108 protein-coding genes, 1 other RNA gene and 1 pseudogene (2 of these 110 cut by a window edge) are annotated in these 115343 nt (G+C 68.1%); 61 read left to right on the top strand and 49 right to left on the bottom strand.

The window, feature by feature from the left end; translation table 11 throughout:
* Positions 1 to 18 carry the final stretch of a serine/threonine-protein kinase gene (locus LKD76_RS24205; protein ID WP_227983714.1) on the top strand. It extends 2433 nt beyond the left edge of the window, so the window shows 18 of its 2451 coding nt (coding positions 2434-2451); its start codon lies beyond the left edge, outside the window; its stop codon occupies positions 16 to 18.
* A 5-nt stretch (positions 19 to 23) separates the two neighbouring features.
* Here the strand turns inward: LKD76_RS24205 and LKD76_RS24200 are convergent, their stop codons facing one another.
* A complete protein-coding gene (locus tag LKD76_RS24200) occupies positions 24 to 401 on the bottom strand; it encodes a DUF1707 SHOCT-like domain-containing protein (RefSeq protein ID WP_227983712.1) in 378 nt (125 codons plus the stop codon).
* Between the two features lie 117 nt (positions 402 to 518).
* On the opposite strand from LKD76_RS24200, the gene LKD76_RS24195 reads away from it, so the two are divergent.
* From LKD76_RS24195 to LKD76_RS32195, 5 genes are all read left to right on the top strand, one after another.
* Complete coding sequence (locus LKD76_RS24195) at positions 519 to 1253, top strand: MerR family transcriptional regulator (protein ID WP_227983711.1); 735 nt, start codon at positions 519 to 521, stop codon at positions 1251 to 1253.
* Positions 1254 to 1396: 143 nt separating this feature from the next.
* Complete coding sequence (locus tag LKD76_RS24190; RefSeq protein WP_227983710.1) at positions 1397 to 1930, top strand: hypothetical protein; 534 nt, start codon at positions 1397 to 1399, stop codon at positions 1928 to 1930.
* A 109-nt stretch (positions 1931 to 2039) separates the two neighbouring features.
* The gene (locus LKD76_RS24185; protein ID WP_227983708.1) at positions 2040 to 2615 is read left to right on the top strand and encodes a dihydrofolate reductase family protein; all 576 of its coding nucleotides are present in this window, start codon (positions 2040 to 2042) and stop codon (positions 2613 to 2615) included.
* Positions 2616 to 2688: 73 nt separating this feature from the next.
* Positions 2689 to 4083, top strand: coding sequence for a LuxR C-terminal-related transcriptional regulator (locus LKD76_RS24180; protein WP_227983706.1), 1395 nt, complete (start codon positions 2689 to 2691; stop codon positions 4081 to 4083).
* Complete coding sequence (locus LKD76_RS32195; protein ID WP_227983705.1) at positions 4080 to 6581, top strand: ATP-binding protein; 2502 nt, start codon at positions 4080 to 4082, stop codon at positions 6579 to 6581. Before LKD76_RS24180 ends, LKD76_RS32195 begins: the two co-directional genes overlap by 4 nt.
* Here the strand turns inward: LKD76_RS32195 and LKD76_RS24170 are convergent, their stop codons facing one another.
* Both LKD76_RS24170 and LKD76_RS24165 read right to left on the bottom strand, forming a co-directional pair.
* Positions 6582 to 7655 (bottom strand): aminotransferase class V-fold PLP-dependent enzyme, encoded by a 1074-nt coding sequence (locus LKD76_RS24170; protein WP_227983704.1) that lies wholly within the window; start codon positions 7653 to 7655, stop codon positions 6582 to 6584.
* 83 nt (positions 7656 to 7738) lie between these two features.
* Positions 7739 to 8707, bottom strand: coding sequence for an MBL fold metallo-hydrolase (locus tag LKD76_RS24165; RefSeq protein WP_227983703.1), 969 nt, complete (start codon positions 8705 to 8707; stop codon positions 7739 to 7741).
* Positions 8708 to 8807: 100 nt separating this feature from the next.
* Here LKD76_RS24165 and LKD76_RS24160 point away from each other — a divergent pair, with 100 nt between their 5' ends.
* Positions 8808 to 9242 (top strand): MerR family transcriptional regulator, encoded by a 435-nt coding sequence (locus LKD76_RS24160; protein WP_227983702.1) that lies wholly within the window; start codon positions 8808 to 8810, stop codon positions 9240 to 9242.
* 6 nt (positions 9243 to 9248) lie between these two features.
* On the opposite strand, the gene LKD76_RS24155 is transcribed toward LKD76_RS24160, so the two are convergent.
* The 3 genes from LKD76_RS24155 to LKD76_RS24145 all read right to left on the bottom strand — a co-directional run bounded on the left by LKD76_RS24155 (position 9249) and on the right by LKD76_RS24145 (position 12288).
* Positions 9249 to 10544 (bottom strand): sensor domain-containing diguanylate cyclase, encoded by a 1296-nt coding sequence (locus LKD76_RS24155; RefSeq protein WP_227983701.1) that lies wholly within the window; start codon positions 10542 to 10544, stop codon positions 9249 to 9251.
* 31 nt (positions 10545 to 10575) lie between these two features.
* Complete coding sequence (locus LKD76_RS24150; protein ID WP_227983700.1) at positions 10576 to 11379, bottom strand: SAM-dependent methyltransferase; 804 nt, start codon at positions 11377 to 11379, stop codon at positions 10576 to 10578.
* A 123-nt stretch (positions 11380 to 11502) separates the two neighbouring features.
* Positions 11503 to 12288 carry a maleylpyruvate isomerase N-terminal domain-containing protein gene (locus LKD76_RS24145; RefSeq protein WP_227983699.1) on the bottom strand — a complete coding sequence of 262 codons (786 nt, stop codon included), beginning with the start codon at positions 12286 to 12288 and terminating at the stop codon, positions 11503 to 11505.
* Positions 12289 to 12492: 204 nt separating this feature from the next.
* On the opposite strand from LKD76_RS24145, the gene LKD76_RS24140 reads away from it, so the two are divergent.
* Positions 12493 to 13710, top strand: coding sequence for an oxygenase MpaB family protein (locus tag LKD76_RS24140; protein WP_227983698.1), 1218 nt, complete (start codon positions 12493 to 12495; stop codon positions 13708 to 13710).
* A 185-nt stretch (positions 13711 to 13895) separates the two neighbouring features.
* A complete protein-coding gene (locus LKD76_RS24135; protein WP_227983697.1) occupies positions 13896 to 14666 on the top strand; it encodes a DUF6319 family protein in 771 nt (256 codons plus the stop codon).
* A gap of 16 nt (positions 14667 to 14682) precedes the next feature.
* Here LKD76_RS24135 and LKD76_RS24130 read toward each other — a convergent pair whose 3' ends face one another.
* From LKD76_RS24130 to LKD76_RS24120, 3 genes are read right to left on the bottom strand one after another with little or no spacing between them, the layout of a single operon-like run.
* Positions 14683 to 16209, bottom strand: a complete 1527-nt coding sequence (locus LKD76_RS24130; protein WP_227983696.1) for a GGDEF domain-containing protein — start codon at positions 16207 to 16209, stop codon at positions 14683 to 14685.
* The gene (locus LKD76_RS24125) at positions 16209 to 16829 is read right to left on the bottom strand and encodes a hypothetical protein (RefSeq protein WP_227983695.1); all 621 of its coding nucleotides are present in this window, start codon (positions 16827 to 16829) and stop codon (positions 16209 to 16211) included. The genes LKD76_RS24130 and LKD76_RS24125 overlap by 1 nt, the downstream gene beginning before the upstream one ends.
* Complete coding sequence (locus LKD76_RS24120; protein ID WP_227983694.1) at positions 16826 to 17377, bottom strand: pyruvoyl-dependent arginine decarboxylase; 552 nt, start codon at positions 17375 to 17377, stop codon at positions 16826 to 16828. The genes LKD76_RS24125 and LKD76_RS24120 overlap by 4 nt, the downstream gene beginning before the upstream one ends.
* 200 nt (positions 17378 to 17577) lie before the next feature.
* Between LKD76_RS24120 and LKD76_RS24115 the strand changes: the two genes are divergently transcribed.
* Together LKD76_RS24115 and LKD76_RS24110 are read left to right on the top strand one after the other, a co-directional pair.
* On the top strand, positions 17578 to 19299 hold the full coding sequence (locus tag LKD76_RS24115) for a sodium:solute symporter family protein (protein ID WP_227983692.1): 1722 nt from the start codon (positions 17578 to 17580) through the stop codon (positions 19297 to 19299).
* A 12-nt stretch (positions 19300 to 19311) separates the two neighbouring features.
* The gene (locus tag LKD76_RS24110; protein ID WP_227983691.1) at positions 19312 to 19560 is read left to right on the top strand and encodes a hypothetical protein; all 249 of its coding nucleotides are present in this window, start codon (positions 19312 to 19314) and stop codon (positions 19558 to 19560) included.
* On the opposite strand, the gene lhgD is transcribed toward LKD76_RS24110, so the two are convergent.
* Positions 19557 to 20759, bottom strand: coding sequence for an L-2-hydroxyglutarate dehydrogenase (gene lhgD / locus LKD76_RS24105; RefSeq protein ID WP_227983690.1), 1203 nt, complete (start codon positions 20757 to 20759; stop codon positions 19557 to 19559). The genes LKD76_RS24110 and lhgD overlap by 4 nt on opposite strands.
* A gap of 138 nt (positions 20760 to 20897) precedes the next feature.
* Between lhgD and LKD76_RS24100 the strand changes: the two genes are divergently transcribed.
* A complete protein-coding gene (locus LKD76_RS24100; RefSeq protein WP_227983688.1) occupies positions 20898 to 22904 on the top strand; it encodes a cytochrome c oxidase assembly protein in 2007 nt (668 codons plus the stop codon).
* Here the strand turns inward: LKD76_RS24100 and LKD76_RS24095 are convergent.
* The 5 genes from LKD76_RS24095 to LKD76_RS24075 form a co-directional block, all read right to left on the bottom strand.
* A complete protein-coding gene (locus LKD76_RS24095) occupies positions 22901 to 25129 on the bottom strand; it encodes a heavy metal translocating P-type ATPase (protein WP_227983687.1) in 2229 nt (742 codons plus the stop codon). The genes LKD76_RS24100 and LKD76_RS24095 overlap by 4 nt on opposite strands.
* 78 nt (positions 25130 to 25207) lie before the next feature.
* On the bottom strand, positions 25208 to 25867 hold the full coding sequence (locus LKD76_RS24090; RefSeq protein ID WP_227983686.1) for a YcnI family copper-binding membrane protein: 660 nt from the start codon (positions 25865 to 25867) through the stop codon (positions 25208 to 25210).
* Positions 25868 to 25942: 75 nt separating this feature from the next.
* On the bottom strand, positions 25943 to 26614 hold the full coding sequence (locus LKD76_RS24085; RefSeq protein WP_227983685.1) for a DUF8020 domain-containing protein: 672 nt from the start codon (positions 26612 to 26614) through the stop codon (positions 25943 to 25945).
* Positions 26615 to 26729: 115 nt separating this feature from the next.
* Positions 26730 to 28367 carry a class I adenylate-forming enzyme family protein gene (locus LKD76_RS24080; protein ID WP_227983684.1) on the bottom strand — a complete coding sequence of 546 codons (1638 nt, stop codon included), beginning with the start codon at positions 28365 to 28367 and terminating at the stop codon, positions 26730 to 26732.
* Positions 28364 to 30049 carry a CoA transferase gene (locus LKD76_RS24075; protein ID WP_227983683.1) on the bottom strand — a complete coding sequence of 562 codons (1686 nt, stop codon included), beginning with the start codon at positions 30047 to 30049 and terminating at the stop codon, positions 28364 to 28366. The genes LKD76_RS24080 and LKD76_RS24075 overlap by 4 nt, the downstream gene beginning before the upstream one ends.
* An 88-nt stretch (positions 30050 to 30137) precedes the next feature.
* On the opposite strand from LKD76_RS24075, the gene LKD76_RS24070 reads away from it, so the two are divergent.
* The 4 genes from LKD76_RS24070 to LKD76_RS24055 all read left to right on the top strand — a co-directional run bounded on the left by LKD76_RS24070 (position 30138) and on the right by LKD76_RS24055 (position 33649).
* Positions 30138 to 31280, top strand: coding sequence for an acyl-CoA dehydrogenase family protein (locus LKD76_RS24070; RefSeq protein WP_227983682.1), 1143 nt, complete (start codon positions 30138 to 30140; stop codon positions 31278 to 31280).
* Between the two features lie 94 nt (positions 31281 to 31374).
* Entirely contained in the window at positions 31375 to 32034 is a 660-nt protein-coding gene (locus LKD76_RS24065; RefSeq protein WP_227983681.1) for an ABC transporter ATP-binding protein, read from the top strand.
* Positions 32031 to 32909: a metal ABC transporter permease gene (locus LKD76_RS24060; RefSeq protein WP_227983680.1), complete on the top strand. Its 879-nt coding sequence runs from the start codon at positions 32031 to 32033 to the stop codon at positions 32907 to 32909. The genes LKD76_RS24065 and LKD76_RS24060 overlap by 4 nt, the downstream gene beginning before the upstream one ends.
* Positions 32852 to 33649, top strand: a complete 798-nt coding sequence (locus LKD76_RS24055; protein ID WP_227983679.1) for a TroA family protein — start codon at positions 32852 to 32854, stop codon at positions 33647 to 33649. Before LKD76_RS24060 ends, LKD76_RS24055 begins: the two co-directional genes overlap by 58 nt.
* A 25-nt stretch (positions 33650 to 33674) precedes the next feature.
* Here LKD76_RS24055 and LKD76_RS24050 read toward each other — a convergent pair whose 3' ends face one another.
* The 3 genes from LKD76_RS24050 to LKD76_RS24040 are packed head-to-tail and all read right to left on the bottom strand — an operon-like array spanning position 33675 to position 36613.
* On the bottom strand, positions 33675 to 34814 hold the full coding sequence (locus LKD76_RS24050; RefSeq protein WP_227983678.1) for a hypothetical protein: 1140 nt from the start codon (positions 34812 to 34814) through the stop codon (positions 33675 to 33677).
* Complete coding sequence (locus tag LKD76_RS24045) at positions 34781 to 35968, bottom strand: MFS transporter (RefSeq protein WP_227983677.1); 1188 nt, start codon at positions 35966 to 35968, stop codon at positions 34781 to 34783. The genes LKD76_RS24050 and LKD76_RS24045 overlap by 34 nt, the downstream gene beginning before the upstream one ends.
* Before the next feature lie 39 nt (positions 35969 to 36007).
* On the bottom strand, positions 36008 to 36613 hold the full coding sequence (locus LKD76_RS24040) for a sigma-70 family RNA polymerase sigma factor (protein WP_372465923.1): 606 nt from the start codon (positions 36611 to 36613) through the stop codon (positions 36008 to 36010).
* Between the two features lie 26 nt (positions 36614 to 36639).
* Here LKD76_RS24040 and LKD76_RS24035 point away from each other — a divergent pair, with 26 nt between their 5' ends.
* Positions 36640 to 37368, top strand: a complete 729-nt coding sequence (locus LKD76_RS24035) for a zf-HC2 domain-containing protein (protein ID WP_227983674.1) — start codon at positions 36640 to 36642, stop codon at positions 37366 to 37368.
* A 90-nt stretch (positions 37369 to 37458) separates the two neighbouring features.
* On the opposite strand, the gene LKD76_RS24030 is transcribed toward LKD76_RS24035, so the two are convergent.
* The 5 genes from LKD76_RS24030 to LKD76_RS24010 form a co-directional block, all read right to left on the bottom strand.
* Complete coding sequence (locus LKD76_RS24030) at positions 37459 to 38166, bottom strand: DUF8020 domain-containing protein (protein ID WP_227983673.1); 708 nt, start codon at positions 38164 to 38166, stop codon at positions 37459 to 37461.
* A 285-nt stretch (positions 38167 to 38451) separates the two neighbouring features.
* Positions 38452 to 39807 carry a PepSY-associated TM helix domain-containing protein gene (locus LKD76_RS24025; protein WP_255662009.1) on the bottom strand — a complete coding sequence of 452 codons (1356 nt, stop codon included), beginning with the start codon at positions 39805 to 39807 and terminating at the stop codon, positions 38452 to 38454.
* A 597-nt stretch (positions 39808 to 40404) separates the two neighbouring features.
* Entirely contained in the window at positions 40405 to 40983 is a 579-nt protein-coding gene (locus LKD76_RS24020) for a hypothetical protein (protein ID WP_227983671.1), read from the bottom strand.
* Between the two features lie 159 nt (positions 40984 to 41142).
* Complete coding sequence (locus tag LKD76_RS24015) at positions 41143 to 42801, bottom strand: acyl-CoA synthetase (protein WP_372465922.1); 1659 nt, start codon at positions 42799 to 42801, stop codon at positions 41143 to 41145.
* 143 nt (positions 42802 to 42944) lie between these two features.
* Positions 42945 to 44606, bottom strand: coding sequence for an acyl-CoA synthetase (locus LKD76_RS24010; protein ID WP_372465921.1), 1662 nt, complete (start codon positions 44604 to 44606; stop codon positions 42945 to 42947).
* Positions 44607 to 44862: 256 nt separating this feature from the next.
* Between LKD76_RS24010 and LKD76_RS24005 the strand changes: the two genes are divergently transcribed.
* A complete protein-coding gene (locus tag LKD76_RS24005) occupies positions 44863 to 45012 on the top strand; it encodes a hypothetical protein (RefSeq protein ID WP_227983669.1) in 150 nt (49 codons plus the stop codon).
* Between the two features lie 68 nt (positions 45013 to 45080).
* The gene (locus LKD76_RS24000; RefSeq protein WP_227983668.1) at positions 45081 to 45347 is read left to right on the top strand and encodes a tail fiber domain-containing protein; all 267 of its coding nucleotides are present in this window, start codon (positions 45081 to 45083) and stop codon (positions 45345 to 45347) included.
* 43 nt (positions 45348 to 45390) lie between these two features.
* Here LKD76_RS24000 and LKD76_RS23995 read toward each other — a convergent pair whose 3' ends face one another.
* Positions 45391 to 46593 carry a Cmx/CmrA family chloramphenicol efflux MFS transporter gene (locus tag LKD76_RS23995; RefSeq protein ID WP_227983667.1) on the bottom strand — a complete coding sequence of 401 codons (1203 nt, stop codon included), beginning with the start codon at positions 46591 to 46593 and terminating at the stop codon, positions 45391 to 45393.
* A gap of 358 nt (positions 46594 to 46951) precedes the next feature.
* Here LKD76_RS23995 and LKD76_RS23990 point away from each other — a divergent pair, with 358 nt between their 5' ends.
* A complete protein-coding gene (locus LKD76_RS23990; protein ID WP_227983666.1) occupies positions 46952 to 47887 on the top strand; it encodes an RNA polymerase sigma-70 factor in 936 nt (311 codons plus the stop codon).
* Between the two features lie 53 nt (positions 47888 to 47940).
* Here the strand turns inward: LKD76_RS23990 and LKD76_RS23985 are convergent, their stop codons facing one another.
* Positions 47941 to 48432 (bottom strand): YbaB/EbfC family nucleoid-associated protein, encoded by a 492-nt coding sequence (locus tag LKD76_RS23985; RefSeq protein ID WP_227983665.1) that lies wholly within the window; start codon positions 48430 to 48432, stop codon positions 47941 to 47943.
* Between the two features lie 92 nt (positions 48433 to 48524).
* Here LKD76_RS23985 and LKD76_RS23980 point away from each other — a divergent pair, with 92 nt between their 5' ends.
* Together LKD76_RS23980 and LKD76_RS23975 are read left to right on the top strand one after the other, a co-directional pair.
* Entirely contained in the window at positions 48525 to 50159 is a 1635-nt protein-coding gene (locus LKD76_RS23980) for a hypothetical protein (protein WP_227983664.1), read from the top strand.
* 75 nt (positions 50160 to 50234) lie between these two features.
* On the top strand, positions 50235 to 57191 hold the full coding sequence (locus LKD76_RS23975; RefSeq protein WP_227983663.1) for a hypothetical protein: 6957 nt from the start codon (positions 50235 to 50237) through the stop codon (positions 57189 to 57191).
* Positions 57192 to 57264: 73 nt separating this feature from the next.
* On the opposite strand, the gene LKD76_RS23970 is transcribed toward LKD76_RS23975, so the two are convergent.
* The 8 genes from LKD76_RS23970 to LKD76_RS23935 form a co-directional block, all read right to left on the bottom strand.
* Positions 57265 to 58152: an aldo/keto reductase gene (locus LKD76_RS23970; RefSeq protein ID WP_227983662.1), complete on the bottom strand. Its 888-nt coding sequence runs from the start codon at positions 58150 to 58152 to the stop codon at positions 57265 to 57267.
* A 195-nt stretch (positions 58153 to 58347) separates the two neighbouring features.
* Positions 58348 to 59586: an acyl-CoA dehydrogenase family protein gene (locus LKD76_RS23965; protein ID WP_227983661.1), complete on the bottom strand. Its 1239-nt coding sequence runs from the start codon at positions 59584 to 59586 to the stop codon at positions 58348 to 58350.
* 73 nt (positions 59587 to 59659) lie between these two features.
* Entirely contained in the window at positions 59660 to 61045 is a 1386-nt protein-coding gene (locus LKD76_RS23960) for an acyl-CoA dehydrogenase family protein (protein ID WP_227983660.1), read from the bottom strand.
* Between the two features lie 120 nt (positions 61046 to 61165).
* Positions 61166 to 61960: an efflux permease Rv1217c-related protein gene (locus LKD76_RS23955; protein WP_227983659.1), complete on the bottom strand. Its 795-nt coding sequence runs from the start codon at positions 61958 to 61960 to the stop codon at positions 61166 to 61168.
* Positions 61960 to 62853 (bottom strand): ABC transporter ATP-binding protein, encoded by an 894-nt coding sequence (locus LKD76_RS23950; RefSeq protein WP_227983658.1) that lies wholly within the window; start codon positions 62851 to 62853, stop codon positions 61960 to 61962. The genes LKD76_RS23955 and LKD76_RS23950 overlap by 1 nt, the downstream gene beginning before the upstream one ends.
* A gap of 97 nt (positions 62854 to 62950) precedes the next feature.
* Positions 62951 to 63736, bottom strand: a complete 786-nt coding sequence (gene hisN / locus LKD76_RS23945) for a histidinol-phosphatase (protein ID WP_227983657.1) — start codon at positions 63734 to 63736, stop codon at positions 62951 to 62953.
* Positions 63737 to 63784: 48 nt separating this feature from the next.
* Complete coding sequence (locus LKD76_RS23940) at positions 63785 to 64591, bottom strand: SDR family oxidoreductase (protein WP_227983656.1); 807 nt, start codon at positions 64589 to 64591, stop codon at positions 63785 to 63787.
* 109 nt (positions 64592 to 64700) lie between these two features.
* On the bottom strand, positions 64701 to 65297 hold the full coding sequence (locus tag LKD76_RS23935; protein ID WP_227983655.1) for an NADPH-dependent FMN reductase: 597 nt from the start codon (positions 65295 to 65297) through the stop codon (positions 64701 to 64703).
* A 142-nt stretch (positions 65298 to 65439) separates the two neighbouring features.
* Between LKD76_RS23935 and LKD76_RS23930 the strand changes: the two genes are divergently transcribed.
* The 6 genes from LKD76_RS23930 (at position 65440) to ftsX (ending at position 70314) form a co-directional block, all read left to right on the top strand.
* On the top strand, positions 65440 to 66297 hold the full coding sequence (locus LKD76_RS23930; protein ID WP_227983654.1) for a helix-turn-helix transcriptional regulator: 858 nt from the start codon (positions 65440 to 65442) through the stop codon (positions 66295 to 66297).
* A 72-nt stretch (positions 66298 to 66369) separates the two neighbouring features.
* Positions 66370 to 67482, top strand: coding sequence for a peptide chain release factor 2 (gene prfB / locus LKD76_RS23925; protein ID WP_227983653.1), 1113 nt, complete (start codon positions 66370 to 66372; stop codon positions 67480 to 67482).
* Positions 67483 to 67642: 160 nt separating this feature from the next.
* A complete protein-coding gene (locus tag LKD76_RS23920) occupies positions 67643 to 68500 on the top strand; it encodes a mechanosensitive ion channel family protein (protein ID WP_227983652.1) in 858 nt (285 codons plus the stop codon).
* On the top strand, positions 68487 to 68645 hold the full coding sequence (locus LKD76_RS23915) for an Rv3103c transmembrane domain-containing protein (protein ID WP_227983651.1): 159 nt from the start codon (positions 68487 to 68489) through the stop codon (positions 68643 to 68645). The genes LKD76_RS23920 and LKD76_RS23915 overlap by 14 nt, the downstream gene beginning before the upstream one ends.
* Before the next feature lie 74 nt (positions 68646 to 68719).
* Positions 68720 to 69409 (top strand): cell division ATP-binding protein FtsE, encoded by a 690-nt coding sequence (ftsE, locus tag LKD76_RS23910; protein ID WP_227983650.1) that lies wholly within the window; start codon positions 68720 to 68722, stop codon positions 69407 to 69409.
* Positions 69409 to 70314, top strand: coding sequence for a permease-like cell division protein FtsX (gene ftsX, locus LKD76_RS23905; RefSeq protein WP_227983649.1), 906 nt, complete (start codon positions 69409 to 69411; stop codon positions 70312 to 70314). Before ftsE ends, ftsX begins: the two co-directional genes overlap by 1 nt.
* 5 nt (positions 70315 to 70319) lie before the next feature.
* Here the strand turns inward: ftsX and LKD76_RS23900 are convergent, their stop codons facing one another.
* Positions 70320 to 70859: a GNAT family N-acetyltransferase gene (locus LKD76_RS23900; protein WP_227983648.1), complete on the bottom strand. Its 540-nt coding sequence runs from the start codon at positions 70857 to 70859 to the stop codon at positions 70320 to 70322.
* Between the two features lie 135 nt (positions 70860 to 70994).
* Here LKD76_RS23900 and recQ point away from each other — a divergent pair, with 135 nt between their 5' ends.
* From recQ to LKD76_RS23885, 3 genes are all read left to right on the top strand, one after another.
* Entirely contained in the window at positions 70995 to 73055 is a 2061-nt protein-coding gene (recQ, locus tag LKD76_RS23895) for a DNA helicase RecQ (protein ID WP_308188573.1), read from the top strand.
* A gap of 99 nt (positions 73056 to 73154) precedes the next feature.
* Entirely contained in the window at positions 73155 to 73397 is a 243-nt protein-coding gene (locus LKD76_RS23890) for an Rv3103c transmembrane domain-containing protein (protein WP_227983646.1), read from the top strand.
* 16 nt (positions 73398 to 73413) lie between these two features.
* Positions 73414 to 73650, top strand: coding sequence for a WLR motif membrane protein (locus LKD76_RS23885; protein ID WP_227983645.1), 237 nt, complete (start codon positions 73414 to 73416; stop codon positions 73648 to 73650).
* Positions 73651 to 73660: 10 nt separating this feature from the next.
* Here the strand turns inward: LKD76_RS23885 and LKD76_RS23880 are convergent, their stop codons facing one another.
* Positions 73661 to 74050 (bottom strand): hypothetical protein, encoded by a 390-nt coding sequence (locus LKD76_RS23880; protein ID WP_227983644.1) that lies wholly within the window; start codon positions 74048 to 74050, stop codon positions 73661 to 73663.
* 335 nt (positions 74051 to 74385) lie between these two features.
* On the opposite strand from LKD76_RS23880, the gene smpB reads away from it, so the two are divergent.
* A complete protein-coding gene (gene smpB, locus LKD76_RS23875; RefSeq protein ID WP_227983643.1) occupies positions 74386 to 74859 on the top strand; it encodes an SsrA-binding protein SmpB in 474 nt (157 codons plus the stop codon).
* A 141-nt stretch (positions 74860 to 75000) separates the two neighbouring features.
* Positions 75001 to 75371, top strand: a transfer-messenger RNA (tmRNA) gene (gene ssrA / locus LKD76_RS23870).
* 318 nt (positions 75372 to 75689) lie between these two features.
* Here ssrA and LKD76_RS23865 read toward each other — a convergent pair.
* Complete coding sequence (locus tag LKD76_RS23865) at positions 75690 to 76163, bottom strand: nuclear transport factor 2 family protein (protein ID WP_227983642.1); 474 nt, start codon at positions 76161 to 76163, stop codon at positions 75690 to 75692.
* Positions 76164 to 76279: 116 nt separating this feature from the next.
* On the opposite strand from LKD76_RS23865, the gene LKD76_RS23860 reads away from it, so the two are divergent.
* Positions 76280 to 77359, top strand: a complete 1080-nt coding sequence (locus LKD76_RS23860; RefSeq protein WP_227985376.1) for a helix-turn-helix domain-containing protein — start codon at positions 76280 to 76282, stop codon at positions 77357 to 77359.
* A 10-nt stretch (positions 77360 to 77369) separates the two neighbouring features.
* Positions 77370 to 78449, top strand: a complete 1080-nt coding sequence (locus tag LKD76_RS23855; RefSeq protein WP_227983641.1) for a hypothetical protein — start codon at positions 77370 to 77372, stop codon at positions 78447 to 78449.
* Between the two features lie 8 nt (positions 78450 to 78457).
* Here the strand turns inward: LKD76_RS23855 and LKD76_RS23850 are convergent, their stop codons facing one another.
* Complete coding sequence (locus tag LKD76_RS23850; protein WP_227983640.1) at positions 78458 to 79147, bottom strand: DUF899 domain-containing protein; 690 nt, start codon at positions 79145 to 79147, stop codon at positions 78458 to 78460.
* An 88-nt stretch (positions 79148 to 79235) separates the two neighbouring features.
* Positions 79236 to 80207, bottom strand: a complete 972-nt coding sequence (locus tag LKD76_RS23845; protein WP_227983639.1) for a GlxA family transcriptional regulator — start codon at positions 80205 to 80207, stop codon at positions 79236 to 79238.
* An 89-nt stretch (positions 80208 to 80296) separates the two neighbouring features.
* Between LKD76_RS23845 and LKD76_RS23840 the strand changes: the two genes are divergently transcribed.
* From LKD76_RS23840 to LKD76_RS23815, 6 genes are all read left to right on the top strand, one after another.
* A complete protein-coding gene (locus tag LKD76_RS23840; protein ID WP_227983638.1) occupies positions 80297 to 81115 on the top strand; it encodes a dienelactone hydrolase family protein in 819 nt (272 codons plus the stop codon).
* A 218-nt stretch (positions 81116 to 81333) separates the two neighbouring features.
* The gene (locus LKD76_RS23835; RefSeq protein WP_227983637.1) at positions 81334 to 82125 is read left to right on the top strand and encodes a thioesterase family protein; all 792 of its coding nucleotides are present in this window, start codon (positions 81334 to 81336) and stop codon (positions 82123 to 82125) included.
* Positions 82126 to 82298: 173 nt separating this feature from the next.
* Positions 82299 to 84656 (top strand): hypothetical protein, encoded by a 2358-nt coding sequence (locus LKD76_RS23830; protein ID WP_227983636.1) that lies wholly within the window; start codon positions 82299 to 82301, stop codon positions 84654 to 84656.
* Between the two features lie 67 nt (positions 84657 to 84723).
* The gene (locus LKD76_RS23825; protein WP_227983635.1) at positions 84724 to 86220 is read left to right on the top strand and encodes an alpha/beta fold hydrolase; all 1497 of its coding nucleotides are present in this window, start codon (positions 84724 to 84726) and stop codon (positions 86218 to 86220) included.
* A gap of 73 nt (positions 86221 to 86293) precedes the next feature.
* The gene (locus LKD76_RS23820; protein WP_227983634.1) at positions 86294 to 86920 is read left to right on the top strand and encodes a TetR/AcrR family transcriptional regulator; all 627 of its coding nucleotides are present in this window, start codon (positions 86294 to 86296) and stop codon (positions 86918 to 86920) included.
* A complete protein-coding gene (locus LKD76_RS23815) occupies positions 86920 to 88542 on the top strand; it encodes an MDR family MFS transporter (RefSeq protein ID WP_227983633.1) in 1623 nt (540 codons plus the stop codon). The genes LKD76_RS23820 and LKD76_RS23815 overlap by 1 nt, the downstream gene beginning before the upstream one ends.
* 68 nt (positions 88543 to 88610) lie before the next feature.
* On the opposite strand, the gene LKD76_RS23810 is transcribed toward LKD76_RS23815, so the two are convergent.
* Together LKD76_RS23810 and LKD76_RS23805 are read right to left on the bottom strand one after the other, a co-directional pair.
* Positions 88611 to 89372 (bottom strand): 3-hydroxyacyl-CoA dehydrogenase, encoded by a 762-nt coding sequence (locus LKD76_RS23810; protein ID WP_227983632.1) that lies wholly within the window; start codon positions 89370 to 89372, stop codon positions 88611 to 88613.
* A gap of 192 nt (positions 89373 to 89564) precedes the next feature.
* The gene (locus LKD76_RS23805; RefSeq protein ID WP_227983631.1) at positions 89565 to 90191 is read right to left on the bottom strand and encodes a serine hydrolase; all 627 of its coding nucleotides are present in this window, start codon (positions 90189 to 90191) and stop codon (positions 89565 to 89567) included.
* Positions 90192 to 90292: 101 nt separating this feature from the next.
* Here LKD76_RS23805 and LKD76_RS23800 point away from each other — a divergent pair, with 101 nt between their 5' ends.
* Positions 90293 to 90868 carry a TetR/AcrR family transcriptional regulator gene (locus tag LKD76_RS23800; RefSeq protein WP_227983630.1) on the top strand — a complete coding sequence of 192 codons (576 nt, stop codon included), beginning with the start codon at positions 90293 to 90295 and terminating at the stop codon, positions 90866 to 90868.
* A 17-nt stretch (positions 90869 to 90885) separates the two neighbouring features.
* On the opposite strand, the gene mscL is transcribed toward LKD76_RS23800, so the two are convergent.
* Positions 90886 to 91389: a large conductance mechanosensitive channel protein MscL gene (gene mscL, locus LKD76_RS23795; protein WP_227985375.1), complete on the bottom strand. Its 504-nt coding sequence runs from the start codon at positions 91387 to 91389 to the stop codon at positions 90886 to 90888.
* Between the two features lie 148 nt (positions 91390 to 91537).
* Between mscL and LKD76_RS23790 the strand changes: the two genes are divergently transcribed.
* Complete coding sequence (locus LKD76_RS23790) at positions 91538 to 92284, top strand: helix-turn-helix transcriptional regulator (protein WP_227983629.1); 747 nt, start codon at positions 91538 to 91540, stop codon at positions 92282 to 92284.
* On the opposite strand, the gene LKD76_RS23785 is transcribed toward LKD76_RS23790, so the two are convergent.
* Positions 92266 to 92646 carry a VOC family protein gene (locus LKD76_RS23785; protein ID WP_227983628.1) on the bottom strand — a complete coding sequence of 127 codons (381 nt, stop codon included), beginning with the start codon at positions 92644 to 92646 and terminating at the stop codon, positions 92266 to 92268. The genes LKD76_RS23790 and LKD76_RS23785 overlap by 19 nt on opposite strands.
* 218 nt (positions 92647 to 92864) lie before the next feature.
* On the opposite strand from LKD76_RS23785, the gene LKD76_RS23780 reads away from it, so the two are divergent.
* A complete protein-coding gene (locus LKD76_RS23780; RefSeq protein WP_227983627.1) occupies positions 92865 to 93872 on the top strand; it encodes an AraC family transcriptional regulator ligand-binding domain-containing protein in 1008 nt (335 codons plus the stop codon).
* A 74-nt stretch (positions 93873 to 93946) separates the two neighbouring features.
* Here the strand turns inward: LKD76_RS23780 and LKD76_RS23775 are convergent, their stop codons facing one another.
* The 3 genes from LKD76_RS23775 to LKD76_RS23765 form a co-directional block, all read right to left on the bottom strand.
* Positions 93947 to 94138: a hypothetical protein gene (locus LKD76_RS23775; RefSeq protein WP_227983626.1), complete on the bottom strand. Its 192-nt coding sequence runs from the start codon at positions 94136 to 94138 to the stop codon at positions 93947 to 93949.
* Positions 94139 to 94450: 312 nt separating this feature from the next.
* Complete coding sequence (locus LKD76_RS23770; RefSeq protein WP_227983625.1) at positions 94451 to 96154, bottom strand: AMP-binding protein; 1704 nt, start codon at positions 96152 to 96154, stop codon at positions 94451 to 94453.
* A complete protein-coding gene (locus LKD76_RS23765) occupies positions 96151 to 97815 on the bottom strand; it encodes an AMP-binding protein (protein WP_227985374.1) in 1665 nt (554 codons plus the stop codon). Before LKD76_RS23765 ends, LKD76_RS23770 begins: the two co-directional genes overlap by 4 nt.
* A gap of 71 nt (positions 97816 to 97886) precedes the next feature.
* On the opposite strand from LKD76_RS23765, the gene LKD76_RS23760 reads away from it, so the two are divergent.
* Positions 97887 to 98750 carry a LuxR C-terminal-related transcriptional regulator gene (locus LKD76_RS23760; RefSeq protein ID WP_227983624.1) on the top strand — a complete coding sequence of 288 codons (864 nt, stop codon included), beginning with the start codon at positions 97887 to 97889 and terminating at the stop codon, positions 98748 to 98750.
* Between the two features lie 75 nt (positions 98751 to 98825).
* Here LKD76_RS23760 and LKD76_RS23755 read toward each other — a convergent pair whose 3' ends face one another.
* Positions 98826 to 99365 carry a YceI family protein gene (locus tag LKD76_RS23755; RefSeq protein ID WP_227983623.1) on the bottom strand — a complete coding sequence of 180 codons (540 nt, stop codon included), beginning with the start codon at positions 99363 to 99365 and terminating at the stop codon, positions 98826 to 98828.
* A 102-nt stretch (positions 99366 to 99467) separates the two neighbouring features.
* On the opposite strand from LKD76_RS23755, the gene LKD76_RS23750 reads away from it, so the two are divergent.
* From LKD76_RS23750 to amaP, 10 genes are all read left to right on the top strand, one after another.
* Positions 99468 to 100289 (top strand): helix-turn-helix domain-containing protein, encoded by an 822-nt coding sequence (locus LKD76_RS23750; protein ID WP_227983622.1) that lies wholly within the window; start codon positions 99468 to 99470, stop codon positions 100287 to 100289.
* A gap of 121 nt (positions 100290 to 100410) precedes the next feature.
* Positions 100411 to 100977: an RNA polymerase sigma factor gene (locus tag LKD76_RS23745; RefSeq protein WP_227983621.1), complete on the top strand. Its 567-nt coding sequence runs from the start codon at positions 100411 to 100413 to the stop codon at positions 100975 to 100977.
* A 5-nt stretch (positions 100978 to 100982) separates the two neighbouring features.
* Positions 100983 to 101552, top strand: coding sequence for an Asp23/Gls24 family envelope stress response protein (locus tag LKD76_RS23740; protein ID WP_227983620.1), 570 nt, complete (start codon positions 100983 to 100985; stop codon positions 101550 to 101552).
* Positions 101549 to 101935, top strand: a complete 387-nt coding sequence (locus LKD76_RS23735) for an Asp23/Gls24 family envelope stress response protein (protein WP_227983619.1) — start codon at positions 101549 to 101551, stop codon at positions 101933 to 101935. The genes LKD76_RS23740 and LKD76_RS23735 overlap by 4 nt, the downstream gene beginning before the upstream one ends.
* A complete protein-coding gene (locus LKD76_RS23730; RefSeq protein WP_227983618.1) occupies positions 101932 to 102297 on the top strand; it encodes a hypothetical protein in 366 nt (121 codons plus the stop codon). Before LKD76_RS23735 ends, LKD76_RS23730 begins: the two co-directional genes overlap by 4 nt.
* 50 nt (positions 102298 to 102347) lie before the next feature.
* Positions 102348 to 102848, top strand: coding sequence for an Asp23/Gls24 family envelope stress response protein (locus LKD76_RS23725; protein ID WP_227983617.1), 501 nt, complete (start codon positions 102348 to 102350; stop codon positions 102846 to 102848).
* 5 nt (positions 102849 to 102853) lie between these two features.
* Positions 102854 to 103042 carry a hypothetical protein gene (locus tag LKD76_RS23720; protein WP_227983616.1) on the top strand — a complete coding sequence of 63 codons (189 nt, stop codon included), beginning with the start codon at positions 102854 to 102856 and terminating at the stop codon, positions 103040 to 103042.
* Positions 103039 to 103395: an Asp23/Gls24 family envelope stress response protein gene (locus LKD76_RS23715; RefSeq protein WP_227983615.1), complete on the top strand. Its 357-nt coding sequence runs from the start codon at positions 103039 to 103041 to the stop codon at positions 103393 to 103395. The genes LKD76_RS23720 and LKD76_RS23715 overlap by 4 nt, the downstream gene beginning before the upstream one ends.
* Positions 103392 to 103958, top strand: a complete 567-nt coding sequence (locus LKD76_RS31950) for a DUF6286 domain-containing protein (RefSeq protein WP_227983614.1) — start codon at positions 103392 to 103394, stop codon at positions 103956 to 103958. The genes LKD76_RS23715 and LKD76_RS31950 overlap by 4 nt, the downstream gene beginning before the upstream one ends.
* Before the next feature lie 209 nt (positions 103959 to 104167).
* A complete protein-coding gene (gene amaP / locus LKD76_RS23705) occupies positions 104168 to 104746 on the top strand; it encodes an alkaline shock response membrane anchor protein AmaP (protein ID WP_227983613.1) in 579 nt (192 codons plus the stop codon).
* 36 nt (positions 104747 to 104782) lie between these two features.
* Here amaP and LKD76_RS23700 read toward each other — a convergent pair whose 3' ends face one another.
* The gene (locus LKD76_RS23700) at positions 104783 to 106081 is read right to left on the bottom strand and encodes a D-arabinono-1,4-lactone oxidase (RefSeq protein ID WP_227983612.1); all 1299 of its coding nucleotides are present in this window, start codon (positions 106079 to 106081) and stop codon (positions 104783 to 104785) included.
* Positions 106082 to 106233: 152 nt separating this feature from the next.
* Positions 106234 to 106908 carry a TetR/AcrR family transcriptional regulator gene (locus tag LKD76_RS23695; RefSeq protein WP_227983611.1) on the bottom strand — a complete coding sequence of 225 codons (675 nt, stop codon included), beginning with the start codon at positions 106906 to 106908 and terminating at the stop codon, positions 106234 to 106236.
* 128 nt (positions 106909 to 107036) lie between these two features.
* On the opposite strand from LKD76_RS23695, the gene LKD76_RS23690 reads away from it, so the two are divergent.
* From LKD76_RS23690 to LKD76_RS23665, 6 genes are all read left to right on the top strand, one after another.
* The gene (locus LKD76_RS23690) at positions 107037 to 108551 is read left to right on the top strand and encodes an MFS transporter (RefSeq protein ID WP_227983610.1); all 1515 of its coding nucleotides are present in this window, start codon (positions 107037 to 107039) and stop codon (positions 108549 to 108551) included.
* Positions 108552 to 109238: 687 nt separating this feature from the next.
* Positions 109239 to 109640 (top strand): DUF190 domain-containing protein, encoded by a 402-nt coding sequence (locus tag LKD76_RS23685; RefSeq protein WP_227983609.1) that lies wholly within the window; start codon positions 109239 to 109241, stop codon positions 109638 to 109640.
* An 88-nt stretch (positions 109641 to 109728) separates the two neighbouring features.
* Positions 109729 to 111387 carry a phosphoglucomutase (alpha-D-glucose-1,6-bisphosphate-dependent) gene (gene pgm, locus LKD76_RS23680; protein ID WP_227983608.1) on the top strand — a complete coding sequence of 553 codons (1659 nt, stop codon included), beginning with the start codon at positions 109729 to 109731 and terminating at the stop codon, positions 111385 to 111387.
* A 14-nt stretch (positions 111388 to 111401) separates the two neighbouring features.
* A complete protein-coding gene (locus LKD76_RS23675; RefSeq protein WP_227983607.1) occupies positions 111402 to 112613 on the top strand; it encodes an MFS transporter in 1212 nt (403 codons plus the stop codon).
* Between the two features lie 116 nt (positions 112614 to 112729).
* On the top strand, positions 112730 to 113911 hold the full coding sequence (locus LKD76_RS23670; RefSeq protein WP_227983606.1) for a lipase family protein: 1182 nt from the start codon (positions 112730 to 112732) through the stop codon (positions 113909 to 113911).
* Between the two features lie 257 nt (positions 113912 to 114168).
* Positions 114169 to 114849: a DUF8020 domain-containing protein gene (locus LKD76_RS23665; protein WP_227983605.1), complete on the top strand. Its 681-nt coding sequence runs from the start codon at positions 114169 to 114171 to the stop codon at positions 114847 to 114849.
* 58 nt (positions 114850 to 114907) lie between these two features.
* On the opposite strand, the pseudogene LKD76_RS23660 reads toward LKD76_RS23665, so the two are convergent.
* Positions 114908 to 115343, bottom strand: a pseudogene (locus LKD76_RS23660) (NAD(P)H-dependent amine dehydrogenase family protein) (it continues 589 nt past the right edge of the window).

Genomic DNA, 115343 nt, shown 5'->3' with positions numbered 1-115343 from the left:
CCGCGTACGCGGTGGTGAGGAGCTCAGGCGACGCCGCGGGCCCGCCAGACCATCACCGCGACGGGCGCGGCGGCGATCAGCAGCAGCCACAGCCAGTTTCCCGCGGCCCAGGCCGACACCACCGCGAAGACGGTGATCGCGCCGGCGAGAACGGTCAGTGAGGGCAGCGGATTGGCGGGCGCGGCGACGGCATCGGGAGTGGCGGGCGGCTCGGGAACGAGGCCGGGCAGATCGGTGAACAGGGCGGCCAGCTCGACTCTGGTATCTGCCTGGGTGGCAAGTGTGCTGCGCTCGTCGAATTCGGTCAGCGTCAATCTGCCGGCGCCCAGCTGTTGTGACAATTCCTGCAGTGCGCGCTCTCGCTCGGCGACGCTGGGGCGCGCGTCCGCCATATCGTCCATGCAGAGCAGGATAGGTCCGTCACCCCCACAGGTGGCAAACGAACCGCCAAGGATGGGAACCGGCATGCCGCTCAGCGCTTTCGAACCGCTCACATTTTCGTGTGGTTTCCTTGATATATGAAGACCGGGACCGAGTACACCATCGACGAGCTCGCGCGTGAGGCAGGTACCACCGTGCGAAGCCTGCGGGTGTACCACGAGCGGGGCGTTCTGCCGCCGCCGCAGGTCAAAGGCCGTACCGGTTTCTACAGCGCCGACCATCTCAATCGGGTGCGCACCATCAGCCGTCTGCTGGACCGCGGGATCAAACTCAACGGCATCAAGGAGCTGCTCAACGCCTGGGATCGCGGTGACGATCTCGGTGACATCCTCGGCGTCGCCGAACCCGACGTATCGGCCGCCGTCGACACGTCGTCGGATGTGACGATCGCGGCGACCGATCTCGAGGAGCGGTTGCGCGAGGTGCCCAACGGGCTGTCCCGGGTGGTCGCGCTCGGGTTGTACGAGCCGGTCGACGCCACCACCTACCGCGCCGCCGATCCGGAGCTGCTGCGCGCGGCCGATCAGCTCACCGCCGCCGGAGTGCCCGAGCCGGAGATCGTCGGTGAACTCGAGCGGCTGGCCGCCGAATGCGATCGGATCGCGCGGCGCTTCGCCGATCTGTTCCAGCGCACGGTGTGGACCGCCTATCAGCAGTCCGAGGGCGGGCCGGCGGCAGTGGCGCAGCTGTCCGCGGGCGCCGATGTGGTGCGGACCGTTCCCGGTCGCGCCGGCGCCGAACTCATCGGGCGGTTCGTGGCCCGTTATCTCGATCAGGACAGCGCGCTGGCCGAGGCGCTCGCCGACTCCTGACGGCCCCGCGGGGCCGCGTATCTCCCCCCATTCCTGGGGATACGTCTACACATAACGTGCCGTTAGGTAACGGTACATTAGTGGTGTGGCCAATACTTCGTCGCCCCGGACGGCGACGAGGCGCATATGAACGGAGACACCCGATGACCGCAGCCACCCGCAGCTACTCCTTCCGCACTCGCACCCTGCGCGCCCTCGCCGCGGCCGCCACCGTCGCGGTCACCGCGGGCGGCGCCGTCGCCGGTCTGGCGGCCGCCCCGGCCTCGGCGAATCCCGCCGGGCCGAATTGTCTGTGGGCCGGTCAGGCCTTCGGTCAGGGCAGCCGGGTGCAGGCCGGCGGTTGGGCGTTCGGTTGCCGCACCGACCTTTTCGGCACCGCTCGCTGGAATATCGAGGGTTTGTCCGGCCGTGGTGACACCGTCGCCAACCCCGGCGCATTCGGTAATCCGGTGGGCCGCTTCAGCCCCGGCGCCCGGCAGCCGGGTACGTCCTACAACGACTACTGCGTGGGTAATCAGCTGATCGAGGGCACCGACGATGTGTACGAGGCCGTGCCGACCTCGGGTGGACTGTTCTGGCGTGCCGCCGGACCGATCTCGCAGTGGAGCTTCGACGGCCCCACGCCTGATCAGACCTGGCGTTCGTCGAGTCTGTGCCGCGACGGCGAACTGCTCTGACCCCCGGGGCGTGACCTACTTAAGTAGGTGCGCCCCAACATTACCGATGCGCGCCCACGTCACCCTTGGGAACAATCGTCTTCCAGCAGGAACGGCAGATGGGTGAACGATGGCAGGCGTGACACTGTGGATGCAGATGTCGCTCGACGGATACGCGGAGGGGCCCGACCAGGAGATCCACTGGCCGGTGGTGGACGAAGAGCTGTGCGAGTCCTTCCTGGACGAACTCCGAGCGGCAGAGGTATTCGTATACGGCCGTAAGACATTCGAGATCATGGCGGCCTTCTGGCCCTATGCCGATGCCGATCCGGCGATATCGCCGTTCTACGTCGAATTCGCGCGCTGCTGGAAGCGCACCCCGAAACTGGTCTTCTCCCACACCCTCCGGAACCCGGGCTGGAACACCCGGGTCATCGGCGCCGATCCGGTCACCGAGATCACCGCGATGCGCGCCCGCTCGACCGGGCCGATCGTGGTCTTCGGCGGCGCCCAGACCGCGTCCTACTTCCTCGAACACGATCTCGTCGACGAGTATCGGCTGTTCGTGCATCCGCTGCTGCTCGGCGGCGGCGTGCCGCTGTTCCCCAAACCGCTCGACACCGCGGGATTGCAGCTGGTCGACATCATGACCTTCGACAGCGCGGTGGTGCAGATGCACTATCAGCAGGCGGCGCCCGTCTGCTGATCAGGTGAGGTCGACCCGTTCGGTGGTGGATCCCGGGCGCGCCGGGAGCCCGGTGGGATAACTTATCCCTACTATGTTCGAGCTATCGCGTCCCGGTGTGCTGCCCGCCACCAGCAGTGAGTTCGTCGGCAGGCGGGCGCAGCGGCAGCGGATCGCGGCCCTGATCGGCCGCGGCGCTCGATTGATCACCCTGCTCGGCCCGGGCGGCATCGGTAAGTCTCGACTGGCGATCGAGACCCTGCGGCGCGATGTCGACCTGCCGGCCCGCTGGCTGGCACTGGCCGATCTCGACGCCGCGACGATGACCGCCGCCTTGCGATCCTGCGCGGTGCGCCCCGGCGAGACCCCACACGTACTGGTTCTCGACACCTGCGACCAGGTGCTGGCCACCCTCGCCCCGGAGCTCGCGGATCTGCTCGAGGCCGATCCCGAACTCACCGTGGTCGCCACCAGCCGGGAGCCGATCGGCTGGATCGACGAACATCTCGTCCCGGTGCCACCGCTGGATCCGCTGGATGCGTTGCGGCTGCTGCGAATCCGGATCGAGCTGTCCGGACGGCCGATCGAGTCGAATGGCGTCGCGGCCGGAACGCTCGCCCGGATCTGCCGCCACCTCGATCACAACCCGCTGTTCCTGCGCATGGCCGCGGCTCGCCTGCAACACCACCCGCCGACCGGTGTGCTGCAGGAGGTGAGCGGGGATGCCTACGATCGCCGGCTGTGGTGGTCCGACGGCGCCCGGGTGGGGGTCGAAACCCGGCATCGCAAGATCGGCGCCTCGATCGCTTGGTCGGCGGACCGCTGTACCGCGGCCGAACGGCTACTGCTGCAACGGTTGTCGGTCTTCCCCGCCGGATCCGACGACGACGGCGCCGGAGTCGACCGGGAGACGATCGTCGCGGTCTGCGCGGACGACCATCTCCCGGCGGCGGGAATCGAATCGACACTGGACCGGCTGGTGGAACGCTCGCTGGTATCGGTGCGTCTGACCAGCGTCTCGGCGCGATGGTTCCTGACCGAATGCGTGCGGATCTTCGCGCGGGCGGAGTTGCACCGCCGCGATCCACACGAGGCGAACCGGCTGGCCGCACGGTATCGGGGCCTGCGCACCCAGGACGTCCGTCGTGGCGACGGTCCCGCGACGCAGCAGCGCGGTTGCCGCACCGTCGCCGCGCCGCCGGTCCGCACCCCGGCGCCACATTCACAGCCCGAATCCGAACTCTGGCACACCCTGTCGCGGGCCGAGCGTGAGGTGGCGGTGCTCGCCGCCGCCGGCTGGCCCAACAGCGCCATCGCCGAACGCCGCCGCAGTTCGGTGCGCACCGTCGATGCCCAGGTGGCGATGGTCCGGCAGAAACTGCACATCAGCTCCCGCACCGATATCGCGAGTCATCTGCCCACCGAAGCGGCCGAGCGGATGCGGCGCGAGGCCGCTGCCGGGGCCCGGCGCGAGACGGCACGGTCGTGATCGAGCCCAGGATTCCGCAATTCGTCGGTCGTGGTGGGGAACTGCGGCGGATCACCGAGCTGCTGGCTCCCGGCGGGCCGCGGCTGATCACCCTGCTGGGCCCGGGCGGCATCGGCAAGACCAGCCTGGCGACCGAGGCGCTGCGCCGGTATCAGCGTCCCGGCCGCGACCGGGTGCTGTGGGTCCGGCTGGCGCGCTTGGAAACCGGATCCGATGTCGAGGCGATTGTCGAGGAGATCGTGCGCACCGTCGCGCCGACCGATCTGACCGGTCGCCGTGCCGAGGAATGCCTGGTCGATGCCTTCATCGCTTTCGAATCGCAGCGCCCGATCCTGGTTCTCGACAACTGTGAACACGTCCTGAACGCGGTCGCGCGCCTCGCCGTGGAGCTGCTCACCCTGCTGCCGGAGGTGACGGTCGTGGCGACCAGCCGGGAGCCGATCGGCTGGACCGACGAACGGCTGGTGCCGGTACAGCCGCTCACCCACGACCATGCGCTGGAACTGTTTCGCCGCCGCGCGGAACTGACCGGCCGCCCGATACCCGACGATCCGGCGACGCTCGACCTCGCCGCCCGCATCTGCCGGCATGTGGACAACAATCCGCTGTTCATCCGGCTCGCGGCGGCCAGATTGCGCTATCGGCCCGCGGCCGAGCTGCTGCGCGATCTCACCGGCGCGGGATCCGAGGCGTGGATGGGCTGGTCGTCGGGTGTGCGCGCGGGGGACGAGGAACGTCATCGCAGCGTCGGTGATGTCATCGCGTGGTCCTACGGATTGTGTAGCGCCCCCGAACGCCTCCTGCTCGATCGGATGTCGGTCTTCGCGGCCGGATTCGACCCCGGCGATGACGAGATCCGGTGCGGCGGTGTCGAACACAGTGCGATCACCGCGGTCTGCGCCGATGCCGAGCTACCGGAATCGATGATCGAGGTCACCCTGCAGCGGCTGGTCGAACGGTCATTGGTCTCGACTCGGATGACGACCACCGCGGTGGGCTACTTCCTGCCCGAGAGCGTGCGGGTCTTCGCCCGCACCCGGCTGCGGGAACGGCCCGACGAACCGGAGGCGCTGTCGGAATCCCGGTTGCTCGCCCGCCATCGCCGGTACTTCCGCGACAAGGTCGTCGCGGGCCGGGCCATGTGGTACGGCCCGGACGAACTGCAGTGGATCAACTGGGCCCGTGCGGCCTGGGACGATGTGCTGCTCGCCGTGGAGAGCAGCCTCTCCGATCCGGGCGAGGCGGTGATCGGACTCGAGATCGTCACGGTGGCCATGGCGTTGCGGGTCCCGTTCCTCACCGGCACCAACCGGGCGGTCGGCGGTCTGGCCGAACGCGCGCTGGCCGTGGTCGGTGACGATCCGGAACTGTCGGCGTTGCGGATCTCGGCCAAGGCGCTGATCGGCTGGATCGCGGTGTGGCAGGGACGTTTCGACTACACCGCTCGCCTGCTGAACGAATGTGCCGCGGAATGCCTGACCGATCCGGTGCTCCAGGGCGAATGGCGAGACTACAGCGCCACCGATATCGGCTTGCCGGCCGAGATGGAGTTCACCTGGGGCCTGGAACTGTTCCTGATCCATCTGGATCTGCGGTCGATCGACGTGTTGTCTCGCGCCCGGGAAAAATTCGCGGCGGCCGGTGACCGCGGCGGCAGGCAGCGCAGCGAGCTGTTCACCGTGCTCGCCGCGGCCAGTCTGGCACCGCCGGAGACAGCCGAACAGGTGGTGCGCGGCCACCTCGAGGACGCCGCGAAGACCGATGCGGTGTGGGCGATGTCCTGGGCCGAGTTCGCGGTGCTGGTCGCGGCCAGCCGCTACGGCGACCCCGAGGATGCGGTGCGCCGCGGGCGCGAAGCGGTGGCGCAACATCTCGAGCGCGGCGATACCTGGACCGCGGGCTGGATCATCCACTACAGCACGGTCGCGCTGGCCACGACGCTGACGCGCCGGACCGAATCCGGCGCTCGCAGCGCGGATCTCGCCGCCGCCGCGCGCGAGATCGCGTATCTGCAGGGTGGCACCGCCGCACTCCATCGTTCGATGGGGATCGCCTCGGACCGGGTGCCGCTGGTGATCGCGGGATCGCAAGCGGCCCGGGTGGCGGCCACGGCGGTCCTGGGTCCGCAGCGCTATGCCGCGGCGCTACGCCGCGGCACCCGGTTGCGGCCCGAGGATGACGAATTGCAGCGGTACTTCCTGGGCCGGCTGTCCATCTCGGACCGAGACGACGCCGATCCGAACGACGTACGGTGGCAGGAACTCTCGCCCGCGGAACGCGATATCGCGATCCTGGTGGCCGCGGGCTGGACCAACAGCGCGGTCGCGATGCGACGCGGCACCTCGGTGCGCACGGTCGACGCCCAGGTCGCCACGATCCGCCGGAAACTGGCCGCCGCGGACCGGTCGGCGATCATCGACCGGATTCCCGCCGAACTGCGCGAACGGGTCGGGGTCGAATCGCGGCAGCCGCCGGGACGGTGGCGCAAGACCTCCTGATCACAGTCCGCTGTCGCCCAGCGCCTTCAGTATTCGATCGACGTCGTCGGAATCGTTGTGGAGGTGGAACGACACCCGCAGCCCACCGCCGCGTGCCGTGGTGACGATCCCGGCCGCGGCCAGTGTTTCGGCGGCCGGGGCGGCGCCGGGAATCGTGACGATGGGCGAGCGGCCGGGTACCGGTGTGAGCCCGAGGGCACCGAGCCCGGCACGGAATCGGTCGGCCAGTGCCAGGTCGTGGGCCTCGACCACCGGAATCGTCAGTTCCTCGAGCAGTTCGGCCCCGGCCAGCGCGCCCACCACACCGAGCCAGTCGGGGGTGGCGTCGAATCGGCGCGCGGTATCGGCGAGCCGTTGTGGCGCATACATTTCCGTCCAGCGATCGGCGGCCGCGTACCAGCCCGGGGCATTCGGCCGCAGCCGTGCCGCGGCCTCCGGTCCCATCGCGAGCAGGCCCACACTGCGGGCGCCGAGCAGCCATTTGAAACTCGCGCACACCCAGATGTCGGCGTCGGCGAAACGAAGCGGCAGCCAGCCGCCGGCCTGCGAGATATCGAACAGCAGCAACGCGTCGTGTGCCCGGGTCGCCGCCCGCAGCGCCACCGGATCGACGGTGCGGCCGTCGGCCGATTGGACGAGACTGCACGCCACCAGCGCGGTCTCCGGTCGCACCTCCTCGGCGAGGTGCTCCAGCGCGACGGTGCGGACCCGCAGATCGCCGCGATAGCGGAACGGATTGGGGACCGAGGCGAAATCCCCCGCGGCGACGAGGACTTCGGCGCCCGGTTCCAGGGCCGCGGCGGCGGGTCCGATCAGCGCGGCGGCCGATCCGCCGATCGCCACATCGTCGGTGGTCGCGCCGCCGAGCAATCGCGCGTACACCGCGCGCAGGCGGTCGACGTGATCGTCGAATCGCGACGGTGCGCGGTGTCCGCTCGCCCAGCCGTCGAGAACCTCACGCACCGCCGCGAAGGCGCGGGCCGGTGGGATGCCGTAGGAGGCGGTGTCGAGATAGGTGGTGCCGAGCTCGAATTCTCGGCCGGCCAGGGCGGGGACGTACGCGGTGGAGGTCATATCGACATGGTCGCCGCCGGGGTGTCGGCCGGTCCATAGCCACCCCGGGGGTGCTGGACCGGCCGGTCGGACGCGTCCGGTGTTCAGCCTCCGTCCGCGACGTCCCCGCAATCGCCGTGCCCGTCGTGCCCGGGCAGCAGTTGCTGTGCGGCGGCGTGATCGTGTGTCGCGACGATGGTCACGGCGGTGCGCGCCAGATGCAGGCGGTGCAGGGTGCGGAAGGTCGCGTCCCGGTCGTCGTCGGCGAAGTTGCCCGGATAACCGGCCTTCTGGCGAATCTTCTCGATCTGCAGGCCGTGCCAGGCGGCGTCCCCGGCGAGCAGTACCCAGCCGCGGCGGGTGTGGGCGAGGATGCCGACGCTGCCGGGGGTGTGTCCGGCCAGATCGACCAGCACGACGGTGCCGTCGCCGAACAGATCGTGGCTGCGGGTGAAGGTCAGGACCGGTGGCCCGTCGAGCTCGTAGTCGACGATCGGCCGATCCCGCAGTGCGTCGCGGACGCCTCCCACGGGCGCGACCGCTCCGGACTCGATCCAGTGTCGTTCGGTCCGATGCAGGTGCACGGGCAGGTCCGGCAGATCCAGCAGGCCACAGACGTGGTCCCAGTGCGCGTGGGTGGGAAGTGCGAAATCGACCGGTCGTGATTCGTGTGCACGCAGCGAGGTGATCGTCGCGACGGTGCCGGCCGGGGGCCGGACCGCGACCCGCAGCACCGCCGGCAGTTGCGCGATCGCGCGTGCTTCGGCATCGAGGCAGACCCCGGGGTCGACCACGAATCGAGCCTGCGGATGTTCGATGACGAACGCCGTGAGCGCGTTGTCGATCCGGCGCGGGCTGAACGTGCCCTCGACGACCGCCGGCGTCGGCACCGATCGGGGCACCTGGGGCAGCGCCCGCACCGACACCGTGCCCCGCGGCTCGGGCAGCCCGGCATCGGTGACGGTGGCCTCGAACCGCGCGTCCCGGCGCCGGGGCAGCACCAGACCGCGTACGGAATCGATGGCGGCACCGCAACATTCGAGCATGGTGGGTCTTCTCGCCGGATCCGGCATGAGTGCACATCCGTTCTGTGATCGGCCGCCGACGACGGGCCTGTCGTCGCGTCTCGTGGCACCATAAAACTTGATGTCGACATGAAGTAAAGGGGCCGAGATGGACGGTCTGAAGATCGGAGACGCCGCGGTGGCGATCGGTGTCGAGGCACATGTGCTGCGGCATTGGGAATCGGTCGGGTTGCTGCGCCCGCCGCGCAGCGGGTCCGGCCACCGCGCCTACGACGAGCAGACGCTCGATCGCGCCCGGCTGATCAGGACGCTGCAGCGCACCGGTTTGTCGCTGCGCCGGATTCGCGAACTCGGGCTGTCCGAGCACGGGGCTCGGCTGGCGTTGCTCGCCGACGAGCGCGCCCGGCTGCGTCGGCGGATCGAGCTGTTCGAGGCCACCGATCGATTTCTCGCCCATATCGCCGAGTGCCGGCATCCGATCATCGCCGAATGTCGCGACTGTGCGGGGTTCGTCGCCGACCACGGTCGCGCCGAGGACGCCCGCGCCGATTTCGCGGCCGGGGCGGAGCCGGCGCCCCGGTGACGTCGCCTACTGATGCTGGCGCGAGCGGCCGCTGGGCCGGTTGCGCGCGCTCTTGTTGCGATACATCGCGGTGTCCACCGCGTGCATGAGGTCGTCGACGGCATCGGGATGACGGGTGACCAGCGCGGTGCCGATCGATGCGCCCACCGAGATCGAGCGGTCCGCCACCCGGACGGGTTCGGCGAGTGCGGCCAGCAGCCGCCCCGACACCGCGACCAGCTGCTCCTCGTCGTCACACCGTTCGATCAGCACGATGAATTCGTCACCGCCGATGCGCGCGGCCAGACCGTCCGGGCCCGCCGCCGCGCCCAGACGCTCGGCGACCACGCGCAGTACCCGGTCGCCGATGGTGTGGCCGTAATCGTCGTTGATCTCCTTGAATCCGTCCAGATCCAGGTAGCACAGGCCGATCGGGGGCACGGCGCGCGCCAGCCGATCGAAGAACAGCAGCCGATTCGCCAGACCGGTCAGATCGTCGTGATGGGCGTCGTGCCAGAGCCGGTCGGCCAGGGCCTTGCGCTCGGTGATGTCGACGGCCACCCCGATGAGGAATCGCACCCTGCCGCGCGCATCGCGCACCACCGACATCGACAGGTCGATATCGGAGTGGTGACCGTCCGGCCGGGTGAGCGAGGTCTCGAGCCGGAACCGGTCGAGCGCGCCGGTTAGCAACTGCTGGAACTGGACGTAGGCCTCGCCGAGGTTGTCCTGTCCCAGTACCGCGGCCACCGAGCGGCCGACGATCGCATCGGCCGGCACGCCGAGCATTTCCGCGAAGGCGGCATTGACGTCGCGGACCCTTCCGGTGGCGGCGTCGATGGTGCCGATCCCCACCGAGGCGCCGGCGAAGATCGCACCGAACCGCGCCTCCGACAGTTGCCGCTGCGCCTGTTCCTCACGGACCGCGGCCAGTGCCGCGGTCAGCGTGGTCTCCTGTTCGGCGAGGGCGGCGGTGCGCAGGGCCGCGGTGAATCCGGCGGCGAACTCCCCGGCGAGAGTGACGGCGCGGTCGCGCACCGCCGTGCCGTCGGGCGGGCCGGGGTCGGGACAGACCTCGGCGACCATATCCCGGCAGATCACCGAGATCGATCGGCTCACCGCGGCCTCGTCGCGATAGTTCGCGGCGACCAGTGCGGCCGCGGCCAGCCGGGCGCTCTCGACCCCGGTGGTGCCGCGCAACGCGCCCAGCAACTCCTCGCACAGGCCCGTCAGCAGGGTTTCGATCTGAGTTCGCGTCAGCGTCGGCGCGACCACGCCGTCGAGTGCGTCGGCCCATCGCGCCGCCAGCTCCTGCGAACCCACCCTGCAGCCCCTGCCTATCCCGTGTGCCCCGTCACGCCTTGCGCCCCACGCCCGCCAAACCCAGGGAACGTCCAGGGGTTTCGTGGAGGTCGCGTTCGGATTCCGGCCGCCACAAGGGTAGTTCGACCACGCCCGGTTCGACCAGGTCCCATCCGGTGAACATCTCGGTGATCGAGATACGGTCGCGGAAGCGGATTCCGATACCGCTGGTGGACTCCTCGTGGATGCGGGCCGCGGCCTCGGGACGCTGCGCGGAGCTCAGGTGGGAGATGGCCACATAGCTGCCGGCGGGTACCGCCGCGCGCAGGGCGGCGACCATCTCGCGCGGATGCTCCTCGTCCTGCAGCAGATGCAGAACCGCCACCAGCAGCACACCCACGGGGCGGTCGAAGTCGATCAGCCCGGTGCCGCGGGCGGCAGCGAGTAGTTCATCGGGTTTGCGTAGATCTGCCTCGATGGCATCCGCGCGGTCGTTGCCGTGCAGGATCGTGGCCGCATGGGTCACCGCCACCGGGTCGATATCGACGTAGAGCACCCGCGTGGCCGGGTCGATCTCCTGCGCGACCTCGTGCACGTTGCCCGCGGTGGGAATGCCCGAACCGACATCGAGGAACTGCCGGACCCCGGAATCGATCATGAATCGCACGGCCCGGCGCAGGAAGGCGCGATTACTGAGCGCCAGGCGGGGCAGATCCGGAACCATCTGCCGACCCTCGGCGGCGGCCTGCCGGTCGATCTCGAAATTGTGCGAACCACCCAGGAGCGCGTCGTACATCCGGGCGGGGCTCGCCCGGTTCATATCCACGCCTTCGGGTGCCCACGCTGGCCTGTCCACTCGAAACCCCTCTACCGCTCGAGAACCGGCCCACCGGAAATACCGCGCACCGGACCCGGCGCCGATCTTGTGAAGCACCACTGTACGCCCACGTCGTAAGCCCCTGCGGTGGCTGTCGGCGGCTCAGACCAGATTGATCGAGTCGAGTACGCGGGCGCCGAGTTCGCGGTCGCCGGTGATCGCGACGGCGCATGCCCGCCACGGCAGCCGCCGGGTGGCCCACTGCGGGAATTCCAGCGCGAGGGCGGCGATATGGGCGGCCGCGCCGGCCGCGGCGCCCGGCCTGACCCGCAGGCGTCCGCCGCGGGGTTCGATTCGCCAGGTGCCGCCGCCGGGGCCGGTCAGCGTGATCGCAACGGGAGCATCGAGCCAGGCCAGAGCCTCGCGGTGCGATCGTTCCAGCAGCACGGCGAGCCAGGTGGCGATGGCGTGCATCCGTAGCGGATCGGTCGAAGGCGGTGCCAGGTCGAGCGCCGGCGCGATGTCGTGGCGCAGATGGGTGTGCCAGTCGAAGATCAGCATCGCCGGTATCAGATCCAGCGGGTACCAGCCCAGTTCGCCGATCGGGATCCTGATGCGGCCCAGACCCGGTGCGGTGAACACCGACAGCGCCCGCTCGCCACGCCGGGACCAGGTCTCGAACTGCGGCAGGACGTGTTTCGTGGTGTACGAACGCCTCTCGTCCACCAGCTGTTCGTTGAGACGTTCCAGATCGCGGGTGGCGACGAAGGCGGCCGCGCTCGGAGTGACCAGCGACCTGGCCGTGATCGTCATGTGGATCACCACCTCGGCGACCGACCAGCCGGCCGCGGCGCTGGGTGCGGCCCACTGTTCGTCGTCGAGCCCCGCGCAGAATTCGGCGACGGCGCGGCGTTCCTCGCTCAGGCCGGGCAGATACACCGAGCTCATGAAAACCGCACGCTACCGGTTGCCGGTCGCTGGGAGCCAGCATGCGCGCGGATTCCGGGTGTGTTCGATGATCATTTGACGCACTGCGTGAATTTTTCTAGTTTTATCTCACAGCCTTGTGTGACGGTGGTGAACGCGCCGGTTCGCCCGCGCACAATGGATACGCAGCTGCACATCGGCGTGCAGCGTGAGGAGAGTGCAGCAATGAGCGCCACCGTCCCGCGTCGGCATCCGGATTCCCCGCGCAAGGTCCCCGGGCTGCGTCCGTTCGCCGCCCTGCTGCGTATCGGCCCGCCGTCGCCCGGGCAATGGGATGAACTCGGCCGGGCACTGCTGGTCGGGGACGAGCCGATGGATCGGCTGGTCGACTGGATGGCCGCCGAGGGCACCGATCGCACCCGTCCGCTGTTCGAGCGCATCCTCGCCGAGGGACTCGATGCCGTCCCCGACGCGCCGGAACCGCTGCGCGCGTTCTTCGCCCGCTACGAAGCGGTACCGGATTGGGTCGACTGGGACAAGATCCGCCGGGCCGAGCAGGTCTTCCGGATGGGCGGGACCGACGGGCTCTACATCGCACGCGACGTCTCGCTGCTGGGCGGATATCTGGCGTCCGGGTTCAACAAGACGCTGATCCGCACGGGTGCGCTGGAGAAGGGTCCGGCCAAGCGATTCGCGGAGACGCTGCAGTGGGCGCTGGATGTCACCTCCGACGACGGTATGCGGCCCCTCGGTCTCGGCTATCGCTCGACGCTGCGGGTGCGGCTCATCCACGCTTTCGTCCGCCGCCACGTCGCGGCGCTGCCCGATTGGGATGTGGCGGAGTGGGGTGTGCCGATCAATCAGACAGATATGGCGGCCACGCTCGTCGGTGCGCTGATCGCCCCGTTCATCGGCGCTATGCCGATGGGGATCGTGCCCCGGCGCGCCGATCTCGACGCCGGTGCGCATCTGACGCGGTACGTGGGCTGGCTGATCGGCGTCGAGGACGAATGGCTGCCGGACGGATTCGTCGACGCGGTGCGGATTCTGTACCACTGCATGACGGCCATCACCAATCCCGACGAGACCACACCCCAGCTGGCGACGCCGATGGCCGACGATCCGCTGGGCTGGCACTATCGCAACCTGCCGGCGCTACGCGGCCGTATCGCGCGGGCTCAGCACCTGTCGGTCGCCTCGGCCTTCCTGGGCCCGGCCGCGATGCGGCAGCTCGGGCTGCCGGCGTATATGCCCCCGTGGTACCCGCTGCTGCGAATTCCGGTGAATCTCACCCGGAGCGGTATCGCGCTGACGGTTCCGGGCGGTGCCGAGCGGGCCGCCGCGCGCGGTCGCCGGGAGCAGGAGGCGTTCCTGCGCATGCTGATCGGCGACGAACAAGCCGTCATCGGCGATTCGGCACGTCACGTCGGCCACGCCGCCTGACGGTCCGCGCGGTGAGGCCGGTGCGGCGATCGGGCCGGCGCCCCGTCCGAGTTGCGAAAACAGCGATCGCCGTGGGTTTGCCGGCCCGGAGGACGGCGGCGGGAACACCGGTGCGGTGTGGACTTGTCGGTGTGATGGTGCATGCTCATGGCACGCCGATGTCTACGAACCGCCCGGAGAGCACCATGTCGTCCCCCCGAACCAAACCGCAACCGTTGTCCGACACCGAGATTCGACAGATCGCCGACGAGCTCGCCGACGGCCGACCACCCATGGTGTGGTTCACTGCGGCGGCAGTGGGAGTATCCGAGGGGCGATCGGGCAAGGTGATCGCACTCGGTGATCCCGCCGATGGCGACTTCCTGCAGGTCCGTCCCACCGGATCGAAGGATGTCATGTCGTTCTCGCCCACCGAGGTGACATTGGCCAAGCCCGCTCGTAAGGACAAGCGCACCACCACATCCGAGACCACCGGCACAGCCGCGCCGGCAACGAGGAAGGACACCGCAGTGAGCATGTCGTCGTCCGTGACCGCGCCACCCGCGCCGCCCACCCCGGCAGCGGCGGCGACCGCCGCGTCGAAACCAGCCGCGCCGCAACCCGCTTCCGATGCCAAGCCGGCCGCGAAACCCGCGGCCACGCCCGCCCGCGCGCCCCGGGACAAGCCCGCCGCGGCGGCGGCGCGCAAATCCAAGGCCCCGGAGGTGACGGTCACCCTGTCCGGCACCGCCGACGGCGAATGGACCGTCGATGTCGTGCACGGCAAGAAGCGCACCATCAAGGGTTTGTCGGTGGCCGGTTCGGCCGTGGCGCAAGCGGCGAAACTGCTCGACCCCGAGGTCGCCGAGGTCGTCGACTCGGTCCTCGACGCGGTCCGGAATACCCAGCTGGCCAAGGTGGAACAGCTGCAGGCCGAACTCGAGCTGGCGCGCCGCTTGCTCGACGAACTGTCCTGACGGGCGGGGCCGCCGCTCAGACCGCCGGTTCGTGCCGGCGGACCCGGCGGCGGCTCTCCGTGTGCGGCAGGTGGCGCAGATCGTCGTGGAACGCACAGCCCAGGGCGTAGTCCTTGGCGTGATACATCGCCGAATCCGCTTCGCGCAGTAGGTCGTAGACGGTGGCGTCGGTGCTGCGCGGCCCGCTGCACGCGATGCCGATGCTGGCACCGACGGTCACCTCGGTGACCGACAGCTCGAACGGTTTTCCGAAGGCCGCCAGCAATTTCTCCGCCAGGACCGCGGCCTCGTCTCGGGTCGCGCCGGCCAGCACCACGAATTCGTCCCCGCCGTAGCGGGCCGCGACATCGTCGCGGTGGATCACGCGGCGGATACGGGCCGCGGCATTGGCGATGAGTTCGTCGCCCACCGCGTGGCCGTAGCTGTCGTTGATCGTCTTGAAACCGTCCAGATCCAGGAACAGCAGGCAGACCGGCCGGCTGGTCCACAGCTCCCGATCGCGCGCGGGCGTGCGCAGCAGTGCCGAGCGGTTGAGCAGGCCGGTGAGCATATCGTGGTCGGCCTGGTACTGGGCTCGTCGTTCGCTGCGCGCGCTGCGCACGATCGCGCGTTCACTGCGGACCAGGACACCCACCAGCAGCGTCGCCAACAGCGCCGACACCACGACCCGGTCGACGGTATCCACCCGGGCGCCGACGGTCGGCACCAGCGAGGCCATCACCAGCGTCACCGCGATCATGCTGGCTCGTTGCCGGGAACGGTGCGGATGAACCTGCCGGGCGCCACCGAGGGTGACCATGGTCGGGTGCAGCGCCGCGAGCCCGACGATGGCGTAGGCCACCAGCAGCGGTGTCAGCAGGAGTTGGTCGTCGATGCGTACGGATCCGGCGGACTGCAGGTTGTAGCCGAGATCGGCGACCAGAATGGCCAGCAATCCGACATGGACCAGGCGCAGTGAGGTTTCCGAGCGGCTGGAGGTGACCACCGAATGCGTCACCAGCGTCAGCAGCAGCGCGTCGATCACCGGATAGATGGGCATGATCAGCGCGGAGGCGTCCCAATCGTCGGTGTTGTGCAGAACCGGGGAGATCAGGAACGTCCACGAGGCCAGCAGGGCGCCCAGGGCGATCAGCCCGGAGTCGAGGATCAGATCGCGCTGGCAGCTCGCCCGGCGCGGCCACAGCCACAGGAAGGCCGCCACTCCGACGCCGGTGTAGCCGGCCAGCGTCGCCAGATCGTCGAGCGGCGGCAGACTGCTGTCGGCGAAGACCCGCAAAATCGTTCCGGCGGCGAACAATACGGCCGACGCGGCCAGCAGGTACCAGGGAGTGGGCGCCGGTGGGTGATAGCGGCGTACCCCGATGCCGATCATCGCCAGGGTCGCGAGCACGACGCAGATCATCGCCGCGAGCGATAAAGCCGGTGAGTGGATCAGCGACAGCAGCGCCGGGATCAGGACGGCGGTCACCGTTGATGCTGTGTGCCGGGCCTTGTGTTTCGGCCGGATGCGGGTGGTGTGGTGGTGCTGTGTGCCGGATGTCATCAGCCCCCCTGGTCCGCGTCGTCGGATACGAATCGGGCCGCGTAGTAGGTTTGTGAATCCTCGACCGCGACGTCCACATTCGCCTCTTCGCCGACCGCACTGCGAAGCGCGTCGGCGAACGAGAATTGAGAGTTGTTGTACGAGCAGATGTCCCAGCCGACGACCCCACCAGCTGCCGCCAGGATCTGGACAACTGTACTGATCATGGCATGAAAAGCCACCCCATGTCGCGCAGTTGGGGTAACAAGGGTGAAACCTGCATAGTAAATCGCACCGCGCTCGGCGTGTTGCGGAAATCGTGTCGCAAAATATTCCGGACTGATCCACGGCACCGTATCCAGATGCCGCGTCAGCGTGGTAAGTCCGATCGGCGCACCGGTCCGGGAGCGGGCCACGATCTTGTCCACCCGGGTGTCGGTCATCTCCGCGCGGAATTCGTTGCGATGCAGCACCTGCCGGGCGGCGGCGCGGGCCCGCAGCGGTCCGAACGCCTGCTCGTACAGGGTGTGGAAGAGTTCGATCTCCGCATCCGGGATCGCCGTCTCGACGGTGACGGCGACGCCGGGCCAGGCTGTCCCGGCGGCCGGCGCCTCACTCGCCTCCGGGTCCGATCGGCTCACGCCGGTTGATCCCAGCCGACGGCCCGATACGCGGCCAGCACGAGGGCGCAGGTGGCGCGGCCGTCGGAGCGGGCCTGGATCGTGGCCGTGTGGACCGCGCCGAAGCGGGCGCTGCGAGCGGCGGTCATATCGGCGAGGCTGGCCCGGATGAGATCGTCGACCTGCGCGGCGGTTTCGGCCGCGTGCTCGACGAACAGTCCGGCGCCTGACCCGTCCGCGCGCAGCGCCCACCCGACTCCCGCGGCCGTGGTGGCCCCGGCCGTACTCGCGTGCCCGAGCGCGTAGACGCAGTAGAGGCGATCACCCCAGGCGATCCGCTGACGCACGCGCGTGGTTCGCCGCACCCGCGCGCGCGGCGGGATCACCGACGACAAGCGGATCAAATTCGCCTCTCCCACACCCAGTTCGCGCAGTGCCGCGTCGAAGGCCGCCAAATCCGTCGCACCCGTTCCGATCGTCGTGCCGATCTCGATGGTCAGCGCGGTGGCATGGTCGCGGTCGGAATCACGACGGCCGCGCGGTTCGAGCGGCGTATGAGTCGTCAGCATCGTTTCGTCCGATCTTTCCCGGGGGCCATCAGTGTTGCATTTTGCCGGGCTAACTTTCTCTAAATCTGCGGGGTCCACAGCTGCCGGCCGGAGCGCGCCGCGCGGGATCCGGACTGGCCTCGGAGATCCGCTGTGGCGCGCTACTATCCGGGCATATCGCGATCTGGTCGACCGGCTGGTCTTTCCGACAGGAGATCCGTATGCAGTTCGTTGCTTCGGCGCCGCACCAATTCGATTCGGCGGTGGCGCTTCTGGCGGCCGATCAGCTGCGACTCGATGCCGCGCCCGTCGACTACGCCTTGGTCGCCGTCTATTTCGTCTTCGTTCTCGGCATCGGATTGATGGCCCGGGCCCGGGTTTCGTCCAGTATCGATTTCTTCCTGTCCGGTCGCTCGCTGCCCGCCTGGGTTACCGGCCTGGCCTTCATCTCCGCGAACCTCGGTGCGGTCGAGATCATGGGGATGTCGGCCAACGGCGCCGAATACGGAATGCCGACCATGCACTACTTCTGGATCGGCGCGGTTCCGGCCATGCTGTTCCTCGGTGTGGTGATGATGCCGTTCTACTACGGTTCCAAGGTACGCAGCGTTCCCGAATTCATGCGCCGTCGCTTCGGCACCGGGGCTCATCTGGTCAACGCCCTCAGCTTCGCGATCGCCCAGGTGCTGATCGCCGGGGTCAATCTCTATCTGCTGGGATCCATCGTCAATGTGCTGCTCGGCTGGCCGCTGTGGGTGTCGGTGATCGCGGCCGCGCTGATCGTGTTGTCCTACATCACCCTCGGCGGGTTGTCGGCCGCGATCTACAACGAGGTTCTGCAGTTCTTCGTGATCGTGGCGGCGCTGCTGCCGCTGACCCTGGTCGGCCTGCACCGCATCGGCGGGGTGAGTGGATTGAAGGACCACGTCTCCGCGCTGCCCGACGGCGCCGAACAGCTGCACTCCTGGCCGGGTAACGAACTCAGCGGTTTCGGCAACAACTTCCTGTCGGTGACGGGCATCGTGCTCGGCCTCGGATTCGTCCTGTCCTTCGGTTACTGGACAACCAATTTCGTGGAGGTTCAGCGCGCGCTGGCCACCCATTCCATCTCGGCCGCCCGGCGCACCCCGATCATCGGCGCGTATCCGAAGATGTTCATTCCGTTCATCGTGGTCATACCCGGTATGGTCAGCGCCTTGCTGATTCCCCAGATCGCCGAGTTCAAGGCCACCGGCACGGGCGACGCGAACTACAACCAGGCGCTGCTGTATCTGATGAAAGAGGTGCTGCCGAACGGCCTGCTGGGCGTCGGCCTGGCCGGGCTGCTGGCCGCGTTCATGGCCGGCATGGCGGCCAACATCTCCGCCTTCAACACCGTATTCAGCTACGACCTGTGGCAGCAGTACGTGATCAAGGACAAGCCCGACGGCTACTACCTGACGGTGGGCCGGCTGGCCACCATCGGGGCCACCGCCATCGCGATCGGGACCGCGTTCATCGCGGGCAGCTTCTCGAACATGATGGACTATCTGCAGACGCTGTTCTCGTTCTTCAACGCACCGCTGTTCGCCACCTTCATCCTCGGCATGTTCTGGAAGCGGATGACACCGACCGCGGGCTGGGTCGGCCTGGTGTTCGGAACCCTGAGTGCGGTGGTGATCTTCATCCTGAACAAGGCCGAGGTCTTCCATCTGTCGGGGCAGGGGTCGAGTTTCGTCGCGGCCGGGGTGGCCTTCGTGGTCGACATGGTGCTCAGCATCGCGGTGAGCTCGGTGACCGCGCCCAAACCCGCCGCGGAACTCGTCGGGCTGGTGTATTCGGAGACACCGAGGGACCAGCTCACCGATCCGGACGCCGCCACCCTGCCGTGGTATCAGCGCCCGGTGCTGCTGGCCGGGATAGCGCTGGTCATCGTGATCGCTCTGAACATCTTCGTCGGATGAGGAAGTGACGCCATGCTTTTCGATATTCGCACCATCGTCGGGGCGCTGCTCGGGTGCTACGGAATCGTCCTCGTCGTCACCTCCGTCGTCCACGACACCGCCGCCCAGCGGGCGCGCACCGGCGGGTGGGACATCAACCTGTGGGCCGGTGTCGGCATGCTGATCGCCGCGGCGGTCTTCCTGCTCTGGGCGGTGCTGCGTCCGGTCCGGGCGGTCACCGAATCCGATGCCGGGTCACCGGAGACCGAGCACGAGGACTAGTCCGGCTGTGCGCCGATGACGTCGAGGACGTATTCGGCGATCGCCATACTCGAGGTGGCGGCCGGGGAGGGGGCGTTGCGCACAGTGGTGATCGGTCCCAGCCGATGGATCCGGAAGTCGTCGACCAGCGCGCCGTCGGCGTCCACGGCCTGGGCTCGCACCCCGGCGCCGGCCCGGAAGACATCGGACACCCCGATGCCGGGAACATAACGTCGCGCTGCCTTCATGTACGCGCGGGCCGATAGCGAGCCGTAGACCTCGCGGACCCCGGTGCGCCAGTGCCGGCGAGCCAGCCGCCAGGTGCCGGGCCAGGTCGCGAGGGTGCGCAGATCCCGGGCCGAGAACGCCGACCGGCGGTAGCCTTCCCGGGCGAAGGCGAGTACCGCGTTGGGGCCGACCTCGACCTCACCGTTGACCCGCCGCGTGAAATGCACTCCCAGAAAGGGATACCGGGGATCGGGGACGGGATAGATCAAGCCGCGGACCAGATCCCGCTTGGCCGGCCCGACCAGCATGTACTCTCCGCGAAAGGGAACGATCCGGGGTGCGGGCTCATCTCCGGCCAGTCGCGAGACGGCATCGCTGTGCAGTCCGGCGCAGACGATCAGCCGGTCCACCACGATCGTGCCCGCGCGGGAACCGATCTCGATTCCGCCGCGGCGCCGGGTGATCGCGGTGACCGGGAACGACAATCGGATCTCACCGCCCGCCCGGGTGATGTCGTCGGCGAAAGCCTGTGCGATCCGGACGAAATCGGTGATCGCGGTATGGGGTGAATGCAGGGCCGCCAGGCCCGTCGCGTGCGGTTCGATATCCGTGATCTCGGCGGCATCGATGCGCCGCAGTCCGGGCACACCGTTGGCTCCGGCGCGGGTGGCCAGCGCGTCCATCCGCACCACATCGTCTGGGGTGATCGCGACGACCAGTTTGCCGACCTCGTCGTAGGGCAGCTGCCGGGCGGCGCAGTAGTCGCGCAGCAGATCCCGTCCGCGGGCACACAGCGTGGCCTTCAGAGAACCGGGTTCGTAATAGATTCCGGCGTGCACGACACCGGAGTTGTGGCCGGTCTGGTGCACGGCCACCCGATCTTCCTTGTCGACCACGACCACGTGGGCGCCCGGTTGCCGGCGGGTGATCTCCCGGCCGATGGCGAGTCCGACGATCCCGGCGCCGATGATGCCGATGCGTTGTTCCGCCATACTCGCTCCCACTTCCGCCGGTGTCCGCCGCGGCCAATCTACGCACCGGCCGAGCTGCCCGCCCCGGTCAGGGCGTGCTGCCGGGAACCGGCACGGGACGCGATCCGACTACCGAGGGACCCCCGTTCAGGAGTGCAGATGACGACCCTCGTTCCCGCCGAGCTCATCCCGTCGACCCCGCGCCGGAGGTGGCGGGCCGCCGCGGTACTCACCGCCTGTCTCCTCGCGGCGGTGCCGGTGGCGGTCATGGTGGCGATGGTGGGCCCGCGGTCCTACTCCCTGCAGGGGATCGACTTTCCCGGCTGGATCTCGGTGTCGGTGTATGTGACGCTGCGGGTGGCGGCGGCGCTGGCGGGCGGACTCGTGCTGGGCGCGCTGGCATACACGCTGGTGTGCACCGCCCCCTCGGCGCGCGGCCGGTTGGATGTCGACGGCTATGCCGGAGTCGTTCTCGCCGAGCGGGTTTCGCCGATCTGGGCACTGGTTTGCCTGCTGCTGGTGCCGGTGTCGGCCACCGATTCGGCGGGTATTCCGATCGGTGGCCTGCTGCGCGCCGGCGCGCCGGCCGCGCTGATGGCGGCCGCCGAGCGACCGAAGGCGTGGCTCGTCGCCGCGGCGGCCGTGGTCGTGGTGTCGATCGCCGTGCGCTTCGCCCTGACCTGGAACAGCGTGTTCGGGATCGCCGCGGTGTGCGCGGTGGCGGTGCTGGCGCCCGCGCTGACCGGGAACGCGGGGGAGGGGCCCGATCACGACTACGCGACCGGAGCGGTCGTCGCCTTCACACTCGCCCTGTCGGTGCCCACCGGAGCCGCGTGGTGTCTCGTCGAACATCACCGGCGCGTCTGCGATGCCGAGAGCCTGCGGCGATTCGCTTCGGCGCTGCGGCGGTACCGCACAGTGGTGGTGAGCTGTGCCGTGGTGCTGGCGCCCACGGGTGCGATCCTGATCGCGATCCTGGCGCCGCCCGCACACTGGGGTGGTGCGTACGGCCTGTTCTCGGCGGCGGCCGCGGCGCAACTGATCGGATTCGCGGTGCTGACGGGGTGGCTCGCCGCCCTTCCCGCCGGGTCACGCTGGATGCCTCGCGCGCTCGTGGGCAGCGCGTTCGCCGCGACCGGGTGCCTGGCCGTATCGGCCGTGCTGGCGGTGACGCCCGCGCCGGCATTCGGCCATCGCGGGTTCACCGCACAGCAGGTGTTGCTCGGTTTCGACCTGCCTGCCGCGCCGGATATCTGGCGGCTGCTCACCTGGTGGCGATTCGATGTCGTACTGGGCAGTGCCGCGATCGTCGCCGCGTCGGCGTACCTGGCGGGGGTGGTGCGCCTGCACCGGCGTGGCGACGCCTGGTCGCGATGGCGGATGGTGTCCTGGGTGACCGGCTGTGTGACCCTGCTGCTGGTCACCTCATCCGGAATCGGCGCCTACAGCTACGCCATGTTCAGCGTGCACATGGCGGTGCATATGGCGTTGAACATGTTCGTGCCGGTGCTGCTGGTACTGGGGGCGCCGGTCACGCTGCTGTTGCGGGCGGTGGAACCGGCCGGTCGCGGGCGCCCGCCCGGTGTCCGGGAGTGGGTGCTGTGGCTCATGCATTCGAGGTTCACCCGGATATCGAGCAATCCGCTTGTGGCACTGGCGATTTTCGTGGTCTCGCTGTACGGGCTGTACTTCACGTCGCTGTTCGACCAGCTGATTCGCTTCCATTGGGGCCATCTGCTGATGAACATCCACTTCCTGCTCGCCGGATATCTGTACTACTGGGCGATCATCGGCATCGATCCCGGTCCGCGCCGCCTCCCGCATCTGGGCCGACTGGGAATGTTGTTCGCCATCATGCCTTTTCACGCCTTCTTCGGCGTCGCGGTCATGGTGATGAACACGCTTGTCGGCAGCGGCTTCTATCCGCAGCTACAACTGGTCTGGATGGCCGATCCGCTCGCCGATCAGAAGCTCGGGGGCACGCTCGCCTGGATTTCGGGTGAGGTGCCGGTATTGCTGGTGGTCGTGGCCTTGCTGTCGCAGTGGGCGACGCAGGAACGGCGCGCGGCCGCGCGCATCGACCGGCATCAGGAGGCGTTTCCCGACGACGACGAACTGCTCGCCTACAACGCGATGCTCGCCCAACTGGCCCGCGATCGCCGTTAGGGACGGAAATCGCGCAGCCGCAAACTGTTCCACACCACGAAGAACGACGAGAACGCCATGGCGGCTCCCGCCAGCAGCGGATTCAACAGTCCGGCCATGGCGGCCGGCAGGGCGGCCAGGTTGTATCCGAACGCCCACACCATATTGCCGCGGATCGTGCGCAAGGTCGCGCGCGCGAGCGTGATGGCGTCGGGGATCGCCGCGGGATCGTCGCGCACCAGAATGATGTCGGCGGCGCCGATCGCGACATCGGTGCCGCGCCCGATCGCCAGCCCGAGGTCGGCGGTGGCCAGGGCCGGCCCGTCGTTGATCCCGTCACCCACCATCGCGACCCGCCGCCCGGATCGTTGCAGGTCTCGGATCACCCGCGCCTTGTCCGCGGGCAGCACCTCGGCGACCACCTCGGCGACTCCGATCTCGTCGGCGACCGTGCGGGCGGCGCAGGCGTTGTCGCCGGTCAGCAGCATCGTGCGCAGTCCGAGTCGATGCAGGCGTTCCACCGCGGCGGCGGCGCCCGGACGCACGGCATCGGCGACCGCGACGATGCCGCGGGCGTGGCCGTCGACGCCGACGACAACCGCGGTGCGGCCGAGCCGCTGCTCCGTATCCACCACCCGGCGCAGATCCTCGGGTATCTCGATGCCCTCGGCGGCGAGCAGTGCCGGCCGGCCCACCAGGACCTCGCGGCCCTCGACCAGCCCGCGAGCGCCCAGGCCCGGTAGGGCTGTGAAGCCGGAGACCGCCGGCAGGGCCGGATGCCGCTCCCGCGCCCAGGCGCTGATCGCGACCCCGATCGCGTGCTCCGAGGCGGCCTCCATCCCACCCGCGAGGCGCACGACATCCTCGCCGCCGTGGACGGTGGCGACGGTCATCACCCCGGTCGTGAGCGTGCCGGTCTTGTCGAACACCACGGTGTCGATGTCGCGGCTGGTTTCCAGTGCCTGCTGGCCCTTGATGAAGATGCCCAGTTGAGCGCCGCGGCCGGAGGCCACCATCAACGCGGTCGGCGTGGCGAGGCCCAGTGCGCAGGGACAGGCGATGACCAGCACCGCCACCGCGACGCCGATCGCGCGATCCGGATCCGCGCCGCCGAGCAGCCATCCGGCCGACGTCAGCGTGGCGAGGGCCAGCACCACGGGGACGAAGACCCCGGCGATGCGGTCGGCCAGGCGCTGTAATCCGGCCTTCTCGGCTTGGGCGTCCTCGACGAGGCGAATCATCGCCGCCAGGCGGGTCCGGGATCCGACCGCGGTGGCCTCGACGATCAGTCGTCCGGTCAGCGCGACAGTGCCGCCGGTGACCTCGGTGCCCGGCCCCGCCTCGATCGGCACCGATTCGCCGGTCATCGCGGCGGCGTCCACGCTGGAGTGGCCGTCCACGACGCGGCCGTCGGCGGCGATCGTCTCACCGGGGCGAACCACGAATCGGCGTCCGACCCCGAGTTCGGCTATCGGAACCACGATTTCGTCACCGGCCGCGGTCAGTACGGTGACGTCCTTGGTGCTCAGTGCGGCGAGCGCACGCAGCGCGCCGCCGGCGCGGCTCCGTGCCTTGGCCTCGAAATAGCGCCCGGCCAGGACGAATACCGTAACCCCGCCGGCCACTTCCAGATAGATGGAATCGGCGCCGAATATCGCCGCGGCCAGCCCACTCGCGACCGGATGCGCGGCCGGACGGTGTGCCAGCGTCACCATCGACCACAGCGTGGCCGCCGTAATACCCAGTGAGACCAGGGTTTCCATGCCGACTACACCCGTGCGCAGTCCGGAAACGGCTCGCCGATGCAGTGGCGCCGCCGACCACACGACGATCGGCAACGCCAGAGTCAGCAGAACCAGCTGCCAGCCGCCGAATCGAGTGCCCGGAACCGTCGCGAAGACGACGGACAGATCGGCCAGGGGGACGAACAACACCACCGCGACGACCAGGCGCTGGAACAGGTCGCGGGTGGCCCGATCCTCCGGTGCGGTATCGATCGTGGGGGTGTCGAGCAGTGGAGTAGCCCCGTAGCCGGCGTCGATGATTCTGTCGCACAACATATCCGGTGAAATCGCCGTGTGCGCGCCGATGGTGGCGACACCGGTGGCGAAATTGACCGTGGCGGCGACCCCGTCCAGTTTGTTCAGGGTCCGCTCGACCCGCGCGGAGCAACCGGCGCAGCTCATGCCGGAAATCGCCAGCCGGATCCGTTGCGCGGGAAAGCTTGTGGTGGCGGGTGCGTTCATATCGGTCGAAACCTCATCCAGCGGTCGGCGAGTGATGTCCTCGCACAAGGTCGGATGGACTACCCGCTGGGTTCCCGGCTAGCGGGACCGCTGCCGCCCCAGCACCGCCGCGGTGGCGAGCACACCCAGTGCGCCCAGCACGATGCCGATACTGCCCAGCCAGCGTGCCGTGGTGTCGGGTTCGTGTTCCTCGGCGGCCGACGCGGCATGCACATCGCCGTGGTTCTGCGCTCCACCGGATCGTTCGGGAGCCAAGGCCAATGTCGGAGCGGGATATTCGGGTTCGTTATCACCCGAGGGATGCTGATCCCATGTGACCACCCGGCCGTCGGCATAGGTTTGAGTGGCGGGCAGCGTCAGGGTTTCGGAATCCGGCAGCCCATCGGCCAGCACGAAGAATTGTTCGAATTGTCCCGGCCCGATTCCGGCAGCCTGATCGGCGGTCCAGGTGACCGCGGTGACCTTGTGGTTGCCGTCGCGGGTGACGGTGGTCTTCCAGCCCGGGGTGGGCTCCGTCTCGACCTCGGTCAGACCCGGAAATTGCACGCTGAGTCCGGTGGTGGCGCTGCCGGTCGCCGATTCGTTGGGGACCCGGAAGGTGAGTACGGCGGATCCGCCGCGCGCGGCGTCCGGCCCGGAGACGGTGACGTGTGCGGCGGCCGGGACTGCCGCGACGAGTGCCGCCGCACCGGCGGTGAGACCGGCGAAGGCGGTCCGATGCAGCCAGGAATTGTTCATAACGCGGTCACTCCTCTGCCTGTGATTTCGGGAGAACCTGATGACGTTATGAACAATATCCCCGGACGGATTCGATCAGTGCGTGTCGTTCCAGAATTGCGCGCCCGCGGCGATCAACGCCGGAACGCCGACGACGATGGTCCCGACCACAGCGCCCATCGCGGCCAGCGCCGCCCCGGTAACCAGGCATCCGCCGATCGCGCCGGGGACCGCCAGCACGCCGATGGTGACCACGCCGCCCGCCGCGCCGCCGACGATACCGCCGGCCACACAGCCGATGCCCGCGCCGACCGTGCTGCCGAGCAGGCTGCCGACCGTGGCCGCCGCCATCATCTCCATACTGAAATTACCGAAGGCGGCGTTGAAATTCGGATGTGACAGCGCGTCGATCTCCTGGGCGGTCGCCGCGGGCAGCGGCCGGCTCGCGGCTGGATCCGTTTCGGCGGTGAGGGTGACGCGATCGCCGTCGACCTGCGCAGCGATCGGCAGCACGCGCCCTTCGTGCCGATATGCCAGCGGAAGCGAGGCGACCGTGGCGCCGTGCCGGTCGATGAACTCCAGATGGTTGTCGTGCACCGCCACCGCGCCGGTGTCCACGGCGAGAACCACCGAGCGGCCGATCGCGTTGGCCTGGAAATGAATATCGGAGGTGGTGGGTGCCGCCGGATCGGCGGCCGCCGATCCGGCGGAGATGCCGAGGGCGGAGACGACCAGGGCCGCGACCGCCACACCGTTGCGCAACATCATTGTGAGACTCCCGGAGTTGTTCGTGGCAGCGGGAATTCGCTGTCGAGAAGTGGTCGCCGGATTCGCGGTCGCGGTTCCGGAGCCGGACGAATGTGATGTAGCGCACCGTGTTTCGTCATTCGCCCACCGAGCTTTCCGCGGCGGCCGCTCGCAGTGCTCGTCGATCGACTTTTCCGGCGGGGCCGAGCGGCAAACCGGGCAGCTGCAGAACGCGTTCGGGGAACTTGCGTGGTTCCAGGCCGGTCGAGCCGAGATAGTCGGTGATGTCGCGCAAGGTGAGGGGTGCGGCGGCGGCCACACAGGCGCACAGCCTTTCGCCGTACAGCGGATCGGGGACCGGCACACAGACCACATCGGTGATCGCCGGATGGCCGATGAGCAGCGACTCCACCTCGGCTGGGCTGATATTGAGCCCGCCCCGAATGATGACGTCCTTACTGCGGCCGGTGATTGTCAGATATCCGTCGCTGTCGAAACTGCCCAGATCGCCGGTGCGGGTCCAGCCGTCCGGGGTGCGCAGCGTGCGATCGAGCTCCGGCGCGCCGACGTAGCACATCGGTGACATCGGCCCGCGTGCGATGATCTCGCCCACCGCGCCGGCGGGTAGTGGATCGAATTGTGGTCCGACCACCCGTATTTCGGCCACCGCGGGATTCGGCCGGCCGGCCGTGGTGGCACGTTCGGGCGGTTCGTTAGGACCCGGATGACATGACACCCCGTCCGCGGAACCGTATAGATTGACGATCGGACATCGCAGGGCGGCCCGGCCCCGCCGCGCGGTCTCGGCATCCAGCGGCGATCCCCCGACGACGACGGCACGCAGGCTGCGCAGGTCCCGGGTGCGGATCGACGGGTCGTCGAGCAGCAGCCGCAACATGGTCGGAACACCCAGAAGATGTGTGGGGCGTGCCTTTTCGATGGCCGCCAAGGTGGCGGCCGGGTCGAAGCCCGGCCGCAGCACCAGCGTGGCGCCGAAGGCGGCCAAGGTGACCGCGGTGCCACTGGACCCGAAGGCCGAGGCCAGCGGCACGAGGAACATGTTGCGCATCTGCCGCGGTTCCTCGTGCAGCGCGGCCATCATCGCGCCGCGGCCGCCGGCGAGTGCATTGTGCGAGTAGAGCACCATTTTCGGTTCGGCCTCCGATCCGGAGGTGACCAGAATCCGGGCCGGTCCGTCGGGATCGGGGCGATGCGCGACGAATCCGCTCCCGTCGGGGGCCAGCAGCGCGTGCATCGGCACACAGCCCCGGGATGTGTGCCGTCCCACCGCGACCACCGCGCGCAGGGCCGGCAGGTCGGCGGCCATATTCCGGATCAGCTCGGCGCAGGGCTGTCCGCGGTGTTCGGCCAGGGCGATCACCGCGACCGCCCCCGACCGCCGCAACAGATTCGCGGCCTCCCGGATGCCGCGTCCTACCGGAAAGGGCAGCACGACCGCCCCGAGCGCCGCGACGGCCAGGTCCGCCACGCAGGACAACCTGCTGTTCGGAAGTTGCACGGCCACAACGTCATCGGGAGCGACGCCGAGTGCCCGCAGGCCGGCCGCCAGTCGCCGGACCAGATCATCGAGTTCGGCGTAGTCGACCGAGCCGTCGGCATCGATGATCGCGACCGCATCCGGCCGACGTGCGCGATGCGCGGCGAATTGCGAGTACAGATCGAGATCGGGATAGTAGCCCGCCCGCGACCAGCTCTTACGCAGTGCGGTCGGAACCAGATCGGTGTACCAGCGGCCATTGTCGACCAGTGTCACGACATCCTCCAGGGCGTGGTCAAGGCGGGACAGCCGTGGTCGTCGCGGCCGAGGACGTCCGCGAACCGAGGGTCTCCGACCAGTTCGGCGAGGTCGGTGGTGACCCGGACCGGGACACCGGACGCGCCCGCGACGACCCATGCCCCGTCCAGGCGGAAGGGTTGCCGCGGTCTCGTCGCGGTCGCGCCGGAAGCGTGCTGCCGCAGGGTATTCGAGGCGCTGAGCAGACTGCTCTCCGCGGACACGCCGATGCCGGTGGCCCGGCGGCGCAGGAGCGCGATGACCGCGGCCTGTGCGCCGAGTATCCCGCCCAGCACATCCAGCACGGTCATCAGCGTGGGCGCGGGCGGGGTATCCGGCGGCCCCACCAGTTCGGCCAGTCCGGTGCGGGCCTGGACCATGAAGTCGGTGCCCGGGGGCAGGTCGGTCAGGTCGGCGCCGGACCAGCCGGAGGTGTGCAGGTACACCGTTCCGGGCGGCAGATCGCGACCGCGGAGCCCGAACTGCTCGGCCTTGCCCGGCGCCCAATTGTGCAGGAATACATCGTATTCGGCGGTCAGCTCCCGGAGCCGGTCCTGATCGGCGGCGGACTTGATATCGAATTCGAGTGCTCGCTTGTGCCGGTTGAGGGCCAGCCAGCGCGCGGAGATGTCCCCACTGCACGGGGGCATATCCCGCAGCGGATCGCCGCCGGGTGGTTCGATCCGGGTCACCTCGGCGCCCAGCAGGCGCAGCAGATGCGCTGCCAGCGGTGCCTGTACCCGGCGGCCCGCCTCCAGGACGCGCAGGCCGGCCAGCGGTGCGGTGGCGCTGCCGGAGGCCGAAACACGATGCACCGATCGCCTTTCCGCGAGATCGGCGATCGACCACGGGGCCGCGAGCAGTCGCGGATCCGGTGTCGCCGGGTCGGAAGGCGCGTAGAGGCGGCAGACCGATACCCCGGTGCGCGCCGCGGCATCGGAGATGGCCGCGAACGTATGCGACCGCGTAGTGCGATGCAGGTCCTCCGGCATCGGCGCGGCCGCGGTCGCGTAGCGGAATTGGAAGGGACGCCAGCCCTTTCGCAGTGCGTTGCGGTCGGCGTCCAGTGCCGACCAGAACGCGGCCCATGGCTCGGGCAGCAGCGACTCGATTTCGAACCGGATACCGTCCGCGCTGACGAACGGTGGACCGCCCGGAACCGGGGCGACCGCTTCCGGATCGTCCGCGCCGGCCGCCGCGAGGTACTGGGATATGCCCAGCAGGGCCGTCTCGGCCACACTGGTCTGCACCCGTAATCGCCGCCGCGGCAGCAACAGACTCGCCAACAGCCCGGTCATCCCCAGCACGCCGGCCACCGTGGCGCAATAGTCGAGTTCGAGACCGCGCGGAGCGCCGGTGCGCCGCCCGTTGACCTGCATCACACCGCAGATCGCCTGTACTGCGGTCTCATCGGTGAGTGCGCTGTCGCGAACCGGTCCGGACCAATCGATGACCAGTTCGCGGCGGGTGCCGTCCAAGAACTCCAGGACGGCGGTGGCGGCGGCCGCGGATTCCTCCTCCGGGCCGTCCGACGTCGCGGCGCCCAGCGCGCCGAGGTGTTCGCGCAGTACCCGCGCGGTGGCTCCGCTTCCGGTGACGGTGGCGATCGTGCCGGGCGGTATCAGCTCGATCGGGGGACCGGACAGAGGTGTGGTTGTCATGCTCGCCTTTCACCGGAAACTCCTCGGGTGCTGTGACATAGGTCGGGCGGCATGGCCGATGAGTTCCGGCCCGTGGTGTGATCGGGATATGGGTGCGGAATCGACGCTGCGGTCGCGGGTGCGGAAATTCGTTGACAATGAGGTGATTCCGATCGAGGACCAGCTGGAATCCGATATCGGGACAGCATGGTCGGCGGTGCGTGCGCGGGCGATCGACGCGGGGGTGTGGGCGCTGCCACTGCCGGTGGCGCACGGCGGCGGCGGCCTGGCCGTCGCCGACTATCTGGAGCTGGCCGAGGACGAGGGCCGCAGCGATTTCGGGCCTGACGCACTCGGTTCCGCCGCACTGCTCACTGTGCGCATGATCACCGCACACGCGCATCCGGACCTCCGGTCCGCGCTGTTGCCCGGCCTCGTATCCGGGGACCTGCGGATCGCCTACGCCATGACCGAACCCGGTGTGCCCGGATCGGATCCCGCGGCTCTGCGCACCACGGCGACCGCCGACGGTGACGGCTGGCGGATCACCGGCCGCAAGTGGTTCACCACCGGTGCCGGCCGGGCCGATCAGGTGCTTGTCGTCGCCCGGACCGGAGCAGGCCCAGCGCGGTCGGCCTTCTCGATCTTCGCGGTGCCGACGACCGACCCCGGATTCCGGATCGAGCGGGAGCTGGACGTACTCGGAGCGGGCGGACAGTACGAGCTGTCCTTCGACGAGGTGTGGGTTCCCGCAACGCATCTGGTCGGTGCGGTCGGTGGTGGCCTCGCGCTGGCCGGCCAACGCCTCGCCCTCGGCCGCACCCTGCGCGCCCTGCGCTGGATCGGGCAGGCGCAGCGCGCGATCGAGTCGCTGAGCGCGCGGGCGGCGGCCCGCCGGATCGGCGACAGCGCACTGTCGGAGCGGCAACTGGTGCAGCAGTTGCTGTTCGACTCCGAACTGGCCGTCCGCTCGGCGCGTGAACTCACCCGTCGAGCCGCGTATCTGGTGGCCTCCGACGCCCCCGCGCAGGTCGAGGTGAGCCTGGCGAAGGTGGCGGCCGCCCGCGCCCTGGGCACGGCCGTGGATGCCGCCATCCAGGTCTACGGTGCCGAAGGCCTCACCGCCGCAACGGGTTTACCGCGATTGCTGCGGGTGGCCCGCACCGCGCGCATCCTCGACGGCCCGGACGAGTTCCACATCAGCGCCACTGCCCGACGGCTGCTGCGCGAGTACACCGCTGCCGCGCGGTAGCGGCTGCGACGTCGTATCGAACGCGAATTCACCGCTCCGGGAACTTGTCCGCGTCCACGACCGACCTTGTTCGGAGAGAACGAGTGGAGTGCAAGTGGAAACGGGTTCGACGGTGGAAATGTCCGGGGTGTGCTGTGCGCACGGCCGGCGCACGGTGGTTCGTGACGTGGATGTGCGGGTGCGCGCGGGGGAGCGGGTGGCGCTGACCGGGACCAACGGGTCCGGGAAGACGACACTGCTGCGGGCCGTACTGGGGCTGCATCCGGTCCGGGCGGGGACCGTCACCGTCGACGGGCGCCAGGTGCGCACCGGGCGGGACCTGGATCGGCGGCGGCGCCGGGTGGCGTGGATTCCGCAGCGGCAGGCTGGAGGACGGTTTCCCCTGCTGGCGCGGGAACTGCTGGACAGCAGTGGCGCGTTCGGGGAGGCCGTCGCGGCGGCGGGGCGGCTGGGCGTCGGCGATCTGGTGGACCGGCCGTTGCATACACTGTCCGGCGGACAGCTCCAGCGCATGTACCTGGCGCGAGCTGTCGGGTGTGTGGGTGCCGGGGCGGGGGCCCTGCTCGCCGACGAGCCCACTGCCGCACTGGATTTCGACGGTCAGAGCGACGCCGCGGACCTGCTGACCGGGCTGCCGGTGACGCTGCTGGTCGTCACCCATGATCGTGCCCTGGCGGCCCGCTGCGATCGAGTGCTGGAGATGGCCGACGGCCGGCTGCGCGAAATACCCGTGCGGTCCGGGGAGACCAGGTGAACAGCGCGGCCGATGTCGCGGACCTGTGGCAACTGGCCTCGGTGCAGCGGGCACTGGTGGCACTGGTGCTCGGCGCGATCGGCCTGCCGATCGTGGGCGTGGTGATCATCGGCCTCGACATCATGCCGGTGCGCTTCGCCATGATGCACGTCGCGCTGCTCGGCATCGCCGTGGGCATGCTCACCGGACTGGACCCGATGGTGTGCGCGCTGGCCGCCTGCGCCGCCTCGGGCGCCGCACTGACCCCACTGGCCCGCAGTCCCGCCGGATTGTCCGGTGCGATGGGGCTGTTGATGAGCCTGGCGATCGCCGGTGCGCTACTGGTGTTGTCGATCGCCGGAGTCAACGCCAACGGCGCGTTCGAATTGCTGTGGGGTTCGATCCTGGCGACTCGCACCGGTGATGTGGCGCTGCTCGCCGTGCTGGCGGTGCTGGTACCGATGCTGTTCGTCCTGCGGCGCCGGCAGCTGGCGCTGCTGCTGCACGATCGTGAACTGGCGGCCTCTTCCGGAGTACGGGTCTATCGGCTGACCCTGGTCCTGCTGGTACTGGTCGCGGTGGCGGTCGCGGCCGGAATCCGGCTCACCGGCGCGCTGCTGGTGGACGCGCTCACCTTGCTGCCCGCGCTGGCGGCCCGGCGGGTGGCGAATTCGTTGCCGGGCATGGTGTTCGCGGCGGTCGTCATCGGGCTGCTGGTCAATGTGACCGGGTTCGTGCTGGCCGTCTGGTTCGATCTGCCGCCCGGCCCGGTCCTGGTTCTGTCGGCGGGCGCGGTGGCGCTCGCGGTCCATGTATTACCCGATGGGAGAACACGACGATGGCGTTCATCACCCGAAAGCGGCTCGCCCGCCTCGGATTCGGTATCACTGCACTGATCACCGCCGCTTCGGCCGTCGCCGGATGCGGTTCCGGCGACCACGGTCACGGCGATCACACGGGAGCGCGGGTGGTGGCGGCCAGCAGCTGGGAGGCCGCCTTCGCCAAAGCCGCCGGCGCCACCGATGTCACGGTGATCGTGCCCGCCGCGATCGAACACGCACCGGACTACGATCCCAAGCCGTCGGATCTGGTCGCGGTGTCGAGGGCCGATTTCGTGCTCTACGCGCCGTTCGAGGGTTTCGCGGGCAAGATCAAGGACGCGGCCGGATCCTCGGCGAGGATGGTGTCGGTCAACCTCGACAACAGCCACGACAACGTGCTCAGCGAGGTGCGACGGCTCGGCGACATGTTCGGCACCCGCCCAGCCGCCGACACCTGGCTGCGCGACTTCGACACCGTGTACGGCACGCTGTCGGCCGACCTGCGAGCCGCATGGCGGAATACGCAGCCGCCCACGGTGATAGCGCAGTCGTTCCTGGGGTTCGCGGCCCAGATGTCGGGGGCGCGGGTGCTGGGCACCTATGGCCCCGGTGAGGTGACCGCCAAGCAGGTCGCGGAGTTGTCCGGGCTGCGTCCACAGTTCGTGTTCGCGAATGCGCAGATGGATACCGGAACGGTCCTGTCCGGCGCGGGGGCCCGCCAGCTGGACCTGTCCAACTATCCGACCGCGAACGACGATCTGCTGACGGTCTACCGCGACACCGCGGCGACGATCATCGCCGCATTGCGGGGATAGCCGAGGATCGGCCGGTATCGCCCACTCAGATCAGGGTGGGCGATACCGCACCCAGCACGATGGCCAGGGCCAGCAGCAAAAAGTAGTCACCCCATATCAATTCGTGTGCCACCGCCACCCCGCCCGGTAGGTCGTAACATCCGCGCAGCAGCCGGCCGCGTGGTCCGGTCCGGGCGAGGTGTTCGGTGACGAGTTCGGAAATCAGTGCCTCGGCCTCCCGGGTGCGGCCGAGTTTGCACAACGCCACCGCGGTGATCGCGGCCGCGGACGTATCGACCGCGGTGGCGCCGGTGATCGCGGCGGGAACCACCGGAGGGTTCGGGGCGTGTTCGGCCGACGAGTGCGCGTAGTCCGTGAATGCGCTGTCGAGCCAGTACCCGGCGTCGGCGAGCGCCAGCAGTAGCCAGGCGCGTCCGCGCGACCATCCGGGTGGAGGTGACGATCGCGCTCGCCACCCTCCGGCCGTCTTGACGAACGCCGCCGGCGCGGATTCCGACAACCGGTTTCCGGTAGCGGTATCCGAACATGCGCCGGTCGGCCCCCGGCGCGGTGGTGCACCCGCGATGTCGAGGTATCCGCGCAGGAATCGCTCGGCGACAGCGGGTGCGCCCGCCCACGCCAGCAGCGGAATGGTCCCCGCGAGGCCATCCACCCGGGCGGTGATCTCGTCGGCGGGGTCGCCGAAGGCGGTGCCCCACGGCAGGATTCCGGTGCCGGGGTCGACTGTGGCGCACAGTCGTTCGGCGGCGGTGCGAGCCGCTGAACCGGTGCGCGCACCCGCTGCCGTCGCGGATAGCACGCACGGGAGCGGCCGCTCCGGCGCGAAGCCCAGGCGTTCTCCCGCGGCGTCGCCGTACCAGAAGATCAGCCCGCGTGTCACGGTGTCCGACCGGGTGCTGAGCGCCGACCGCGCGGCGGCTTCCCGCGCCGCGCGCAGATGCGTTGTCTCCCTGGTCAATCGCGCCCGCAACCACAGTTGCCCGACCCAGAAACCCGATACCCACGACCCTCGCCGCGAGGTGATCCACTCCCCGGAATCGGGATCGGCGTAGATCGGAAACCTCGGGCCGACGGCGGCTTCGGTCGAATCGACGCGCGCCAGCACATCGTCGAGAGCGTGTTCCAGTTTGTTCATCGCGCCGGCCCCGTTTGTCGCTGCCACCACCAGGCCACCGCTGTGGCCGCGAGGAATTCGGTGATCACCACCGACCAGGCGCAGGGGTATCCGCGATACTGGGCCAGCATGCCGAATACGCTGGGGCCGACCACGAATCCGGCGAAGAATCCGGCCGACACCAACGCCGAATCCCGGCCGATATGCTCCGGTGCGGCCGTGGCGATCACCGTCATCATCGACACCGCGTTGGCGGCGACCGCGAATCCGCCGATTCCCAGTACACCCGGCCACACCAGCCACGCGCCCACCGGGTCGGCGGCCAGTATCACGGCGGCGGCGACGGCCGAGCCGAAACCCAAGGGCGCCAGCAGGATCGCGGGACTGCGCAGCGTGGCCGATCTGCGGGTCCAGCCCACCCTACCGGCGATGCCGGCCACTCCGAGACCCGCGACCAGCGCGCTCGCCGCGCCCGGGGACAGCCCCAGCCGTGCCGAGGAGTACAGCGCGGTGTAGGTGTTGATCGCCGAAATTCCGGCGCCGAGGAAGAGCGAGAAACCGCACATCCAGGCGGCGTCACCCTGTGGGCGTTTCACTCGTAGCGCCGGAATCTGCGGTGGCGCGCTATCTTTCGCCACGGCGCCGGTCAGCACCGCCGCGCCGGAGGCGAGTACGGCGGTGAGTCCGACCGCGATTCGCCAGTCGGTCGCCGAGGCCAGTGCCGCCAGGGGCAGTCCGGCGAGAAAGGCCCCGAATTGCACTCCGGACTGCTTCCATCCGGCGACAGCGCCCCGCCGAGACGGTGGAATGCGGGCCGCGATCAGTTGATTCGTCGTCGGATTCGCCAGCGCCTGCGCCAGCCCGGACAGCGCGATCGCCAGCACCAGCAGTGCGTAGGACCGGGCCATCGCGAACAGACCGAGGGCTGTCGCCGCGACCACGAACATGACGCTCAGGCATCGGCGCGCCCCGATGGCGGCGACCGCGGGCCCGACCACGGGGGACAACAGCGCGGCCACCGCGAACCCCGCGGCGACCAGTAGTCCGAGTCTCGTTGTGGTTCCGCCGAATTCACCGATCAGACGCGGCCCCAACGCCCCGAGGAGGAACAGCGGCAACATCGACAGCGTCATGGCGATGATCAGCAACGTGGTCAGGACCGCGTGCCGCACCACGCCCGGCGCCGCATCCGCATCCACACTCACATCGACACAGGTCGTGTGGCGGTGCGGAAAAGTTCCCGATCAGCCGACGCCGCCGTCGCGCTGTTCCGAAGCGGTCAGCAGATCCTCACGGGCACGGGCGATCCGGGAGCGAATGGTGCCCACCGGCACCCCGGCCACCTGTGCCGCCTCCTGATACGACAGTCCGAGCATCTGGGTCAGTACCAGGGCTTCGCGTCGCTCGGGATCCAGGCTGTCGAGCAGGATCCGCATTTCCACCAGATCCTCGAAGGTGCGGCCCGAATGATGCTGGGCCGCGCGAGTTTCCGCGGCGCTCTCCCAGTCGTCGGTGGCATGCAGCCGCGGGCGCGCCATGGCCGACCGGATCGAATCGACCACGACCCTGCGTGCGATCGACAACAACCACGCGCGCGAGGTCGAGCGGCCCGCGAATCGCGGCAGGCTGCCGAAAGCGCGGACGAAGGTCTCCTGGGTCAGATCGTCGGCAGCACCTGGTCCCTCGCGATAGGCGTGGAAGCGCCACACATCGGCCTGCAGGGCGCGTACCCATTGTTCGAATGCTCGTCGATCACCACGCCCCGCGGCGAGTGCGAGCTCTGTCAGCTGGTCGTCTCTGTCACCACCCGGCACGGCGGTCACGCTACTACACCCCGTCGTGGAACTCATCCCCCGTTGTGCGCGACCATGGGAGCATGAAGTGCGAAACGGTCCGGGAAGCGCTCTCGGCACGCATCGATGGTGAAGCCGAGCCGATCCCGGCGGAGGTGACCGACCGGCATCTGGCCGCGTGCCCGGCCTGCCGGGGATGGTGTCGCAGCGCGGAGACGTTGCGTCGCACCATGATTGTCCGCACCGCACCGCAGGTTCCGGATCTGACCGCGGCGATTCTCGGCGAACTGCCGCCCGCGCGGCGCGCACCGCAGATCGCCCGGGTCGCGCTGGCGGCGGTGGCGGTCGCGCAGACGGGGCTGGCCGTGGCCCAGCTCGTCGGTGCCGATACCGGGATGGGCGACAGCCACGGCGCGTTCATGCTCGGACATATGACCCATGAGAGTGCGGCCTGGAATCTCGCCGTCGGAATCGGCCTGATCTGGGCGGCACTGCGCATCCGCACCGCTGCCGCTCAATTGCCGATGCTCGGTGTCTTCGTCGGTGCGCTGACCGGTGCGTCGCTGCTGGACCTGATCCGCGGTGACGTCACGGTGGGCCGACTGGCCACTCATATTCCGGTGCTGGTCGGGGTGGCGTTGCTGTATCTGGTCCATCGCCAGCATCGTGACGACGGTCAGCCCGGCCACCGCCGATCCGCGACGGATCCGGAGTACACCGATATCGCCGTCACACCGCTCGAGACGCCGCCTCGCATTCCCGCCACGGATATCGGATACCATCGGCCGGCCAGCCGCCATCGGGTCGCGTGAGCCGGATCGGCCGCACCCGCCGACCGGCCGGCGAACCCCGGTGGCAGCCGGAAAAGACCTGCCGCACACCGAGGTTCGCGCCCTTCGCCGCTACTTCGCCGCCGGGGCCTGGAACGGAGCGTTGATCGTGGTGAAGTACTGGGCCGCGGCCATCACCGCGACCGGGGCGGTGACCAGCAACTGACCGGCCAGAGTGCCGAGCGCGCCGATCGCCACGATGCCACCGAGGCAACCCACCATCGCGGCCGGAACGAACGGACCGAACATGCCGACGATGGTGGCCGCCGCGACCGTGGCACCGGCGATGCCGCCCAGCAGGCAGCCGACTCCGCCGCCGGTGATCCCGCCGACCAGGGTGCCGATGGTGGCGCCGGTGCCCATCGTGCTGGTCATGCGGCTCCACGCGGCCTGCTCGCGGTCATACGGCGTCTTCCACGGCGCGCTGTCCTCGAAGGGCATCGCGACCGGCTTGTACACCGCGTGCGCCGGATCGAACTGCGGGGTGAGGGTAGCGGTGCGGTCGTGAATGCGCGCCTCGATCGGGAAGACGAAATCGTCCACCCGGAACGACAATTCGGTGCCGGCGAGCACGGTGCCATCGGCCGCCTCGATCGTGAATACGCCGTTGTCGGCGGTCAGCGAACCGGCGTCGGTGGAGATGACGGTGCCCGTCGTGGTGGTGGTCGCCGTGTAGTTCACCGCACCGGCGTCGGCGGGCGCGGCACCCGCGGTGGCGGTGCTCAGTCCGAGGGCGGCGGCGACGAGGGCGGCGGTGGCGGCGAGGTTCTTGATTCCCATGGTGCTGGTTCCTTGTGCGATATCAGGTCAGTGAAAGTTGCTGGTGGTGTGCCGACTGCGCCGGAACTGGGCATGGCTGTACCCGGGACGTCCGAAGCCGGTGCGTCCGTAGGATTTACGGCGCAGTCGTTGCTGCCGGCCGAATGCTGTCGGCGGCTGTTACGACCCGGATGTGCGCGCGTTCCCTCGGACGGGCGACCTGGCGTCGCTCGTCCGGACGTGAAACAGGCTCCGGCGCAGCCGGATCACATCGGCGAGTGTCGTAACCGAATGCGGTTCGGAGGTTCAGGCGACGGTTCCTCGACGGCGGTTCGGTACCAGTCCGAGACCGGCGTCGACGATCAGGAACGCGAGCAGGCTGACGCCCAATACCGGTGCGAACCACCCGATCGATACGGTGACCGCGACCAGCGGGACGCTGACCCACAGTGGTGCCTGCCGCAGCACGCCGCGCACCGGCGCGCGCCCGAAGGAGAACCGGCTGGCATCCCGGGTCGGCCGTCGCCGCCACCACATCAGATAGCCGCGCACGATCACGGTGATCAGCGCGATCATCGTGGCCAGCAGCAACAACTGATTGGCCAGGCCGAAGAGCATGCCCATATGCAGCGCGATTCCCCAGTTGGCGAGCTTGGCCATCAGCGGCCACTGCGCATAACGCAGGATGTCGACGACATCGCCCGTCCTGCCGTCCACCGCGATCGAATCCTGGGTGTAGACCCCGGGCAGCCGGCGTTCCTTCACCACGAACGCGGTGGTGTCCGCGGCCGGAATGGAGATCTCGACCGGACCCTCGATGCCGTGTCCGCGGGCGACGGCGAACACCTTGTCCACCTGGGCGGCACGGTCGGCCGGAACGGGCATCGACATGTCGTGGCCGCCGGTGTGTTCGGCGTGTTCGCCGCCGACCGGCATCGACGGCGTCGCCGAACCCGGCATGGCGGTGGCGACAACCGGTGTGGTCCAGCTCAATTGCTGCCGTAGCGAGGTGATGTGCTCCCCGGCATGCAACGACCAGGTCAGGCCCGTCGCCGAGAGGAACAGCAGGGGCAGCAGAATCCACATGCCGACGGTGGCATGCCAGCTCAGGCTGCGCGGGCGACCGGCCTTGGATCGGTCCGGCCACATCAACCGCCGCGCCGAACCACGCGAACGGCGCCACCACATCACCACGCCCGCGAGCGCGATGATCCACATCCAGGACGCGGCCATCTCGCTGTAGAGCCGCCCGACATCGCCGAGATGCAGATTCCGGTGCAGGACATCGATCCAGGCCCGCGTCGGCAGGGCATTCGTGCTGCCGTAGACGACGCTGTCGCCGACCGGACGCGCGGTCGCGGGATCGACGAATACCGCACGCCGCTCGGACTCGCCGAGACCGGGATCCTTGAAGATCACCTCGGTGGTGTCACCGGCCTGCTGCGCCGGTGCCACCGCGACCGGTGCGAGGGCCGGTTCGGCCGCCGCGCCCGCCGCGATCTGCTCCGACAGCGGCCGCGCCGGACCGGTCGAATCCACATGCAGCAGATGGTGGCTGGTGATCTGCTCCAGGGTCGGCGCGACCGCGTAGAGCGCGCCGGTCACCGCGGCGATCAGAATGAAGGGCGCCACGAAGACACCGGCATAGAAGTGCAACCGCATGGCCAGCGCCTGCACCGCCCGTGTCGTGCCGGCGCGCGCCGCGGCCGGCCGCCCGGCCGGCGCGGATTGCTCCGCCGGCTCGGGCGGTGTCTTCTGCGCCGCGTCGGGCGGTGTCTTCCGCGCCGCGTCGGGCGGTGTCTTTTGCGCCGCGTCGGGCGGCGACGTGTCCGGCTGCGGTGGTTCGGTGCCCGCAGCCGGGATATCGGTAATGCTCACTGGTAGTGCTCCTGTTTCGAGGGCACCCCCTTCGCGCGGATCCGTCCGGCCCGGTCGAGGGGATCGTGGCCGGGCCGCCGGCGATGCCGGTCGATACGGACGCCCGCGCCGCGCACGGGCGCGCGCCGGCTCATCGAATCCGGCCGCGGCAAGGTCCTGGAACACGTGTTCCCGCACTGGGACTGCGACGGTCGCGTGGTCTGGCGACCGCGGACCGTTGTGGACCGTTCGATGCCGGAGGTCCGGCAGCGCCAACTCGCTTCGGGAACTCGTCGCGGACGATATGCCGTCCGGGAACCACCGGTCGAGTCGACGTCGACACCGGTCGTCCGACCGGGCTGTTCGGCGATGCGTATCGGCGAAGGTGGGTGTTGAGATGTTTCAGCAGTACGCAGTGAGTGGTGGTCCGCGAGTGCGGGAGGTTTCGACGGGAAAGATCCGCAGAATAACCCGGTCGCGGTGAACGCTGCGGGGAAGCGGGGGTTCGGCGCTCGCCGGACCGCTCACCGGGATCGGCAGCACCCGCGCGACGGCGGTGCCGATCCGATAGGCGGCCTCGGCGCCGAGAATGACCACGGCGGCGCAGATCGCGCCGATCAGGTGTGCACACAGCATGGCCGGTGTCCACAGCGGCATATCGTGCATATGCGCCATCTCGGCCGACATCACCAGGTGGCCGATCAGTTGCCCGCCCCAGAGCGCGGTGACGAGTCCGACGGCGGTGGTGCGCAGGGGCGCGACTCCCGCGACGAGTGCTCCGACGACGGTGGACGCCGCCACCAGCAGCATCAATGTGCTGGATTGCACCGGCATGCCGCCGGCGGCCCAGCCGTGCGCCGCGATCGATAACGCACCGGAAACTGATCCCGCCGAAGCGCCCCGTAACCGCGCCACCGCGGCGCGGCGCGAATGCGCCGCCACCTGGTCGCGGGCCGGAACTCGGCCGGAATGCAGAATCACGAGCTGAATGATAGCGGACGCTTCACGGCGAATTCTCAGGTAGTCCACGGTATTTCCGCACGGAAGCTGGGCGGCGGCATGCGGGACCGGCCGGCCGGCCCCGAAGACGACATCGGCCCGGGAGCGCGGGCTCCCGGGCCGGTCGGCATCGTGGCCGTCTCAGTCGCCGGAGATCTCCATTTCCGTCAGCGGCTTGCGTAGCAGCTTGCCGGTGGCGTTGCGGGGCAGCTCGTCGAGGAAGATCACCTCGCGCGGCACCTTGTAACGCGCGAGGTTCGCCTTGACGTAGTCCTTGATCTCCTGGGCGTCGCGCTTGGACTCCGGACTCGGAACGACGAAGGCGCGCAGGCGCTTTCCGAATTCCTTGTCGTCGACGCCGACGACCGCCGCCTCCTGCACGTCGGCGCGGTCGGCGATGAGGTGCTCGACCTCCTGCGGGAAGACGTTCTCGCCGCCGGAGACGATCATGTCGTCGTCGCGGCCGTCGATGAACAGCAGCCCGTCCTCGTCGAAGTGCCCGACATCGCCGCTGGACATCTTGCCGTCGATGGTCTCCTTGGTGCGACCGTCGGTGTAGGCCTTGAACGAGTGCGCGTTCTCGATGAAGATCGTGCCGGTGACGTTGGGCTCGGTGATGGGCTGGCGGTTCTCGTCGTAGAGCGCCAGCCGGATGCCCAGTGGCGGCCGGCCCGCGGTGCTCGGCGATTTCCGCAGATCTTCCGGACTTGCCACGGTGATCAGCGCGCATTCGGTGGAGCCGTAGACGTTGTAGAGGACATCGCCGAAGTAGTCCAGGCTCCGGGTGACCACATCCGGCGGAATCGCGGATCCGGCGGCGAAAATCATCCGCAGCGACGACATGTCGTATCGGGCCAGCGTCTCGGCGGGCAGATCGAGCATGCGCTGCAGCATGGTCGGCACCACGACCAGCGACTGCGCCTTGTACTTGTCGATATTGGCGAGTGTGCGCTCCGGGTCGAAGCGGCGCTGCTGGAAGATCATCCGGTTGCCCAGAGAGAGTCCCAGCGTGAACTGGGACAGCCCGGTGGCATGGAAGACCGGTGCGGCGACCACCATGGAACCGTTGCGCGGCAACGGAATTCGATCCAGGAACTGGGCGGAGATGAACGGGCTGACCTTATCGCGCGGGGCGCCCTTGGGGGTACCGGTGGTGCCGCTGGTCAGGATCACCATGCCGCCGGGCTTGGTCGGCGCGGCCACCGCGTCCGGCGACTGGCCCTCGCGCAGTGAATCCACGGTCGGGATCTCGGGGTCGACCTGGTCGGCCTCGTCGACCCAGGTCAGAATCCGGGGAATATCGGCGGGGATCGCGCCCATCAGCTCGACGAACTCGCTGTCGTGCAGCACCAGCTTGACCTGCTCGCGCGCCGCGACGTCGGCGAACTGCGGCTTCGCGAAGCCGGTGTTCATCAGCACCGCCCGCACGCCGAGCTTGCCGGTGGCCGCCAGGGCCAGCACCATGCCGCGGTGATCGCGCGCCAGCAGCGCCACCACATCGCCCTCGCGCAGCCCCTGTGCCGCCAGCCCGCGCGCCAGCTGATTGGACTGGGCGTTGACCTCGGCGAAGGTCAGCTCACCGCGCTCGTCGAGCAGCGCGGGCGAGTTCGGATTCGTCTTGGCGGCGTGCATGATCACGCCGGCGAACGGGCCGAACTTGGTGACGTTCAACGCCGAGCTGACCGCGTGGTCCGGGCGCAGCGGGCTGAACAGGCCCCGCTTGCGCATGACATTGACCCCCTGAGCCAGATCTCCGGCCTTTCGGAGGGCAGTGCTTGCTGACGGAAGGACAGCTGACATAGGTACAACCTTCCGCGGATTCCGCCAGGCAGGCGGGACCGCAACATCGAGATCCAGTGCGTGCTAACCCTAGCAAGCAGGCCGCCGCGGATGTGGTTCGCATCTCTGTAACCGACGGTACCGGAAACTGGTCGGGTGACCGATTATGTGATCTCGTATTCCACCAGTTCGCGGCGCAGCAACTTACCCGTCGCATTACGCGGAAGATCGTCGAGGAAGACCACATCCCGCGGCACCTTGTAGCGCGCCAGCGTCCCCTTGACGTATGCCTTGATCTCGTCGGGGTCCAGGGTGATGCCCGGTTCGGGCACGACGAACGCGCGCAGGCGCTTGCCGAATTCGACATCGTCCACGCCGACCACCGCGGCGTCGAAGATGTCGGCACGTTCCAGCAGCAGGTTCTCGACCTCCTGCGGAAAGACGTTCTCCCCGCCGGACACGATCATGTCGTCGTCACGGCCGTCGACGAACAGCAGTCCGTGCCGGTCGAAATGACCGACATCGCCGGAGGACATGTAGCCGTCGATGATCTGCTTGTGGCGGCCGTCGGTATAGCCCTCGAACGGCGCTCCGGAGCGTATGAAGATGCGGCCCTTGACCTCGGTGCCGTACACCCGCCGGTCGTTCTCGTCGTAGAGCACCACTTCGCAGGTGACCGGAGCGCGCCCGGCCGTACCCGGCGCGATCGCCAGATCCGCCGGCTGCGCGACCGTCGCCACCGCGCATTCGGTGGAGCCGTAGAGGTTGTAGAGCACCGGCCCGAACGCCTCCGCCGCCCGGATGCTGAGCTCCGGGGACAGCGCGGACCCGGCCAGCACGATCGAGCGCAGGGTGGACAGGTCGTAGCGCTGACGCGTCGCGGGATCCAACTCGACCATCCGGTGCAGCATGGTCGGCACGGCCACCAGCAGGTCGACCCGATGTTCCTCGATCAGGGCCAGGGTGCGTTCGGCGTCGAAGCGGCGCATCATCACCGTCGTCGCGCCCAGAGCGGTCGCGACCAGCCAGGTGGCCTGGCCTGTGCTGTGGAAGATGGGGGAGACGATCAGCATCGTGCCCTGCGGCGGGAACGGGATGCGATCGGCGATCTGGGCCGAGGAGATGGGTGAAACCGCTTCGCGCGGAGCGCCTTTCGGCAATCCGGTGGTGCCGCTGGTGAGGATGACGAAGCCACCCGGCTTCTTCGGCAGCGGCAGTTCGGTCGGCGGATGTTCGGTGATGAGCTCGTCGATCGTCATTGCGCCGGTGGGCAATTCGGCGCCCTCGTCGACCCAGGTGATCACTCGCGGCAGCTCCGGCGGCAACGCGTCGAGCAGGCCGACGAACTCGCTGTCGTGGAGTACGACCTTGACGTGCTCGCGCTCGCAGACCTGTGCGAACTGCGGCTTCGCGAAGCCGGTGTTCATCAGGGCCAGGCGCGCGCCCGCCTTACCGGCCGCCGCCATCGCCAGCAGCAGACCGCGATGATCGCGGGCCAGGATGCCGATGACGGTTCCGGCCTCCACGCCCAGCGACTGCAGCCCGCGCGCCAGCCGGGTGGAGTTCTCGTCCAGCTCCCGGAAGGTGAGGCTGCCGCGCTCGTCGATCAGCGCCGGGCGGTCCGGCCACATCCGGGCGGCGTGGCGCACCATGGTGGCCTGCGGCCCCAGGGCCCGGCCCTCCTTGGCGGTCAGCAGTGTCTCGCCCAGATTGCGCGGGTCGATGAATCCGCGTTCGCGCAGGACATTCAGCGCCCGCACGGCCTCGGTCACCTCGATCGTCTTGCGTCGCACCCCGTGTAGAACGGATCCGATTTCGACGCCCACACCAATCACCTCCACACCGAGCGTGAGCCGCGCGACCCATCGCGTGCTGGGGACGCTAGCAGGGGGAGGAGGGGGTTGGTACACACTTCCGGCCAACCGTTTGGCCTCGATTATGGGACGAGGCGGCTACGGCGTGATCGGCGAGTGCTCACGTTTGGGAACAGTGATCGCCCGATCGTATGGCCCGATCCACGAGACTTCATGACGTCGATCGATCGATACGTACAGGCGATCGACGTCTGGAAGGAGTAAGAGCATGAGCAAGTTCTCCACGGCACTGCAGATCGCCTCGGTGACCGCAGCCGGGGTTGTGCTGGCAGTCGTCAATTCGGGCGCCGCCAACGCGGTGATCGAAAGCAACCGCAACATCAAGCGGGACATCACCGAAATCCGTTGGGACCGCTGACGATGATCCGGCGGCTTCGGCGCCTGGTGCCGAAGCCGCCGGGGGCACGAACACCGGCGGGTGAGTCGGTGAACGGCTACGACATCCTGGCCAAAGTCGTCGACCTTCCGGTCAGCACCTGGCGATATGAGTGGGAACCGTCGCATGTGCGCCACCTCGGTCCCATGGCTCAGGATTGGATGGCTACCTTCGGTCTCGGCGATAACGACGAGGTTATCCACAACGTCGATGCCAGCGGCGTAGCCCTGGTGTGCATCAAGGCGTTGCACCGGGAAATAGCCGAATTACGCGCCGAGATCGCCGAGTTGCGTGCCGAGCTGTCCGCGGACGAGTGAGTTTCGGCTGCCGACAAGGATTTCCGCACGACAGGCCGCGGTTTCACCTCACGCTATCTCGTGAATTCGAATCCGTTGCCGCACTGTGGTGCTCACGACGGACGCGACCGCGGAACGCGAGGACACCCGCTGCGGCAGTGGCGAAGACGGCTCCGCACCACCACGCGGCGGCCGGGTGGCCGGTGTGGTCCACGATCCGACCGGCGGTCGCGGGTCCGAGGACCGCGCCGATATTGAAGGCCGTCGTCGACAGGGCTCCGGCGATCCGCGGAGCGATCGGTGCGGCGGTCCGCACGATCGTCGCGATCAGGGTCGAACCCACCCCGAACGCGACCGCACCCGCCACCGCCGACATGACCATCACCGCGACCATCGCCTGCGCGGTCACGGCGGCCAGCAGCCACACTCCGATCAGGACGACCGTTCCGGCGAGGGTGATCCGCCGATGATGACGGTCGCTGTATCGGCCCGCGATCGTCACCCCGGCGAAGGAACCCACACCGAACAGCGCCAGCGCCAGGGCAACCCATCGGCCGTCGTCGGTGACCTCGGCCGTGACCGTGCCGAGGTAGGTGAACCCGGCGAAGGTCGCGGCGTTGACCAGAATCGCGGCGATGACGGCGGTGCGAACCACCGGCTGCCCCAGTACCGGCCACTCCCGCCGGATCGGGGAGGCCGGTCCGCCCGCCACCGCGGGGTCGCGCACGTCACCGAGCATGACCCATACCGGGACCGCCACCACCGCGCTGAGAACGGCGACAGCCCAGAACGCCGAACGCCAGCCGTAGATCTGCCCCAGCAGGGTGCCCGCGGGCACTCCGGCGATGCAGGCGACCGTCACTCCGGACACCACCAGCGAGGTCGCGCGCCCGATCAGCGCCGTGCCGACCAACCTCGGCAGCGCGGCCAGCGTGAGGGCCAAGAATCCCGCATCGGCGACCGCCGCGAGCAGTCGCGACACCAGCAGTACCGCGAATTCGCCTGTCGCAGCGCCGAGGACATGCGCCGCGCAGAACAACGCCGAGCAGAGTGTCACCGAGTATCTGATCGGCACCCGGCTCGCCGTCACCGCCATCACCGGCGCACCCAGCACCATGCCGACAGCGAACAGAGAGGTCAGCAAACCGGCAGTGCCGAGCGAGACCCCGACGTCCTGGGCGATCTGCTCGAGTAACCCCGACACCATGAATTCGGATGTGCCCTGTGCGAAAACCGCAGCAGCCAGCACGAATACCACAACGGGCATGAGAGAGCTCCCGACTACAGGGCGCCGTGCGCGGCGCCCGAGATGGATCGCGCCCGGTGACCCGGCCGCGAGAATCGACATCGTCCGGCGCTGCGGGATGAGCCGACCACGCCGGGTCGCGATGCGACCGGCGGGAATACCCTCACAACGCCGCCCCGCACGAGCAGGGCGGCTACCGTCTGGACGCCTCCGGAGAACTCACCCGGACACATTAACAACCCGCCCGTCTCGGGCCCACCGAATTAACAGGGCCTCGCCCCTGCGGATGTGACGTGCACCACTGAATCCGAACCGGAATGTCACAGAACCGGGGGGTCCGGCATCTGGTGGGCGACACCCGAGAGAAAGCAGGACGTCCATGCCCGCAGCGGAACAGGTCACGCCTGACGATCGCGGCGGCGAGAGCCGCCATCAGCACCGGGATGCTGCCACGCAAGCCTTCGTCGCGCACCGCAAACTGTTGTTCACCGTCGCCTACGAAATGCTGGGCTCGGCCGCCGACGCCGAGGACGCGCTCCAGGACACCTGGCTGCGCTGGATCGCCGTCGACCTGGACACCGTGTCCGATCCGCGCGCCTACCTGGTGCGCATGATCACCCGCCAGGCACTCGATCGTCTGCGCGCTCTCGGCCGGCGCAAAGAGTCCTACGTCGGTCCCTGGCTCCCCGAACCGCTGCTCACCACACCCGATGTGGCCGAGGACATCGAGCTCGCCGAAAACGTCTCGATGGCAATGCTTCTGGTGCTCGAGACGCTCGCCCCGATCGAGCGGGCGGTCTTCGTGCTCCGCGAGGTATTCGATGTGACCTACGAAGAGATCGCCGATGCCGTCGGCAGAACACCCACGGCGGTTCGCCAGCTCGCCTACCGCGCTCGCTCCCACGTCGCCGCCCGCCGCCCCCGCGGCATCGTGTCCGCCGACGACACCCGCGACGCCGTCGCCGCGTTCCAGCGAGCGATCGAGACCGGCGAGCTCCACGACCTGCTCGGCGCCCTCGCGCCCGATGTCGTCTTCCTCGGCGACGGCGGCGGCGTCGCCCGAGCCGCACTCGCCCCCATCGTCGGCGCCGAAGCCGTCGCCGCCGTCCTCGCCGCCGGTCTGCCCAACCTCACCACCAGGTCGCTGGAGTCGGCCCACGTCAACGGTCACCCGGCGCTGATCCTTCGCCTCGACGGCAGCATAGACACCGTACTGGCGCTGCGCGTGGACGACGGCCGGATCACCGGGGTCTACTCGGTCCGCAATCCGCACAAGTTGTCGCGACTGCATACCGAAACCGCCCTGAGCCGCTGATCGGCTGCCCGGCACTGTGGTTCACCGGCGGGCGGATATCCGGAACGTACGCGTCACTGTGACGACGCGGCATCCTCCGAATCATCCTCGGACGGAACGGGATCGCGCAGGCTCGGCGCCCCGGGAAGCAGCTCGGGCAGGTCCGGCAGGGGATCGACGATGTCGGCCACCGGCGCCACCGTCTGTGCCGTGTGCTTTTCGGCATGCAGCGCGGCCTCGCGGATGACTTCGGTGAGTTTCCGGGCGAGCTCTTCGGGCTTGTTCCGCAGGGCCGCCGGTTCCAGTTTTATCTCTGTCACCACACCGACGGAGTCGACGCTCACTTCGATCGTCTTGTCCGTCGAACGCGCTTGTATACGAACGGAATCGAGCTGCCGGCGAATCTCGGCCAGACTCGCCATCTGTTCCTCGTAGTTGTCGAGTATCTGGTTGACCTCTGTGCGAGCCAGGTATCGAAAGTCGTCGCTGCCGGCGGACAGAGGATCCACTTCTGGACACCGCCTTCGAATGGGGACCGGCTTCGGCGCGGAGGTTGTGATTTCCATCCAACCACCACCACCCCTATTCCCCAGATGTGGGAAATGGGGGTGGAGGACGGAGAATCGTCGGCGTCGGCAACAGGAGTGAGGTGGTCGCGGTGGGGCAGGAGCTGTCGATCGACGAGGTTCGGCTCCGCGCTGTCGTGCAGGAGTACGAGTCGATCGCGAGCGAGGCCCGTCAGATCTACAACGAGCTCCGGGATCACTTCGCCAGGGTCGGCAAATTCTGGGGTGACGACGAGTCCGGACGCACGTTCGCCGAAACATTCGAACCCGATTCCCGGACCCTGCTCGACAACATGAATCGCACCCTGGGAGCGCTGGCCGAGGAGGGAAAGCTGCTCTCGGGCGTTGCCGGTCGTCTCGGGGACGCGGATCTCGACGGCAAGATGGCGATACAAGACGCCGGAGACCGCGAATACCCGACGGAGACAGGGCAATCCGTGTCCGGAACTCCGACATCGGAATCCGCGGCAGCACACAGCACGCCGAACTCCGCCGTTCCCACGGCCCGATCCTCGGCGCCGTCGGCTGTCGAAGGGCCGGGCGTCTCCGCGCCCGCGCAGGCCGGCCCGGCTGGATCGGCCACGCGGAATCACCCCGAAGCGAACTCGCCGGCCGAGGCCGCGCCGGATTCTCGGTCCGGAGCGCCCGGCAACGCCGACAGCGGTCTGTCCGGTGCGCCGACGTCGACGGCGAGTGCGCCGCCGACGTCGACGTCGGGCGTAGTGCCCCCCTCCGACACCAAAGGACCGTCGGCGCGGGAGGTTCCGGCGGCAGAGGGATCGAAGAAGGCCGGCGGCCCGGGCTCCGCCGAATCGCAACGATCGAACACGCCCTGGTCGGACCGAGCGGCGAGCTCTGCCCCGGGGTCGGATCCGGCACGCAAAGTCTCGGCTCCGCCCGCGCGAGGGGGACGGCCGAGTGCGCCATCGGCTCCGAAGGCTCCGGCGAAAGCAGCGCCCGGGTCCCCGAAACGTGCTCGGCGCGAGGACAAACGGGTCGAGGTCCGGCGTGCTACGTCCTCGGAAGCGCAGGAACTCGCCGACGCGCTCATGAGCCGCCACGGGCTGCAGGTGATCGGATTCGACACACCCGGAATCAGCCTGGATACCCTGCGAGAAATCGCGCAAGCCCTCGACGACGTACTCACCGCTCACCCTTACCTGGACCTGCCCGAATTCGCCATCGCCGAATGCGGGGACGCCACCACCCGGCTCGACTGGGCCTGGAATCCGGGCGACGGCGAAAGAACACCCAGAGTGAAGAGTGTGACTCTGAACGTTGCGACCGCGAAAGACAGCAGCACGCTGGCCGGTGAAGTATCCGCGGAAATCGAGCGCGGGGGTATCTCCCGTGGCTCCGACAGTCGGCCGTTGTATTCGACGATCGTCCGGGAACTCGGTCACGCGCTCGATGTGACAGGTGGGCTTCGCGCTCACTCCGTCTCACAACGGACTTTGATTTCCGAGTACCTGTCGGAGTGTGGCGACAGTCGGTTCGAAAAGTCGCTCGGCGTCGTCGTCACCGACTTCCGGCGGTGGCGTGGCCGGCTGAGCGGATACGGGTTCCCGCACGGAAGGTTCGAGCCGGGGCGGGCGCTGGCCGACGCATTCACCGAGGTGCAGCTCAACGCGGGAAAGGCTGTCCCGCCGGCCCGTGTCCTGCATCGGCTGCTCGTGGATACCGCGAAAAGGCACAGCACGAAGAGCTTCCCCCCGGATCGGGTGTAGCCGCGCCATGGGCGGGCATCGGCAGCGTGCGGCTGCGGACGTGGACGAGGGGGTCGTCGTGATGGGACCGGTCCGGTGACCCTGCGGTTGCCGCCCGAACTCCCGGATTGGGCGGTCAAGGGGGCAGCAGGAGAAACCTTTCCCAAATTCGACGAAGATGTCGGATACCAAACGGCGGATTGCATCTCCGACTGCATGAAGCGTTGGAAGGACTTATCGCCTCGGTTGGATCGGCTTGCCGGTATGGAGAGCCTGGCCATTTCGGGTATGACCGAATCCGAGAAGAGTGATATCCGCAACCGTCCGATGCTTGCGGATATCAGCAATACACACGAATACGGCCAAAATTTGGCTGCCTTCACGTCGTCCGCGAGCCAGAACTATCAGTACACGAAGTGGAGAATCATCTGGACCGTCACCGCGATGGTGGCGATGGTGGCCTCGGACATCGTTTTCGGAGGTCCGCTCAAAGCCGCCGCGGATCGGGCGCGAAGCGAGGCGGTGATACGGACCACCGGAAGCCGGCTCCTGAACTGGGTGCGGACGATCGGCGCCGAGGCGGCAACCCAGCGGGCTCGTATTCCCCTCGTGAAGGTCGCCGGGATCAGCGCCGGGATCGGCGCGGCCTTCGGTGGCGGTGTCGATCTCGCCGCGCAGATGTCGCAGAAGTACATCGACCATCGTCGGGATGAAATCGACTTCGGCAGTGTCGGTGAGCAGGCTTTGCTCGGCGGCGTGACCGGCCTCGCCGGTGCGGCATTCGGTGTCTACGCGGCGCCACGCGCAAATCGGTTGTTCCAGGGACTCGCCGAAAACGCCACCTCGACGGCGGCCAGAGCCGTCGGGCGAGCCGCGCCGGCCCTGGTGGTCGGCATCGGGGGCGGCTTGGTCGGCAGCGTGGTAGGCGTCGGAGCCGGTGCACTGCTCAACGGCGGAAACATTACGGGGGACCAGCTTTTCGACGCGGCGGTCGCGGGATTCGGCGGCGGATTCATCGGCTCGGCAGTCCCGTTCGGCCGCTCGGCGTCGGGTGCGTACCACGCGGCGCCGCGACCGGCGTCGCCCTCGACTGCCGAACCACACGCTGGGAGCAGGGCGACAGCGGCCGGGCAACTCTCCAATAGGCCCGTACGAACCTCGCGAGGCGACCTACAGCCCACCGACTCCGCACTCGCCCAACCGGCCCGTGGCAGGAAAGACTTCGGCTTAGTGGCCGCGGGAGACCCTCACAATCCGCTGGACCCCAACGCATTCAACTCCCGCGGCCCGAAAGCGTCGTCCGACAATCCGGCAGGCGAGTCGCCTGCCGAACGGTCGTCGTCGGAGCAGAGTGGGCAGCCGGCGGCGCCGTCGAGCGGCGCTGCCGCGCCACCGGTTGCACCGGCTCCGAAAGCTCCTGAGGCACAGCCGGTTACGACGACGCCGACAGGGCCCGCGGAGGCGCCGTCGAGTGGAGCCCCCGCGGCGGCACGAAGTTCCGGAGACGGCGGTGGCGCGAATGTCACCGGTCCTCGAACCGGTGGCCAGCCGTCACCCGCAGCGCCGCCGCCTGTGTCAGCACCCCGTGAAACCGGCGCGGGTCCGACGCCTGCGAGCCCGGACGGTGGGCAAGCTCCGGTGGAGCCGGTAGGCGCACCGGTGCCGGACAACCCGGCGCAGGGTGCTGCCTCGGGCAAGCCGGACGAGGGTTCGCCGTGGGGGCCGGCCCAACCTTCGCCATTCGGTCCGCGTGGTGAGTCCCCGTTCGGTCCGCGTGGTGAGTCGCCGTTCGCTCTGCCCGGAGAGGCGACGCCGCAGGAGCCGGGCGGGGCCGCGCCAGCGGGTGAGCGTGGAGACGGCGGGCAGCCGGCCACTCCGGGCGAGGGTTCGGGTGACGGACCGGGCACCACCGGCACGGGTAAGAACGAGTCCGGTGGCGAGGGCGCGACCGGCGAGAAAGCAGAAGGTGCCGGCAGGTCCGGCGAGCCGGAGGCGACATCGCCGGAGCCGGAAGGCGGGCCGTCTGCCGGCGAGCCGGAAGGCGCTGTGGTGCAGGGTGATCCCGCTGAAGGATCACCTACGGCCAACCCGGACGAGGGGTCGGGTGACGGTTCCGGCGTCACTGGAACCGGTAAGAACGAGCCGGGCGACGAGGGCACGGCCGGCGGCAACGCGGAAGGTGCCGGCAAGTCCAGCGAGCCGGAAGGCGCCGTGGTGCCGGGCGATCCCACTGAAGGATCACCCGCGGCTGACCCGGCGCAGGGTGTGCCTCGGGGGGAGTCCGCTGAGTCGCCGTTCGGTCCGCGTGGTGAGTCCCCGTTCGGTCCGCGTGGTGAGTCGCCGTTCGGTCCGCGTGGTGAGTCCCCGTTCGGTCCGCGTGGTGAGGCGACGCCGCAGGAGCCGGGCGGGGCCGCACCGGTGGGCGAGCGTGGAGACGGCGGGCAGCCGGCCAACCCGAGCGAGGGTCCGGGCACCGCCGGCGCCGGCAAGAAAGAATCGGGCGGCGAGGGCAAGACCGGTGACGACGCGCAGGGTGACGGCGGGTCGGGTGATCGGAACGCGAAATCGTCTGAGCCGGAAGGTGATACGGGGAAGGAGCCAGCGAAGGGGACTGGCAAGGCGGATGACTCGGCGGGCGGGGAAGGTGATACGGGGAAGCCGGCCGAGGGCGACCCGCCCTCAGTGCCGCACGATCCGGATGGGGCGACCTCGATAGGAGAGAGGTATCGCGGACATCTGGAAAAATTGCTGACCGACGGAACCTCGCTCAAAGGCGAGGCCGGTAAGGAGTTTCTGGCTCGAAATCCCCTGCCCGAGTTACCCGAGGGGGTAACAGAACAGCAGGTGGTGGACGCGATCGATTATGCCGTGCACGCTAATCGGCGCGATGGCGGGGATGTCAACCAGGCCGTCGAATATGTGCACAGCGGACTGGAACACTACAGAGAGCAAAACCGCCTGAATGCGCAGTCCCCTTATGCGCAATCACAGCGTCCCCGGGAGCCGGAGGGCTCCAGTGGTACCGGCGAGTCCGGGAAGAAAGGCAAGTCGGGTGACGACAGCGGGGGTGACGGCAGGACGGGAGAGCGGAAGCCGGATTCGCCGGAGCCGGACGGCGGTACGGGTAAGCCGACCGAGGGCGACCCGCCCGCAAAGGGTAAGGCAGGGGCCGATGGTGGCGTGCCGCTTCTACAAGATGTGTGGAACGGGCGGGAGGGCATAACCAGCGCCCGCGACGTGGCTCGCCTTGTGGACGGATACGAGTTTCCCGAGGGCGTCCCGCAGAACCAGGTGCATGGGGCGATCCAAGACGCTTTGCGAGTTACTCGGGCGCAAAAAGGCGGGTTCGAGGATTTCGTCAAAAATGTCGACATCCGACTGAAGGCAAGGCAAATCAGCCTGGAGGAGCCACCGGTTGCGCCGACCGGGCCGGCAGGTGAGCGGTCGCCTGGTAGTCCGGAACCGCCACTTCCCAAGGGGCCGGATGGAACGCCGAGGAGCACACCGCCTCCATTGGGATCGCCGCCGGAGGGCCCCGGGGCTCGTCCAGGTGGTGATGGAGAGGGTGCTGGTGGTACCGGGACAAAAGGCAGTCCTGGCGACGAATCCAGCGCCTACGACCACAACGGGTTCGACAAGGACGGGTACGACCGGAGCGGGTACGACCGGAACGGGTACGACCGGGACGGCTACAACCCGCGCGGGTACGACCGGGACGGGCAGCCACGGGGTGGTTACAACGAGGAGGGGTACGACCACAACGGGTACGACCGCGACGGTTTCGACAAAAACGGTTACGACAACCTCGGGTATGGCAGGGACGGCTACAACAAGGAGGGATACGACCGATCCGGCTACAACAGTGACGGCTACGACTGGCGCGGGTACGACCGGGACGGGCAGCCACGGGGTGGTTACAACGAGGAGGGGTACGACCACAACGGGTACGACCGCGACGGTTTCGACAAGGACGGCTACGACTGGTACGGGCACCCCCGGGGTGGCTACGACGAGCAGGGATTCGACCACAGCGGCTTCGATCGGAACGGCTACAACAAGGAGGGATACAACCGCGAGGGGTTCGACCGGAACGGGATCGACAAGGACGGGTTCGACAGGTTCGGACACGACAAGGACGGTTTCGACAAGGACGGCTACGACCGGTACGGGTATCCCCGGGGTGGCTACGACGAGAGCGGATACGACCACAACGGGTTCAACAGGGACGGCTTCGACAAGGACGGATTCCACAGGGACGGCTACGACGGGGACGGTTTCGACAAGGACGGCTACGACCGTCGCGGGTACGACCGGAACGGGCAGCCGCGGGGTGGTTACAACGAGGAGGGATTCGACCACAACGGGTTCGACAAGGACGGCTACGACAAAGACGGCTACGACCGGTACGGGCACGGCAAAGACGGTTTCGACAAGGAGGGCTACGACTGGCGCGGATTTGACAGAGACGGCTACGACCGTCGTGGATACGGCCGGGACGGGCAGCACCGAGACGGCTACAACGAGGAGGGATTCGACAAGAACGGGTTCGACAAGGACGGCTACGACAAAGACGGCTACAACCGGTACGGGCGCGACAAGGACGGTTTCGACAAGGAGGGCTACGACTGGCGCGGATTGGACAAAGACGGCTACGACAGTCGCGGATACGGCCGGGACGGGCAGCACCGAGACGGCTACAACGAAGACGGGTTCGACAAGAACGGGTTCGACAAGGACGGGTTCGACAAGGACGGATACGACTTCAGGGGGTACGACCGGGACGGATACGACCGGAACGGACGCGACTGGCGCGGCCAGCCCAGGGACGAGGGAGGCAAGCCTGATGAGGCCGACTCCGGTAAGGGTGCCGATGAGTCGGGCACTGATCCGTCGACCGGGGAGTCCGGGAAGAGCGGCGAGAAGGGCGATGACTCCGGCGGGAAGGGTAAGGGCGGCTACGACAAGGACGGCTACGACAAGGACGGCTACGACAAGGACGGGTTCGACAAGGACGGATACGACCGGGACGGGTACGACCGAGACCGATACAACAAGGACGGTTTCAGCAGGGACGGATACGACCGGGAGGGGTACAGCCGGGGCGGATTCGACAAGGACGGGTACAACCGGGCCGGGTTCGACAAGGACGGGTACAACCGGGCCGGGTTCGACAAGGACGGCTACGACAAGGACGGGTACGACCGGACCGGCGCTCACCGGGGCGGGTACGACAAGGACGGGTACGACCCGAACGGGTTCGATCGGTACGGCATCGACAGGGACGGGTACAACCGGGCCGGGTTCAACAAGGACGGGTACAACCGGGCCGGGTTCGACAAGGACGGCTACGACCGGGGCGGGTTCGACAAGGACGGGTACGGCCGGGACGGTGCCCATCGGGATGGATACGACGACAAGGGGTTCGACCCGAACGGGTTCGATCGGAACGGCGTAGACAAGGACGGGTACAACCGGGCCGGGTTAGACAAGGACGGGTACGACCGGGGCGGTTTCGACAAGGACGGATTCGACCGGAACGGCTACAACAAGGACAAACGCCACAGGCGCGACGTCGACAGTGATACGGAGACCACGACCAAGTCCGAAGGTATCGGCGACAAGAACAAGGCCGACGGCGACAAGAACAAGGCCGACGGCGACAAGGACAAGACCGACGGCGACAAGGACAAGAAGAAGTCCAAGAAGGACGATGACGACGACGACACCAAGAAGAAGTGGAGCAAGGGCAAGAAGATTGCCCTGGGGCTCGCTGCTGCGGGTGTCGTCGGCTACTACGCGTCGAATCATTGGTCGCCCTGGGGGCATCAGGGTGACGACGATGGCGGGTCGGGCGATGGGTCGGGCGACGGTACGGGCAGCGGTAGTGGCTCCGGCTCCGGCTCTTCGCAGACCCCCAAACCTGTAACCCCGACCACTCCGGGCACGGCGAACGACCCCACATTGCTGGCGCCGACCACTCCGCCGGGCTCCCCTTACTCGCCGATTTCGCCGTCCGCGTTGACGCCGTCGCAACTGGGCCCGACCTCACCGGGTTCGGTGCCGAGCGACGGCGCGTCGCCGAACGACCCGACCTCTCTGGGGCCGACCACGCCGGGTTCCCTCCCGAGCAACGGATCCTCCTCCGATGGTTCCGGCAGTGCCGCTCAGGATCCCGGGCAACTGACCCCGCAGACCATGCCGTCCCAGAGCGCCGGTGTCGGCGGTAGCGGCATGACCGCCAACCCGATGAGCAATATGGGGAACCTCCTGGGTGCCGCGATGACCGCCATGGCGATGGCAAGCATGGGCGGCATGGGGCCGGGAGCCGATAACGGCGAGGACGCGTACTACGACGAGGGCGCCATACCCCAAGCGCCGCAACAAGCTCCCGCCCCCGCCCCCGCCGAAGGCGATGGTTCTGGTGATGGGTCGGGCTCGGGTTCTGGTGATGGGTCGGGTTCGGGTTCTGGTGATGGGTCGGGTTCGGGTTCTGGTGATGGGTCGGGTTCGGGTTCTGGTGATGGGTCGGGTTCGGGTTCTGGTGATGGGTCGGGTTCGGGTTCTGGTGATGGGTCGGGTTCCGGTTCTGGTGATGGGTCGGGTTCCGGTTCTGGTGATGGGTCGGGTTCCGGTTCTGGTGATGGGTCGGGCTCGGGTTCTGGTGATGGGTCGGGTTCCGGTTCTGGTGATGGGTCGGGCTCGGGTTCTGGTGATGGGTCGGGTTCCGGTTCTGGTGATGGGTCGGGCTCGGGTTCTGGTGATGGGTCGGGTTCCGGCTCCGGTGACGGCTCGGGCTCGGGTTCCGGTGATGCGTCGGGATCCGGCTCCGGTGACGGCTCAGGTCAGACGTCGGCGCACGACTCCGGTTCGGGTGCGGGCGCGAACTGGGACGCCGAATCGACAACCGACGCTCGCCCCATCAGCGACACCTCGCCATCGCGGCCCGGAAGCCGTTGGCAGTTCGGAATTTCCCCGCCCGGCTCACACCCCTGGCAGCGCTTGACCGCAACCCCCGCGAACACTTCGGCATTCACCCGGCCGACCGAGACCTGAGTCGACTACCGGCCGGCCTCGTAGTCGGTTCGATTCGGGTTTCGGTGGACCGGTCGAAGGCCGGCTCCGGACCTCAGGCCTCGGGGATGGCGATGCCGAAGGTTTCCAGCGTGACGGCCTCGGGTTCGGGCCCACCGCGGCGTCCGGTGTCGAGAGCGTCGATGGCCGCGAGCTCGTCGGCGGTCAGGTCGAAGTCGAAGACCTGGAAGTTCTCGGCGATACGTTGCGGGCGGGTGGATTTGGGGATCACCGAGCGGCCCTGCTGCAGGCCCCAGCGCAACAGAACCTGGGCCGGTGTCTTGCCGTGTGCGGCGGCGATCGCGGTGATCGTCGGATCTTCGAGGGTGCTGGTGTGAGTGCCCTCACGGTAGAAGGTGATACCGCCGATCGGTGACCAGGCCTGGGTGATGATGCCGTATTCGGCATCCGCGGCCGCGACATCGGGTTGGCGGAAGTAGGGGTGGAGTTCGATCTGGTTCACCGCGGGGACGACCGACGTCTTGGCGAGCAGGTCGTCGAGGTGTTCGCGCATGAAGTTGCTGACGCCGATGGCGCGAACCCGCCCGTCGGCGAGCAACTGTTCGAGCGCGCGGTAGGCGTCGACGGTGAGGTCGAATCGGGAGGGCAGCGCCTGGTGCAGAATCAGCAGGTCGATCCGATCCACTCCGAGTTTGTTCGCGCTCTTGTCGAAGGCGTGCAGAGTGGCGTCGTATCCGAAATCGCTGATCCAGACCTTGGTTTCGATGAAGACATCGGACAGGTTGATTCCGGATCGCCGGATCCCCTCACCGACCTCGCGTTCGTTCCCGTAGACGGCCGCGGTATCGATATGCCGGTAGCCGGTGCGCAGGGCGGCCTCCACCGCCGCAGTGGTTTCCGCGGGCGGAGTCTGATAGACCCCGAGCCCGATCGCGGGCATCTGCACGCCGTTGTTGAGGGTGAGCTGCGGTGTCGTGGTCATCGTCGTCCTCCTCGGTCGGGCTACATGAACCGGTGCGAGATCAACGCTACTCACACCGGTCGGTTCTGGCCGTATCCGCCCAGGTGGTGGGAGACCGCTCAGGAGGGATAGTCGCGAACACCGAGCGGAAGACGCCGCCGAAAGCAAGAAACCGGTGTGAGCCATCGCTCACACCGGTTTCCGTTGTCCTACAACCTACTTCAGCTCGGCGCTGGACAACTCCAGCACCCGCCGCGCCACGATCAGCTGCTGAATCTGCTGGGTGCCCTCGAAGATGTCGAGGATCTTCGAGTCGCGGCTCCACTTCTCCAGCAGGGTGCGCTCGGAGTAGCCGATGGCGCCGGCCAGTTCGACCGCCTTGAGGGTGACGTCGGTGCCCATGCGGCCGGCCTTGGCCTTGGACATGGACGCCTCGAGGCTGTTCGGCTTCTTGTTGTCGGCCATCCACGCCGCGCGCAGCGACAGCAGATAGGCGGCTTCCCAATCCGATTCCAGGCGAAGGAATTCCGCGGCGGCGGCGGACTGGTTGTTGGCCGGGGTGTCGTAGGAGATCTCCACACCCGAGTCCTCGAGGATCTTGCGCAGTTCCTCGAGCGCGGCGCGGCCGACGCCGACGGCCATCGCGGCCACCAGCGGGCGGGTGTTGTCGAAGGTCTGCATGACCCCGGCAAAACCCTTCTCCACGTTGACTTCCGGGCTGCCCAGGATGTTGTCGGCCGGAATGCGGCAGTCCTCGAGGCGAAGCTCGGCGGTATCGGAGGCCTTGATACCCAGCTTGTGCTCGAGCCGAGCGACGGTGAGGCCCGGGGCATCCTGCGGCACGACGAACGACTTGATCGCCGCGCGGCCCTTGGACTTGTCGACACTGGCCCACACCACGATGTGGGTGGCGCGCGAACCGGCGGTCACGAAGATCTTGGTGCCGTTGAGCACCCACTCGTCACCGTCGAGCACCGCGGTGGTCGACACCGCGGCGGAGTCCGAGCCGAACGAGGGTTCGGTGATGGCCATCGCGGCCCACACCTTGCCGAAGCGCTCGAGCTGTTCGTCGGTGGCGACCGCGGCGATGGCTGCGTTACCGAGACCCTGGTAGGGGATCGACAGCATGAGACCGACATCGCCCCAGCAGGTTTCGAGCGCGTTCAGCAGTGCGGACATGTTGCCGCCGTTGCTGTTGCCGAGCAGTTCTGTGGCGTGGGCGTCACCGGCCTCCTCGCCCGACTTGGCCTTGCGGCCGCCGGTCGCACCGGAGATGTCCTGGGTGCCGGAGTCGGCCAGGCCCTCGACCATGGCGGCCATGGTGTCGAGTTCGACCGGGTACTCGTGTTCGCCCAGGTCGTATTTGCGCGAGATCGGGCGGAAGATCTCGGCGGCGACCTGGTGGGCCTGGTTGGCGCTGGCCCGCAGCTTCTTGGGAAGTTCGAGATTGATCATGTTCAGGTTCTCCTGAGGGAGTCGGCCGGTTCGCGGCCCGCCTTGATTCTGGACTGACGCTGGCGCGCGCCGACTACACGAGCACCACACCTTCGGCGACGCCGATGGCCCGCAGATCGCGGTACCAGCGCTCGACCGGGTGTTCCTTGGTGAAGCCGTGACCGCCGAGCAGCTGCACGCCGTCGAGGCCGATCTGCATGCCCTTGTCGGTGGCCAGCTTGCGGGCCAGTGCCGCCTCGCGGGCGAACGACAGACCCTGCTCCGCGCGTGACGCACCCCGCAGAGTCACGAGCCGCAGGCCGTCGAGTTCGATGGCGATATTGGCGACCATGAACGCCACCGCCTGGCGATGCGCGATCGGCTCGCCGAACGCCTCGCGCTCCTTCACATACGGCTTGACGTAGTCGAGGACGGCCTGACCGGTGCCGGCGGCGAGCGAGGCCCAGCCCAGGCGGGCCAGCCGCACCGCGTCGGCGTACTCGTCGGCGCGCTGGGCGGCGTCACCGTCACCCAGGATCGCCTCGGCCGGTACGGCCACGTTGTCCAGAATCAGCCGGCCCAGGCCGGCGGCGCGCAGACCCATGCTCGGGTCGGCCTCGACCACTACGCCAGGGGTGTCGGATTCGACGACGAACAGCGCCGGGCGGCCGTCGAGCTCGGCGCCGATGATGAACAGCTCGGCGTCACCGGCGGCCGGGACCAGGCTCTTGACACCGTTGAGCCGGTAGCCGCTGGGGGAGCGGGTGGCCTTGGTCTGCAGGGCGAACGGATCGAACAGGGCGCGCGGCTCGCTGATGACCACCGACGACTGCGGCACGTTCTCACCCGTGAATGCGCCGAGGTAGGTTTGCTGCTGCGCGTCCGAACCCCACTGCGACAGCGCGACCGCCACGCCCGAGGGCGCGAGGATCGGCAGGGCCAGACCCATATCGCCGTGCGCGAGCGCCTCCGCCACCAGTGAGTTGGTGACCGCGCCACGTTCGGTGGCCGCTCCCTCGAGTTCCTCGGGCACGTTGATCAGCGTGATGCCGAGCTCGGCGGCTCGCTCGAGCAGATCCTTCGGAGCAGTGGCCGCCGCGTCGGCCTCGAAGGCGGCCGGGCGCAGGATCTCGGCGGCGAATTCGCGGACCGTCTCGACGATCATCTGCTGCTCGTCGGTCGGCGTCAGATCGAAGTAGTCCTTGCCCCGGGACTCGTTGGCGGGCAAGCGCTTCGGCTTTCCGCCGCCGGATACCTTGCCGAACGCGCGCGTCGCGGCGCCGAGCGTGCGGAAACCGGTCTTGGTGCCCTCGTAGGTGAGCCGTTCGATGGGCTTGCGCAGGTTGTACTTCTCGGCCAGCTCGGACCCGGTAATAGTCGTCATGACCCGCATGGCGGCGCCCATCCAGTCACGCTTCACCGGGTTGAGGCCGACAGCAGAATCCGGACGTCGCGTGGTTGCGGTGTCTCGAGTGCTCATAGTCACCAGTCTTCTCGGGTGGGGGTTTCGGGTGATCGATCCCAGCATCTTACTTTCGAGTAAGTCTATCTTACTCCAGAGTAAGAACGCAGTCGAGCACTGTGTGGATTCCGTCGATTCTCAGACCCCGGCGATATCACGCCGGTCGAAGATCGGCAGTGCCGCGACCACGAAAAAGGCCGCGACGACGGCGAGCCACACATAGCCCGGCCGCGGGCCCGCGCCCATCGGCCCGGAGGAGAGAGCCTGCTCGAACGGCGACCACCGGCCCCAGGGGTGTACGGCGTCGACAATCTTCGACGCCGCGTACAGCACATATGCGGCAACCGCGGCGACGCTCGCCACCGCGACCGCGACGAGGCGGCGGCCGGTGGCCGCGCTGACGGCCAGCGCCAACCCGCCGAACGGCGCGGCCAGTGTGACCATCGCCACCGACCCGGTCGCCGCCGCGCCGACGCCGATGTGCATCCCGAATATCGCCGAGAACGCGATCACGGCCGCGAACAGCACGGTGCCGAGCAGCACCAGCCCGGTGAGCAGGACCATGGCCTGCACCAGCAGCAACCGCATCGGCGTCACCCGGGTCACCAACAGCACCTCGAGCGTCCCGGCCTCTTCCTCGCCCGCGATCGCGCGAGCGCCCCGCGACACCGCGAACACCAGGAACAGGATGGGCAGCATGATGCTGTACAGCTCGGTGTCGAGGAAGCCGGTGCCGGTGAAGAAGTCATTGATACCGAGCAGCTTGCGCAGTGCTTCCGGGTAGTTGTCCATTAGCTGCCGAAGGCCGGGGATGCGCGAAATCGACGGCCACAGAGCCGATTCCAGCAGTACCAGCGCGACGATCCCCACGCTCCAGCCCAGCAATCCGTGGCGCTGGTCGCGCAGGCACTTCACGTACACCGTGCGAAACATCAGCGATCCTGTCCGTAGTAGGTGAGGAAGACATCCTCGAGATCGGGTTCATGGCTGATGAGATCGCTCACCCCGTACGGAGCGACGAATTTCAGTAGCTCGGCGATCGAGCCGTCCAGCTCGACATGCAGCGTCCGGCCGGTGCCGGTGACCGACCGTACGCCGCCCACCGCGCGCAGCAGCTGTGGATCCGGCGGCGTCGCCGCGAAGGTGAGATCGAGCCGCCGCAGCGTTTGCGCTGTCAACGCCGCGACCGATCGAACCTCGACCAACCGGCCGTGCCGCAGAATCGCGACGGTGTCCGCTACGGCCTGCACCTCGGACAACACATGCGAGGACAGGAAGACGGTGCGCCCGGCGTCGCGGGCTTCGCGCAACATGAGCAGGAACTCTCGCTGGACCAGGGGATCCAGTCCCTGGGTCGGCTCGTCGAGAACCAGCACGTCCGGGTCGGACATGAAGGCCTGGACGAGGCCGACCTTCTGCCGATTGCCGTGCGACATCGCGCCGATTCGAGTCGACGTGTCCACGTGCAACCGCTCGGCCAGCCGGCGCACTCCGGCCGCCGCGACATCGCCGCGCAGGCGCGCCAGATAGGTCAGATACCGCTCCGCCGTCAGATCGGGATAGGCGACGAATTGTCCTGGGAGATAACCGATATGGCGTTGTGCGGTCGATCGCGCACGTTCGATGTCGGCGCCGGCGACGATGATCGAACCACGGGTCGGCCGCATGAGACCGACCAGCATCCGCACCGTCGTCGTCTTTCCCGCGCCGTTGGGGCCGAGGTATCCGAAGATCACCCCGGGCGGCACCTCGAGATCGAGGTCGAGCAATGCCGGTGCCCGGCCGTAGTACTTGGTCAGGCCGCGCATCGCGATCATCGGAGCCATGGGCTCAGATTGCGCGGTCGACGCGAGCATGGGGAGGGCCCTGCGGACCCGCCCGGGCTGACTTATGTCACACCGGCTTATGTCACACCGGCGGGACTCAGGCGCGCAGAGCGGTCAGTACCGACTCGTGGAGCAGCCCGTTGGTCGCGACGGCGCTGCCGTGATGCGGGCCGGGAGTTCCGTCCAGGGCGGTGAAGGTGCCACCGGCCTCGCGCACGAGCACATCGAGCGGCGCCAGATCCCACAGCGAGACCTCGGGCTCGGTGGCGATATCGACCGCACCCTCGGCGAGCAGGCAGTAACCGAAGAAGTCGCCGTAGCCGCGGGTGCGCCAGACCTGGTCGGTGAGATCGATCAGCTGGTCGCGCAGGCCCAGGTCGCGCCAGCCGGACAGGCTCGAGATGGCGAGGCTGGCCGAGTTCAGCCCGGCCACCGCGGACACCGAGATCGCGGTGGGCTCATCGGAGTCGAAGCGGGTCCAGGCGCCGGAACCCGTTGCGGCCCACCAGCGCCGGCGCAGTGCGGGGGCGCTGACCACGCCGAGGACCGGAACCCCGTCCTGCAGCAGGGCGATCAGGCTGGCCCAGACCGGTACGCCGCGCACGAAGTTCTTGGTGCCGTCGATCGGGTCGATCACCCACTGCCGGCCGACGAATTCGGCATCGCCGCCGAACTCCTCACCCAGCACCGCATCGTGCGGGCGTCGCTCGATCAGCGTCGCCCGCAGCGCCCGCTCGACGGCCAGATCCGCGTCCGACACCGGAGTCAGATCCGGCTTGGAATCGACCTTCAGATCCAGCGCGCCGAAGCGTTCGCGGGTGATCGCGTCGGCCTCGTCGGCCAATCGCAGGGCAAGTTCGAGATCGCTGGCATGCTCGCTCACACCGCAACCGTAGTGGGCGCGACCGTTCCCGACACCGCCGACCGGGCCCTACTGCTGCGGATTCCAGACCGCGGGCCAGTCCTTGCCGCGGAAGGCGGCATCGATTCCGCCGTCGCAGAACACCACCGATCCGACGAAGAATCCGGCTTTGTCCGACAACAGGAATGCCGCGAGTTCGGCGATCTCCTCGGGGCGTCCCGCGCGCCCGATCGGAGTCATCGCGAGGAACTGCTTCATCCCCTCGCCGGTGAGCGCGTCCTTGCTGCCCTCCTGCGTCATCGGGGTGTCGATGATGCCCGGCGCGATGGCGTTGAGGCGGATGCCCTCGCCGATGTACTCGGCGGATTTGGTGCGCGCGTACCAGGCCAGTGCCGCCTTGGTCGCCGGATAGGCCTGGATGGCGCCGAGATCGCCGAAGGATTCCGCGATGGCGCGGGCGCCTTCCTCGTCACCGGCCAGACATGCTTCGGCCAGCTCGACCGGCCACATCGGTTGTGTCGTGGTGGAATTCGACGACACCAGCACCACCGACGCGGCGTCGGATTCGCGCAGCAGCGGCCGCAACCCCTCCAGCAGCGCGATGGCGCCGAAGTAGTTCACCGACACCACCAGTCCGCCGGGCCGTCCGGTGGCGGCGGCGACCCCGGCGAACGGCAGGAATCCGTCGAGCCGGCCCGCGCTGATCCGGGTGACCTCGGCGACCGCTCGAGCGCGGCCCTCGGGCGTGCCCAGATCGGCGGTCACGTCGGCATCGCGCAGGTCGACGCCGATGACCCGATGCCCTTCCTTCTCCAGATGCGCGGCGACGGCCGCGCCGATTCCCGACGCGCTACCGGTTACGGCGATGGTCCCCATCGACCCTCCTGTTTCGGCTGACTTCGACTGCGAATCAGACATTCGGAATCGAGGCTAGTGTCGTGATCGCCCCGCCGGACCGGAGTGCCCACTGAGCGGGCGCGGATCACTACGCCGGTTGGGTCGCGGTCCGCATCGCGGCCAGCGGAACCGCCCAGCGATGGAGTTGGTCGAGCATGGCCCGGGCGGCCGCCTCGGAGGGGGCGGGATCGCGCAGGGCGCCGTCGGCGTCGAACAGTTCGAAATACCGGGGGAAGGCGACGTAGTCGCGGACGGTGTGGGCGTTGAGCTCGTTGAAGACCTGGCGCAGGTGGCCGATCGCGTACAGGCCGCCGCTCTTCCCGCCGTAACCCACGAATCCGATGGGCTTGTCGTTCCACTGGGTGAAATGCCAATCGATGGCGAGTTTGATCGACGCGGGGTAGCTGCGATTGATGTCCGGGGTCACGATGACGACGGCATCGGCCTCATCCAATGCGTGGGTGAGCGGAAGCATTCCCTGCGGGCGCACCGGATTCGGCTCCATCAGCGGCGACACCGCCGGCAGCGCGAGCGGTAGGTCCACCTCGGCCAGATCGACGACCTGAACCTCGAAATCGTCGTGCCGGCGGGCCTGTTCGGCGAACCAGTCGGCCACGACCGGGCCGAAACGCCCGTCCCGGACACTGCCGACGATGACCGCGAGTTTCACAGCGTTGCTGGACATTCCAACCTCCTACAGCGATGGATGCGGTCGTGCGACCGTCCGGCTTCGACTGTCGTCCGTTCGGCGAACGGCAGGGAGTCCGTGCCGAGGGTGGTAGTGGCAGGGCCACTCTCCGCGCGATCGGCACTGTTAGGTTCGATCGGTGAGCGACAACGAGTTGGGGACCTTCCTGCGGAGCCTGCGCGAATCGGTATCGCCGGCACAGGTCGGTCTCCCGGCGGGTGCGCGCCGCCGGACACCGGGCCTGCGCCGGGCCGAGCTGGCGACCCTCGCCGGTGTCAGCGTCGAATATCTGACCCGGCTCGAGCAGGGGCGCGACCGTCACCCGTCGGCCGCGGTGCTGTCGTCCTTCGCCGAGGTGCTCGCATTGACGCCGACCCAGCGGGTGCACCTGCACCGGCTGGCCAAAGGTGCCGAGCCCGGCTTCACCTGCAACGGCAGCCCGCATCCCAATCGGGTGGTGCGCCCGCCGGTGCGGGCGATCCTGGATCGGCTCGCCCCCGCCCCGGCGGCCGTGTTCAATCGACTCGGCGAGGTGCTGGCCTGCACCGACGGCTATCGGGCCCTGATGGCGCCGACCGGGCAGCTCGACAGCGGCCTGCCGGCCAACTATCCGCGCTGGTTGTTCACCGATCCGCGCGCCCGCACCGTCTACCCGGACTGGGAGCACCGGGCCGATCTGGCGATCGCGACCCTCAAACAGGGACCGTTCCGCGCTGATCCCCTGGTCACCGCTCTGATCGACGACCTGTCGCTGCTGGCGGGGCCCGAGTTCACGCGCCGGCTGGCGACGATCCCGGGCGTCCCGGACGCGAACGGAGTGGTCCGTATGCGCCATCCGGAGGCCGGTCCGCTGCGGCTTGCCTACGAGCGGCTGGACCTCTCCGCCGACGACGAGCAGTACGTGCAGATCCACCTGCCCGCCGACGACGCGACGGCGACCGCGCTCGACACCCTGGCGGGTCGCCGCCCCGGCGGACTGCGCGCGGTATCGGGCTGAATCGCCCGGCATGTCCGGTGCGCCACTCGCCGCATTTCACCGGCCCCTCGGCGACCGGTAGATTGGACAACCGTGCACCCTGACGTTTCCGCTGATCTCGCCGAACTCGACACCACGTTGAAGACTGTCGAGGCGGTGCTCGACATCGACGAGCTGCGTCGGCGTATCGATGAACTCGAACATCAGGCCGCCGACCCCGAGCTGTGGAACAACCAGGAACACGCCCAGCAGGTCACCAGCGAGCTCTCGCACGCCCAGGGTGAGCTGCGCCGGGCCACCGACCTGCGCCAGCGCCTCGACGACCTGCCGGTGCTCTACGAGCTGGCCGAGGAGGAAGAGGGCGAGGCCCGCACCGCCGCATTGGCCGATGCCGACGCCGAACGCGCGTCGCTGCACGCCGATGTGGAGGCGATGGAGGTCCGCACGCTGCTGTCGGGCGAGTACGACAAGCGTGAGGCGCTGGTCAACATCCGCTCCGGCGCCGGCGGTGTGGATGCCGCCGACTGGGCGCAGATGCTGATGCGCATGTACGTGCGCTGGGCCGAGAGCCACAAGTACCCGGTTGAGATCTACGACACCTCCTACGCCGAGGAGGCGGGCATCAAGAGCGCCACCTTCGCGGTCAAGGTGCCCTATGCCTACGGCACGCTGTCGGTGGAGATGGGCACGCATCGGCTGGTGCGCATCAGCCCGTTCGACAACCAGGGCCGCCGCCAGACCTCCTTCGCCGAGGTCGAGGTGCTGCCCGTGGTCGAGGGCACCGACCATATCGAAGTTCCCGAGAACGAGGTCCGCGTCGACGTCTACCGGTCCTCGGGTCCCGGCGGCCAGAGCGTCAACACCACCGACTCCGCCGTCCGCCTCACCCACATCCCCACCGGCATCGTGGTCACCTGCCAGAACGAGAAATCGCAGTTGCAGAACAAGATTTCGGCGATGCGCGTGCTGCAGGCCAAACTGCTCGAGCGCAAGCGCCAGGAGGAGCGCGCGGAGATGGACGCGCTCAAGACCAACGAAGGCGCGTCCTGGGGCAACCAGATGCGGTCGTATGTGCTGCACCCGTATCAGATGGTGAAGGACCTGCGCACCAACTACGAAGTGAACAATCCGACTGCGGTGCTCGACGGTGATATCGATGGCTTCATCGAAGAGGGAATCCGCTGGCGGATGCGCCAGGACGCGTGATTTCAGCCCGATATTCACCGCGAACGAACGACGGATCGGCTTATCACAGCACAATCACGGCATATCGGTCGGCGGCCGGTCGTAGTAACCTGTCTGGCGTGTCTTCGGTCGGCAGAATGTCTTGTGTCGGTGCCCGGTTGATCCCGGAAAGGATGTGCCGATGACGACAACTCTGGCCGCTGGAGCCGGTGCCGAATTCACCTCGTGGGTGCGCGGCAGCGGGCTCGAGATCGTGCTGCTGATCGTCGGCGCGATGCTGTTCAGCCGCTTCGCCACCTTCGTGCGCGACCGCGTGACCCGCCGGATCGACTCCGGATTCCAGAGCAGTGATTCGCTGGTCCGCACCGAGGCCGCCAAGCATCGGCACGCACTGGCACAGGTGATCACCTGGGTGCTCCTGACCATCGTCTACTTCCTGGTGTCGCTGGAAGTGCTGAAGCGCATGGGCTTTCAGCTCAGCGGCCTGGTGGCCCCGGCGGCGGTACTCGGTGCCGCACTCGGTTTCGGTGCCCAGCGCATCGTGCAGGACCTGCTGGCCGGATTCTTCCTGATCACCGAGCGCCAATACGGCTTCGGTGACGTGGTGCGGATCGCGGTCACCGGCCAATCCGACCCGGCCGAGGGTACGGTGGAGGACGTCACGTTGCGAATCACCACGCTGCGAAATCCCGACGGCGAGGTGATCTCGGTACCCAACGGGCAGATCGTGAAAGTGACCAATCTGTCGAAGGATTGGGCACGCGCGGCGATCGATGTGCCGGTTCCCGCTACCGCCGACATCACCAGGGTCAACGAGATCCTGCACGACGTGGGCGCCAAGGCATTTCAGGATCGCCGCCTGAAATCGCTACTGCTGGACGAACCTACGGTGATGGGTCTGGAAGATCTCACCGTCAATCAGATGAACATCCGAATGGTCGCTCGCACACTGCCGGGTAAGCAATTCGATGTCGGACGTGAGCTGCGGGTGCGAGTGGCCGCGGCACTGCGCCGGGAGGGCTTGAGTGAAACTGCGTAAATCGACCGCGATCCTCGTCTCCGTCTGGGTCGCGACATTGGTGGTGTACCTGTTCGTGAAGCCGGCCACTCCGGATCATTCCGGTCTCCCCACGATCATGAATGCGGTTTCCGGTTCAACGCTGACGACCACGCCCGCGCACTGACCTTCCTGTGACAGATCGCATGACCCGGTGTGGGGGGAAGAATGCCATGACTTCGCTGGCTACACTGGCTCCTCGTGATTACCCTGCGGAACGTCACCAAGTCATATAAAACCTCGACGAGACCCGCTCTGGACAACGTTTCGGTCGAGGTCGACAAGGGCGAGTTCGTCTTCATTATCGGGCCGTCCGGGTCGGGTAAATCGACGTTCATGCAACTGTTGCTGAAAGAGGTCAAACCGACCACCGGTGAGGTGCACGTCGCCGATTTCCGGGTCGACCGGTTGCCGGGGCGACGGGTGCCCAAGTTGCGCCAGCGCATCGGCTGCGTCTTCCAGGACTTCCGGTTGCTGCAGCAGAAGACGGTCGAACAGAATGTGGCGTTCGCGCTCGAGGTGATCGGCAAGAACCGCAAGTTCATCAATCGCGCGGTGCCCGAGGCGCTGGACCTGGTCGGACTGGCCGGCAAGGCGGACCGGCTGCCCACCGAGCTGTCCGGTGGTGAGCAGCAGCGGGTGGCCATCGCGCGCGCGTTCGTGAACCGGCCGCTGGTGCTGCTGGCCGACGAACCGACCGGCAACCTCGACCCCGACACCAGTCAGGACATCATGATGTTGCTGGAACGCATCAATCGCGTCGGCACCACGGTGCTGATGGCGACCCACGACAATCACATCGTCGACGCCATGCGCCGGCGGGTGGTCGAACTCGATCGTGGCCGCCTGGTCCGGGACGAGGCCACCGGGGTGTACGGGGTGGGCCGGTAATGCGCGCGAGCTTCCTGTTCGGCGAGGTCTTCAACGGCCTACGCCGCAATGTCACCATGACCATCGCGATGATCCTGACCACCGCGGTGTCGCTGACCATGCTCGGTGGCGGCATGCTCGCGGTGCGGATGGCCGACAAGACCGAGCAGTACTTCCTCGATCGGCTCGAGGTCCGCCTGTACATGACCGAGGATGTCTCGGCCAACGATCCGGACTGTTCGCAGGATCCGTGCAAGGCGCTGATGTCGGATCTCAAGTCCGAACCGGGCGTCGAATCGGTGCAGTTCCTCAATCGCTCCGAAGCCATCCGCGAGGCCAAGGAGAAGACCTTCAAGGATCAGCCGGAGCTGGCCAAATACGTCAGCGAATCGCCGCTGCCGGCCTCGCTGCGGGTGAAGATGACCAGCGCCGAGCAATATCCGCGCATCTTCAAGGATTTCCAGGGCCGACCCGGTGTCGGCTTCGTGCGCAATGACAAGGACATCGTCGACCGGCTGGTCAGCCTGTTCGACGGCCTCCGCAACGCGGCCTTCGGCCTGGCGGTGCTGCAGGCGTTCGCGGCCCTGCTGCTGATCGCGAACATGGTGCAGATCGCGGCGTTCACCCGCCGCGAGGAGGTCGGCATCATGCGCCTGGTCGGCGCCACGCGCTGGTACACCCAGCTGCCGTTCCTGCTGGAAGCGGTGGCGGCGGCACTCGCCGGCTCGATCCTGGCGGTGCTGGGCCTGGTGGTCGCGCGGCCGCTGGTCATCGACCGGGCACTGGGTGACCTGTTCGCATCCAAGGTGTTCCCACGCATCACCGGTGACGACATCGCCGTGGTCGCCATGACCGTGGTCCCGGTGGGCATCGTATTCGCGGCCCTGACGGCGTACGGGACCCTGCGGTACTACGTGCGCGAGTAGCGCGGTTATTCGTGGGAGAGGGCCCTGGTTCCATGCGGAACCAGGGCCTTTTCCAGTAGGACGACACTGTTCGTGGTGCCGAAGTGCGGAGGCAGCGCAACCACCCGCACCTCCGCGAACCCGTGCCGGGTGTAGTAGGCGCGTAGCACCGGGTTGGTTGCGACGACGTCGAGCCGCTGGGTGGTGAGGCCGTGGGCGAGGGTGCTTTCGGCACAGAAGCGCAATACCGCGCTGCCGAGTTCGGTGCCGCGTGCGGTGGGCGCGACCATCAGCCCGTGGACGTATCCGGCGGGAGTGTCCTCACCCCAGAACTCGGCATCCGACCAGACCAGCCGTACTGCCGCGTGGAGGGCCCCGGACTCGGAACGCAGGACGTACCACTCGCCCGCGGCGATCTCGGTGTCGAGGCGGTGGACCGGGTATTCGCCGGGCACCCATTGCGTGATGGACTTGCCGACCATCCATCGTGCGAGTTGATCCCGCAGCGCGAGGATCGCCGGGGCGTCGTCTGCGGTGGCGAGGAGCATCGCGGCAGCGCGGGGCATGGGACCGGACATTAGTGTCGCCATTTCGGATGCGCCGACTGAGGGGCCGCCAACCCCGCCGGAGCGAAGCGGAGGCCAAAGATACCGGGTGCGGCTGTGACCGGGGGATCGTCATACCCGCCCCCCGTCCGTAGGATGGCTGGCGTGAATCCCCCGGAGACGCTCGAAACGGCCGACCCCGCCGCAGCACCCGTGGAAACCGATGCGGCACAACAGGTTCTGCAACGCGTTTTCGGCTACGACAGCTTCCGGGGATTACAGGGCGAGATCGTCGAGCAGGTGATTTCCGGCGGCGACGCCTTGGTGCTGATGCCCACCGGTGGCGGTAAATCGCTGTGTTATCAGATTCCCGCCCTGGTGCGGTCGGGGGTGGGGGTGGTGATCTCTCCGCTGATCGCGCTGATGCAGGACCAGGTGGACGCCTTGACCGCGCTGGGGGTGCGTGCGGGTTTTCTGAACTCCACTCAGTTCCCGGACGAGCGCCGCACGGTCGAGGCCCAGTTCGTCGCGGGTGAGCTGGATGTGCTGTATCTGGCTCCGGAGCGGCTCAAGCTGGAATCGACCGCGCAACTTCTCGACCGCGGCAAGGTGTCGGTCTTCGCGATCGACGAGGCGCATTGCGTGAGCCAGTGGGGCCACGACTTCCGGCCCGATTATCTGGCCCTGTCGGTATTGCACGAGCGCTGGCCGGATGTGCCGCGTATCGCATTGACGGCGACTGCCACCGAAGCCACCCGCCGCGAGATCGCCGAGCGGCTCGACCTCACCGGGGCGCGGCATTTCGTGGCGGGTTTCGACCGGCCGAACATCCAGTACCGGATCGAACCGAAGAACCGGGCCGATCAGCAGTTGCTGTCGTTCATCCGGTCCGAGCATCCGGGGGAGGCGGGCATCGTCTACTGCTTGTCCCGCAACTCGGTCGAGCGGACCGCGGAGTTCCTGTGCGGCAATGGGATAGACGCCGTGCCCTATCACGCCGGTCTGGACGCGCGGACCCGCGCCACGAACCAGTCCCGGTTCCTGCGTGAGGACGGGCTCGTCGTGGTCGCGACCATCGCCTTCGGCATGGGTATCGATAAACCCGATGTGCGGTTCGTGGCGCATCTGGATCTGCCGAAGTCGGTGGAGGGGTACTACCAGGAGACCGGTCGCGCCGGCCGCGACGGCCAGCCGTCCACCGCATGGATGGTCTACGGTCTCAACGATGTGGTGCAGCAACGGAAGATGATCGATTCCTCCGACGGTGACGCGGCCCACCGGCGTCAGTTGCAGTTGCATCTGGATGCGATGCTGGCACTGTGCGAGACGGTGCAGTGCCGTCGTACCCAGCTGCTCAATTATTTCGGGCAGAGCGGTGATACCTGCGGTAACTGCGATACCTGCCTGAACCCGCCCGAATCGTGGGACGGCACGATCGCCGCGCAGAAGGCGCTCTCGGCGGTGTTGCGGCTCAAACGTGAGCGCGGGCAGAGCTTCGGCGCCGGACATATCGTCGATATCCTGCTCGGGAAATCCAATCCGAAGGTGTTGCAGCACAAGCACAACGAGTTGAAGGTCTTCGGTGTGGGCGCGGATCTGCGCGATACCGAATGGCGCGGGGTGATCCGTCAGCTGCTCGCTCAGGGGCTGCTCGCGGTCCACGGTGAGTACGGCGTGCTGACTCTCACCGAGGCCAGCGACGAGGTGTTGTTCAAACAGCGCAAGGTGATGATGCGCCGGGAGCCCGAGCGGGTGAAACCGCCGCGGGCGGCCAAGGCGAAGGCTTCCCGGATGGCCGCTGCCGACCTCACCCCGGCCGCGGCCGGGATGTTCGAGCGGTTGCGTGGCTGGCGTGCCGCGGTCGCGAAGGAACAGGGCGTCCCGGCGTATGTCGTATTCCACGATGCCACCCTGCGCGAGATCGCGAATCGCGCGCCCGTCACCCGGGCCGAGCTCGGCGCGATCAGTGGGATCGGCGAGAACAAGCTCGCGAAGTACGCCGAGGGGGTTCTGGAGGTCGTCACCGGCTCCGCGGGGGAGGCGCCGGCCCGGCCGCAGGCGGCGCCCGTTCGCCGCGCCGGCGTGAGTCCGGCCACCGATCGGGGGCAGCCCGCGCGGCGGGGCCAGGCCGATAGCCGTGGTCCGGTCCCGGAGGCCCCGATGGAGTGGGATCTCGGCGATCCCGATTTCGAGCCGCCGCCGGATGATGCGTACTGAGCTGACGGTGCGCTCCGCCGGGTCGTCGCGGGCCCGCCGGAACTCGCGGTGGTCAGCGATGTGTTTATCGATCCCACTGCCGTGGGTAACTGTGTCGCCATGACCCAAGGCCACGACCCGGTGATCGACAGTAACGGTCTGCCCGGACATCACACGACCGCCCCGGGAACCGAGCCCGTCGTCTCCGCCACCTTCGAACCGACCCAGGCCGTGGAGGCGGCGGCGGGGCGGACCAGCAGGATACGACGCCCCGCGGTGGGCATGCGGGGGTCGACGATGTTGCTGATGGGCGTATGGGTCGCCGTGTTGGTGCTGTATCTGGCGGTGCGACCGGGCGGATAGCGGTAGCGTGCCGCCTATGTCCCACGACCATCACGACGACCGGTCCGATCAGTCGTCGGATTCCGGCCCCGGCGGCGATCCGCCGGATGCCGCGAAACCCGCGCCACGCCGCGGGCTCTCGGATTCGGTCGAGGCCGGTTGGCTGCGCCCGCACACGCGTCCGCTCGGTCGTCCACGAGCGTCGACCGTGGTGTTGCTGCTCGCGTGGATCGGCGTGCTGATCCTGTATCTGGAGGTTCGCCCCGGCGGCTGACAGCCGGCGGTCAGCGGTCGGCGCTCACCCGCTCCCACATCATCGCGTCGTACCAGCCGTAGCGCTGGAAAGCCCAGTCCCGCACCGTTTTCGCGACGAGCTCGAAGGCCGGCGAATGCGGGGCGCCCCACCGCGCGTTGTCGCGCACGCTGGCACGGAAGTGCATTCCCGGGCCGCCGGCGTACTCGACGATGTAGCCGCGGCCGTCGTCGGGATCGATGTGCTGATCCATCCGGACGCGCAAATACTGTTCGGCGGCAGGCGAACCCGGCCGCTCGACGACGAGCTGTGGCTCTCTGTAGTCCAGCTCGGCCAATAGATCGTGTAACTGGGCATCGGTCGGGTCCTCGAGTACACGATCCCCGGCCGTGCTGACTCTGAAATTGGGTGCCGTTGTCACACAATCAGTTTGGCCGAAGGCCGACAAGATCGTGAGCGGAACAGTTCCCTCCGTTGGGGATTTCAAACGTGAAAATCCCCACGCCGACCTCCTGTGCGGGTTCGTCCGGCCGCGATCCACGCTCGCTGGGAGTGACAGGAGTCACGGGCATTTTCCGCGCCCGATATTCGTTTCACATCTGTTCGGGCGCCGTGTAGACCGGGACGGGTCCGTATGCTCATCGAGCCCGGCTGGGCGATCGGGGAGTGCGCGCGCGTCGCCGCTACGGGTTCAAGGGCAGAATGGCAGCGAGGAAACGGCCGCCGAGCTGCGCGGGAGTGGAGAGAAAGGTGTTCATGAAGGAGAAGGGGCGCAAGGTCATCGCGACCAACCGCAAGGCACGGCACAACTACACGATCCTCGATACCTTCGAGGCCGGGGTCGCGTTGGTCGGTACCGAGGTCAAGAGCCTGCGGGAGGGTAAGGCATCGCTGGTCGACGCCTACGCCACCATCGATGACGGTGAGGTGTGGCTGCGCGGCCTGCACATTCCCGAGTACGGGCACGGCACCTGGACCAACCACGCCCCGCGCCGCACCCGCAAACTGCTGCTGCACCGCCGTGAGATCGACAAACTCACCGGTAAGACCAAGGAGAGCTCGCTGACCCTGGTTCCGCTGTCGATGTATTTCACCGACGGCAAGGTGAAGGTGGAGCTCGCGCTGGCCAAGGGTAAGCAGGACTACGACAAGCGTCACGACCTGGCCCGGCGCACCGCCGAACGGGAGGTGACGCGGGAGCTCGGTCGGCGGGTGAAGGGTATGCGTTGACCGGGCGGCGCCAACGTCGCCATGCGCTGATCGCCACCGCGGGAACACGGCCGCGACCGGCGGGAATGCATGACCGGAAAGTGATGTTAGTATGAACAGCCCGGCTTCGCGGCCGGGTGTTCGACTGAATCGAACGACTACGGGGCTGATCGGTTTCGACTGCGTACGTCGATTCAGGGGAAGCGTGTCGGTGCAGGCAAGAGACCACCGTAAGCGTCGTTGCAACCTTATAAGCGCCGATTCCAATCAGCGCGACTACGCTCTCGCTGCCTAAGCAGTAGAGCGTGTCTGTCAGTCCGGGTTTGCTCTCGGCCCGGGTACTGGCATCAGCTAGAGAGCTTTACCGTCCGGCTCGGTCGCGGAGTCGTACGGGACATCCAACAGCGACTGGGATCGTCATCTCGGCTTGTTCGCGTGACTGAGAGATCCGAGTAGAGACACAGCGAACTGCACACGGAGAAGCCCTGAAGAAGCGGCGGAGGACCCGGGTTCAATTCCCGGCAGCTCCACGACAGGCCCCCCACCCGGACATCCAGGTGGGGGGCTTTCTCATGCGCCGACCAGCCGCAAGTCGGCCCGCGCGCCCACAATTTTTCCCACACCGTCGGATATGAGGCACCGCTCACGGTCGACATCGTCGACAAGCGCGAGGACCGAGAGAAAGTCTGTGCAGTGCTACTGCGTGCCCGCCTACGCCTTCGACCGGCCGCAGTCGGGCAAAAACTGCGACCGCGGTATCGGAAGAGTCGATGCGCTGCCGTCCGCTGTCGCGGAACCTCGCCGCCGAGCTGGTGACGCATGGCGGGAAGATCGTCGAGCGGGAGGCCCGCTCACTCGCGACTCGCCTCGGCGTCACAGCCTGAGACCTGCCCACATTTTGCCCACATTGGTGTGGCGAACATTTCCGCCGCGCGACGTGTGTCCATGTACTCGCGCACTCGATGGATCAGGCCATCGGCGAGTTCGAACACGAAGCAGTACTCGTTGTCGTACTGGTTGCCGTTCATGAGCGTTGCCCGCATGCGTTCCTCCACGACGACGGTCGTGCCCTCGGCGATGACCGCGGTGAACTGCACGCTCCTGGCGGCCACGAAGACCGCGGGAAACTCGACGGTCAGGAAACGGACGATACGATCGCGCCCCACCAGGTGATTGGTCCCGTCGAGCGCGCGGGCGGTCGGATTGTCCGGTGGCGCAAGCCATTCGGCATCGGGCGTGAATACGGCGGCGATCCGTTCGGGGTCCGCGGTTGCGAACTCGAGCCATGCCCGCTTTACCAGTTCCTTGCTCGTCTGTGCGTCCATTCGGTTGATAATGGGCCGTGCGCCGCCGCCGAGCTTGCCACATTCGGACATGTTCAGGAGGTGGCCGGATATGGCTGGTCCGCACCGAATCTGTCGCACAGACTGTCGATGTGGGAATGTTCGAGGGCGTCATCACGACCGGCATCTATTGTCTGCCGCCGTGCCCGGGACGTCCGCTACCGGAGAATGTGGTGTCCTTCGCATCGGCGGCGGGCGCCGAAGCCGCGGGATTCAGGGCATGTCATCGCTGCAGGCCGTACCGCGGCGATCGCCGGCCGACGAGTGCGTCCGAACTGGTGTGCCGCGCGGTCGATCTCATCGCATCAGGCGCGTTGGATGAGAGCGGCGAAGCCGAGCTGGCAGCTCGCCTCGCAGTATCGCAACGGCATCTGCGCCGGATGTTCCGCACTCAGGTCGGCACCACGCCGGATCGGCTCGCCCGGTCTCGGCGCGCGCATTTCGCCCGGCGGCTGCTGGACGACACCGATCTGCCGGTGATCGATATCGCCTTCGCCTCCGGGTTCGGTAGCCTGCGTCAGTTCAACCGAGTGATGGTCACGACCTTCCATGGCACACCACACGAATTGCGTGCACGGCGGCGGCGCGCGGATCGACTCGTCGCCGATGGCGGCCTTGCGCTGCGCGTGCCACTGCGCGAGCCCGTACGGGTCGATCGGCGATTGACACAGCTGGCCGCCGAATCCATCAGCGGTATCGAGAACGCGACGGCCGGGCACTACCGCCGGACCGTCTCGATGGATGGCGCCCCCGGCGTGATCGAGATCTGTTCGGACGCATCCGGCGAGGCGCGGCTGGTCGCTCATCTGCCTCGAATCGAGGGGCTCATGCATCTGGTGGACCAGGTGCAACGCCTACTCGCCGGCGGAGTCTGGGACCGGTACGAGGCAGCCGTCCGAGCGATCGTGGCGGACCATGTCGGCGCATCGCCGGCCCCCGATGTCCTCGCCGAGTTGGTCACCCGGTTCGGGACACCGATCGCCGGGCTGCGCCAGTTCGGCCTGACCCACGCGTTTCCCGCGCCCGCCACCCTCGCTGACGCCGATTTCCGTGACATCCCCGTCGACGCGGACTGCGCGAAAATGATCCGTGACTACAGCCTCGATCCGAATCGGGGCTACGCCACAGGCCACTCGACGCAGCCCCAGGTGAGGGGCTTTTCTCATCGGTCAGGGTAGAACTGACATCGTGACGCGGTACGCATACGAGCCGGGGTCCGGCGCGCTTGTCGCGAGCTGGGGAACCGGCCGCGGGAATATGGCCCAGACCATCGCCACGCTGCCGGCGACGGTCGAGCTGGAGGTCGCGCTGGCGTTGGCGGCGGCGCTGACGAAACTGTCGGAGTACCAATGGCGGACCTACATCCATCCGGCCTCGGCGGCGGGGGATCCCGAGGTGCCCAACAGCGTGGCGTGGCATCGGGCCGAGGAGCGCAACCGGTTCCACGAGGTGGAGGGTGCGGTGCGGGAGCCGAACCTGCCGGACGGGGACGGGATGATGGCGGTGTCCTACAGCGTGGTCGAGGAGGCGGCGCATCGGATCGGGCGGGTCGCGCATCTGATCGGTGACGCGAGCCTGGTGGATCTGCTGACCGCCGAGGTACGGACCGAGCAGGCGGCGATCGAAGCGGCGGAACTGGGCGATCTGTCCGGGCGGGCCCGGCAGGCGGTCGAGCTGTCCCGCGCGGACATCTCACCGGTGCAGGTACAGGCGGCCGATTCGCTGCTGCACGCCGACCCGCTCGCCTCCATCGATCGGTTCACCGGTTTCGACCCGGCCGCCGCGGCGGTGGCCGCCGCACGCTGGCTCTACCTCGCGGCCCAAGTCGCGGCCGAGGTGGCGGAGGTGCATCCGGTACACGTGGTCGCGGAGGCGGACAATCTCGAGGCCCTGCAGGTGGAGACGCCGACCCTGGTACTGGAACGGCTGTGCGCGGGCGAGAGCCCCACCGCGGTGGTGGTCGACCTGATCGCCGACGCGCTCGCCGCCGCCGAGGGGCGGGTGCGCAATCCGGCCCGGATCGTGGAGGCGGCCGAGGCGATCGAAAGGCGTTTGCGCGGAGAGGAACTCGATGAGGAGGGCCTCACCGCGCTCACCGACGAGTTCCGCATCTGCAGCCTCGATCCGGCCCGCCCCGCGGTCGATCTGCTGGAGGACCTGCTCGACGCCATCCGTGGCTGCTGGCTGCTCTACTGCGAGGAGTACGAGTCGGGATTCGAGGACGCGGTGCGGGCCGAGGGGGACGACCAGAGCACACCGCTGTTGTAGCTCCCGGATCAGGCATCGGGGTCGCCGTACGCCGCGGCGATGTCCTGAGACCTACTCCATCGACTGTAGGTGGGTGACTGCGGCCAGCCCTCGGGTGAGTCCTGCCAGACCTCCTGCCGGCCGAAGGGCAGGGTGTCGATCAGCGCGAACGTGTGGCTGAGTTGTTCGGTGCCACGCCCATCGGTGTGCCAGGTGCGGTAGACGGTGTCGCCGTCGCGCAGGAAGACGTTGATCGCGAAGCCGCCGCCGGGAGGTGCGCCGACATCTGTGCCGAAGGAGCTGTCGGCAGTGGAGTACCAGGGCAACATGTTGCCGACTCGGCGCTTGTAGGCCAGCGCCTCGTCGATCGGTCCCTGGGTGACGATCACGAGGCGGGCGTCGTAGTTGTCCAGGAACTCCGTTCGGGTGAATTGCGCGGTGAATCCGGTACAACCCGGGCATTGCCACTTCTCGTCCGGGAACCACATGTGGTTGTAGACGATGAGCTGTGACTTGCCGTCGAAGATATCGGCCAGCCGGATCGGCCCGTCCTCGCCTTCGAGGGTGTAATCGGGCATCTCGACCATCGGCAGGCGCCGGCGCTGGGCGGCGATCGCGTCGAGTTCCCGGGTCGCGGCCTTCTCCCGCACGCGCAGTGCGTCGAGGTCACGCTGCCAGGTGTCGGCGTCGACGATCGGCGGCAGTGCTGTGGTGCTCATAATTCCTCCCTCGCCGTCCTCCCGGATTACGGGCTGTAGATACAGACGCCGTGTGGTTCCGGAATTCATCGCTCGGCCCGAGGTCGATTCAGGACCCGGTGCGGCGGAAGGTGGTGCGGTAGTCGCCCGGGCGTTGCCCGGTGTGTTCGGCGAACAGTGCGGCGAAGGTTCCGGGATCCCGGTATCCGACGAGGCCGCAGATGTCGGTGACGGTGCGGTCGGTGGTCTCGAGCAGGTGGCGGGCGCGGCGCACACGCGCGGACTGCAGGTAGTCGAGTGGACTGCGGCCGGTTTCGGCGGCGAAGCGCCGCAGCAGGGTGCGCGTGCTCATATGAAAGGTGTTCGCCAGGCCGGTGAGGTCGTAGCGGGTCGCGAGATTGCGGTCGAGGTGGCGCATCACTCGGCGGGAGAACGCGTTTCCGGGTTGCGGGAGCAGCCGGGAGTCGACATACGGTGTCTGGGACGAGCGGGCGTCGTCGACGAGGGCGATCCGGGCGGTGGTCCGCGCGACCTCCGCGCCGCTGTGGCGCGCGATCAAGTCCAGTGCGAAGTCGTACATGGCGCTGAACGCGGCTGTCGTCGTCACGCCGCGGTCGGTGACGACCAGCCGATCGGGCCGGATGTCGGCGTCGGGACAGCGCTGCGCGAGTTCGTCGGCGAACAACCAGGCCGTGGTCGCCTGCCGGCCCGCGAGGAGCCCGGCCCGGGCGAGTAGAAATGCGCCCACGCAGATCGATACGACGGCTCGGCCCGCGGCGGCATGGTCGCGGATCGCGGCGATTTCGGCGGTGAGAAGGGAGAGCCGGGCGTCCGGATCGAGACCGGGAACGAGTTCGAAACCCGGGACCACGAGGATGTCGACCTCACGCAACGGCGACACCGATAGCGCCACACCGCCGGCGGCGGCCACCCGGCGCCGCGGCGAGCACACCACCACCTCGTAACCCGCGTGGTCCGGACCCGCGACATGCGCGGCCATCGTCAGCAGATCGGGGATCCCGAACACCTCGGACGCGAAGCAGCCCGGATAGGCCAGCACACCCACGCTATACGCGCTCACGGCCACCTCCTCATCCGATGGCGAGATTACCCTTGAAGATGGCGATCCAGCCGCTCGCTTTACCGTCGATCCCGACCGACGCTGACTGTATGAGCACCGATGACAACCCGATCGCCGCCTTCACACCCCGTCTCGTCGATGTGGACGGCGTGAGCAAGACCGTCTACACGGCCGGTTCCGGCCCGGCCGTCGTGGTGATGCCGGAGATGCCCGGCATCAGTCCCGACGTGCTCCGGCTGGCGAGATGGATCCGCGACGCGGGGTTCACCGTCTACATCCCGTCGCTGTTCGGCATCGACGGCGCCTACCCGACGGCAGCGGAGGGCGCCGAGGTGATCCGGCGGGCGTGTGTGAGCGCCGAATTCCGCGCCTTCGCCGGCGGCGGCACCAGTCCCGTCACCCAGTGGCTGCGCGGGCTCGCGCGTCTCGCTCACGACGAGTGCGGTGGTCCCGGCGTCGGTGCGCTCGGACTGTGTTTCACCGGCAACTTCGCGCTCACCATGACCTTGGAGCCGGCCGTCGTCGCGCCCGTGGTGAACCATCCCTCGCTCCCACTCGACGACCCCGCCGGGATCGAGCTGAGCGATGCCGACGCGCTCGCGGTCCGCGAGCGAATCCGGCGCGACGGGCTGACGGTGCTGGCCTTCCGTTTCGACAACGACCGCTGGTGCACCGGCCGCCGATTCGCCGCCTACCGGGCACTGCTCGGCGATGCCTTCGACGGCCGGGTGCTGGCCGGCGAGTCCGCCAACCCCGCCCCGCCGCCGTTCTTCCGCGATGTCGTACAGACCCCGCACAGCATCGTCACGGCGCATTTCGTCGATGAGGACGGCCACCCCACCGCCGTGGCCCGCGACCAGATCCTCGAATTCCTGGGTGAGCGTCTGCACGCGTCGAAACCGCGGTGATGCCCCGGCGCCGGGCGTGGATAGCGAACGCGATCACGCCGCGATCGGGGCCGCTTTTGAAACCCGGGCGCCCGTGCCACGATGCGAACGCGGTCTCCGCTGCAGTTCCCGCTGCCGGCCGACGGCGGCACCGGGCGCCCGGCCGGGACCGGCAGCGACACCGAGACCGGGTCCGGCCCGCGAGTTGACCGCGCGCGGCGGTGCGGTAGTAAGGATCCATGGAGGCCTTCTATCACCACGACCCCGCTGATCCCGCGGTGTTTCACTCCACCGAGCTGACGCGCGGCCCGTGGTCGCCGGACGCCCAGCACGCCGGGCCGCCCTCGGCGCTGCTGGGGCATGTGATCGAACGGTGCGAGCCGCGTCCCGGCTTCCGCGTGGGCCGGGTGGCGGTGGAGATTCTCGGGCCGGTGCCCATCGCCCCGCTGCGGGCCGAGGCACGGGTGGTGCGCCCGGGCCGCAGCGTGGAATTGATCGAGGCCACCATCAGCACCGAGCGGGGTCCGGTCCTGACGGCGAACGCGTGGCGTCTACGGGTGGCCGAGCCCGAGGTCGAGGTCCCGGCGCAAGCGCTGGCCACCGGCGCCCACCCGGGCCCGGACACGGTACCCGGGGGTGACGAATTCCCCAGTACACAGCCGATCGGATTCCACACCGGGATCGAATACCGTTTCGTCGAGGGGTCGTTCGGCCGGACCGGTCCGGCGGTGTGCTGGATTCGGCTGCGCTACCCGATCGTGGCCGGTACCACTCCGAGTCCGCTCGAGCGCACTCTCGCCGCGGCCGATTCCGGGAACGGTGTGAGTGCGGTACTGGATTGGGACCGTTACCTTTTCATCAATACCGACCTCACTGTCACCCTGCATCGGGAGCCGGTCGGGGAGTGGGTCTGCCTGGATGCGGCCACCTATCCCGAACGTAGCGGTATCGGTATGGCCGAGTCCCGCCTCTACGACGAGAAGGGCCCGGTCGGGCGCAGCACCCAGACCTTGTTGATCGGGCCGCGATGATTCGGTAGCCGACAGAATCACCTCGAGCGCAACGGGTTACCGGCGTGCGCGCCGCCCGTACAGTCCCATGATCATCGGCGCCCGGCGCTGTCCGCCGATGCGTGTATCAGCGAGTGGACGGGCACCGGCGAAGGTCCGAGTCGCCCTCCGCCGTTTCGACGGGATGATGGTTGTTGGCGACGGTCAGGGCGCTCGGACGCAGCGTCGGGGCGAATATCGAGGTGCCGGATACCGCACGCACGCGTGCGGCGCGGTTCTCGCAGGCGGAATTCTGGGATACGGCGCGGTGGTTGCCGGCGGTCGTGGTCCGGCGGTGCGGTCGCTGGGTGGGTGCGACCCGGCCCCGCCGGATCCTGGCGCGCGTCCTGCTGGGTGCGGTTGTGCTGTTCGTCCTGCCGATCTGCGTCGGGGCGGTGGCGACGGCGCAGACCCGCACCGATGCCGCCGGCGCCTCGACCATCGACGCGGTCGGCTGGATGAATGTGCGGGATTCGGCAGGGGTCGCGGTGTCGGACTATGTCTTCGTCACCGATCACGGCAGTCTGCTGCATCCGGCCAATACCGCCGTGTCGACCATTCTGGACCTGGAGTTCGCGGGGTTCATGGCGATCGCCGTGACCGCGATCTGGCTGATCGGCTACGCCATCAGCTTCCGCTGGCTGAGCCTGATCTCGGCGCCGTTGACCGGTGTCGCCGATACCCTCGCCGGTCAGATCGGTACCCCCTTGGTGATCACCGTGGCGGCCGCCGTCGGAGCGTTCTTCGTCGCCTGGTTCGTCCTGCGGGGCATGTTCAGCAAGGCCACCCTGCAGGTGGTGACCATGCTGGCGGTGGCCCTGTTCGGGGTCGGATATCTCGCGGATCCGATGGCGGATGTGCTGTCGCCGCACGGTCTGCTCGCCGAGGGTCGCGATGTCGGCGTCGCGGTGGCGGCCGGGTTGAACGGTGACCCGGATCCGGATCCTGCCGCGGTGGTCGCCACCATGGAACGCACTCTGGCCGACAATTTCGTGCGACATCCGTTGCAGGTCTGGAACTTCGGTCACGTCGTCGACGAATCTCCGACGTGCCGGGCGGCGTGGTCGGCGGGGGTGGCCGCGGGCAGTGACGACCGGGTGGCCGGTGGCATACAGCGCTGCGGCGATGCCGCGGCCTACACCAAGGCCCGCAATCCGAACGCGGGGCAGGTCTGCACCGGTCTGCTGCTCCTGCTGTTCGCCGCCGTGCTCCTGCTGTTCGGAGTGTATCTCTCGGGCAAGATCGTGGTGGCGGCCGCGGAGGCGATCTACCACGCCTTCATGGCGATATTCGGTTTCGCCGCAGGCGGTTTCGTGTACGGGCCGACCCAGACCTTCCTGGTCCGCAACCTCATCGACGCATTCGTGTCCGCGGGCAAGATGATGGCCTTCACCATCTACCTCGGGGTGTATTCACTGGTGCTCGACGATCTCTTCAAGCAGGTGCCGGGCCACGGCATCGAGGTGATCTTCCTCGGCGGCGCCGTGATGATGGTCGGTGTGGTGCTGTTGCGCCGAGTCGGCACGAATGTGGCCGCTCGTGGCAATCAGGCTGTCGCGCAGATCGGATCGGTGCTCGCCAGTGGACAGGCGGCCCCGGCCGGCGGGGGCGGTGGCAGCATGGCGGCCGGGGCTGCCGCCTCTTCGGCCTCGCAGCGTTTGATCACGGCATTGGCGGCGATCAACACCCTCAATGCGAATCCGGTGACCGAATACGTGATGGGGCGCACGCGTTTTCCGCTCAGTTCCCGGGCCGGACTGCGTCAGGAGGCCGAGACCGCGAATATGCGGCTGGCCGCGGAATCCGGCCGCCGGGGCTGGTTGCTGAACTACAACCGCACTCGCGAACAGATCATCGACTCGGCCCGTTCGGCTGCCGGGGAGTACGGCCACACGCCGCTGGGCGCCGCGGTGGCGGTGGACCGGGTGATCGACCGCGGCGGGGGCCTGGGCGACCTCGATTCCGCCTTGACCAGTGCGGGTTTCACCCACAAGCAGATGCGGCTCGACGCCATCCGCGCCTACAACTACCGCACCAGTTGGGGCCCCAACATGTGGGACGGGGACAAACATCTCGGTCAGGCGATCGCCTCGATGAGTGTGCTCAAACTCGGCCGGACCGCGGCCAATGTCGCCCTGTTCCAGCGCACGGCGCATCGGCTGGCGAATCGTCGATTCGCCGATCCCGATTTGCGATTCAGCAGTTTCGACGCGGAGGAACAGGCATTGCTGCGCGCCTACTTCGCCAATCCCACCAAGCCGGTCATCGAGGGAATCAACCAGGTCGCGACGGGTGCGGCGACGACGCTGCCCGGGATCTCCGGCACCGTCGCCTCCGATCGCGCGGCCCTGATGAACCGGTTCATCAATGTCCATCTCAGCCGTCGCTATCTGGAAGCCGCTGAGGCCGAGGACCTTCCGGCGGCATCGGAGATTCTGCGCAAGATGGCACTGCCCGAGTACTGGATGGGCACCAGCACGCTCACCCCGTCGAAGGCTATTCCCAGCTTCTGATTCGCGGTGCGCGGACCGATACCGTGATCGGGTGGCTGTAGACCGTGATCGAGCGCGAAATCCCTTGGTGACGAGAGCGTCCCGCTGGTGCGTGGCGATCGTGTCGGTGGTGGGACTGCTGGCGGCGTCGGGCGCCGCGGTGGTCGCGCCGATCACGGGTATCGAGCGTTTCCGGCACCAGCGGGTGGATTGGAAATCCTGCGGTATCGACGATATGGACGCCGCCGGCGGCGAATGCGGTGAGGTGCGGGTGCCGCTGGACTACGCCGATCCGGACGGCCGCACCCTGGACATCGCGGTATCGCGCGTCGCGGCGGCCGATCCCCGGCATCGCCGGGGTGCCCTGCTGGCCGATCCGGGCGGCCCGGGCGCCTCGGGGCTGGACACGATCGATCTGCTGGGCGATGTGCTGGCGCCGGAGGTCCGGGCGCAATACGACCTGATCGGCATGGATCCGCGGGGAGTCGGCCGGTCCGGCGGCCGGACCTGCGGCTGGGACACCGGTGAGATGATCCGCTCGGCGGGCGTCGGCCTCGACGGGTTCCTCGCCGACACCGCGCGGGCGGCCCGGCTCGCCATGAGTTGCCTGGCAACGGATCCCGCCGAGTTGCGGCAATTCACGACTCGCAATACCGCCCGGGATATGGATATCGTCCGCCGGGTGCTCGGCGAACCGGCGCTGAGTTACTACGGTGTCTCCTACGGGACGTATCTGGGAGCCGTTTTCGCGCAGTTGTTTCCGGATCGGGTCGACCGCATGGTGCTCGACAGTGCCATCGATCCCGGCCGTTACTGGACGGGGATGGTGCGGGACTGGGGCGCGGCCGATGAGGCGGCCCTGGACGACTGGTCCGGCTGGGCCGCCGGCCGGGACGCGGACTATCACCTCGGCGCCACCCCCGAACAGGTCCGCGCGACTGTCGAGAACCTCGTGAATGCCGTGGCACGGCAACCGATCACGGTCGACGGGTTCACCGTCGACGATCACTGGCTGCCGTTCCTGCTGCACAATCTGCTCGCCAGCTACCGCCTGAACGAGAAGACGGCCGATACCGTGGCCGAACTCGTGGCCGCGGTCGGCGGCCCGGCGAAGTCGGCGCGCACACCGTGGCTCGCCGATACGTTGTCGTCGATGCGCACCTACGAGGATTCGGCACTGGCGTTCATCGCGTGCGGTGACGATCCGGCACCGGAGGAGCCGGCGCGGTACTGGGCCGAGATCGAGAGCCGCCGTGCCGCCCAGCCGGTGTTCGGTGCGCTGGCGGCCGATATCCAGCCCTGTGCGTTCTGGCCGCGTCCCGTGGAACCTCCTACCGTGGTGCGGAATTCGGTTCCGGCGCTCATCGTGGCGGCCACCGGTGATCCGCGTACGCCCTATTCGCACGCCGTGGCGCTGCACCGGGCGATGCCGGCCTCGCGCCTGGTCGGCCTCGACGGGGTGCGGATCCACATGACCTTCCGTCCGGGGCTGAGCCGCTGCGTCGGCGACGCCATCAACGGTTACCTGGCAGCGGGCGCGCTACCGGCCGCGGATCTGCTGTGCCGGCCCGACGAGGTGCGGTAGGCGCCGAGGTGCGAACGTGATCCGCACAACATTGCAGTTTCTGAAATATTTCAGTTTGTGCTAGTTTTTCGGGGTGTCCCGGACTCAGCACGACGATGCGCCGCTCGGTCTGCGTGAGCAGAAGAAGCGACGTACCCGAATCGACCTCTGTATGGCCGCGCGGCGGCTGACCGTCGAGCGCGGATTCGATGCCACCACCGTCGACGACATCGCCGCGGCGGTCGGCGTTTCCGCGCGCACGTTCTTCAACTACTACGAGACGAAATTGGATGCGGTGGTCGGGCCGGTCGGTGAGATCGGCACGCCGGAGGCCCGCCGCCGATTCGTCGAGGGTGGTCCCACCGGGGTCCTCGTCGACGATCTGGCGTGGCTCTACGGAGCCGGGTTCGAGCCGGAAAGTGAAGCCCGCGAGGCGATCGCGCTCGTGACCACGATCGTGGGGGCCGAATCGCGAGTGCTGGCGGGTTTCGTCGCCGCGGGGGCGAGTCAGGAGACGGCGTTCGTCGACTTGCTGACCGAACGTATGGGTGCGGGGGTCTCCCGCGAATTCGCCCTGCTCGCAGCGCGTCTGATGACCACGCTGACGATGAGTGCCGCGGCCGCGCTGACCGACGACCCGGAGAAGACATTGGTCACCGCACTGCGCGAACAGTGCGCGTTGGCCGCGCAATTGTTCGAACGACCCACCGAGGAGCCCTGATGACCGCGACGGCCGCTTCGCCGCCGACCCCGATCGTATTGACGCAGAAGAGAATCTGGCTGATCTTCTCGGCGTTGATCGCCGGCATGTTCCTGGCGAGCCTGGATCAGACCATCGTCGGTACCGCGATGCCGACCATCGTCGGCGAACTCGGCGGTGTCTCGCACATGGCCTGGACGGCGACGTCGTATCTGCTGGCCACCACCATCGTGATGCCGATCTACGGCAAGTTCGGCGATATGTTCGGTCGCCGTTGGCTTTTCCTGTTCGCGATCGCGGTGTTCACCGCTGCGTCGGTCGGTGCGGCGGCATCCACGAGCTTCTGGGAGTTCGTGGTGTTCCGCGGTCTGCAGGGTGTCGGTGGCGGCGGCCTGATGATTCTGGCGCAGGCCATCATCGCCGATGTGGTGCCGGCCAAGGACCGCGGCAAGTACATGGCGCCGATGGGTGCGATCTTCGGTATCACCTCGGTCGCCGGACCGCTGCTCGGTGGCTTCTTCGCCGACCAGCTCAGCTGGCGCTTCTGCTTCTGGCTCAATGTGCCGATCGGCATCGCGGCGCTGTTCATCGCCTTCCGCTACCTGAGCATTCCGAGCCATCGGCCCAAGACCCGGCCCGACTACCTCGGCGTGGTGCTGATGTCGACCGCGACCACCCTGCTGATTCTGATCACCGACTGGGGTGGCAAGCAGTACGCGTGGGGTTCGGCGGTGATGGTATCGATGATCGTCGCGCTGGTTCTGGTGGTCGGGGCGTTCATCGCGGTCGAGGCGCGGGCGCAGGAGCCGATGCTGCCGCTGTGGTTGTTCCGCAATCGCACCTTCGTGCTCACCTCGGCGATCGGCCTGATCGTGGGCCTGTCGATGTTCGCCGCGCTGGCCTTCATCCCGACCTACCTCCAGATGGCCACCGGCGCTTCGGCTTCGGTCTCGGGCCTGCTGTTGATTCCGATGATGGTCGGCATGATGATCACGCTGATCGGATCGATGTCGATCATCACCAAGACCGGCCGCTATCGGGTGTTCCCGCCGACCGGCGCGCTCATCATCGTCGGCGGGATGCTGTGGCTGACCCGGCTGGACGCGCAGAGTTCGATGTGGCTGGTCTCGGCGATGCTGTTCGTCATGGGCGCCGGGCTCGGCCTGATCATGCAGATCATCGTGCTGGTGGTGCAGAACGCCGTGACACCCGATCAGATCGGTACCGCCACCAGCGCGAACAACTACTTCCGCGAAATGGGTGGCGCCATCGGTGTGGCCATCTTCGGTTCGATCTTCACCAACCGGCTCACCGAGGGACTCACCGATGTGTTCCGCACCCATCGGCAGGACGCGGTCGCGGCGCATCTGGATCCCGGCAGCCTGGTGCCGTCGGTGGTCAAACACCTTCCCGCCGGCCTGCACGACGCCATCGTCGGCGCCTACGTCGATGCTCTCGTGCCCGGCTTCTGGTATCTGATTCCCGCTGCGGCCCTGGCCTTCCTGCTCGCGTTGTTCATTCCGCATCTGACGCTGTCGGACGAGGCGGGCATGATCGCGCGCGGTGAAGCGGTGATGGCGCACGAGGATGTGCCCCACGAGGATTCGGCCGAGGATCCGGATCCGCAGCCGGTTCGCGGCTGAGCTCCGGTAGGTACGCGGCAGGGCCCGGCTTCCACGGAAGCCGGGCCCTGCCGCGTAGTGTCACGAAATCAGCGGGGCGCCATGCGGATCGCGCCGTCGAGGCGGATGGTCTCACCGTTGAGCATCGGGTTCTCCACGATGTGTCGGGCCAGGGCCGCGTACTCGGTGGGGTCGCCGAGACGGGCGGGGTGGGGGACCTGGGCGCCGAGGGCCTTGATGGCCTCGTCGGGCAGGGTGGCGAACAGCGGGGTGTGGAAGAGGCCGGGGGCGATCGTGTTCACCCGGATGTTCAGGCTCGCCAGATCGCGGGCGATCGGCAGTGTCATGCCCACGATGCCGCCCTTGGAGGCGGAGTAGGCGGCCTGGCCGATCTGGCCGTCGTAGGCGGCGACCGAGGCGGTGTTGATGATGACACCGCGTTCCTCGCCCACCGGTTCGGCGGCGGCGATGCGCTCGGCGGCCAGCCGGATCACGTTGAACGTGCCGATCAGGTTGACGTTGATGATCTTGGTGAAGTCGGCCAGCGGGAACGCGCCCTTCTTGCTGACGGTCTTGATCGCGTTGCCGATTCCGGCGCAGTTCACCGCGATGCGCAGGGTGCCCAGCTGCGCGGCGGCGTCCAGCGCGGCGGTGACCTGCTCCTCGTTGGTGACATCGGTCGCGGCGAAGACCACACCGTCGCCCAGTTCCTTGGCGATCGATTCGCCGTTGGAGGACGGCAGGTCGATGATCACCACTTTCGCGCCCTGGCTGTGCAGTTCCTTGACCGTGGCCAGGCCCAGACCCGACGCGCCGCCGGTGACCACGGCGACCGCATTGTTGATGTCCATACGAGGTCCTTTCTGATCGGTATCGGCGCAAGACTAATCGCCGCACCGCCAACAAGTAAATAGCGATTCGCCTGCATGCCATACCTTCGGCGTGCGGGCGACCGCTCTGACGCTCTCAATTATCAGTGGTCGAGTCGATATACTCGCGGTTTATCGAGTCCCGACCCGGTGCCGGATGTTCGGCCGAGTTCACTATCTGTCATTCGACGGACAGGCACTAGAACATGTTACAGTTTCGGCCGTCGCGGTACCAACTGCCGGCGGCGCGGCGAGGGCCGGTCGCGCCGAATCCGTGGACACCAGCCCGGTGGTATTCAGCGTCGTCGAATCGTCGAGCGTCATCCAGCCCCGTTCGACGGCCCACTCGGTGCCGGGAAGGGCGTCCGGTATGCCGTAGTACTGATCGGTCCCGTCAGCGGCGGTAGCGGCCGCGTCGTCCAGTGCGGTGAGTACGGTGTCGCGCGCCGACGGCGGGATACCGGTGGTGAGAGAGCGATAGATCCGGACCACATCGGCCGGGGTGGTCCGGGTTTCGCCCCACTGCGTGGGGTCGTCCGGCGGCGTGGTGTCGCTCAGGCCGATGGCGCCGGCCATGCGCGACACGATGTCCGGTCCGCCGTCACCGTCCCACAGTGTGTCGGCGATATCGTCGTCACTGGTGGCGAGCATGCGGCTCAGCAGAGCGGCGCTGTCCGAATCCGGCTGCCAGTTCACACTTTTGAGCTCGTCCAACGCGATCAGCAGCTTCACCACGGAGGCGGTGTAGAACCGCTGATCGGTATTCAGTCCGGCCAGGGTCGTCCCGGTGGCGGTGTCCATCACATCGATTCGAGGACCGGATGGTAGGTCGCTGTCGGTTCCCGGCGCCGCTCAGGGCGTGTTGGTGGACTCCGGCCACGGTGCTGCGCCACGATCGAGGGGTGACCAAGACCAGCTACCACCATGGAGATCTGCGGGCGACCCTGCTGCGGGCGGCGGCGGATCAGATCGCGGCCGAGGGGGTGGACGCGGTGTCGCTGCGTGCGCTGGCGCAGCGGGCCGGCGTCTCACATGCCGCGCCCGCGCACCATTTCGGCAACCGGCAGGGCCTGCTCACCGCACTCGCGATTCGCGGTTTCGAATTGCTGGCAGACGAATTGCGTACCGAGCACGATGATTTCCGTGAGATGGCGGTCGCCTACATTCGGTTCGCCGGGCGATACCCGGGCCACTTCGACGTCATGTTCCGCCACGATCTGCTGCGCGCCGACGATCCGGATCTGATCGCGGCACGCACCGCCTCCGGTGCGGAATTGCGTTCGGGAGTAGCGCGATTGGGGGTTTCCGATGCCGCGCGACCGGCCACGGAATTGGCCGCCTGGTCATTGGTGCACGGTTTCGCGTCGCTGTGGCGCGAAGGCGCGCTGACCGATTCCGAACTCGGGGGCGCCGATCCCGAGCGGATCGCCCGCCAGATGGTCGCCACCGTCGAGTTCGTCGGGGAGAAAAAGCAGTAGTTACAGCGTATTTGGGCTCAACGCTCGGGAACCATCTCGGCCACTCGGCGCTTGGGGCGGATCTCGTCGGTCTCCGATGTTTCGGAAGTTCCAGAGGTTCGGGACTTTCCGGATGTCCCGTCGATATCGGAGGAATCGCGGTCGCTCTGCGCGGCGAGCAGATCGCGGATTTCGATGAGCAATTCGGTCTGCGTCGGCACGGCCTTCTTCTTACGGCTGAACCGTTTCTGCAGAGTGTTCATCGGCAGAATCAGGACGAAATAGATAACGGCGGCGACCATGACGAAATTGATCGCCGCACTGATGATGGGGCCCAGCGCGATGAATGTGGCCGGTTTACCGGCGACCAGTTGCACACCGAATCCCAGCTGGCCGTTGGTGCCCACGACGGCGAGTAGCGGTTCCACGATTCCCTTCGTGACCGAGGTGACGATCGCGGTGAATGCGGTGCCCATCACCACCGCCACCGCCAATTCGATCACGTTGCCGCGCATCAGGAAGTCTTTGAAACCCTTGAGCATGTCCCTCACGATCCGATCCGATCCGTAAACGTCTTCGCTGTCCCGGCCGAAGAGTCTAGCGGCGAGCAGCGAACCATCAGCAACTCGTTGTGGGCGCGATCACGCACACGGCGGCGATTCTGTCACCGCTGGGCGATAACCTCGAATCGTGACCGACTCGTTGCCGGATTCGTATCACGAACGTCGCGCGCTGATCCCCGCGGACGCGGTGGTGTGGCGGCGGCGCGTGTGCGCCGGGACGGTGTCGGTGCTTCCGGACGGATGTATGGATCTGGTGTGGCTCGACGGCCGGCTGGTGGTGGCCGGGCCCGATACTCGCGCCCAGCTCGGTACGGCCCGCGAGCACTCCACGGTGTACGGGATCCGATTCGCGCCGGGGACGGCGCCCGCGCTGCTCGGCGTACCGGCGTACGAACTGCTCGACCGCCGCGCCGAGCTCAGCGAGGTGTGGTCGTCGCGGCGGGCCCGGGCCATGACCGATCTGGTGTCGGCCGCACCGGATCCGCTGCGCGGGCTCGAGGATGTGGCGCGCCGCTGCGCGGAGGCCACCGTCCCCCCGGATCCGGTTCTGGCCCTGATCGTGCGCCGGCTGGACGCGGGGGACTCGGTCGCGGCCACCGCCGACGCCCTGGGCCTGGGCGCGCGGCGGCTGCACCGGCTATCGGTCGCGGCCTTCGGTTACGGACCGAAGCTCCTGGCCCGGGTGCTGCGGATGCGGCGGGCCCTGGAGCTGGCCCGCTCCGATATCGGCCTCGCCGATACCGCGGTGCTGGCCGGATATGCCGATCAGGCGCATATGAGCCGTGATATCCGGGCTCTCACGGGCCGATCTCCCGGCGGCGTGATCGGCGGTCGCGCGCCGACCGGCGCCGAGGATCAGCTCAGCGGTGCGTAGAGGTCGACGCCGTTGCCGTCGGGATCGTGCACGCTCGCGTACCGCTGGCCCCACACGGCATCGAACGGCTTCGTCTCGCCGTGATAGCCGGCCCCGACCAGATCGTCGAATACCGCGTCCACCTCGGCCGGTGAGGCGCAACCGAAGGCCAGCCCGATCCGGCCCTCCCGGCCGTTCCAGCTGCCGCCGGCGCCGACGTTGTCCTCACTGTCGAGCATGAGCCGGAATCCGCCGGGCAGTGGAGCTTCCACATGTCCGCCGCCGACAATGTCTCCGAATTCCAGTCCGAGCCGGCGATAGAAGGTGAGCGCGGCCGTCAGATCGGAGACGACCACGCCGATTGCGTTGAGTTCAGGTGCCATGCGGCAACGGTAGATCGCTGTCGCGCACCCGGTCTTGAACGAATCGGACGGTGTCGGCGGTTGGTCACAATTCGGGATCGAGAGCCGGGTGACCAGGATCAATCTATTCCGCGGACGTGCCGACCGCCACAATCGGAGTGAATATGAGTCGAAACGTTGGTCCAAGTGATTAGCGTTTCCCACAACGTGTTCGGGGACGCGAATGAGGCAGGAGGGATATGGCTACCGACCAGACTATGCTGCATCGTTTCGTGATCTCGCAGATGTCGGACGCCGGGCTCGATCGTGACCGTCTGCTGCGCGAATGCGAACTACCCGAATGGACGCTTGCTGGAGAAGGCGTTCATGTGCCCTCGCCGATCTTCGCCCGGTTATGGGAGATCGGCGAGAAATGGCTCGACGATCCCGATGTGGCCTTACATGTGGCCAGCAGATATCAATTGGCCGCCACCCGGCTCTACGACTATCTGTTCGCCAGTGCGCCCACCGTCGGTGCCGGACTGGCGACGTGTGGGCCCTATGTCACCGCGGTGACCACCAACCACCGCTTCGAACTGGCGGTGGACAACGAGGACGAGACCACGCTGTATCTGGACATGATCGAGGGCGAGGGCCGAGGTCGTGAGCTGGTGCAGATGTGGGGCCTGGTCGCGGTGCTGACCCGCGCCCGCCGGGTGGTGGCGGGTCCACTGGATCCGGTGCGGGTTTCGCTGCGCCAGTCCGCACCGCCGCGACTCGGCGCCTTCGCCGAAGTGTTCGGTTCCGCGATTCTGGAATTCGATGCCGGCGTGGACTGCATGACGTTCCGGTCCTCCGATATGAATCTGCCGCTGACCACGGCCGATCCGGTTCTCGCCGATGTGTTGCAGCCGCTGGCCGCGGCCTTGCCGCCACCGCCGCCCTTGGTTTCGGCCTGGCCGGAGCAGGTGGCGAGCGCGCTGGCGGATGCCTTCGCGCACGGTGAGGTGTCGCTCGATCAGGTGGCGCGCCGGCTCGCCACCAGCCCGCGAACCCTGCAGCGCCGCTTGGCCGAGGCCGGGACCACCTGGCGTCAGGAGCTGGATCGGGCTCGGCTGGCCCGGGCGGCGGCGGCCGGCCCGCTGAGCAGAGAACGTCAGGCCGAGCTGCTCGGCTATGCCGACGCCGGATCGATGCGGCGCGCGGCGCGGCGCTGGTCGATGGTGGCGCATACGCGAGCCGCGGGCTCCGCCGACTGCCAGGCGTGAATCAACTCGATCACCGGCCTGGGCGTGGGCTCGGTAGCCCGCGTCCGGGTCGGTGATCGAGCACCCCCGCGACACTATGCCCGCAGATTGCTCGCCGCGATACTCCAGAACGTATGCCTGTCCAATGCCTCGAGGTTCCAGCTTTCGGCGATGGCGTGGGAGGTGGCGACGATGGCCGGCACATCGAAGTCTTCGCGGCTCGCCGTGCCCTTCGCCTCCAGTTCCGCGATGACGTACTGGGTGGCGGTTTCGAAGGTGTACAACACGGTGCTCTCCGATCGGTCGTAGGTACACATCCGGTCCGCGCTGCGCGTACTTTGTCAGTCTTGTCACGCTGTCACAATCGGGCCAGCGCCGAACGCGCCACATCCGGGCAAATGTGCCATTTTCACATTTTGGCGGCCAGCGGGATCTCGCGCGAGAACTCTGTACCCGAGGCGGCTTTTCGCCAAACTATTCATCGGAACTAGGGCGGGCCACTCGCATAACAATCTGTGCAGAGGGGTTGTGCCCCACCGCCGATGCTCGCCGCCGCGGTGGAGTCGGCGGCGAGCAACTTACCGGCAATATCGCGATCGCTAGCCTGTCGTGCGCACGAGCAGATCCTCGTACCGGAACTCACCGTCGAGGGCGGTTCCGGCGGCATGTGCGGTCTCCTCGCGCTGCCGCAGTTCGACCCGGCGGATCTTGCCCGAGATGGTCTTGGGCAGTTCGGTGAACTCGATCCGACGCACCCGCAAGTACGGCGCGAGATGATCGCGCGCGTATTCGAATATGGCCCTTGCGGTTTCGCTGTCGGGTTGCCATCCGGCGGCCAGCGTCACATACGCCTTCGGCACCGACAGCCGGGTGTCGTCGGGCTGCGGGACCACCGCGGCCTCCACCACCGCCGGATGCTCGATGAGCACACTTTCCAATTCGAAGGGGGAGACCTTGTAGTCCGAGGATTTGAATACATCGTCGGTGCGGCCGATATAGGTGATGTAGCCGTCCGCGTCGCGCGCCGCCACATCGCCGGTGTGGTAGTAACCGCCCGCCATGACCTGCGCATTGCGTTGCGGGTCTTGGAGATAACCCGTCATCAGATTGACCGGGTGCGCGCTCAGATCCAGGCAGATCTCGCCCTCGTCGGCCGGGGCGCCGGTGACCGGGTCGACCAGAACCACGGGCACCCCGGGCATCGGACGCCCCATCGATCCCGCCTTGACCGGCTGCCCCGGGGTGTTGGCGATCTGCAGGGTGGTCTCGGTCTGCCCGAAACCGTCGCGGATGGTCAGGCCCCAGGCATTCTGCACCTGCGCGATCACATCGGGGTTGAGTGGCTCGCCGGCGCCGAGGATTTCCCGCAGGGCCGGCGGGCGCTCACCGAGGTCGGCCTGAATCAGCATGCGCCACACCGTCGGTGGCGCGCAGAAGGTGCTGACCTCGGCGCGACGCAGCTGGGTGAGCAGGGCCTCGGCATCGAATCGTCCGTAGTTGTAGACGAAGATCGTGGCCTCCGCGATCCAGGGTGCGAAGAAGCAGCTCCACGCGTGTTTCGCCCAGCCCGGGGCGCTGATCGCCAGATGGGTGTCGCCGGGGCGCACCCCGATCCAGTACACGGTGCTGAGGTGTCCGACCGGATAGCTGATCTGGTTGTGCTGCACCATCTTCGGCTTGCTGGTGGTGCCGGAGGTGAAATACACGAGCAATTCGTCGGTCACCTGCGTCACGGTCGGGAAGGGGCCCGCCGACGTGACCGCCGCGGCATCGGCGTAGCTGTGCCAGCCCGCGACGCCGTCGCCGACCACGATGCGGGCGTAGTCCCCGGGGACCTCGTCGAACTTCGCGGTGTCGCCGGTGTTGGTGATGACGAAACGCACTGCGCCGCGATCGATCCGGTCGACCAGGTCGGCCGGACCGAGTGCGCCGGTGGTCGGCATGACCACCGCGCCCAGTTTGGCGACGGCCAGCATCGATTCCCACAGCTCGACCTGATTGCCCAGCATGAGGATCACCCGATCGCCCTTGCGCACACCGAGATCCGCCAGCCAGGTCGCCACCTGGTCCGATCGCCGGGCCATCTCGTCGAAACTCACCCGCTGCTCGCGACCGTCCTCCTCGACGATCCACAGTGCGGTGCGTTCGTTGTCGCGGGCGAAGACGTCGAACCAGTCGACGGCCCAATTGAATTCACCGGACAGTTCGGGCCACCGGAAGTCGCGTACCGCGGCGTCGTAGTCGGTGGCCAGGTCGACCAGCTGGTCGCGGGCCGCGCGGTACGACTCGGTGTTGGACGTCACGACTGAACTCCTGTCTGCTGCTGCTCTTCGTCCGGGAATCCGAACAGGCGTACCGAGGTCGAGCGGATATCGACCTTGCGCACCTTCCCGGTCACCGTCATCGGGAACTCGTCGACGATGTGGACGTAACGGGGAATCTTGAAATGGGCGAGCCGGCCGGTGCAGAACCGCGCCAGCGACTGCGCGTCCAGCGCCGCGGCTCCCTCGCGCATCCTGATCCAGACCACCAGTTCCTCACCGTATTTCGGATCCGGTATGCCGACGACCTGTGCGTCGAGGATGTCGGGATGGGTATAGAGGAATTCCTCGATCTCGCGGGGATAGATGTTCTCCCCGCCGCGGATGACCATATCCTTGATCCGTCCGGTGATCGCGACATAGCCCTCGTCGTCCATGGTGGCCAGATCGCCGGTGTGCATCCAGCGTCCGGCGTCGATCGCCTCGGCGGTACGACCGGGATCGTTCCAGTAGCCCAGCATCACCGAATAGCCGCGGGTACACAGCTCGCCCGGTTCGCCACGCGGAACGGTCATTCCGGTATCCGGGTCGACGATCTTGATCTCCAGGTGCGGGCCCACCCGGCCGACGGTGGCGGTGCGCTGGGTGAGGGTGTCGTCGCGGCGCGTCTGGGTGGAGACGGGGGAGGTTTCGGTCATGCCGTAGCAGATCGATACCTCGGCCATACCCATGCGCTCGATGACCTGTTTCATCACCTCCACCGGACACGGTGAGCCGGCCATGATTCCGGTGCGCAACGAGGACAGGTCGTAGGAGTCGAAATCCGGTTCGGCCAATTCGGCGATGAACATCGTCGGCACCCCGTAGAGCGACGTGCAGCGCTCCTCGGCCACCGCGGCCAGCGTCGCGCGCGGATCGAAGGCCGGCGCCGGAATGATCATCGCCGCACCGTGACTGGTGGCCGCGAGATTTCCCATGACCATGCCGAAGCAGTGATAGAAGGGAACCGGGATGCAGATCCGGTCGGCCTCGGTGTAGCCGCACAGCTCCCCGACGAAGTAGCCGTTGTTGAGGATGTTGTGATGCGACAGCGTGGCGCCCTTGGGAAAACCCGTGGTGCCCGAGGTGTATTGGATGTTGATCGGATCGTCGGCCGACAGCTGGGACGCGGCGGCCGCTAGGCGTTCGGGATCGGCGGCGCGTCCCGTGGCGATCAGATTCTCCCATTCATTACCGTCGAACAGGATCACCTGCTCCAGGTCCGGGCACTCGGGCCGCACCCGCTCGATGATCTCGGCGTAGTTCGAGGTCTTGAACTCCCGGGCGGAGATCAGCATCCGAATACCGGCCTGCTGCAGGACGTAACGCACTTCCTCGCTGCGATAGGCCGGGTTGATATTGACCAGGACGGCGCCGATCTTCGCGGTGGCGAACTGCGCCAGGGTCCACTCGGCGCGATTGGGTGACCAGATGCCGACCCGGTCGCCCTTCTCGATTCCGGCCTCCAGCAGGCCCAGTGCGACCGCGTCCACCTCGGCGACGAACTGCCGATAGTTCCACCGCGCCCCGGTCGCCCGGTCGACGAGTGCGTCCCGGTCTCCGTGCCGGGCCGCCGTGCGATCGAGATTCGCTCCGATCGTGTCACCCAGCAGCGGCGCATCCCATGCTCCATGCGTATAACTGGTCGGCCGGACCCGGCCCATACTCGCGCTCACACATATAGGATTCACGTCACACTTTGCCTCGCACCACCCCCGGAAAGGGGTATCGACCGATGTCCGCCGATCTGCTCCGCCCCCGTGACGCCGATGCGTTGCGGGCCGAGTTGCGGCAGGTCGCGTCCCTGTCCGGGATGCCGGTCGTGTTCGGCGGCGAGGTCCGGGACGGCGCGCTGATCCTCAGCGAGTTCTTCGGTACCCGCACCGTGGCCATGCGCGGACTGATCGTGTCGCCGACCTCGGGAGTCGGCGGGGCGGCGGTCGCCAGCAGGCGTCCGACATCGGTCGCCGACTATCGCGCGGCGCTCACCATCACCCATCACTACGACGGGCCGGTCACGACCGAGGGGCTGCGGGCGGTCGTCGGTGTTCCGGTCGTGGTGGACGGGAATTCGCGGGCGGTGCTGTATGTCGCCAGCCGCGAGGCCGGACCCATCGGCGATCGGACCGCGGAACTGGTGCTGCGGTCGAGCCGGCGGCTGGCGGTGGAACTGGCGGTGCGTGACGAGGTCGATCGGCGGTTGCGGCTGCGGGCCGCGACCCAGCCCCGGCCGGCCGCGGTCGCGACGCCGGATGTGGCTGTCACGGAACAGCTTCGGGATCTGCACGCGGAGGTGCGTGGCATCGCTCAGACGGTGACCGATGCCGAGGCTCGGCGGCGTCTGCGCGCGGTATCGGACACCCTGGTGCGCCTGCTGGCCGGTGCCGACAGTGCCGAACCGGCGCCCGCGCTGTCGCCGCGGGAGCTGGATGTGCTTTCCTACGTCGCGCTGGGCTGTACCAACAGCGAAGCCGCGCAGCGTCTTTCGCTACGCCCGGAAACGGTCAAGAGCTATCTGCGCAGCGCCATGACCAAACTCGAGGCGCATACCCGGCACGAGGCGGTGGTCCGGGCGCGCCGATGGGGTCTGCTGCCCTGAACCGGGGGGACCCGGCGTCTCGGATATGCCACTGCCGGCCCGGACTACCGGACCGGCAGGCATGTTCGCGCGGTACTAGTTCTGCGGCTCGACGAGCTGGATGTCGAGCTCGATGGCGATCTTGTCGCTGAGCATCGCGGTCGGCAGCGCCGGGGCGACGTCGAATTCGCTGCGCTTGATGGTGCCGGTCGCGCTGAATCCGGCGTGGCGGGTGCCGTCCTGGAACTGCTGCACACCACCCCACTCGACCTCGAGGGTGATCTCCCTGGTCACACCGCCGAGGGTCACCTCACCGGTGACCTCGAAGTCCTCGGCCACCCGCACCGGCTCGACGGCCTTGAAGTGCAGGGTCGGGCGGTCGGCCACGTTCAGCAGCTCGGCGCTGCGGACGTGCTCGTCGCGCTGGGAGTTGCCGGTGTCGAACGAGTCGAGATGAATGGTGGCCTCGATGGTGGCGGCGCCGGTCGCGTCCACCACGAAACTGGTCTCGAAGTTGTTGAATCGGCCGCGGACCTTGGAAATACCAAGGTGACGTACGGTGAAGTTGACCGAGGAGTGGGCGGCGTCGAGGGCCCAGGAACCGGTGGCGAGGGTGGTCTGTTCGGAAGTGGTCATGTCCACCAGATTTGCGGACCGTGGTCCGTTTAGCCACACCGCGGTTATCCTGGGACTGGCAGGGCGCGGATAACGAGCCCCGGATCGGTAGAGGATGGTGACGTGGCACGATCGGAATTCGCCGAATTTCTCATCGCCCGGCGCGCGCAGTTGCAACCCGAAGAAGTGGGATTGCCGGCCGGGCGCCGGCGGCGCACCCCCGGATTGCGGCGGGAAGAGGTCGCCGCGCTGGCCGGGGTGAGCGTGGACTATCTGGCCCGTCTGGAGCAGGGCCGCGACACCAACCCCTCGATGGCGGTGCTCGGCGCGCTGGCGGAGGCACTGCGGCTCAACGAGGTCGAACGCCACCACTTCGGCAATCTCGCGATCGGTATGGAACACGCCCGGGAATGCCCGTCCTCGGGACAGGCTCGCGAACAGGTCACCGAGACCGTTCAGGCGGTGTTGGACGCGATGCAGCCCACTCCCGCGTTCGTCGTCGGCCGATGGCTCGACATTCTGTCCTGGAACGCGGCGTGGCGGGACTTCGCCGGACCGCTGGGCCTGTTCGACGAGGTGAGCGAGGGCAATCTCGCGACCTACTTCTTCGCCCATCCGCAGGCGCCGCAGCGGTGGCACGATTGGCCCCGGGCGGCCGCGATGATGGTGTCGGCGCTGCGTTCGGCGCGCAGCCAATGGCCCGACGACGAGCGGCTGACCGGCTTGGTCGACGCGCTGCAGCGGTTCCCGGAATTCGCCCGCCGGTGGCGCGAGCACCGGGTCACGGAATTCCGCTCCGGTGCGCTGCTGGTCACCCATCCGCAGCGTGGCGATATCGAGGTCGAGATCGAAACCCTCAGTCCGGCTATCGATCAGAGCGTGCAGGTGTGGCTGGTCGACCGGCGCGCGGCGCACACTCCGACGTTGCGGCTGGTCAACGAGTAGCCCCACTCCCGGCGTTCGACTGCGCGGTGTCCGCCCTCGGGGAGACGACGATCACGCATAATCCAACGTGAGCAATCCTGCCGGCCGGTGTCCATCGATCAGAGCAGCGGAGGAGGTGTGTGTGGCCGAGGCGGCGACTGCCCCCGAGGCGGCGTTGGACGATGCCACCCTGGTCGGGCGGGCACGTGACGGTGACATCCGGGCCTATGAGCAGCTGGTACTGCGATATCAGGGCCGGATGTTCCGGCTGGCGTCGAAGATGCTGGCCGACCGGGCCGAGGCCGAGGACGTCACCCAGGAGGTCTTTCTCACCGCCTGGCGTCGTCTCGCCCAGTTGCAGGACGACGCGGCGTTCGGCGGCTGGTTGTATCGGATGACCACCAATCGGTGCCTCAACGTCCTGCGGGCGCGTCCCGCGCACGCCGACGTGGATCCCGATACCACCGAATCGCCGCAGCGTACGACACAGCCCGAACACGCGGCGCAGGTCCACAGCCAGATGGCCGCGCTGACCATGGCACTGCAGCGGCTCACCCCCGAACAGCGGGCGTGCTGGTTACTTCGCGAGGTGCACGGGCAGTCCTATGAGGAGATCGCCGATATCGTCGGCACCAACACCACCGCGGTTCGGGGCCGGATAGCCCGAGCCCGGGCGCAATTGGCGGAGGTGATGCAGCCGTGGCGCTGAAGGAGATGACCGACAGCGACTATGAGCTGCCCTGCGGGCGCAGCGTCGAACACGTGTGGGAACGCCTCGACGACGTCGAAGCGGGCCGGGCCGACGAACACGAGGAGAGTTGCCCGCACTGCGCGGCCGCGCGGGAAAGTCTGCTCGTCCTGCGGTCGGCTACGCGCGAACTCGCGGACGAGCCGGATCCGCCCCCGCCGGCGATGGTCGATCGGATCATGTCGGCCGTCCGTGCCGAGGTGCGGCGCGGACGCATGGTGAGTCTGTCCACGCCACATCCGGGCTCGATCGAGGTCAGTGAACAGGCGATCGGGGCCGTCCTGCGCTATGCCGCCGATACCGTGCCCGGTGTGCGTGCTCGCGCGTGCCGCATCGACGATCTCGGGCCCGACCCCGATGGACACCGGCTGGTCGCGGTGTCTTTGTCGGTCGCGGTGCGCCACGGCGATACCGCCGTCGAACAGGTCGTGCCGCTGGTGCGTGATCGGGTCCGGGCCGCGGCCTCCGGGCGCGTCGGACTGTCGGTGGAACGGCTGGATGTCGCCGTGGTGGATATCTACCAGGAGGATCGATGACGTCGGCCCCGGAATTCGCGGCAGCCGCTGAATATATCGCCTCGGATGAGGTAATCGCGGCAGTAGCGGCGCATGCCGCGGCGTCGGTCCCCGGCGTCGCACATCTCGAACCCGGTGTGCTCGGACTGCTCGGGCATCTGGCGCGGGCCGGGCGGCAGCTGTGGAGCAGTCAGGACGTCGCGCCCTCGGCGGGGGTGCGCGTCCGGCACAGCGGTGGCTGGTTGAAGGTACAGGTCGACCTGTCGGTGACCGGCGGATATCACGTCGGTGAGGTCGGGCGGCAGGTGCAGCGGGCGGTGGTCCGGACGGTCACCGCACAGACCGGAATGGTCGTCGACGCGGTCTCGGTGGCGATTCTGGATATCGAACCAGGAGGACTGTGAGCGAGGACGAGCTGGTCGACGACATCGTCACCGCGATCGAGTCGGTGGCGGGACTGCGCCCCGCGGTGCCGCCGGGCGTGGATATCGCAGGCTGGGTGCCGCGACTGGGCCCCCGTTCGGCCGTCGACCTCGATTCCGACGTCGTGGAAATCCGGGTGACGGCCTCGGCGCTGCCCCTGCCGCCGCTGCTCGACCGGCTCGGCGCCGCGGTACGCGAACTGCTGGCCTCGACCCGGTGGGCCACCGCGCGGTTGCGGATCGTGGTCACCGACCTCGATGCCGCCGCTCTGGATGGCGCCGCCGCCCTCGACGCCGCCACCGCCGATCTCGCCCGTGACGATTCGCCGTCGGCGGGGTCATAACACCGAAGGTCCACTTATCCGCTGTAGCGCAAGGGAAATCGGAGGTAATCATGACGAGTACAACCACCGGTGAGGCCGCTGGCACCGCTGCGTCCGGGAAGGGCGCCGGCGCCACGGCGGGCACCCCGGAACCGGGCCGGCCCAAGGCCATCAGTGCTCTGGCATCCGATCAAGGCAGCACCACCATCGCCGATACCGTGGTGCAGAAGATCGCGGGTCTGGCCGCGCGGGAGGTGCGTGGCGTCCACAACCTCGGCGGCGGCGCGTCGCGCGCGTTCGGCGCCTTCCGCGATCGCATCCCCGGCGCCTCCTCCAGTGTCGGGCAGGGCGTGTCGGTCGAGGTCGGGGAGACGCAGACCGCGGTCGATCTGGAGATCGTGGTCGAATACGGGGTCTCCATCGCCGAACTCGCCCGCGCCGTGCGGCGCAATGTGATCACCGCTATCGAGCAGATGACCGGGCTCGAGGTGGTCGAGGTGAACATCAACGTCAACGATGTGTTCATCGAAGAGGACGAGGATCAGCCGCCGACCCGTGAACGGGTGCAGTGAGCATCATGAACGCCACCACGATCTGCCTGATCTTCGGCCTGTCCCTCGGTTTCGCGGCGGCCTTCGGCGGGATCGGCGCATTCGCCGTGGTACTGGTCTTCGGCGCGCTGGGACTGGTGATCGGCCGCTGGCTCGACGGCCATGTCGATCTGTCCGGTCTGCTCCGATCCGCCCAGGACCGGGGCCGCAAATGAGTGCCGGACCCGAGACCGCTCCGGTCTCGTCGTCGATTCTCGCTGCGGCCGAATATCGTGGCCGCACAACGGTTTCCGAGCGGACGGTGCGGAGGCTGGCCGCGCGCGCGGCCCGTGAGGTCGACGGCGTCGCCGACGGGCCCGAGGTGTCGGCCCGGGTCACCGGCGACTCCGCGGTACTGCGGGTGCGATTGCCGGTCGCCTATCCGACGCCGGTGGGTTCGGTCACCGATGCGTGCCGAGCGCACCTGATGCGGCGGACCCACGAGTTGTCCGGACTGGTGGTGCCCCGGGTGGATATCGAGGTGGCCGAGTTGGTGAATCCGGTCGCCGCGGCGAGGAGCGTGCGGTGAATCGGCGGCCGCGCCGGATCGTGCCCGCCGTGGTGGTGGCGGTCGTGCTGCTGGGCGTCGCGATCGTGGTGGCGGTGTCGCTGATCCAGAACCTCGCTCACAGTGACGAATTGGTGCCGTACGACACCGTCGCCACCCGATTGCACGACACCACCTGGCACAGCGCGTGGGTGCTGGGCGTCGGCATCGGGGTGGCGGTGGTCGGTGTGGTGTTGCTGGTGGCGGCCGTGATTCCCGGCCGCCGGGTCGTGGTGGCACTGGAGGCGGACGAGGGGATGGATGCCGGGATCATGCGACGCAGCCTCGACGGCGCGCTCGATGATGCGGCTGCCTCGGTCGCCGGTCTGGAGGCTGCCCGGGTTCGCCGGACGCGCAAGCATATTCGTGTGCAGGGCCGCGCCGCGCATCCCGACCACGCGGATCTGGAGCAGACCGTCGAGGCCGCGGTCTCCGATCGGCTGTCCCGGATCGCCCCGCAATCCGCACCGCCGGTGAGTGTCCGGCTGCGGACGAGTAGACAGCAGCCCGAACCGTCGTCACCATCGCAGGAGGAGGCATCGTGAGTGACACGTGCGCAGCTGCTCGCGATGCCGACCGGGTGCGGGTGTCCCGCAAGGTACAGGAGGCATCGTGAGTGACACTTGCGCAGCTGCTCGCGATGCCGACCGGGTGCGGGTGTCCCGCAAGGTACAGGAGGCATCGTGAGTGACACGTGCGCAGCTGCTCGCGATGCCGACCGGGTGCGGGTGTCCCGCAGGACACAGGAGGTGTCGTGAGTAGGTCGGCCAATCGCCCGGCTCGATTGAATCGACTGCTGCTGGCTGTGTTCGGGTTGGTGGCGATACTCGTCGGCGCGTACGCCATCGCGGCCTACGCGGGCGAGTTGAGCTGGGTGGATCGCGATACACCGCTGGTGCCGGGTACGGCCGAACCGCCCTCGTGGGTGTTCGTGGTGGTGGTGGTGGCGGCGGTGATCGTCGCGCTGGCCGCGCTGCGCTGGCTGGCGGCGCAGTTCGCCCGGTTGCCGAGCCGGATGCGCTGGCATATCGGCACCGTCAGCAATGCCGGTGAGACGATGCTGGATTCGAGTACGGTCGCCGCCGCGGTCGTGGCCGATGTCGAGTCCTACGACGGCGTGCGTTCCGCGCGGGCCAGTGTGTCGGGTCCGGCCCGGACGCCGAAACTGCATCTGGTCGTGACCGCGGATCCCGATGCGGACCTCACCGTCGTGCGCGGCCGGATTCTCGACGACGCGGCGAGCAGACTGGCGCGGGCCCTGCAGGTCGACGCCGTGCCGGTATCGCTGGAATTGCGCTTGGCCGATCGTGGCCGCACGCTGCGCGCGAAATAGTCTCGCCGGCAATGACTTACGGTCGGTGCGAGGCCGTCAGGCCGGCGGCCCGAGTACCCGTTCGACATAGGCGTTGGTGAACCGGCCCTTGGGGTCCAGCCGCCGACGCACTTCCTGGAAGCGATCCCAGTCGGGGTAGCGTCCGCGCAGGGTGTCCGCGGTCTGGAAGTGCCGCTTGCCCCAGTGCGGGCGACCGTGGTAGCGATCGAAAACCGCCTCGCACGCGCGGAAGTACGGTTCGTAGTCCATGCCGCGGTATTGGTGCACGGCGATGTAGCAGGTGTCGCGGCCGCCGGCCGGGGACAGGAATGCGTCGTCGGGCGCGACGAAGCGCACCTCGGTGGGCATGGGCGAATCGAATCGCCGCCCGATCGACTGGATCTCGCGGATGGCGTCCACGGCGTATTCGCGTGGGATGGCGTATTCCATCTCGGTGAACCGAATCAGCCTGGGGGAGGCGAAGACTCGGTACGAGCGATCGACCTGACGGCGATAGCTGCCCGCGTAGGCCGCGCCCCGGTGAATCCACGGGATCAGATTCGGCTGCCGCCGCGCGAGCCGGCACAGCGCGTCGAAGACGTGATTACTCATGAGGATGTCGGCGAACCAGTCGACGGCCTTGGCGCGCGGCTGTTCCGGAAGGTCCACCCGGTTGTTGCGCTTGGTCATCGCCAGGGGGCTGTGGGCGAAGAGGTAGAACTCGAAATGTTCGTTGCCGTCGACGAATTCGTCGAGATCGGCGAGTACCTCGTCGACCGGAACCGGGCGTTCGATTCCCTCCAGGACGAACGAGGGCACCAGCTGCAGGGTGACGGCCGTGACGATGCCGAGGGCGCCCAGATTCACCCGCGCCGCGCGCCACCCGTCGGGGTCGCTGGTCTCGTCGAGTTCGACGATGGTGCCGTCGGCGAGCATGAGCTCCACCGAGCGCAGGGCAGCGGAGATGTTCTGCAGGGTCGCGCCGGTGCCGTGCGTACCGGTGGCGGTGGCGCCCGCGATGGACTGCACGTCGATATCGCCGAGGTTGGGAAAGGCCAGGCCGAGGGGGTGCAGGGCGGTGCTCAGCGCGTTGAGGGTGGCTCCGGCCTCCACCCGTGCCGTTCCGGCGGTGCGATCGACCTGCAGGATCCGGTCGAGCTGCGAGAGTTGCAGCAGTGTGCCGTCGGTGAGCACGGTGTCGGTGAACGAATGCCCGGCCCCCGCCACCCGGACGGTCCGATCGTCGGCCTCGGCACGCGCGAGCAGGTCGGTGATGTCGTCGCGCGTGCGCGGGGCGGCGAAGGTGGCCGGCGCGCACCGTTGATCGCCGGCCCAATTCACCCACGAATTGGTCATGCGTCCAACTTTAGAGGACGCACGGCACTGTGCGCCAGCCCTCGTTGTGGTGTGAACGTGTCCGATCACACGTGTATCGATGGTGGCGCGGTGCTTACGCCGCGGGCGGCTCGGTCGGTAGCGTTGACGGGTGCGCGTTGGCTATCGGCGAATTACCTTCTGCGGCACGCGAATACCGCTTCCTTCGCGTGGTCTACGTCGGCGTCGTTCAGAGGCGGGACCGTCAGCGGCTGCCGAGGGATGTCGTCGCCGCGCACGCCGTCCAGGATTATCCCCATGTAGCGCCGCCAGACCTCGGGATTCACCGGTTTGGCGAAGCTCGCGATCCCCTCGACCATGTTGATCATCGCGAAGAAGTCCGAGGCGGCGATGCCGGGGCGCAGCACGCCCTCGGTGACGGCCTTGTCGATCAATCGCGTCACCATCGGCTTGATCCGTTCGCGCACCGAGACGAAGCGCTCCATCGCGTCGGGTAGTTCGAGCATCACTTCGCCGAAGCCCCGGTTGTTGGCCATGTGTTCGCAGGACCACTCGAACAGCCGCGTGAGCCCGTGCCAGGTATCGGGATCGGCGAAGGCGGCCTCGGTGGCCTCGGCCATATCGGTGACGGTCTGGTCGAAGACCTCGCCGATCAGTTCCTGTTTGTTCGCGAAGCGCCGATAGACCGTGCCCACGCCGACGCCGGCCGCTTCGGCCACATCGTCGAGTGTGACCTCGAGGCCGCGCTCGGCGAACAGATCTCTGGCCGCTCTGAGGATCCGCGCGTGGTTGCGGGCGGCATCGGCGCGCAGGCGCCGGGGAGCGGGAGCGGCCGTGGCGTGATTCACACCCCGATATTACCAAGTTTCGGGATTAACCGGAGGCGCTCTCTCCGTTATCGTGATAGCTTTCCTTTCAAACGGAGGCTCGCCCTCCGCTTAATCCACCACTCATCCATCGCAGAACTAGGGGACCCATGACTTCCGCGATCGATCTCGACACACAGCGGTCGAACCAGCCGTCGAGGCGTTCGGCCGACGCGGGCCGCCGTGGCTCGCATGCCATGCGCTGGTGGGTGCTCGCCGTACTGGGCGTCGCCCAATTGATGGTCGTGCTGGACGCGACCGTGGTGAACATCGCGCTTCCCGAGGCCCAGTTGGATCTGGGCTTCTCCAACGGCGACCGCCAGTGGGTGGTCACCGGCTACGCGCTCGCGTTCGGCAGTCTGCTGCTGCTCGGCGGGCGGCTCAGTGACCTGTTCGGCAGGCGCACCACCTTCATCATCGGCCTGATCGGCTTCGCCGTCGCCTCCGCGGTGGGTGGCGCGGCCAACGGATTCGAGATGCTGGTGGTGGCTCGTGTCGCCCAGGGTGTCTTCGGCGCACTGCTCGCCCCCGCGGCGCTGTCACTGCTGACTGTGACCTTCACCGAACCTTCGGAGCGGGCCAAGGCCTTCGGCATCTTCGGTGCCGTCGCGGGTACCGGTGGCGCGCTGGGCCTGCTGCTCGGTGGCGCGCTCACCGAATGGGCCTCGTGGCGCTGGGTGATGTACGTCAACCTGATCTTCGCCGCCGTCGCCCTGGTCGGTGCCGTGCTGCTGCTGGCCAAGCACACCGCCGAACACCGTCCCAAGCTCGACATCCCGGGCACGGTCACCGTCAGTGCCGCCCTGTTCGGCATCGTCTACGGCTTCTCGCACGCGGAATCGCACGGCTGGACCAACGGTCTGACCCTGACCTTCCTGATCGGCGGCGTCGTGCTGCTGGGCGTGTTCGCGTGGCTGCAGACCCGCGTGGAACACCCGCTGCTGCCGCTGCGCATCGTCCTGGACCGCACTCGGGCCGGTTCCTATATGACGGTCTTCGTCATGGGTATCGGGATGTTCGCGATCTTCCTGTTCCTGACCTACTACATGCAGCTGACGCTGAAGTACTCGCCGATCATGACCGGTGTGGCCTTCCTGCCGATGATCGCGGCCATGATCGCGTCCTCGACCACGGTGCCGTCGCTGCTGCTGCCGAAGATCGGGCCGAAGATCACCGTCGCCGCCGGATTCCTGGTGGCCGCGGCCGGTATGGCCTGGCTGACCCGGATCGGCCTCGACACCGGCTACGCCAGCCACATCCTGCCGGCCCTGATCCTGCTGGGGCTGGGTCTCGGTGGCGCGATGTCGACCGCGTTCCAGGGATCGACCGCCGGTGTGAACCACGACGACGCCGGTGTCGCCTCGGCCATGGTCAACACCAGCCAGCAGGTCGGTGGCTCGATCGGCACCGCACTGCTGAGCACCATCGCCTCCTCGGCCGCGGCGGACTACCTGTCGGGTCGGCAGCCCACCCAGCTTGCGGTCGCCGAATCGCTGATCAAGAGCTACACCACCAGTTTCTGGTGGGCCGCAGCGATTTTCGTGGTCGGCGCGGTCGCCGCGGCGGTGCTGATGCCCAGCACCGCACCGGCCCCCGCCGAAGGCGAACCGGTGCTGGCGCACTGACAGCGGTGCCGCCGGCAGGGTGAATCGCCCTGCGTAGCGGCTGAATACGGCATACGTGCCCCGGACCCGCCGGTCCGGGGCACGGTCGTATCGACTCCGGTGGCGTCGACCGCGCCCGATGTCGCGTACGGTGCCTCTAGGGCGGACTCCGCAGGGGCGATGACATGGTGGGGTCTGTGGGCAAATGGTTGGCTAGCAGTGGGTGACGAGTCCGCACCGGTCGCCTCGGCGCATGACAGTGGGTGGGGATCCGCGGTGAGTGCAGGTGGCGGCCCGGCCCGGCCAGCGCAATCCGTGACGCGCACCCGCCCCGGTCGGAGCCGACTTCGGGCCGAAATGGGCGATCGGGACGCCGGATGCCGACCGCATTTCGATCGCTGACAGTTAGCATGGCTCCACACATTCGGTCGGCAGGGAGGTGTACCAGGTGGGTTCGCGATCCGGTGCCGCGGTGAGGGAGACGTCGGAGGCGTCGACGATTGACCGCACGAGTTTTTGCTCGTCGCAAGCGAATCCGATAGTCTGGTCAGCTCTCTGTAGCATAAGCGGCCGCTGGTCCGCCCGCCCGGACGACGTTCTAGACTGCACGGATCGGGTGTGGCGCTCGGATGTCCGGGCAGACGGTGGTGAATTCGCGCGGCGCGGCAGAACGGACAACTGGTACGGCACGACGACAGGGGGCAGGCGATGAGCGAAGCAGCGGACGAGACCGCGATGCAGATCGTCACCGAAGCCGATGCGTGGCAGCCCGATCCGCGCTGGCGGTCCGCCGCCCGTTTGACGGTGCTGCTCGGTGAGGACGACCACTACAAGCATCGTCCCCGCTATCACGAGATCGTGCGGCGCGCCCGCGACGCCGGTCTGGCCGGCGCCAGCGTGTGGCGCGGTGTGGAGGGCTACGGTGTGACGTCCCGGATCCACACCACCCGTATGCTCGATCTGGCCGAGAACCTGCCGGTGATGGTCATGATCGTCGACGACTCGCAACTGCTCCGCGATTTCGTGGTGGCCAATGCAGAACTTTTCGAATCCGGCACGGTGACCCTGTCCGCGGTGCAGGTGTGGCAGTCCGACGGCGGTCTGCGATGACGCGACCGTCGCCGGGCGCTGGGGTGGCGGTGTCGCGGTGATTGTGATGACCAGCCGGGCGCAGGCGATGAGGAAGGGAGGCCCGAGCATGGCCCACGATCGTGCCGGACGACCGGCGCGGGCCAGCGATCTCGAGGATCTGCCGCACTTGGTGACGGCGTACTACAGCCGCATCCCCGACCCGTCCGTACCCGGGCAGCAGGTCGTTTTCGGCACCTCCGGACACCGTGGGTCCAGTCTGGATTGCGCGTTCAACGAGGCTCATATCCTCGCGATCACCCAGGCGATCGTGGAGTACCGGGCCACCCGCGGCATCACCGGCCCGGTCTATCTGGCGCGTGATACCCACGCCCTGTCCGAACCGGCGTGGACCACGGCGCTGGAGGTTCTGGCGGCCAACGATGTGACGGCCGTTATCGACAGCCGTGGCCGCTACACCCCGACACCGGCGCTGAGCCACGCCGTGCTGCGCCACAACCGCGGCGGAACCCGGCACCAGGCCGACGGCATCGTGGTGACCCCGTCGCACAATCCGCCGCGCGACGGCGGTTTCAAATACAACCCGCCGCACGGTGGACCCGCCGATACGGTCGCCACCGACGCGATCGCCGAACGGGCCAACGAACTGCTGCGCGGCGGCCTGGCCGGGATCAAACGCACGACCCTGCAGCATGCGCTGGCCACCGGGGTACAGCGCTACGACTACCTCGACCAGTACATCGCCGATCTGCCGAATGTCCTGAATCTGGACGCGATTCGCGGCGCCGGGATCCGGCTGGGCGCAGATCCCATGGGCGGTGCCAGCGTCGACTACTGGGAGGAGATCGGCCAGCGCTACGACCTCGAACTCGAGGTGGTGAATCCGTTCGTCGATCCGACCTGGCGGTTCATGACGCTCGACGGCGACGGCAAGATCCGGATGGATCCCTCCTCGCGTTACGCGATGGCCTCGCTGGTGGCGATCCGCGACGATTACGACATCTCGACCGGTAACGACGCCGACGCCGATCGGCACGGCATCGTCACTCCCGATGCGGGACTGATGAATCCGAACCACTTCCTCGCGGTGGCGATCGAATACCTGGTCGCCAACCGGATGGGCTGGGATGCGCTGACCAAGATCGGCAAGACGGCGGTCACCTCCTCGATGATCGATCGGGTGGTCGGAGTGCTGGGACGCCAGACCCACGAGGTGCCGGTCGGATTCAAATGGTTCGTCCCCGGATTGTTCAGCGGGTCACTGGCCTTCGGCGGTGAGGAGAGCGCCGGCGCCTCCTTCCTGCGACACGACGGCACCGTCTGGACCACCGACAAGGACGGCATCCTGCTGGCTCTGCTGGCCGCCGAGATCACCGCGGTCACCGGGCAGAGTCCGTCGGCTCGCTACGCCGAGCTCGAAAAACGCTACGGTAGCCCCGCATACGCGCGGATCGATGCCACGGCGAGCGCCGAGCAGAAGCGGCGCTTGGCCGCGCTGACACCAGACGACATCACCGCCACCGAGGTCGCGGGCGAATCCGTGCTGTCGGTGCAGACTCGGGCCCGCGGCAACGGCGCGGCCCTGGGCGGTGTCAAGGTCACCACCGAGAACGCGTGGTTCGCCGCCCGCCCGTCGGGTACGGAGGACAAGTACAAGATCTACGCCGAATCCTTCGAAGGGCCCGAACACCTCGCACAGGTGCAGGCGGCGGCCGAGGACGTGGTCGGCCGGGCGCTCGGCATCGAGGAGTCCGCGATAGCGGACTGAATCGCGGGAATGCGTTGAACGACGATGCGCGTCGGTCCCGGCTGCCCGCCGAGACCTGGGTGCTGATAGGCGCGGCCTTCGTCATCGCGCTCGGATTCGGTTTGGTCGCACCGGCCTTGCCGCAATTCGCGCGCAGTTTCGGAGTGGGGGTCGCGGCCGCCTCGGCGATCGTCAGCAGTTTCGCGCTCATGCGCCTGCTGTTCGCGCCGGTGAGCGGTCGCCTGGTGCAGCGGTTCGGCGAGCAGCCGCTGTATCTGACCGGTCTGCTGATCGTGGCGTTGTCGACCGGGGCCTGCGCCCTGGCCCAGAGTTACTGGCAGTTGATCCTGCTGCGGTCACTGGGCGGAATCGGGTCGACCATGTTCACGGTGTCGTCGCTGGGACTGGTGATCCGCCTGTCCCCGGTGCGCGAGCGCGGCCGCGTCTCGGGCCTGTGGTCGACCAGCTTTCTACTCGGTTCGCTGACCGGGCCGTTGCTCGGTGGCGCGCTCAGCGGCTTGGGCCTGCGCGTGCCGTTCGCCATCTACGCGGCGGCGCTGCTGCTGGCCAGTGCGGTCGTGTGGTGGAGCCTGCGTGGTTCGCACCTGGCGCAGCCGCCGGGCCCCGCGACGGTGCCGGTGACGAGTTTCGGCGCGGCCCTGGCCAATCCGGTGTACCGCGCGGTCCTGTGGTCCAATTTCGCGAACGGCGCGGCGGTCTTCGGGGTGCGAATGGCGCTGGTCCCGCTGCTGGTCGTGGAGGTGCTCCACGAGTCGCAGGGGCTCGCGGGAGTGACTCTGACCGTCTTCGCCGCGGGTAATGCCGCGGTGCTGTTCGCCTCCGGACGGCTGTCGGATCGGCTGGGCCGCAAACCCTTCCTGATCACCGGCACCCTGGTGTGCGCGACCGGGACCATCGCGCTGGGCCTGGCGCCGAATCCGGCGTGGCTGCTGGCGGCCTCCGTCGTCGCCGGCGTCGGATCGGGTGTGTACACCCCGGCGCAGCAGGCGGCGGTCGCCGATGTCATCGGCCCCAACGCGCGTGGCGGGCCAGTGCTGGCCGGGTATCAGATGGCCGCCGACCTCGGCACCGTTCTCGGGCCGATCGCGATCGGATGGCTGGCCCAGCGGGTGTCGTACGGATTCGCCCTCGCGGCGACGGGCATGCTGCTGGTGGTCGCGGCGGCGGGGTGGACGCTGGTGCGCGAACCGCTGCGGCGGCATCTGCCCGCGCCGGCGGTGTCCTGATCGACCGGGGCGCTCCTGCCTGGTGGGAAGGTCGGATTCCGGGCTCCCGACCGGCCCTATCCTGTGCCGGTCTCATTGGCTCCACCGATCGGAGAATCGCTGTGTTGGCTCGTCGAATGCGGAAATCCGCTCGGATCGGCGCCGGTCTCGTCGCGGTGGGACTGCTCGCCGCCGCCTGTTCCGGAACGTCCGAATCCGATCACCCCGCCCAGGCCGATCTGTCTCCGGGCCAGGTGCTGACCGCCACCCCGCTGACGAGTGCCGCCGCACTGCCCAGCGCGGCCGAAACCCGGCTGATCACCTATGTCTCCGATGATGCGCGGGGCCGCCCCATCGTGGTGTCGGGCACCGTGGCGGTGCCGAAGTCCCCGGCTCCCGAGGGCGGCTGGCCGGTCCTGAGCTGGGCACACGGCACCACCGGCTACGCCGACATCTGCGCACCGTCCGCGGACACCGCCGACGGCCCCGATCACGACTACCTGGGTCCGGTCAGCCGGATTCTCGACACCTGGGTGGCCAAGGGATACGCCGTCGTGCAAACCGATTACGAGGGGCTCGGCACGCCCGGCGGGCATCCCTACATCAACGGCGCCGGCGAGGCGAACACCGTCACCGATATCGTGCGCGCGGCCCGCAATCTGGATCCGTCGATCGGTAAGCGGTGGGTGGTGGCCGGGCACAGCCAGGGCGGTCAGGCCGCCCTGTTCACCGCCCAGAACGGCGGTGCGCGGGCTCCGGAACTCGAACTGAAGGGCGCGGTGGCGATCGCACCCGGCGGCGTCGGACTCAGCGGCACGGTCGACTATCTGCGCACCGATCAACCCGGTGCGGCGCTCGCCGAGGCCTTCCTGCCGGTGATCGTGCTCGGTGCCCAGGCGGCCGATCCGGCCATCGATCCCGACCGGCTGCTGTCGCCGCAGGCGGCACCGCTGCTGACCGCTGGTCGTAACGGCTGCCTGGCGCAGATCCGGGCGGTGCCGCCGGTGCCGCCGGCGCGGGTGTTCGCCGCCGGCGCGGACGTCCGGACCCTGACCGACTATCTGAACCAGCAGGATCCCTCCCGTGTCGTGCCCGCGGTCCCCACGATGATCGCGCAGGGCACCGTCGATGCGGCGGTATCGAAGGCCGGCACCGACTCGCTCGTTAAAACACTGTGCGACAAGGGAACTCGGATCGATTACCGGATCTACGACGGCCAGGACCATCGCGGTGCCGTGCCCGCGTCGTCGCGCGACGCGCAGGAATTCGTGGACGGGCTGTTCGCCGGTCACACTCCGGCGGTGACCTGCGGGCACTGATCCCGTGCTGTGTCCGCTGTCACCTCGCCCCCGGCCCGGCTGCCGGGGGCGAGGTCGCTTCCGAGGCGGGATCGAATCGGTCGGAGCTGTGCGGCGATATCGAAAACCCAGGTGAGAGTCCATGATCCCGCTGAATGAGAGAACCAGCCGCCGGCCGCCGGGCCTGTGACATGTTGCACAAGCATGTTTGTTGCGCATCACCGGCGGCCGGATCCGCTATCCCGGCCGTCCGTCGGTGACCTTCGAGAGGAGACCCGATGAGGGTTCGACAATGGGTATCCGTAGCCGCATTCGCCACCGCAGTCGCCACCGCCGGAACCGGTTTCGCCGCGGCCGATCCGGCTCCCGTGGCGCCGTCCGAGGCTCCGGTGAACTACCAGGCCACGAATACCGGTACGGCGGCGGTGATCTCGACCGATTCGGGCAGTATGACGGTGGAGCGCGGCGTCTTCGAGATCAGATCCGACACCGGCCGGGTGCTGGCGGGGATTCCGCTGACCTACCGCATCGATGACATCGACTACCCGGTCGCCGCCGCCATCCACGGCCGCACCGCCACTCTCACCCCCACGGCATTGCCGTTCCAGGACGAGGCGCCCTGGCGGACCCGCTATGAACGGGAACAGGCCGCGTTTTCCCGTGCGGCACTGCAGATCACGACCGCCGCCGCGGGCGGTGCGGCCGTGGGCACCGCGGTCGGCGGAGTGGCCGGATGTGTCGCGGGGGCACTGGTCGGCACGGTGGTGACCGGAATGCTGGCCGCGCTGTTCGGCGCCGGGCCCCTGGCGGGCTGTCTGGCCGGCATCGCGCTCGGCGCCGGCATCGGCGCCTTCGCCGGCGCCCTGCTGGTCACCGCGCCGGTGGCGATCGCCTCGGTCGTCCAGTACTTCGCGACCATCAACGAACCCTTCGAGCCCAAGGTGCCGAGCGGAAAGTAATGCGCCGCAACCGGACTCGCCACGAGTCGGCCGCGGCGAGTCCGATTCCGGCGCGGGTTCAGCGGATCGTGCCCGCGCCGGGGATCAACGGAAGGTCCAGCGGCGTAACCCAACCGGGCGCGAGCTCGTTGACCGCGGGTACCGCGTTGAGTGCTCGCATCCCGGTCGCCAGGCAGCCGGCCACCGCCGGGGTCCGGCCGGAGCCGTCGGTGAACCGGAACGAGGTCTCCTGCGAGATCGACGGAGATCCGACGATATCCACCCGATAGACATCGTCCTTGGTGCCCGACGGCCAGTCCGGCGCCGCATCCGTGCCGATCCGGTTCACATGTTCGAGCGTGATGACCTCACGGCCGTCGTAGACGCCGTTGATGGTGAAGCGGATCGCGGCGACGTTACCGGCCGGGATGATGCCCTTCGCGGACCGGCGATCGACCGGCGTCACCCACTTCTCCCACGTCGTGGTGATCGCCTCCAGTTCGATTCCCACGGCG

The organism is Nocardia spumae (assembly GCF_020733635.1).
Taxonomy (GTDB): Bacteria; Actinomycetota; Actinomycetes; order Mycobacteriales; family Mycobacteriaceae; genus Nocardia; species Nocardia spumae.
This window is presented reverse-complemented; position numbering and strand designations above follow the sequence as displayed.

Coding starts and splice junctions, on each gene's coding strand:
- LKD76_RS24200 (WP_227983712.1), bottom strand. CDS start 401: ATGGACGATATGGCGGACGCGCGCCCCAGCGTCGCCGAGCGAGAGCGC.
- LKD76_RS24195 (WP_227983711.1), top strand. CDS start 519: ATGAAGACCGGGACCGAGTACACCATCGACGAGCTCGCGCGTGAGGCA.
- LKD76_RS24190 (WP_227983710.1), top strand. CDS start 1,397: ATGACCGCAGCCACCCGCAGCTACTCCTTCCGCACTCGCACCCTGCGC.
- LKD76_RS24185 (WP_227983708.1), top strand. CDS start 2,040: ATGGCAGGCGTGACACTGTGGATGCAGATGTCGCTCGACGGATACGCG.
- LKD76_RS24180 (WP_227983706.1), top strand. CDS start 2,689: ATGTTCGAGCTATCGCGTCCCGGTGTGCTGCCCGCCACCAGCAGTGAG.
- LKD76_RS24170 (WP_227983704.1), bottom strand. CDS start 7,655: ATGACCTCCACCGCGTACGTCCCCGCCCTGGCCGGCCGAGAATTCGAG.
- LKD76_RS24165 (WP_227983703.1), bottom strand. CDS start 8,707: ATGCCGGATCCGGCGAGAAGACCCACCATGCTCGAATGTTGCGGTGCC.
- LKD76_RS24160 (WP_227983702.1), top strand. CDS start 8,808: ATGGACGGTCTGAAGATCGGAGACGCCGCGGTGGCGATCGGTGTCGAG.
- LKD76_RS24145 (WP_227983699.1), bottom strand. CDS start 12,288: ATGAGCTCGGTGTATCTGCCCGGCCTGAGCGAGGAACGCCGCGCCGTC.
- LKD76_RS24140 (WP_227983698.1), top strand. CDS start 12,493: ATGAGCGCCACCGTCCCGCGTCGGCATCCGGATTCCCCGCGCAAGGTC.
- LKD76_RS24135 (WP_227983697.1), top strand. CDS start 13,896: ATGTCGTCCCCCCGAACCAAACCGCAACCGTTGTCCGACACCGAGATT.
- LKD76_RS24130 (WP_227983696.1), bottom strand. CDS start 16,209: ATGACATCCGGCACACAGCACCACCACACCACCCGCATCCGGCCGAAA.
- LKD76_RS24120 (WP_227983694.1), bottom strand. CDS start 17,377: ATGCTGACGACTCATACGCCGCTCGAACCGCGCGGCCGTCGTGATTCC.
- LKD76_RS24115 (WP_227983692.1), top strand. CDS start 17,578: ATGCAGTTCGTTGCTTCGGCGCCGCACCAATTCGATTCGGCGGTGGCG.
- LKD76_RS24110 (WP_227983691.1), top strand. CDS start 19,312: ATGCTTTTCGATATTCGCACCATCGTCGGGGCGCTGCTCGGGTGCTAC.
- lhgD (WP_227983690.1), bottom strand. CDS start 20,759: ATGGCGGAACAACGCATCGGCATCATCGGCGCCGGGATCGTCGGACTC.
- LKD76_RS24100 (WP_227983688.1), top strand. CDS start 20,898: ATGACGACCCTCGTTCCCGCCGAGCTCATCCCGTCGACCCCGCGCCGG.
- LKD76_RS24095 (WP_227983687.1), bottom strand. CDS start 25,129: ATGAACGCACCCGCCACCACAAGCTTTCCCGCGCAACGGATCCGGCTG.
- LKD76_RS24090 (WP_227983686.1), bottom strand. CDS start 25,867: ATGAACAATTCCTGGCTGCATCGGACCGCCTTCGCCGGTCTCACCGCC.
- LKD76_RS24085 (WP_227983685.1), bottom strand. CDS start 26,614: ATGATGTTGCGCAACGGTGTGGCGGTCGCGGCCCTGGTCGTCTCCGCC.
- LKD76_RS24075 (WP_227983683.1), bottom strand. CDS start 30,049: ATGACAACCACACCTCTGTCCGGTCCCCCGATCGAGCTGATACCGCCC.
- LKD76_RS24070 (WP_227983682.1), top strand. CDS start 30,138: ATGGGTGCGGAATCGACGCTGCGGTCGCGGGTGCGGAAATTCGTTGAC.
- LKD76_RS24055 (WP_227983679.1), top strand. CDS start 32,852: ATGGCGTTCATCACCCGAAAGCGGCTCGCCCGCCTCGGATTCGGTATC.
- LKD76_RS24040 (WP_372465923.1), bottom strand. CDS start 36,613: ATGAGTTCCACGACGGGGTGTAGTAGCGTGACCGCCGTGCCGGGTGGT.
- LKD76_RS24035 (WP_227983674.1), top strand. CDS start 36,640: ATGAAGTGCGAAACGGTCCGGGAAGCGCTCTCGGCACGCATCGATGGT.
- LKD76_RS24030 (WP_227983673.1), bottom strand. CDS start 38,166: ATGGGAATCAAGAACCTCGCCGCCACCGCCGCCCTCGTCGCCGCCGCC.
- LKD76_RS24025 (WP_255662009.1), bottom strand. CDS start 39,807: ATGCGGTTGCACTTCTATGCCGGTGTCTTCGTGGCGCCCTTCATTCTG.
- LKD76_RS24015 (WP_372465922.1), bottom strand. CDS start 42,801: ATGTCAGCTGTCCTTCCGTCAGCAAGCACTGCCCTCCGAAAGGCCGGA.
- LKD76_RS24005 (WP_227983669.1), top strand. CDS start 44,863: ATGAGCAAGTTCTCCACGGCACTGCAGATCGCCTCGGTGACCGCAGCC.
- LKD76_RS23995 (WP_227983667.1), bottom strand. CDS start 46,593: ATGCCCGTTGTGGTATTCGTGCTGGCTGCTGCGGTTTTCGCACAGGGC.
- LKD76_RS23990 (WP_227983666.1), top strand. CDS start 46,952: ATGCCCGCAGCGGAACAGGTCACGCCTGACGATCGCGGCGGCGAGAGC.
- LKD76_RS23985 (WP_227983665.1), bottom strand. CDS start 48,432: ATGGAAATCACAACCTCCGCGCCGAAGCCGGTCCCCATTCGAAGGCGG.
- LKD76_RS23970 (WP_227983662.1), bottom strand. CDS start 58,152: ATGACCACGACACCGCAGCTCACCCTCAACAACGGCGTGCAGATGCCC.
- LKD76_RS23965 (WP_227983661.1), bottom strand. CDS start 59,586: ATGATCAATCTCGAACTTCCCAAGAAGCTGCGGGCCAGCGCCAACCAG.
- LKD76_RS23960 (WP_227983660.1), bottom strand. CDS start 61,045: ATGAGCACTCGAGACACCGCAACCACGCGACGTCCGGATTCTGCTGTC.
- LKD76_RS23955 (WP_227983659.1), bottom strand. CDS start 61,960: ATGTTTCGCACGGTGTACGTGAAGTGCCTGCGCGACCAGCGCCACGGA.
- LKD76_RS23950 (WP_227983658.1), bottom strand. CDS start 62,853: ATGGCTCCGATGATCGCGATGCGCGGCCTGACCAAGTACTACGGCCGG.
- LKD76_RS23940 (WP_227983656.1), bottom strand. CDS start 64,591: ATGGGGACCATCGCCGTAACCGGTAGCGCGTCGGGAATCGGCGCGGCC.
- LKD76_RS23935 (WP_227983655.1), bottom strand. CDS start 65,297: ATGTCCAGCAACGCTGTGAAACTCGCGGTCATCGTCGGCAGTGTCCGG.
- LKD76_RS23920 (WP_227983652.1), top strand. CDS start 67,643: ATGACGACAACTCTGGCCGCTGGAGCCGGTGCCGAATTCACCTCGTGG.
- ftsX (WP_227983649.1), top strand. CDS start 69,409: ATGCGCGCGAGCTTCCTGTTCGGCGAGGTCTTCAACGGCCTACGCCGC.
- LKD76_RS23900 (WP_227983648.1), bottom strand. CDS start 70,859: ATGCCCCGCGCTGCCGCGATGCTCCTCGCCACCGCAGACGACGCCCCG.
- recQ (WP_308188573.1), top strand. CDS start 70,995: ATGGCTGGCGTGAATCCCCCGGAGACGCTCGAAACGGCCGACCCCGCC.
- LKD76_RS23890 (WP_227983646.1), top strand. CDS start 73,155: ATGACCCAAGGCCACGACCCGGTGATCGACAGTAACGGTCTGCCCGGA.
- LKD76_RS23885 (WP_227983645.1), top strand. CDS start 73,414: ATGTCCCACGACCATCACGACGACCGGTCCGATCAGTCGTCGGATTCC.
- smpB (WP_227983643.1), top strand. CDS start 74,386: ATGAAGGAGAAGGGGCGCAAGGTCATCGCGACCAACCGCAAGGCACGG.
- LKD76_RS23865 (WP_227983642.1), bottom strand. CDS start 76,163: ATGGACGCACAGACGAGCAAGGAACTGGTAAAGCGGGCATGGCTCGAG.
- LKD76_RS23860 (WP_227985376.1), top strand. CDS start 76,280: ATGTTCGAGGGCGTCATCACGACCGGCATCTATTGTCTGCCGCCGTGC.
- LKD76_RS23850 (WP_227983640.1), bottom strand. CDS start 79,147: ATGAGCACCACAGCACTGCCGCCGATCGTCGACGCCGACACCTGGCAG.
- LKD76_RS23840 (WP_227983638.1), top strand. CDS start 80,297: ATGAGCACCGATGACAACCCGATCGCCGCCTTCACACCCCGTCTCGTC.
- LKD76_RS23835 (WP_227983637.1), top strand. CDS start 81,334: ATGGAGGCCTTCTATCACCACGACCCCGCTGATCCCGCGGTGTTTCAC.
- LKD76_RS23815 (WP_227983633.1), top strand. CDS start 86,920: ATGACCGCGACGGCCGCTTCGCCGCCGACCCCGATCGTATTGACGCAG.
- LKD76_RS23810 (WP_227983632.1), bottom strand. CDS start 89,372: ATGGACATCAACAATGCGGTCGCCGTGGTCACCGGCGGCGCGTCGGGT.
- LKD76_RS23805 (WP_227983631.1), bottom strand. CDS start 90,191: ATGGACACCGCCACCGGGACGACCCTGGCCGGACTGAATACCGATCAG.
- mscL (WP_227985375.1), bottom strand. CDS start 91,389: ATGCTCAAGGGTTTCAAAGACTTCCTGATGCGCGGCAACGTGATCGAA.
- LKD76_RS23785 (WP_227983628.1), bottom strand. CDS start 92,646: ATGGCACCTGAACTCAACGCAATCGGCGTGGTCGTCTCCGATCTGACG.
- LKD76_RS23780 (WP_227983627.1), top strand. CDS start 92,865: ATGGCTACCGACCAGACTATGCTGCATCGTTTCGTGATCTCGCAGATG.
- LKD76_RS23765 (WP_227985374.1), bottom strand. CDS start 97,815: ATGGGCCGGGTCCGGCCGACCAGTTATACGCATGGAGCATGGGATGCG.
- LKD76_RS23760 (WP_227983624.1), top strand. CDS start 97,887: ATGTCCGCCGATCTGCTCCGCCCCCGTGACGCCGATGCGTTGCGGGCC.
- LKD76_RS23755 (WP_227983623.1), bottom strand. CDS start 99,365: ATGACCACTTCCGAACAGACCACCCTCGCCACCGGTTCCTGGGCCCTC.
- LKD76_RS23740 (WP_227983620.1), top strand. CDS start 100,983: ATGACCGACAGCGACTATGAGCTGCCCTGCGGGCGCAGCGTCGAACAC.
- LKD76_RS23735 (WP_227983619.1), top strand. CDS start 101,549: ATGACGTCGGCCCCGGAATTCGCGGCAGCCGCTGAATATATCGCCTCG.
- LKD76_RS23725 (WP_227983617.1), top strand. CDS start 102,348: ATGACGAGTACAACCACCGGTGAGGCCGCTGGCACCGCTGCGTCCGGG.
- LKD76_RS23720 (WP_227983616.1), top strand. CDS start 102,854: ATGAACGCCACCACGATCTGCCTGATCTTCGGCCTGTCCCTCGGTTTC.
- LKD76_RS23715 (WP_227983615.1), top strand. CDS start 103,039: ATGAGTGCCGGACCCGAGACCGCTCCGGTCTCGTCGTCGATTCTCGCT.
- LKD76_RS23700 (WP_227983612.1), bottom strand. CDS start 106,081: ATGACCAATTCGTGGGTGAATTGGGCCGGCGATCAACGGTGCGCGCCG.
- LKD76_RS23690 (WP_227983610.1), top strand. CDS start 107,037: ATGACTTCCGCGATCGATCTCGACACACAGCGGTCGAACCAGCCGTCG.
- LKD76_RS23685 (WP_227983609.1), top strand. CDS start 109,239: ATGAGCGAAGCAGCGGACGAGACCGCGATGCAGATCGTCACCGAAGCC.
- pgm (WP_227983608.1), top strand. CDS start 109,729: ATGGCCCACGATCGTGCCGGACGACCGGCGCGGGCCAGCGATCTCGAG.
- LKD76_RS23670 (WP_227983606.1), top strand. CDS start 112,730: ATGCGGAAATCCGCTCGGATCGGCGCCGGTCTCGTCGCGGTGGGACTG.
- LKD76_RS23665 (WP_227983605.1), top strand. CDS start 114,169: ATGAGGGTTCGACAATGGGTATCCGTAGCCGCATTCGCCACCGCAGTC.